This window comes from Methylocystis sp. NC52PC, assembly GCF_055698645.1.
In genome coordinates this window covers 3,561,608-3,671,922 of the sequence record NZ_CP170127.1, presented here as the reverse complement: position 1 = coordinate 3,671,922, position 110,315 = coordinate 3,561,608, and the positions used below count along the sequence as shown (strand labels likewise).

Here is a 110,315-nt window from a genome sequence, read left to right as displayed (position 1 = left end):
TTTTCCGCCTCGACGAACCGGACCATGAGCCGGTGATGATCCAACGCATCGCCGGACAGGCCGCCTGGAGCCGGCGCGAGCGCAAGCTCGTCATCGCCCCCTTTCAGTTCAAGGCGGGCGGGTTCGACATGGCGTTGGCCGGCGAGGCCGCGCCGCCGATCGAACCGCCGCCCGGCGCCGACCCCGGCGCCGACGCCTGGACGATTGCGCTGCGCCTCGTCAGGCCGACGCAGATCACGCCCGAGCGGGCTGGGGAAATGACCTTGGTGGTCAACGACGGCGCGCTTGCAGCCCGGCTCATGAACGGGCAGGGGCGCGTGGTCGTCGACAAATTCGCCTTTGCCGGCCCCGACCTGCGCGTCGCCGCGACGGGCGCGCTGACGTATCGTGGGGCCACGCGCGTCGCTTATACGCTCGATGTCGAGAACACGCAGATTCGCGCGCTGTCGCGTCTTTGGCCGACGCATGTCACGGCCTCCGTGCGGACCTGGTTCGTCGACCACGTGCCGACCGGCGTGATCCGCCGCGCCCATGCGGCAGGGGATTTCGACGAGGCCGCGCTCACGGCCATGCGTTACGAGCGCCCGCCGCAGGATGAATCCGTCGAGGTGACGGGCGAGATTGTCAACGCCAGCGTCACCGACGTCTTGCCGGGCATGGCGGCCTTGACCGGCATCAACGGGCGTCTGCATGTCACCGGCCGAACGTCGTCCTTCGAGGCGTCGTCGGGCGCGCTGGAAACCGCGCCCGGCCGCAAGCTGTCCATCGAACAGGGAAGATTTTCGGTCGCCGACAACGCGCTGCGTCCGACCCCCGCCGTGCTGGACATGAGGGTCGCCGGCAGCGTCGAGGCGGTGGCGGACGTTCTCTCTCTCCCAACGATCAAGCGCCACGCCTCGATCCCCGTCGACCCTGGCGCCATCAAGGGCCAGATCGACGGCGAGCTCAAAATCGACTTCGAAATCGGCGACAAGGCGCGCGAGGAAAAGACGACCTTCGCGATCGACGCGACCGCGAGCAATCTTGTCGTCGATCGGCTGATCGGCAAAGAGCGGCTCGAGGGGGCGACGCTGCGGGTGCTCGCCGATCGCACCGGCCTGCATGTGAGCGGAGGCGGCAAAATCTACGGCGCGGCGGCCACGCTCGACGTACGGCGCGGCTTCGGCGAAACGGGGCCGGCGCAGGCGCAGATGACCTTCACTTTCGACGACGCCGCGCGCCAGCGCGCAGGCTACGCGCTCGCCGGCGTCAGCGGTCCAGTGTCGGCCATCGTCAAGACGCCGCTGCCGGTCGAAGATCTCAACACGCATATCGAGCTCGATCTGACGCGGACCGTGTTCGACAATCCGATCCCCGGTCTGTCCAAGCCCGCGGGGAGGCCGGCGCGGGCGTCCTTCGTCATCGTGAAGCGCGGCGAGGGGATTGCGCTCGACCAATTCAGTTTCGACGCAAGCCCGGCGCAGGCCCAGGGGGTGATCGAACTGACAAAAGAGGGGGCGCTACGCGCCGCGCGCCTGGCGCCGGCGCGGCTCTCGACGGGCGACGACATGCGGCTCGATATTTCCCGCGTCGGAGACGCCATCAAGGTCGTGGCGCGGGGCTCGAATTTCGACGCTCGGCCGATGCTCGGCTCGCTGATCCGCTCGGGCGCCGACAAGCCGGTGGCCGGCGGCGGCAGGGGGGCGGGCGACGATATCGACGTGGAGTTCAAATCGCCGATCGTCACCGGCCATGGCAAACAGATCCTCGCCAATGTGGATTTCCGCCTGTCGAGCCGCGGCGGGCGACCGAAGTCTGTCTCGCTCACGGGGTATTTCGGCCGTGAGCAGTTGGCCGTGTCGCTCGCGCGCGGACAGAACAACAACCCCGCGATCGAGGTCTCGACCAATGACGCGGGCTCCCTTCTGGCTTTCGTCGACATTTATCGGAAGATGGAAAGCGGCGTTCTCAACGCCAGCGTCGAACTCGGCCAGAACGGCGCCGAGGGCATGCTCCGCATCCGCGATTTCTATCTCAAGGGCGAGCCGACGATCCGCCAGCTCATGGCGCAGGGCGGCGTCCAGCGCGCGGACGATCGCGGCAACATGCGCTTCGACCCCGACTCCGTGCGCGTGGGCCGGTTGCAGTCGGGCTTCACCTGGTCGAGCGGGCGCCTCTCGGTGCGCGAGGGCGTGATGTCCGGCCCGGAGATCGGCATGACCTTCGACGGCTATGTCGATTTCCCCCGCGACCGGCTCGATCTCGCGGGCTCCTATGTCCCGGCCTATGCGCTGAACAGCCTGTTCTCGAATATTCCGGTGCTCGGCTTCGTGATCGCCGGCGGCCAGCACGAGGGGATTTTTGCCTTGAGTTATCGGCTCACCGGTTCGCTCTCGTCGCCGGTCGTGAACGTCAATCCGCTCTCGGCCATCGCGCCGGGGATGATCCGCAAGATCATGGGCGTGCTCGACGGCACGACGCGACTGCCGGACGGCAATCGCTAGTAAAGCTTTGGCATAGACTGGACTGGTTCAATGGCTCCGCTTTTCAATGAGTGGTCTGTGTGATTTCTTTTTGGTGTTGATCAGATTCTTCACTGTCAAGTCATAAGCCATGAACTTTACTGTTTATCGCGTTGGCGCTGACGCTGTATCCCGTTTCATGCGCGCTCCCGCCGCCTCATTGGAGGCTTTGCGCGCCGCTTCTTCCCATCCCTCCCGCGCTGGCGGCCCGCGTTCGTTGCTTTATAGCCTCGCCAGCGCCGCGCCGCCCGCCCTGCGCGAGCGCCTCGCCGAAAAATGGCTGCGCCGTTCGGAGGCGCCGGGCCCGGCGGCCGAGCATGTCCTGCAACATGCGCTGGGCGCGCGACTCGCGCGGCAGTCCGGCGACGACGAAAAGACCGGCGTCGTGGCGAAAGGAGCCGACAATTTCTACAGCCGCCAATATCGCCAGTTTCTGAATCCGACGATGGGGGTCTTCGCCCAGACGGCGACGATGGCCGTCCTCGGCGTCGGCGGCGCGCCGCGGGGCCGCTTGTGGCGACGGCGACGCCCGGTCGTTATGGCGATGTCTGAGGCGGTCGATCAGGCGGGTCCCATCCTCGTGCTCGACCACCAGACCGCAGCGACGCCGCTTTTCCTGCCCAAGCCCAAAGATGCGCGCGAAGAGGCCAGGCTCGAACGCTGGCTGGCGCGGCGGGCGGCGGCGCCCGTCTCCTTCCGGCGCATGATGGCCGGGGAGAAGATGCGCTGCGACGAACGCGGCGTGCGCGCCACACTCGGCTCGGCGCTCGGCGCCGCGCTCCACGTCACGCAGGCGGCGCTCGAGAGCGGCAAGCTCGCTATTCTCGCGCTTCATCCTTACGATCCGGACGCCATGGGGCTGCATATCACGCTCTTTGGCGTCGAGGCGCTCTCGCCCCATGATCTGGCGCGGGACTATGCGTTGGAGGCGTCGGCCCTCGAGCCCTGGCGCCAGGCCGCCGAGCGGAAGAACGCTGTTCTCTATTTCCTGGTGGGGGGCGTCGAGGAAGCCTTCACGCAATGCTCCCAAAACCTCTTCGTCAAGCGTCCGGCGCCTGCGACCACGAAACGCGCCGCTTGGCCAAACGCTTGGTCGCCCAGCCTTGCCTTGGATTTGCTGCTCGGCGCACAGTTCGAGATTTTCCAAGCGACGGTCTCCGCCTCTGGTCTGCCCGGCGTTTCGCCTCGGAACGGCGATATTGGCCTCGCCGGCTTCGTGGCGCATCGCGGCGAACGGACATTTGTGCTCGTCCCTTACTTTACCGGCAACGCAGTGCATGGCCATGCGGCGAAGATCTGGTCCAATCCCTTTTCTGCGCTGCTGATCTGGGACGATCACACGACGCGATCGGCGACGACGCTCTGTGGGCCGACGCAGGTCGTCTCTCATCTTTGGGTGGAAAAACGCTTTCCGCTGATCGCGGCGCGCATTGCCGATCGCAGGCGCCGAAACGGCGCTTCAGCAGAATCGCCGGAGTACTGGTTCGCTCAAAGAGTAACGGATATTCACGTACAGGATGAGCCTGTGCGTTTGAACCTTCTCGATCCCGCGCGTCCGACTTGCTCCATTCATGCGGCTGGCGCCGCCCATCACGGCAAGAAGCCCGCCTATTTCGCGGCGGAGTCTCAAGCGCCCTATGACATGGTCTGGCAGCATGAGCGGGAGGCGGAGGGGCGCCCGCGCGACCCGTCCGGGGTATCGCGCCGCTTTTGGGAATGGGAGTCGGCGCCGGCGCTGGAGGCGCGCCGCGCGCATCTCGAACGGCTCGCCGCCCCCTTTGGTTGACGTCTAGGTTCGCTCCAGCAGAACGTGCTTCTTCTTGCCGAGCGACAGTTTGGCGACCCCCTCGGTCTCGAAATCCTTCTCCGAGAGCGTGCCGCGCTCGTCGCTCACCAGAACGTCGTTGACGCGCAGACCGCCGCCCTTGATCTGGCGGCGCGCTTCGCCGGTCGAGGCCACGAGCCCGGCCTTCACAAAAGCGGACAGCACGCCGAGACCGGCGGCGATCTCGTCGGCCGTGACGGCGACCTTGGGCAAGGAAAGGGCAAGGGCGCCCTCTTCAAAGGTGGCCCGCGCCGTCTCGGCGGCCTGTTCGGCCGCGTCGCGGCCATGGACCAGCGCCGTCGCCTCGGTCGCGAGCGTCTTCTTCGCCTCGTTGATTTCGGCGCCCTGAAGCGCGGACAGCCGCGCGATCTCGTCCATCGGCAGGAAGGTGAAGAGCTTCAGGAAGCGCGCGACATCCGCGTCCTCGCTGTTGCGCCAATATTGCCAGTAGTCATAAGGCGACAGCATGTCGGCGTTGAGCCAGACCGCGCCGGCCGCCGTCTTGCCCATCTTCGCGCCGGAAGCGGTGGTGAGCAGCGGCGACGTCAGCGCGTAGAGCTGCGGCGTTCCCATACGACGGCCGAGATCGAGGCCGGTGACGATATTGCCCCATTGGTCCGAGCCGCCCATCTGCAGCAACGCGCCGTGACGGCGGTTGATTTCGACGAAATCATAAGCCTGCAGGCACATATAATTGAACTCGATGAAGGAAAGCTCGTGCTCGCGCTCGAGCCGGAGCTTCACCGAATCCATGGTGAGCATGCGGTTGACCGAGAAATGCCGGCCGACGTCGCGCAGGAACTCGATGTAATTGAGCCCCGCGAGCCAGTCGGCGTTATCGAGCATCAGCGCGTCGGTCGGCCCGTCGCCAAAGGTCAGAAAGCGTTCGAAGACGCGCCGGATCGAGGCCTTGTTCGAGTCGATCTGCTCGACAGTCAGCAGCTTGCGGCTTTCGTCCTTGCCCGACGGATCGCCGACGCGCGTGGTGCCGCCGCCCATCAGCGGCAGCGGCTTGCCGCCGGTGCGCTGCAGCCAGGCGAGCAACATGATCGGCAGCAGCGAGCCGACGTGCAGCGAGGGGGCGGTGCAGTCGAAGCCGATATAGGCGGAGAGCCCGCCCGCGGCGGCCTTTTCGTCCAGCCCGGAAAAGTCCGAGCACTGGTGGACGAAGCCGCGCTCGATGAGCACGCGCAGGAAGTCGGATTTGGGGGAAAAGTCGTCGGCCATGGGGCAGGGTGATACGGGCTGGCAGGCCGGCGCGCAAGACGGCCGCCTGAAGCGTTGCAGGATGAGGGTTCCGCTCCCTCCCTCATTTTGCTAGAAGCCTGACGCCGGCCGGCGGCTGTGTCAGGCGCAACTTTAGGGTCATGAATGCTCTTCTACGAACCGCTGTTCCTGTTCGTATTCGGGCCGGCGGTTTATCTCCTCTACCTCCTCCTCGGCGCGCGGCGGGGGCCGCGCGCATTGCTGCTGCTTGTCGCGAGCATTGTCTTCTACGGCTGGCGCGAGCCGACCTTTATCTTCGCGGTCTTCGCCTCCGTCGCAATGGATCTCTACGTCGCGCGGCGGATCTGGGCGCACAGGAGGCGCGACGCGGCGCCGGCCGTCGCGGGGGCGGCGCCAGCGCACTTTGGCGACCACGGCGATCTCGCGCTTCTCGAAGCCCCGCCTGAACGCGACAGCCTTTTCGGAGAGGAGGCGGCGCGTCGTTGGCTCGCCGTCGGCGTGATCGGCAATCTGGCGATCCTCGTCTACTACAAATATACGGGCTTCCTGGCGCTCAATCTCGACGCGCTGCTGCGCGCGCTGACTCTGCCGGGCCTGCATCTTCCATCGATTGCGCTCCCGATCGGCGTCAGCTTCATCGTCTTCGAGAAGATCACGTATCTCGTGGACGTCTATCGCGGCGTGACGGCGCCGGCGCGCGGCCCGCTGCTTTACGGGCTGTACGTGTTTTTCTTCCCCAAGCTGTTGGCGGGGCCGATCATCAAATATCACGATATCGTGGGCCAGTTTCAAAGCTGCCCGCATGCGACGATCGACGACTTCGTCAACGGCTTTTCGCGCTTCATGCTCGGGGTTACGAAGAAGGTCCTCATCGCCGACGTGATGGCGAGCGGCGCCGACGCGATTTTCTCGCGCGATCCCACAGCGCTCGGCTTCGGCGGCGCGTGGATGGGCGTGGCTTTCTTTACGCTGCAAATCTATTTCGATTTCTCGAGCTATTCGGATATGGCGATCGGGCTCGCGCGCATGTTCGGCTTTCGCCTGCTCGAGAATTTCAACATGCCCTACGTCGCGACGAGCGTCACCGACTTCTGGCGGCGTTGGCACATGTCGCTGACGAGCTGGATTCGCGAATATCTGTATTTTCCTCTGGGCGGAAACCGCAAAGGCGAGGCGCGCACCTATCTCAATCTGTGGATCTGCTTTCTGGCGTCGGGCGTCTGGCACGGCGCGGCCTGGCCGTATATTTTTTGGGGCGTCTATAACGGCGTCTTTCTCGTGCTGGACCGGCTGTTCCTGGTCGAGCGCCTCAAGCGCTTGCCGGACTGGCTCGCCAATATCGCCACGATGGTCATCGTCATGATTGGCTGGACGGTGTTTCGCGCCGTCTCTCTGGGGCAGGCGGGCGCGTTCCTCTCCGTCATGGCGCGGCCCTGGGCGACGGGCGACGAGGGGCCGGCGGCGCGACCGGAAATCATGGCCGTCGCTCTCGTCGCCGCCAGCGTCTGCGTCCTTCAGCGGATCGGCGTGCAACTCGGGATCGACTGGCTCGCGCTCGCGCGCCGCCACGCCTTCGCAGCGAACAGCGCCCTTGCGCTGCTCTTCCTCGCGGCGTTGGCGAAGGGGTTGGCCGAACCTTTCAAGCCCTTCATCTATTTCCGGTTCTGAGCATGACGCGCGCGCGCCTTCTCCTCCTCCAGCGGCTGCCGATCTTCGCCTGCGCGGCCGCGCTCCTCGCGCTGCTCCTCGTCAATATCTGGAACTTCCTCGTTTCCACGGATTGGCCGAAGCTGAGGATCAGGAGCTCCGAGCCCCTATGGGGCGTCGCGCCGCCGAAGCCCGCGCCCTGGAGCGTCGAGGCCTTCTTGTCTGGCGAGACCCAGAAGGCCGTCTCGTCCAATGTCGGGCAATTGCAGCCGGTCTTTCCCTTGGCGGTCAGAATCAGAAACCAGTTTCTCTATTCAGCGCTCGGCGTCTCAGGCGCGCCCGGCATCACGATCGGGCGAGAGCGGCGCCTGTTCGAGACCTATTACATCGATGAGTACTGCGCGCGCGGCGCCGCGCCCGATCCCGCGGCCGTCGACGCCTGGGCGGCGCGGCTGCGCGAGACGCAGGACGCGGTCAGGGCGAGCGGCAAGGGTTTCGTCTATCTGATTTCCCCGTCGAAGGCGGCGGCGTATCGTCGTTACCTGCCCGACACCTTCGTTTGTCCTTCGCTCTTGCGCGGCACGACGGACAAGCTCGCACCGTACCGCGCCGCGCTCGCGGCGCACGGAGTCGCTTATGTCGACGGCGTGGCGCTTCTTGCGGCGGCGGCGCCGGATTATGCGATCGAACTCTTCCCGCCCGGCGGCACGCATTGGAATGTGCTCGGCGCGGCGATCGCGACGCGGGAGCTGACGCGGCGTTTGAACGACGGAGAAACCGCCGCGCTTCCTGCCTATGACTTCGCGTGGGGAACGCGCCAGGAGCCCGTCGGAGCCGACATCGATCTGCTCCGGCTGCTCAATCTGCTCTGGTGGGACTGGCGCTATCCGTCGGCGTCCGTCGTGGGCCGAAGCGCGGGGGTCTGCGAAAAGCCGCCGCAGATCTTCGCGGTGGGTGGCAGCTTTCTCATCGAGGTCCTTGCAAATCTGACCGAGGCGTCCTGTGCGGCGCGTGTCGATTACTGGCATTACATGAAGGGAGCGCGGCCAGGAGAGTCGCGGCGCTGGAGGCGGCTTGCGGCGCACGCCGACGATTTCAGCCGCCCAATGGGCGAAGCCGTCGAGACCGACGAGGCGTTCAGGCGGGGTTTGGCGTGGGGGGACGTCGTTCTCCTGGAAGAGAACGAGGCGGTCATCGGCGAAATGGGGCAGGTTCCCGATCTTCTGGCCGCCGCGAAAACTCAGGCGCCCGCCGGCGCCTCCCAATAGCCCTCCTCACGGGCGATGCGGGCATATTCGGCGCGCACCATCGCCGGATCATAGAGCCGCTCCAGCCGGCGCATGGTGAAATGTCCGCGCGCCAGCGTCTGGAAATGTTCGGTGAAGGCGAGATTGATCGCCGCGCCGCTGATCGCGCCGAGGACCGGAGCCGCCTGAGCCGCCGCCTTCTGGGAGACGACCACGCCGAAGCGCGAGGAGACCTGGCTCAGAAGCCGCACCAGCGCGGGCGCGCTGTCGTGAACCATGCCGCGCGCGGCGACATAACGCGCCGCATCGCTGACCGATTTCGCGAGCAGCCCGCGGATCGCGAGATAGCCCCCCTCGAGAATGTTCTCGTCCTCTTGTCCGCCAAGCGCGAAGACTTCGAGACAGGCGAGACCCGTCTCAGGCTCCCGCAGATTCTCGCCTTCGTTGCGGGCGATGTCGGCGATCGAGCGCAACATGATCGTCGTGGACAGCGGAAGCTCGATCGGCAGGCCGGCAAGTCCGACGGCGCCGCCGACGCCGCCGGCGAAGGCTGCGAGACGGCGGTGGAAACGAGTCGTGTCGCCCCTCGGCGCGCCCTCCAGACTCGAGAGCGCCACATTGAGCGCAACAGTGAGGGCGCGCTGCGCGGCGTTCAGCGCCGCCTGATGAACTTCCGGCGGCAGCGACTGGCCGACGATCCCGACCTTTCGTCCCGCGAGCCGCGCAATTCGGCCGGCAAAGCTCTGGCGCTCGAGCGCGGCGACGGCGGTCCTGAGCGATTCCATATCCGAGCCCGAGAGGCCCGGCTGATACAACACCGGAAGCTTCGCGCTCATTCGTTTCATTTCTCCCGCGTCAAGGCGTCGCATCAAATGCGAGCCGCCCTCACAAGATCGGTTATTGGCGGCCGCTCTGCAAGGTCGCGGAAATAGCGAAGCCGCCGAGCTTTCCACAGGGCCGCGTGCGCTGCCGCACGCCCTCGCCGTTCGCTGGGCGCTACCTACTGTAGCGATCGCGTTTGATGCTTTATAAGCGTGTCCTGTGCGGCGCGTCTCTCGCAGATTGCGATCGCTCTAAGGGGCTTTCGCGCCCCAAAGGAAGAAAGAGGAGGAGTTTTCAATGTCCACCCGTTTCAAGCTGGGACGCCTATTGGGCGGCGCCGTCGTCTTGGCGCTCATGGTCCCTGCGTCCGCGTTCGCCGGCGACCGGATCGGCACGCTGCAGTGCCGGCTGCTCGGCAACGGCCTGAGCGTTCTCGTGGAGAATCAGCAGATCGACTGCAACTATAGCGATGACGCCGAAGGCGCCACGCCGGCCCATTACACCGGCACGCTGACCAAGGTCGGCCCCAATATCTCGATCAACGGCCAGGGCGAACTGGCCTGGGGCGTCATCGCCGCGACGGGCCAGGTCGGCCCCGGCGCCCTCGCGGGCAATTACATGGGTCCGGGCGTCTCGGCGAAGATCGGCGTGGGCGGCGGCGGCGCCATTCTGGTTGGCGGCTCTAACAACACCATCTCGCTGCAGCCGTTCAATATCGAGGCGGGCGCGGGCCTTGGCTGGAACGCCGGCGTCGAGAGCCTGACGCTGACTTATGTTCCGCCGCCGCCCCCGCCGCCGCCGGTCGTCAAGAAGCACCGCCGCCATCATCACTAACGGGTTCCCGCGCGGGGCTCGCCCCCGCGCCGGTTACGCCGGCTGATGAAAATCCATCAGCCGGTCGTTGGGGAAATCATAAAGCCTTCCACTCTCGCGCCACTCCGGCTTGAGCAGCGGAAGGCATTTCTTTGCAAAGTCCTCGGGCGCCGGCACGGTGGCCGGATTCTCGCCCGGCATGGCCTGGGCGCGCATGCGGGTGCGCATCCGCCCCGGATTGGCGATCATGACCGTGACGCCCGTGTCGCGCGTCTCCGCCGCATAGGTGCGCGCCATCGCCTCCAGCGCCGCCTTCGAGGCCGCGTACGTTCCCCAATAGGGCTGCGCCTTATAGGCGGCGCTCGACGTAACGAAGACGACGCGCCCGGCGCCCGAGGCGCGCAGCAGCGGATCGAGCGAGCGGATGAGCCGCCAATTGGCGGTGACATTGACCGCCATCACGCGGTTCCAGTCTTTCACGTCGACATGGGCGAGCGGCGACAGCGGCCCGAGCACGCCAGCGTTGCCGACGAAGACGTCGAGCTTGCCCCAGCGCTGGAAGATCGCCGCGCCGAGCCGGTCGAGGGCGTCGAAATCGGCGACGTCGCAGGGCACGAGCGTCGCCTCCGCGCCGAGCGCCCTGATCTCGTCGTCGAGCTCCTCCAGCGCCCCTTGCGTGCGCGCCAGCGCGACGACATGGACGCCGTCGCGCGCAAGTTCGAGGGCTATGGCGCGGCCAATGCCGCGCGAAGCGCCTGTGACGAGGGCGATGCGGTCGGCTGAGGACATGTTCGAAAGCCTGCGGGTCTCAATTGCGTTGTTAAGCGACGTCATAACGCGCCGGGGGGCGTCGCGTCACCAACAACGTCGACCGAGTAGGATGACTACGCCGGGCGCCCCTGGTCATCGGTCTTGAAAGACTGCGTCTTGAACTTGTTCAGAAAGGCGAAAAATTCGCCCTCCGCCGTCTCGACGACCGTTCCGCCGTCTTGCCAGACGGCGTTCTCCTTGTCGTGGCCGCCGCCGATCGGATCGCCCTGGTTTTGATGGATGTTGTGGACGCCGAGGCCCACGTTGAAAGGTTCGCCGAAAATGTAGAAGCGCACGCCTTTCGCGATGACGCTTTCAAGGTCGGTCAGGGCCTGGACGCCAGTGCCATTATTCCAGGGCGGATTCCAGCGGATGAACTCCAGAAAGCGGGACAGCCAGCTGTCGTAGCGGACGTTCCAGATGAGGATGGGCGGATGCAGGACGCTCGACCTGATGTAATCCAGCGCGCCTGACGTCGCCGTCGAGGGAACGAGGCGCCAGCCATTTGTCAGCGCCTTGATCGGGGCGAAGTCAGTGGGCCTTATTTTGACGATTCGCCATTGAATGCCGTCTGGCATCATCTTGGGGTCGACGTCGATGGCGCAATGGTAATCGCCCGCCGGCGCGCTGATGACGAGATTGCCATGATAGTAGCGCCCGAAGTTGTCGGGCGGGTCGCGATAATAATTCTTCTTGGCGCCGATCAGGAGCCCATAGCCTTTCTTCAGCGCCATCGTTTCCTCAAAAGCAAAAGCGGGAAAAATCTATCTGAAAAAGTCAGGGAAGTGCGCGAAGCATGCGCGACACCCCGTTAGAGACGCCGATCAGCTCGCCTCCGCCAGCAACGAAAGCTGCGCGCGGTTCTCTTCCACGAGGTCGGTGAGCGAGGTCGGATAGTCGCCGGTGAAGCAGTGGTCGGTGAATTGCGGGCGGGCGTTGTCGCGTCCAGGATAGCCCATCGCGCGATAGATGCCGTCGACAGACAGGAAGGCGAGCGAATCGCAGCCGATATAGGCGCGCATCTCCTCGAGCGAATGGGTCGCGGCGAGGAGCTTCTCCTTCTGCGGCGTGTCGATGCCGTAATAGTCCGGATGCGTGATGGGCGGCGAGGAGATGAGGAAGTGAACCTCCGTCGCGCCGGCGTCGCGCATCATCTGCACGATCTTGACCGAAGTCGTCCCGCGCACGATCGAGTCGTCGATCAGAATGACGCGCTTGCCTTCCACGACGCAGCGGTTGGCGCTGTGCTTCATGCGCACGCCGACTTCGCGCACCGACTGCGTCGGCTGGATGAAGGTGCGGCCGACATAATGGTTGCGGATGATCCCGAGTTCGAAAGGAACGCCCGACTGCTGCGAATAGCCGAGCGCCGCCGGCACGCCGGAATCCGGCACCGGCACGACGACGTCGGCGGCGATCGCCTGTTCGCGCGCAAGTTCGCGCCCCATGGCTTTGCGCACCTCATAAACCGGGCGGCCGTGCACGACGGAATCCGGCCGGGCGAAGTAAATATATTCGAAGATGCAGGGGCGCATCGGCTGCGGCGGGAAGGGCTCGAGGCTTTCGAGCCCGGTGTCGGAAATGACGACGATCTCGCCGTTCTTCACGTCGCGGACGAAGCGCGCGCCAATGATGTCGAGCGCGCAGGTCTCCGAGGCGAGGATGAATTTGCCGTCGAGTTCGCCGATGACGAGAGGGCGAATGCCGAGCGGGTCGCGCGCGCCAATCAGCTTTTTGTTGGTGAGCGCAACCAGCGAATAGGCGCCCTCGATGCAGCGCAGCGCCTCGATGAAGCGGTCGATGAGCTGCGGCTTGCGGCTTCTCGCCACGAGATGGAGAAGGACCTCCGTGTCGGATGTCGACTGGAAGATCGCGCCCTCCTTGATGAGGTCGCGGCGCAGCGCCTGGGCGTTGGTGAGATTGCCGTTGTGGGCGACCGCGAAGCCGCCGGTGTTCAGTTCCGCGAAGAGCGGCTGCACGTTACGCAGCATGGTCTCGCCGGTCGTCGCATAGCGCACGTGGCCGATCGCCGCCGAACCGGGCAGGCGCTTGATGGTGCTTTCCTTGGAGAAGTGATCGCCGACGAGGCCGATCCGGCGCTCGCCATGGAAGCGCCCGGCGTCGAAGCTGACAATGCCCGCGGCCTCCTGGCCGCGATGCTGAAGCGCGTGCAGGCCGAGCGCCGTGATCGCGGCGGCGTCCGGCAGGTCGAAGACGCCGAACACGCCGCAATATTCGCGCAGCGTGTCGCCGTCGAGGTCGTCGGTGGTCTCCAACCGGCTGGGAAGGGGTTGATGATGCGTCGATTCGGTCATCCGTCGTCTCCCATGCCTGGCGGTCGCCCTAAGCGTCAACTTTGCCTCTGGTCCCGGCCAATCGCAAGCGGCCGCCGCGTCGCGCTTACTGCTTTTCCCCCGCCGGCTCCTTATCGGCCGGAGCGTCCGCTTTCTCCGGCTCGGCCTCCGAGGGCGGCGTTTCCTCGGCCGGCTGATGGCCGCCCTTCTTGGCCTTGATCTTGGCGATGATGGCGTCGACGTCGTCGGGCAGCATCTCGCGCAGCTTGTCGCCGCCGGCGGCGAGGATCGGCTTGGCGCGGGCGTTGCGCACCCATTCGGGTTGATTGGCGTCGGGCACGAGCCAGGCGTAGAACACGAAGGCGACCACCGCGAGCAGCAGACCCCGCACCGCCCCGAAGACGAAGCCCAGCGAGCGGTCGAGCGCGCCGATCTTCGAATCGAGGATGACGTCCGAGAGCTTCACCGTGAACAGCGAGACGACGACCAGCGCGATGAAGAACACCACCGCGACCGAGGCCGCGAGCGCGATCTCGTCTTTGGAGATGTATGGCTTCAAATAGGGGAGGGCCATGGGGTGGAGATAGTAGGCCGCAGCTGCCGCCGCCACCCAGGACAGGATCGCCAGCACTTCGCGCGTGAAGCCGCGCAGCAGGGCGAGCATGCCCGAGACCAGCACGATCGTAATAACTGCCAGATCAAGGTATGACGGCATTGCAGTCCTCTTCTTTGTCGCCGTGACGCTCGGAATAATGGGAAACACCTGAAAGCCGGCGCACGAGACGCGCGCCCATCGCAGCATTCTCCAAACGAAAAGCGCCGTCGCCTCCGAACTTCAAAGCGGCGGGGCGTCCCCCGGCGGTTGCGACGGGATGCTTCTAGCGCAACTCAGCCGCCGGCGGAAAGCATAAAAGGTTAAAATCGCCTCATTCCTGGCCGCGCGTTCGGGGCGCGGTCTGGGCGATCGCCGCCACGAGCTGAGCGACGTCGCCACAGGGACGCAGCGTGAGTCCGGCGCGCCGGTCGTCCTCGTTGATCTGCTGCGCTTGCGCGAGCACGGCCTGGTGAAAGCCGAGCTTCGCCGCCTCGCGCAGACGCATGCCGGCGTGGATGACGGGCCGGATGGCGCCGGAAAGCCCAATCTCGCCGAAAAACGCCTGATCGGCCGGCAGCACGGCCCCCGTGAGAGACGAGACCAGCGCGGCGGCGGCGGCGAGGTCGCCCGCCGGTTCGTCGGCGCGCAGGCCGCCCGCGACATTGAGATAAACGTCGTGCATGCCGAGCTTCAGCCCGCCATGGGCCTCGAGAACGGCGAGGATCATCGATAGCCGGTTCTGGTCGAAACCGACGACGGCGCGGCGCGGCGTGCCGAGCGAGGTCGGCGCGACCAGCGCCTGAATCTCGATCAGCATCGGCCGCTGGCCCTCCATGCCGGCGAAGACCGCGGCGCCCGGCGCCGAGGCGTCGCGGCCGGCGAGGAAGAGGGCGGAGGGATTGGCGACCTCGGCGAGGCCGCCGCCGGTCATCTCGAAAACCCCGATCTCGCCAGTGGCGCCGAAGCGGTTTTTGGAGGCCCGAAGCATGCGGAAGTGATGCGCGGCGTCTCCCTCAAAAGATAAAACCGCGTCGACCATGTGCTCGACGACGCGCGGCCCTGCGACCTGCCCGTCCTTGGTCACATGGCCGACGAGAATGATCGTCGAGCCGCTGGTCTTGGCGTGCCGCAGCAGCGCCTGGGCGCTCGCCCGCACCTGTGTCACCGTGCCCGGCGCCGAGGGGGCGACCTCGGTGTGCATGGTCTGGATCGAGTCGATGACGATCAGCGTCGCGCGCTTGCCTGTGGCGCAGGTCGCAAGAATGTCTTCGACCTGGGTCGCGGAGGCGAGCTCCACGGGCGCGTCGGCGAGATCGAGACGCCCTGCGCGCAGCCGCACCTGCGCCACTGCCTCCTCGCCGGAAATATAGATCACCCGCGCGCCGCGCCGCGCCAGCGCCGCGCAGGCCTGGATGAGCAGCGTCGACTTGCCGATGCCGGGCTCGCCGCCGAGCAAGAGCACGGACCCGGGCACGAAGCCGCCGCCGGTGACGCGGTCGAATTCGTCGATGCCGGTGACGATCCGCGCCGCCGGCCGGTCCGATCCCGCAAGCCCCTCGAGTTCGAAGGGCCTGCCGCGCGTGGCCCGGATCGCCGTCGGGCCGGGATCGCTCTCCTCGACGATGCTGTTCCACTCGCCACAGGCTTCGCAGCGACCCTGCCAGCGCGACGCGACCGCGCCGCAGTTCTGGCAGACGAAAGTGGAGCGGGATTTTGCCATGCGCGCTTGGCGCATCGCTGCGTCGCCTTGTCAAGAGGCGGCGCAGGGCGCTAGGCGGTCAACGCGCTACGCTCGCATTGGCGCGCGCCGTCTCCTCGCCGCGCGCCGTCCCATAGGCCGGCAGACCCGGCGCTTCGCCGTCGCCGACGTTGACTCCGTCGTTCCCCTGGGCGTCGTCCGCGCCGTTGTTGACCCGGGCGCGCAGGACATTGGAGGGTCTGAAGGTCACGACCAGGCGGGCGGTGATTTTGGCTTCCTCGCCGGTCTTGGGATTGCGTCCCTGCCGCTCGCGCTTGGCGCGAACGTGAAATGCGCCGAAGGAGGAGAGCTTGACGTCGTCGCGGGAGACGATGGCCTCGAAAATCTCGTCCAACACCATCTCCACCAATTTTGCGGCCTCTCCGCGAGCGACGCCGGTCCGACGATGGAGCGCCTCGGCGAGATCGGCGCGCGTCAACGTGCGGACGTCATCCTCTTGGATTGCTTCGGGGGGAATGGGAGAATGGGATGCAGCCTCTGCCATGGTCAGCCCTGTTATAATCAGAGAAACAATATTGAGGACGCCGCGGAAACCACCTCCCCCTCCCGGGACGTCCTAAGGCAGATTTTTTCAGAATCCGCCCAATTGCAAGCTTGGCAATAAGAAAAAATGGAGAGCAACCGCTGCAAAATCAGTCGGTTGACGTGAAATTCCGAGGCTAGAGCGACAAAATGCCCAAGCTCACCAACGGATTAGAGCCGAGCCCCAGGTAAAGCCGCCGCCCACGGCCTCGAGCATCACAAGGTCGCCTTTCTTGATGCGGCCGTCTGCGACCGCCACGGAGAGGGCGAGAGGAACGCTCGCCGCGGAAGTGTTGCCGTGGAGATGAACGGTGGCGACCACCTTCTCGGGGGCGATGCCCAGCTTTTGCGCCGACATGTCGATGATGCGGCGATTGGCCTGATGCGGCACGAACCAGTTGAGCTGCTCGGGCGTGATCCCGGTCGCCGCGAAGGCGTCGGCGACGACGTCCGTCACCTTGCCGACGGCGAATTTGAAAACCTCTTTGCCCTCCATGCGGAGATGCCCGACGGTCTGGGTCGCCGACGGGCCGCCGTCGACATGAAGCTTGGCCCGATGACGCCCGTCCGAGCGCAGATGCGTGGTGAGGACGCCCCGCTCGTCCATGGCGCCCATGGAGGGACGCGCCTCCAGCACCATGGCCCCGGCGCCGTCGCCGAACAACACGCAGGTCGTGCGGTCCTCCCAGTCGATGATGCGCGAGAAGGTCTCCGCGCCGATGACCAGCGCCCGCTTATGCGACCCCGAGCGCAGGAACTTATCGGCCGTCGCCACGGCGAACACGAAGCCGGAGCAGACCGCCTGAAGATCGAAAGCGACGCCATGGGTCACGCCGAGAGCGGCCTGTATCTGCGTCGCGGTCGAGGGGAAGGTCCAGTCGGGCGTCGAGGTGCCGACGATAATGAGATCGATGTCTTCCGGCGCGAGGCCGGCGTTCTCGAGCGCGGCGCGCGCGGCCTTCTCGCCGAGCATGGACGTCGTCTCGCCGGGCGCGGCGATGTGGCGTTCCCTGATTCCCGTGCGCTGAAAGATCCATTCGTCGCTGGTGTCGACCATCCTGGCGAGGTCGTCATTGGTCAACGTCTTGGCAGGGAGATAGGAGCCCACGCCGCGAACGACGGAGCGCAAAAGGGATTGTTCCGTCGTCACTGGGCGGCTTCCTGCGGGGGAGTGTCTGTGGGCGCCGAACCGCTCTCGAAGCGATGGGCGAGGGCGACTGTGTCGCGAATGCGGTTCATGAGATCGCTCTTGGCCATGTCGTGGCCGATCTCCACGGCGCGGGCGAAGCCGACGTGGTCGGTCCCGCCGTGGCTCTTGATCACGAGGCCTTCGAGGCCGAGGAACACCCCGCCATTGATCGAGCGCGTGTCCATCTTGCCCTTGAGTTCGGCGAAGGCGCCTCTGGCGAGGAGGTAGCCGAGCTTCGCGAGCAGCGAGCCGCCCATGACCTCGCGCAGATAAGCGGCGATCTGTTTGGCGGTGCCTTCGGCGGTCTTCAGCGTGATGTTGCCGGTGAAGCCTTCCGTCACGACGACGTCCACGGCGCCCATGCCGATCCCGTCGCCCTCGACGAAGCCCGCATAGTCGAGGCCGGGAAGATTCGACTCGCGCAGCGTGGCGGCGGCGCCCTTCACCTCCTCGACGCCCTTGATTTCCTCGGTGCCGACGTTGAGCAGGCCGACCGTGGGGCGCTCCAGCCCGAGAACGACGCGGGCCATGGCCGATCCCATGATGGCGAGATCGACCAGATGGCTGGCGTTGGCGCCGATCGAGGCGCCGACGTCGAGGACGATGGAATAACCCCGCAGCGTCGGCCAGAGACAGGCGAGCGCCGGCCGGTCGACGCCCAGCATGGTGCGAAGGCAGATTTTCGACATCGCCATCAGCGCGCCGGTATTGCCGGCGGAGACGGCGACGTCGGCCTCGCCCTTTTTCACCGCCTCGATCGCCATCCACATGGACGAGACCCGCCGCCCATAGCGAAGGGCCTGGCTCGGCTTGTCGTCCATGCGGATCGAGACGTCCGAATGGCGGACCTCGGAGGCCGCCGCGAGACGGGGATGGCGCGCAAGTTCGGCGCGAATCGTCTTCTCCTCGCCAACGAGAACAAAGCGCGCGCCCGGTTTGCGCTCGAGGGCGAGGGCGCAGCCGGGGATCGTTACCGACGGGCCATAATCACCGCCCATCGCGTCGACCGCGATCCGAACATTCTCCGCCATTTCCGAGCCGTCTCCCCAACGCCGCCGCTTTTTCCCCACGGCCGTCGAGGCGGGGGCGGGCCTGTCATTTTTAAAGAGATGCGCGCGTCGGCCGGTTGCGCTGGCCGGGCGCTGCGCCAAGGCGCCTGTTCCGCGGGCGTGATTGCCATTTGCGGCGCTTGGGCGCAAGTGCCAAGCCGATTCGAGGAGGATCAACCGCCGGCCGGCGGCTCTTCCCGCCTGCGCCGCAACTGGGCGAAAGGCGACACGACAGGCGAGGCGTCCTCCGGGGCGGGCTCCGCGAACGCCGCTCCCGGCTTGTGCGGGTAGGGGTCGAGCGCCAGGGTCAGGAATTCCGAGACGACGCCGCCGAGATCCACCACGCCGCCAATGAGCGTATCCGGCGGATCCTCGCCAAGGGCGTCATGGTCGAGCGACTCCGGCTCCGCCTCGTGGCGTCGCGAGCGGGGACGCGGGGCCTCGCGCGGCGGGGCGAAACGAAGCTCGATCGGTTCGACAATGTCGGCGTCGAATTCCTCGAGGGTCAGGACGCAGGTCTGGCGCACCCGCGCGCGCAATTCGCCCAGGACTTCGAGACCGTCGCCGCGCCAGCGCCGCACGCGCAGCGTAGCCGAGAGACCGAGGACAGCGGCGAGGGCGTTGAGCCTTGCGAGCGCGTCGCGTTCTTCTCCGGAAGCGACAATGTCGACGTCGAGCCCCTCCGGCGGGACCTCCGCCGCCGCGAGTGGACGAGAGAGCGGCGATGCGTCGGAGACCACTCTGTCGCCGCCGTGCCTGTTGTCTGTCATTTTTCTCCTCCCCCGGCGTTCAAACGATTTAGATACGTGCAACGCCGCCCGCGCGCCAGACTTCGCGCCCGACTTGCGGCCGCCGGCGACGAGCGGCTTGCTTTCGCGCGGATCGGAGGCTAGGCAGACCCCATCGCTTCAGACGGACGCGCGAGCCCTCGGGCGTTGCGCGATAGAGCTTGGAGAACACTATGGCGAGGCAGGCCTTGGGCATTCTTTCCGTAAGCGCTTCGAGCGCGGCGGTTGTAAGGGCCGCAGCGGCTTTCGCCCTCGCGGGGTCGCTTGCGGGCTGCATCGGCTATGACGGCGTCGTCAATCGTGGCGCGGTGATCGACACGCGCAGAGCCGAGCAGGTGAAGCCCGGCATGACGGCGCCGCAGGTCATGCAGGCGCTCGGCACGCCCTCGACGACCTCCACCATCGGCGGCGACGCCTGGTATTACGTGAGCCAGCGCGTCGAACGCTCTCTCGCCTTCATGCCGCAGAAGATCACCGACCAGCGCGTCATGGCGGTCTATTTCGACAAGTCGCGCAAGGTGACGCGCATCGCCGACTATGGGCTGGAGGACGGCAAGCCGGTCGACTTCCTGTCACGCACGACGCCGGTCGCGGGGCCAGATTATCACCTGATTCAAAGCCTTCTCTCGAAAATCTCGTTGTGACGCGGGGACGCGCTCGCGTCGTGGCGTAATTGTGGCCGAGGCGAAACCGCCTCGGCTGTTAATTTAAAATTTACCATATTTTCAATTACTTATCATCAGCTTGGCTGTTAGCCAATGTGGCGCGGGCGTGGCCATCAGCGTCGCGCTTTCGCCGTTACTCACACGTAAGCTCTTGATTGAGCCGCAGTTCGCGGAGCCAGGGAGCTTATGTGGGGTATGACGGATCTGACGCATCCCGCCAATGAGTCCGCGCGTCGAATGAGTTTGGGCGACCGTTGGGCGCTGATGCGCGCCAGCCGTTCGTTCTATCTTCTTCTCCGGACCATTTGCGTTGGCGCCGTTCTGTCGACGCTCGCGGCCCTGAGCCTCACCATCCAGCGCAGCGACGCGCCCTATTACGAGAAGCTCAGCCGGGTTCCGAAACAACGGCCGATCGGAAGTCCCCTCGTGGATGTCGCGCGCGACGACGAGTCGGCGCTCGACAGCGATTTCTCGCTCGAGCAGGCGGCGTTGACCTGGGCGCACCGACTGTTCGGCAAGGACGACGGGAGCGCCGACGCGGCCGGCGTCATGCGCTTCGGTCCGGTCAAAGTGCATCAGACGATCGTCGAGCGCGTTGTAGAGGCCGCGAACCGGACGGAAATGGACCCGGCGCTGCTGATGGCCATCGCCGACAAGGAATCGAATTTCCACACCACGGCCAAGGCGCGGACCTCTTCCGCCAGCGGCCTGTTCCAGTTCGTCGAGAAAACCTGGATGAAGGCGCTGCGGGACTTCGGCCATCGCTATGGCCGCGCCGAAGAAGCCAAGGCGATCGCAGAGGAAGCGGCCCCCCGACAGCAGCGCGCAAAAATCCTCAACCTGCGCAACGATCCCTATCTCTCGGCCGCGCTCGCCGCCGAAATGCTGAAAAAAGACAGCGCCAAGATCGCCGAGAAAATCGGCCGTCCGCTGACAGCTGGCGAGACCTATCTCATTCACTTCCTCGGGCCGGAGGACACCGAGCGCTTCATGAAGGCGATGGTCGAGTCGCCGGCAATGTCCGCGGCCGCGCTTTTGCCGAAGCCCGCCCGCGCCAACAAGCCGATTTTCTACGAGCAGCAGGGTCGGCGGCTGAAGGACCGCACCGTCAGCGAGGTCCACGAGGCCTTCGAGGCGATGATGGATCAGCGCACAAGCCGGTACGGCGACGTCGCCGCCAAATTGCCGGCGGGGGTGACGGCCTATACGGATTAGGTCCCCGCAAGGCCCTTCTCCCGCAAGGGGAGAAGGGAAGTCCGCGCCGGATGAGGGGGCTCAAGCCCCGATCATCAAATCCAAATTTTGAACCGCGGCGCCCGACGCGCCCTTGCCGAGATTGTCGAGCCGAGCCACCAGCACGGTGTGGCGGCGCGCCTCATTGGCGACGACGAACAGCTCCATGTCGTCCGAGCCATTCAGCGCAAGGGCGTCAATGCGGCCGCCCGAGGGCGGCTCCATGACGCGCACATGCGGCGCGCCGGCGTAATGGCGGCGATAGGCGGCGTCCAGATCGGCGGCCCTGGGCTTGCCGGGCAGAGCGTCGAGGTGGAGCGGGATCGAGACCAGCATGCCTTGCCGGAAATTGCCGACCGAGGGCACGAACAGCGGCCGCGTGGCGAGCCTGGCATAGGCCGTGATTTCCGGCAGATGCTTGTGGTCGAGCCCCAAAGCGTAAAGCTCGAAGGCAGGGGCCGCGCCTTTCTCATAGGCCTCGATCATCTGCCGGCCGCCGCCCGAATAGCCGGAGACGGCGTTGATGGCGAGGGCTTGGTCGGGGGCGATCAGCCCGACGTCGACGAGCGGGCGCAGCAGGGCGATCGCGCCTGTGGCGTAGCAGCCGACATTGGCGACGCGGGGGGCTTTGGCAATCGCCTCCGCCTGGCCGGCGCAGAGCTCCGGAAAGCCGTAGACCCAGCCGGGCGCGACGCGATGCGCAGTCGAAGCGTCGAGGATGCGTGGGGCTTTAGGCCCGAGGGCGTCGCACAGCGCGACCGTCTCTTTTGCGGCGTCGTCCGGCAGGCAGAGGATGGCGACGTCCACGGTCGCCAGCAGCGCGCGCTTGGCCTCGACATCCTTGCGCTTTTCCGCAGGGATAGCGACGATCTCGATGTCAGCGCGGCTGGCGAGGCGCTCGCGAATTTCGAGGCCCGTCGTGCCCGCGTCGCCGTCGATGAAGATCCTGCTCGCCATGGAACTGTCCTGAATGGAAGGGGTTGCGCGCGGCTTGGATGATGGCTGCGTCGGCCCTTGTCAATAAAAAGCGCGCTGCCGAGCCTGGCCGGGGCTGGCGCCTTTCCCGGCGCGCGGTAGCTCTTCTTGAAGAAAGCGCAGTTGCGCGCCATTGCAAAAAGCCGAGGCCTCGCCATGATCGAACAGCCTGTCAGGGACACGTTCAAAATCTATGGAACTCTGCTTGCCGACTCCGTCTGGAAAGCGTCGGTCTATTCCGCTCTGGCTTTCAGCCTGTTGCTGCTTTTGCTTCTTGTCGTCAGCGCGGCGGTCTGGGCCGGCGCCGTCAGCGTGCCGGAGTTTCATCCCCGGTAGGATACGCATTCGGTGAGCCGCAAGCGTCTTCTCATCATTGCGCATGCGCCCTCGCCAAATACGTCAGCGATGCGCGACGCGCTGCTCGACGGCGCGCGCTCGCCCGAGATCGAGGGGGTCGACGCGCGCGCGCTGAGCCCCTTCGCGACCGCGCCGGAGGACGTCGTCGCGGCCGACGGCGTCCTTCTGCTGACGCCGGAAAATCTCGGTTACATGAGCGGCGCGCTGAAAGACTTCTTCGACCGTTGCTACTATCCTTGCTTCGAGCGCACGCAGGGTCTGCCCTATGCGCTCTGCATTCGCGCCGGAAGCGACGGAACCGGCACGCGGCGCGGCGTCGAGACGATCGCGACCGGTCTTAGCTGGCGCGCCGTACAGGAGCCCCTGATCTGCCGCGGGGCGTGGCGGGCGGAATTTCTCGACCAATGCCGGGCGCTTGGGACGCTGATGGCGGCCGGGCTGGAGGCAGGGGTGTTCTAGCTATCTCAAACTTGACAGTGAAGTGCGGGCGGCCGCATTCCTCAAAATTCTCGTTTCGAGGAAACCTCGTGAGCAACGCCCGAGCGGCTGGCTGGTAGATCGGCTCAGCAATGCGGTCATGCGACGCCGCCTCTGGCGCGTTCCTCTCTTGAAGGTCGTCAATCCAGCTCGAACGCGTTCTTGTAATCGAGCGCCAGCGACGGGTCCTGATCGGCTTTGCGCAGGACGCAATTGCCGACGGTAAGGAACTCGATGTCCGAACCCATGAAACAGCGGAAGGCGTCTTCGGGCGTCGACACGATCGGCTCGCCGCGCACGTTGAAGCTCGTATTGATCAGCACCGGGCAACCGGTCAGCTGTTCGAAACGCGTCAGCAATTGGTGATAGCGCGGGTTCGTGTCGGCGTGGACCGTCTGGATGCGCGCCGAATAATCGACATGCGTCACCGCCGGAATGTCGGAGCGCGGCACGTTGAGCTTGTCGATGCCAAAGAGCGACTGCTCCTCGGCCGACATGGCGCGGCAGTGGTCGGCCTTAACATTGGCGACGAGCAGCATATAAGGCGAGTCGCAGTCGATCTCGAACCAGTCCGAGACGCGTTCGCGCAGCACGGAGGGCGCGAAGGGACGGAAGCTCTCGCGGAATTTGACCTTGAGATTGAGCGCTTTCTGCATGGTCGGCGAGCGCGGGTCGCCCAAGATCGAGCGGCCTCCGAGCGCGCGCGGACCAAATTCCATGCGGCCCTGATGCCAGCCCACGGCCTGTCCGGCGATGAGCGCCTGCGCGGTCTCTTCAATCACGCCGGCGTCGTCGACGACGGTGAAGCGGGCGCCAACCGAGCGCAGGCGATTCTCAATGTCTGATTGTGCGTATGACGGACCGAGATAGGAGCCCTTCATCGCGTCCTTGCCGGGCGTGACGCGGCGCGGCTGCTCCTTCTGGTGATAATGGGCCGCGAGCGCGGCGCCGAGCGCGCCGCCGGCGTCGCCAGCGGCGGGCTGAATGAAAATATCGTCGAAGGCGTTGTCGCGCAGCACTTTGCCATTAGCCACGCAATTGAGCGCGACGCCGCCGGCGAGGCAGAGGTTCTTCTCGCCCGTTTCCTCGGCAAGCGCGCGCGTCAGGCGCAGCACGACGTCTTCCGTCACCGCCTGCACGGAGGCCGCGAGATCCATGTGGCGCTGCTCGAGCCGCTCGTCGGGCTTGCGCGCCGGCGCGCCGAAGAGCTGGTCGAACTTGTCGTTCGTCATCTTCAACGCGGTGCAGTAGTCGAAATAATCGAGGTTGAGGCGGAACGAGCCGTCCGCCTTCACGTCGATCAATTCGTCGAGCATCAATTTGGCGTATTTCGGCTCGCCATAGGGCGCGAGGCCCATCACTTTATATTCGCCGGAGTTGACCTTGAACCCCGTGTAATAGGTCAGCGCCGAATAAAGCAGCCCGAGCGAATGCGGGAAGTGGATTTCCTTGACGATTTCGAGATTTGCGCCATTGCCGAGCGCGACCGAGGTCGTTGTCCATTCGCCGACGCCGTCCATGGTGAGAACAAGGGCGCGGTCGAAGGGCGAAGGATAAAAAGCGGACGCCGCATGCGAGAAGTGATGCTCCGAAAAGAGCAGCTTGTCGGCCTGCGCGAGCGCGGGATCCACGCGGCCGAACGCTTCGAGCAGAATATCCTTTTGAAAGATTTTTTCGCCGATCCACAGCGGCATCGCCTTGCGAAAAGACTCGAAGCCTTTTGGCGCAAAGGCGAGATAGGTTTCCAGAAGCCGTTCGAATTTCACGAAGGGCTTCTCGTAGAAGACGACGTGATCGACGTCGGCGCCGCTCGCGCCCGCCGCCTCGAGGCAGTAGCGAACGGCGTTCTCCGGAAAGGCGGAGTCGTGTTTGACGCGCGTAAAGCGCTCCTCCTGCGCCGCAGCGACGACCTCGCCGTCGCGCAAAAGCGCGGCGGCGCTATCATGATAGAAGGCCGAGACGCCGAGGATGAGCATGATGCGCCCTTAGAACAGCGTGTAGATGAAGGGCGCGACGACGGAGCCCTGTCCAAGGAAGAACAGCGCGCCAAACAGCAGGAACAGCACGAACAGCGGCACCAGCCAGAACTTCTTGCGCGTGCGCAGATAGGCCAGGAATTCCTTCAAGAACGACGACATGTCTGCCTCCAGGGAGAATTTAGAATTGCTGGCCCATCGAATTTTTCGCCGGGCCCGGCGGGGTGCGCTCGAGCCAGTAGCTTTTCTCGTCGCTGCGGGAGAGCCGCAGAATGTCCTTGCCCAAAAGGCGCAGCACGAAAGCGACCGGCGTGACGGCGCCGTAGAACAAGAGCCCCATGACCAGCGGCGCGACGACCGAATGGAGCAGGAGCCCAAAACGGAACCAGAGCTTGTTGACCGGCGTCAGCAGATGGTCGGCAAAGAGCGCCAAGCCCAGAAAGACGGCCGAGAGGCCCAACGCCCAAAGCCGGATGCTTTCGCCATGGCGAATCAGCGGCCAAAACGCCAGAAAGGCAAAAACGCCGGAGAAGACGAGGCCGAAATTCCTGTTCGACCCCAATTCGACTTTGCGGTTGGATTTGAGAGTCTCGTGACCGGCCATTGCTTTTGTCTCTGCGACAAGGGATCAACCCTATTATCGACGTCGCCCGGCGAGCGCAACCACGCCGCGGAGGGAATGTCCCCCCGCGCCGAAGAGCGATTCATAAGAGTATGAAAATACAGGTTTTTTCAGGCCAGGCGCCGGGGCTCGCCACCCTCTTCGGGTCGGAGATGTGGGAGCGATTCTCCTATTATGGGATGCGGGCGCTTCTTGTCCTTTATATGGTCGACCACCTGCTGGAGCCCGCGCGGATGGAGCGCGCCCTTGGGCTCGCCGCGCTGAAAAACGCGCTCGAATCTGTTTCCGGTCCGCTTGGCCCTCAGCCTTTCGCCTCGCAGATCTACGGTCTCTACACCGGGCTCGTTTATTTGACCCCGATTCTCGGCGGGTTCGTCGCGGATCGCTGGCTCGGGCGCACGCGGACGATTGCGCTCGGCGCGGGGTTGATGGTCGCCGGCCATTTCATGATGGCCTATGAGCCCTTCTTCCTCATCGCCCTGTCGCTGATCGCCTTTGGCTGCGGCGCGTTCAAACCCAATATTTCGACGCAGGTCGGCGAACTCTACGCCCGCGACGACCCCCGACGCGACCGCGCCTATTCGATCTTCTATGTCGGCATCAACATCGGCGCTTTCTTAGCGCCGCTCGTCTGCGGCACGCTGGGCGAAACCGTCGGCTGGCATTACGGCTTTGCGAGCGCCGGGGTCGGCATGGCGATCGGCCTCGCGACCTATCTCTCCGGCCTCTCCAGGCTGCCGCCGGCGCCGCCGCCCCTCAAAGTGCGGCCGACGCCGACGGAGCGACGCCAGTTCCGTCGCGCCTTTCTGGGCATTCTCGTGCTTTTTCTGCCGTCCGCATTGTTCTGGGCGGCCTTCGAACAGCAAGGCAACACCATTGCGCTGTGGGCCGCGCAGCACACCGATCGCGGCGTCGGACTCTTTGGCTGGCGCGCGGAGATCCCGGTCACCTGGTTTCAGGCGTTCAATCCGCTGATGATCTTTCTATTTACGCCGCCGCTCGTCGCCTTCTGGGGGAAGCTCGCCCGCAAGGGGCGCGAGCCCTCGACGATGCGCAAGCTTTCGGTCGGCTGCCTCGGCGTTTCTCTCAGCTATGTGGTCATGGCCGTAGCGGCGTGGATGAGCGACGGCGGCAAGGCGAGCTCGCTATGGCTTCTGGCCTATTTCATCGTGTTGACGCTCTCCGAACTGCATTTCTCGCCGATCACCCTCTCGCTCGTTTCGCATCTGGCGCCGGCGGGGTCGCGCTCGGCGCTGATGGGCGCCTGGTTCACGTCCATGTTCCTCGGCAATCTTCTCGCAGGCTGGATTGGGAGCTTCTGGACGAGCCTGTCCGGCGCGTCGTTCTTTCTGCTTGTTTCGAGTCTTGGCGTCGGCGCTGCGATCATCGTCGAAGTTGCGCGCTTTCCCCTGCGAGGGGTTTTGCGCTGATGCGTTGGGGCGCGCCACGCCGCTTGAACGTCGCTCGGCGCGCAAGCCATGTTGCACTGCGGAAGGTCCTGGAAGACGTCTTCAGCAGGGATCAGCGCGAGCCTGACTAATTCTTCCAATTTGACGCGGTGTTAATTGTATAAGTTAGAAACTGTTAATAATTATAGAGAACAGTCTCAGATAAGCAAAAGCGCACCAATAAGACGAAGGACTGTCTGTCAATTCCGCTGCTTCATCGGAAAGTCCCGCGTCGACAAACGCCCACTGCAGTAATGAGCCTATGGAGTTTGCGAATATGGCGTCCGCGTCGTGTGTTCAAACAGTTGCGCGTAGCCATACGTCGGGGAGAGATCAAACGCCTATGAAAGACGTCTTGCAGGAGACGATTTTTTCATGGGGTTGGCAGGATCGCATTCAGCACGACCCTCAAAGCGGATCGGACTTTGTCACCACTATTTATATAAGACACGGCGAGCCTTTCGTTTACACGCTGACTGTGAACGAAGGTCGCCGCAAGCTGGGCATTCACATCAACTCACCTATTCAAATTCCGCTCGCCCGAAAAGTCGAAGCGATAGCGATCGCAAATTATTTCAACGTGCGAAGCACGACCGGCGCCTATTACATCACCGAGACCGGCGATCTTTGCTATCAATGGATGCTGCTGGCCGTTGGCGCCGAGCCGACGATCGGCGTTTTCAAGGCGCTGCGCGACGACGCCAATAAGGCGTTCGACCAGACGTATACGCCCTTTCTGACCGCGGCCTTCACCGACAATCCGGCGTCGCAGATCATCGAAAAGCTGGAGTTCTTCTGGTCGAAAAGATAGATCCCGCGTCGGCGCGGCGGGCAACAAAAAAGCCAGGCGGAGACGCCTGGCTTTGTTGTGAGAGAAAGAGGCGCTGAGGCCAGCGCCTTCCCGTCCTTAGCGCTTCGAGAACTGGAACGACCGGCGGGCTTTCCGCTTGCCGTATTTTTTGCGCTCGACCACGCGCGAGTCGCGGGTGAGGAAGCCTTCCTTCTTGAGCGGGGAGCGCAGCTCCGGCTCGTAATTGGTCAGCGCCTTGGCGAGGCCGTGGCGAACGGCGCCCGCCTGGCCCGAGAGACCGCCGCCCGCAACCGAGACGACGAGGTCATACTGGCCGGCGCGCTTGGCGACGGCGAGCGGCTGCTGCAGGATCATGCGCAGAACGGGGCGCGCGAAATAGACTTCGATGTCGCGGCCGTTGACGGTGATCTTGCCCGAGCCGGGCTTGATCCAGACGCGGGCGACGGCGTTCTTGCGCTTGCCGGTGGCGTAGGCGCGGCCATATTTGTCGAGCTTCTGCTCGTATTTCGGCGCTTCGACCGCGGCGGCGACGGCCGCCTGGTTGAGGTCAGAGAGCGAGGAGAGGGTGGTCTCGGCCATGATCAGGCGCTCCGGCTATTCTTGGCGTTCAGGGCGGCGACGTCGAGCGTCTGCGGGTTTTGCGCCGCATGGGGATGCTCGGCGCCCTTGTAGACGCGCAAATTGCCGAGCTGCTGGCGGCCGAGCGGACCGCGCGGCAGCATGCGCTGCACGGCCTTCTCCAGAACGCGCTCGGGAAAGCGGCCCTCGAGGAGGAACTTGGCCGAGCGCTCCTTGATGCCGCCCGGGAAGCCGGTGTGATGGTGATAGACCTTCTGGTCGCGCTTGCGGCCGGTCAGGACCACCTTGTCGGCGTTGACGACGATGATGTTGTCGCCATCGTCCATATGGGGCGTAAAGGTCGCCTTGTGCTTGCCGCGCAGACGCAGCGCGATCAGCGAGGCGAGGCGGCCGACGACGAGCCCGGAGGCGTCGATCAGCACCCATTTCTTTTCGATGTCGGCGGGCTTCGCCGAATAGGTCTTGCCGTACATGGGATGTCGAATTCCGTCTGAACGAAATGTTCGGATGCGGGTGGATAGGGGATGCGGGGAGGCCGGTCAAGCGATTTTTTGACGCCGAGACCCGTGGAAAGGCCTTGAAAACCGCGGAGCGGACGAATGTGGTGCTATTTTACCTTACACTCGGAGCTCTGTTTACAGGGACGTTCGGCGACCCTATCTTACCTTGTCTTACAAGGAGCCTTCGATGGCCGTGGAAAAGCAAAGGGTCAGGCTGTCGACAAAGGGTCAGATCGTGCTCCCGAAGTCGATCCGGCAACGAAAGAACTGGGAGGCCGGCGCATCCCTGACCATAGAGGAAACCCCTGAAGGGGTTTTGCTGAAGGATGCGCCGTTGTTCGAGCGCACCCGTGTCGAAGACGTCTTCGGCATGCTCAATTGTTCTGGACGTCGGCTGTCGATCGAGGAGATGGACGCGAGCGTTCTCGCCGAAGCCAGGCGCCGCCATGCTCGCGATTGATACGAATGTGGTCGTCCGGTTCCTCGCCAACGACGATCCCGAACAGTCGCCGAAAGCGCGGTCTTTGATCGCGCGAGAACACGTTTTTGTCGCGCTGACCGTGTTGCTGGAAGCCGAATGGGTGCTGCGCAGCGGCTATGGACTCCCAGCCGGACAGATCTTGGCCGCCTTCCGGGCGTTAGCGGGTCTCCCACAAGTGGTTGTCCAGGAACCGACGGCGCTTGCCGTCGCACTGTCCTGGGCGGAGGAGGGGATGGATTTTGCCGACGCGTTGCATCTCGCCCAGTCGGGGCAAAGCGAGGCTTTTGTAAGCTTTGACGAGAAGTTGGCGAAGGCTTCGAGTCGCATCGGGGCGCCCGAGGTCAGGCGCCCCTGAAATGAAGGTGGCGGCGCCGACCTCCCGCCGGCCCTGGAGGGAGGGCTCGCCGAGCGGCCCCCTTACTGGTGCAGCGCTTCTCCATGCAGCGCGATGTCGAGGCCCTCGCGTTCGTCGTCGCTGGTGACGCGCAGCTTGGTGAAGAAGGACACGACCTTCAACGTGATCAGCGTGCCGATGACGCACCAGACGATGGTCACGCCGACGCCGATCGCCTGCACCACGAATTGATGCGGATCGCCCTCGAGCAGGCCGGCGACGCCGGGGCTGTCGGCCGACGCCGTGACGGCGCGCGTCGCGAAGACGCCGGCGAGCAGCGTGCCCATCATGCCGCCGACGCCATGGACTCCGAAGACGTCGAGCGTGTCGTCATAGTGAAACTTGTGCTTGGCCACGGTGCAGAACCAGTAGCAGACGCCGCCGGCGATGAGCCCGATGACGACGCCGTGCCACGGCAGCACATAGCCCGAGGCCGGGGTGATGGTGCCGAGCCCCGCGACCGCGCCGGAGACGACGCCGAGCACGGAGGGCTTGCCGCGCTCGACCCATTCGAGCCCGCTCCACACCAGCGCGCCCGAGCAGGCCGCGAGATGGGTGGCGACGATGGCGAAGACCGCGCGCGAATTGGCGCCCAGCGCCGAGCCGCCATTGAAGCCGAACCAGCCGACCCACAGCAGGCCGGTGCCGACGACGGCGAGCGACAAGTCGAAGGGCGAGAGGTTTTCGCGTCCGAAGCCGACGCGATTGCCCATCGCCAGCGCACAGACGAGGCCGGCGACGCCGGCGTTGATATGCACGACCGTGCCGCCCGCGAAATCGAGAAGACCCATCTTCTGCAGGAAGCCGCCGCCCCACACCCAATGCGCCGACGGCACATAGACGATGAAGAGCCAGACAATGCAGAAGAGGATGAAGGCCGAAAATCGCATGCGCTCGGCGACCGAACCGCCGACCAGCGCGCAAGTGATGACCGCGAAGGTCATCTGATAGGCCATGAACAGGATTTCCGGAATCGTGCCGGCGAGCGGGCTGACCGTGTCCATGCCGACGTTGCGCAGCAGAATGCGCGCCGTGTCGCCAAGATAGGCGCCGTCGCCGGAGAAGGCGAGGCTATAGGCGACGGCGATCCACAGCAGCGAGACGATCGCCGTGGCGATGAGGCTCTGCGCCATGGTGGCGAGCACATTCTTCTTGCGGACCATGCCGCTGTAGAAGAGCGCGAGGCCGGGCAGGGTCATCATGAGCACGAGCGCCGTCGCGACGATCATGAAGGCGGTGTCGGCGCCGTCGATCTTCGGGGCGTCCTGCGCGAGGGCGGGGGTGGCGACGATGGCGGCCAGGGCCGCAAATAACGTTCGCATGTAGGTGGACATCCAGATTTGCGGGTGGGGTGGCGGTCTTGCCGGTCGTTCGGGAAGGGCGAGGCGGGGTCGACAAACGAGGTCGTGAACCTGCGTCCTCGCCCTCGGCCTGTGGGCAAGGGGAGGGAAAACAGCCGCGCCTTTACAGCGCGTCGTTGTCGGCTTCGCCCGTGCGGATGCGGAGGGCGTGGTCGAGCGGCGTGACGAAAATCTTTCCGTCGCCGATCTTGCCGGTATAGGCCGCCTTGCGGACGGCCTCGACCGCGCCGTCGACGAGGTCGTCCGGGAGCGCGATCTCGACCTTGATCTTCGGAAGAAAGGCGATGATGTATTCCGTGCCGCGGTAGATCTCGGCGTGGCCTTTCTGGCGGCCGTAGCCTCGGACCTCCGTCGCCGTCATCCCATAGACGCCCAGCGCCATCAGCGCGTCGCGCACATCGTCGAGCTTGAAGGGTTTGATGATGGCGGTGATGGTTTTCATTCGGGCAGTCTGCCGTTGACAAATGCAGGATGGCCGTTTTGACAGCAATCGTCGTGCCAGACTGCGCAAGCATTGAACGAAACGGCGATTGAGCGGGCGCCAGCTGCAAGTCTGAGCGCCTTGCGGGCGCCGATAGCCTAAAAAATCCACAAAACGTCCAAATTAATGGCGGGTTATCTCCGTCTTGCGGCCTTCGACCGCGGCGCATGGTTCAGCGTCTGTTCATCCGCGGATCTGCTGGATAATCCGCATGTTGCGGAGTGGGGGCCGCGTGGAGATCACTCGATGCAGTTAATCCGGAGTCTGGCGGTTGCGGCGCTCGCCCTTCTTGTGCTGATCGCGGGGCAGGGCGCGGGCGCTTTCGCGGCCGAGCGACGCCTTGCCCTCGTCATTGGCGAAGCGGCCTATCCCGTAAAGCCCATCGCCACCGCCGCGAATGACGCCGGGCTCGTCGCGCAGACTCTCCAGGCGGCCGGTTTCGACGTCACCGGCGCGCGCGATCTCGAAGAGGCGGCGCTGAAACAGGCGTTCCGCGACTTTCTCGACAAGGCCGCGCAGGCGGGGCCGGACGCCGTCGTCTTCATTTATGTCTCGGGCTACGGCCTCCAGCTCGAAGGCGAAAACTACATTCTGCCGGTCGATGCGACGATTGCCCGCGACACCGATATTCCGCTGCGGGCGCTGCGCGTCTCGGATTACCTCAAACCGCTCGCGGGCTCGGGGGCGAAGCTCGTCGTCGCCGCGCTCGACGTGGCGCGCGCCAATCCGTTCAAACTGACCGGCCAGCCGCTCGCCGGCGGCCTTGCGCTCTACGAGCCCGGCGGTCGCGCGCTGCTCGCGTTCAACGCCGCGCCGGGCACGATCGCGCCGGAGTCCAAAGGCGATTACGGCCCCTACGCCCATGCGCTCTCGGAGATGATGCGCGACGGCGGCCGCCCGCTGACGGAGGTCTTCGAGAATACGCGGCTGCGCGTTTCGGAGATGACGAAAGGCGCGCAAATCCCGTGGAACTCGCAGCGCGTGGAGACCGATTTCCTTTTCTTCGAGCGCGAGGCCAACGCGCCGCTGCGCAAGGAGGATGTCGCGCGTCTCGGCCAGCCGATCAGCGCGCTAGGCGCCGACGACGGTTTTTCCGCCGCCGTCCGCCGCGACACCATGCAGGGCTACCAGGATTACGTCGCGACCTATCCGGCGTCGCCCTATGCGAAGCGGGCGCGGGCGATGCTCGCGGCGCGGCGCGAGGCCATGACCTGGCGGCGCTCGCGCATCATCGACACGCCCGACGCCTATTGGTCCTATCTGCGGCGCTATCCCAGGGGGCCGCACGCCTGGGACGCGCGCCGGCGCCTTGCGGAGCTGCGCTACGAATTCGAGCCGCCGCCGGACTTCGCCATGATCGACTACGGCTATCCGCCGCCGCCGCCGGACGAGCTCATTTTCATCGATCAGCCCGTCATTTTCTTCGACGATCCGCTCTGGGCGTTTCCGCCGCCCCCGCCGCCGCCGTTCTATTTCCTGCCGCCGCCGCCGCCGGATTTCATCATCCTGCCGCCGCCCATCGTCGTCGTCGCGCCCTATGCGCTGCCGGCGCCGCCCTATGTGCCGATCCCGGTCTGGCAGCGGCCGCCGGCCTATATCGCGCCGCCGCCGCCGAACGTCATTTACGCCAACATGCACAACGCCGTGGCGCTGAACCCCGCAGAGAACCAGCTCGTCATTCGCAATCCCGCCGGCGCCGTGATCTCGACCGAGGCCCTCACCGCCGTCGGCGCGGGCGCCGCCGCGGTCGGCATAGGCGCGGCGCTGCCCAATTTTATCGCCAAGCGAAACGCGGTCCCGCCCGGGGGCGTCGCGCCGGCGCCGATCGCCGGCACGCCTTTTGGCCCGACCCCGGCTATCGCTCCCGCGCCGGCAGCCGTTCCGGCGGGCTTGCCCGGCGCGCGGCCGCTCACCGAGGGAGCGACGCCGCCCGGCGCGGCCCCCCTGACGAACGGCGCCCAACAGCTTCCTGGGGGTGGTCCCGCCGGCCAGCGGCTGCATCCGGGCGGCGTTGCGCCTCCCAACGCCGCGCCGGCCGCCGCGCTTCCCGCCGGCCTGCCAGTGAAGGACCACGCTCTGCCGCAGCCGCCCGCTGGCGCGGCCGCGCCGCTCGCTGGTCCGGGCCGCCGCTCGCGCGACGTCGTCGCGCCCACGGCGCCGTCGGGCGCGGCGAAAGAGCAAGGGCTCTCGTCGCCCGCCGGCGCCGGACCTGCGCCGGCTCAGACCGGCAGGCGGATCGCGCCGCAGATTGATCGGCTGGGGTCGCCAGCCGGCGACGGGGCGTCGCCCCTGCGCGGCCGCCAGCTCGGTCGCACGCCTCCAGTGAATCCCGGCGGGGGCGCGAGTCGCCTCCAGGGCGAGGGGCCCGACGCGCTCCGCTCGTTTCGTCGCAGGATGGCCCCCGATTTTGGCGGCCCCGCTGGGCCGGCCCCCGGCGCCATGCAGGGCGCGCGGCTTCCCAGGCAGATGCGGGAGGCGCCGCCGGGCATGGATATGCCGGGGATGCGCGGCATGCCCGATTCTGCGCCCCGCCGCGCCTATCCCCGGCCGGATATGCCGGCAGGGATGGGGGCGCCGATGCGCGGCCCGCCCCGGGACGCCATGCCGCAGCCGGACGCCATGCCGGCCGCCCGCTATCGCAGCGGCCCGTCCGGAGGCCTGCCGCCGCCGATGCGCGACATGCAGCCGAGGATGCCGGATGCCCCGCCCATGCGGGCGATGACGCCGCCGCAGATGCATGCGCCGGCGATGGATCGCCCGCCGCCGGGCATGACGCCTGGCTTTCGGGCGCCGCCGTCGCCCCAGCAGGCGGCGCCGGCGCCGCGGCTGGACCAATGGTCGAAGCCGCGCCGGGGCGACGGGGATTCTGGTTTCCACGGCTTTCGCTGACGCCACGTCCGTCTTCGACGCGCAGCGCGGCGCCGATCTCAGGCGGCGCGTTTGCGGCTTTCGAGCACGCGCGCCTGCTCGGGGTCGTAGAGGCGCAATCTGGCGGTATCGGTCTTGTTGAAAACGACGGCGGCCTCAACGGCGTCGAGACGGTCGAGCGCCATCCCGACGTCGCTGCGATGCGTTTTGTCCCATTCGACGACGAAGAGAAGCCTGTCGGCCTGTTCGGCGAGAAAGGGCGCTTGCGGGGCTTCGAGCGCTGGCGGCCCGTCGATGATGACGACGTCGAACCATCGGCGGGCGACTTTCAGGAGGGCGCGCAGGGTTGCGCCGCGCATCAGCGCGCCGATGTCCGCGCCGTCGCCCGCGTCGCGTCCGCCGAAGGGAAGGAGCGTGTAGCCGTCGGTCGGCTGCTCGATGAGGGCGGATGTCAGATTTTCCCTCGCGGCGAGAATGTCGAGCAGCCCGTGAGGCGGCTTTTTGACGTGCTCCGCCCGATCGGCCTCGATGAGCAGGACCCGGTCGCCGCCCCGCGCGAGAAAGGCCGCGAGATTGATGGCGACGGTCGAGCGCCCCTCGCCCCTCACCGAGGACGAAACGAGGACGACGGCGCCGTCCGCGTCGGCGCCGGGTTGGATGACGCCGCGGCAGACTTCCGAGAGCCACGCCGTAACATCGGGCGCCTCGATGGCCCGGCGCGCCGCGTCAGACGGCGCGGGCGCCATGGGCAGGAAGACGAGCGCCTCGACGCCACCCAGACTTGCCGCCTGGGCGCTCGTTCGCAGCGTCGTGGATCGCGTCTCGTGCAAGCCTGCAGCGGCCAGGCCGGCCGCAAGGCCAAGGCCCATGCTCGCCATCGCGAGGATGACTTTCCCCGGCGCGGGACTCGTCGGCGGGACGGCGGGCGAGACGATGCGCACGTCGCTGGGCTCGAGGCCGTTGACTTGCGCCAGCTCGCGCTGCCGGCTCAACAACTCTTCGAAGACTTCGCGCTCGGCCTTGGCTTCGCGTTCGAGTTCGGTGAGCCTGACCATCTGCGGCCCGAGTTCGCCGCTTTCCGCCTGCGTGGCCTTGAGCTGGCGCGTCAACTCGGCCTCTCGCTGCTCCTCCTCGCGAAAGTCGCTGCGGGCGGCGGAAATCAGCCGACTGATTTCGGCGGCGATCTGCTGGCGAATGTCGCCGATCTGCGCCTTCAGGCTGATGGCTTCCGGATGGCGCGGCCCAAGCACCGTCGCCTGATCGGCGGCTTGTCGAGACAGCCGCGCATATTCCGCTCTCAAACCGGAAAGAACGCTCGACTGAACGTCCTGCGGCAGATTATCGCCGGCGCTGGCGCCAGCCTTGCGCAACAAGTCGTAGCGTGCGCGCGCCTCGGCGGTGCGAGACGCGGCGAGCACCATCTGCTGGTTCAACTCCACGATACGACGTTCGAGCAGCGTATTGCCCTGGCCCGCGTCGGTGACTTTGATTTGCGCCTTGAATTCGGCGACGGCCCGCTCGGCGCGGTTGACGCGCACGCGGAGTTCCGTGAGCCGCTTCTCGATCTCGCGGGCGGTCGAGGCGCTGAGACCGGAACGCAAGGACGCCTGATCGTCGAGGATTCTCTGCGCGACGCCATTCGCGACTTTGGCGCTTTCCTCGGCGGACGGCGACTTCACCGTCACGTCGATGACATAGGTCGCGCCGCGTCGCGCCACGGTCAAATGAGCGGACAGCTTCTGGATTGTCGATTGTCGCAAAAGCGCCGGCGTCGCGCCTTTACCGGCAAAGACCGGGTTGTGCGCAAGGTCGAGCTGGTCCACGACCCCGCCAACGAATCCGTCTGACTTTGCGACCTGCACGATGCTCTCGATGGCGTTGAAGTCCGAGCCGATATTGGCGAGCACGCCTGCCTTCTCGGTGACGCGCGTGGCGCGAGGGTCGATCATTACGACGGCCGTCGCCGAATACTGCCTCAAGAAAATCGCCGCCACGCCGAATGCGAAAGCTGCGACCGCGAGCGCCACGAGGGCGATGAGGCGCAGGTTGCGGCGCACGAACAGCAAGAACGAACGCGCGAGCACGCCGGGCGTCATCGGCTCGGCCAGGGAGCCGCTCGGCTTTCCCGACGCCGCCCACGAAAATCCTCGTCCGGTCGCCGCCTGCGTCAATCGGCTCCTCGTTTGATCAGAGCGTCGAGGAGCGGCGTGTTCCAGGCCCGCGTCACCGGGTCCGTCAGCGAGAAATCATGGTCGAACTGCCAATAGGCCCACCCCCAGCCAAAGCTTTCCGCGGTGCGCGCGACATGACGCGTCCATGCGGCGCGCGACGACGGCGGCGCCGTCTCGAGCGCGCCGAATTCGCCCAGATAGATCGGCCGATCTTGCGCCTTTCCCCAGCGGGCGATCAGCGCAAAATCGTCGACGATCTGCCGCCGCGCCGCGCCTGAACCCCAGGCGACGTCGCGCACATGCGCATATTCCTCGCTCCAGCTCGCGCCCTGGAAGGTGAAGCGATGCGGATCGTAATAATGCACGCTCACAATCAGCCGCCGGTCGCTCTCGGGAAGTTCGAGCTTCTCGATCGCCGCCATGTCGCTGGTGTTGAGCGCGCCGACGATGACGAGCCGCTCGGGCTCCCGTGCGCGAATTTGAGCGAGAGCGGCGGCCGCGGCGGCGTTCCACTGCTCATGGCTCATTTCGCCGCCGGGCTCGTTGAGGAGCTCATAAACAACATTCGGCCGCGCGCGGGCGTATCGCGCCGAGATTTGCCGCCAGAAGGAAACGAGCCGCGCCTTGCAGCCCGCGGGCTTGGTCTGGCAGTCCTGATTGTCATGCTGATCGAGGACAACCTTCAAGCCTTCGGCGTCGGCGCGATCGAGCACGCGATCCAGAATGTCGAGCACGCGCGCGTCGAGCTTGCCCTTCTTGTCAAAATAGCGGAATCCGAAAAAATTCACTCTGACGTGATCGAAGCCCGCTTCCCGGATTCGGCCGAAATCCGTCATGCGGAAGGGATTGTCGAAGCTCCCCTCCCATATGCCGTCGTAGCCGAGGATGTTCACGCCTTTGCGTAAAGGACTGGCGTCGCGCGCCGGTTCGGACGCAAGCGCGTTCGGGCCTGCAACGGCGAGGGCGAATAGAGAGACGAAGCGGACGAGGCGTCTTCCCAGGCGGCGCATCAGAGCGCATCCCAGAGCGGCGCCGCCCGCAGCGCGCCCGGAGCGCGTCCGCGTCTTTCCACGCGGGAAGGGGCTTTGGCGGGAGATGGAGCCGGGGCCGGGATCGGACGCGCGAACACGAAAGCCGTTATCATCGTGAGGTGGGTCGTGAGGATATTTGTCGAGCGCATGAAGTAGGTTTCGGTGAAATTGAGAAGGAACAGGAGGCAGGCGTAACTGACCCCGAAAGAGGTCTGGCTCGGCGGAAAGACGCTCCCGCGAATGAGATCGCTCATGCGGAGCCCGAACAGCAGATAGGAGAGCAGGAAGAGCGTATAGCCGGCGATTCCCGTCTCCATGACGATGGCGATGTAGCCGTTGTGATAATTGTCGAGGAACCACTGGTAGCGTTCGAGGAAGAGCTCCTTCACGACGCTTCGCGTCCAGAACCCGTTGACGCCGGCCCCGAACCACGGCGAATCCCAGAAAAAATTCAGAGCGTGCTGCCAAATGTAGGTGCGTTGGGTAAAATCCAGCGGCGCGCCGAAGACGACGAGATAGCGGTTTTGCGTCACCAGCAGATAGGCGATGACGCCGCCGCCCACGACCGCCAACAGCGAGGGTGCGAAGGCGAGGGCGCGCGCGAAGGCCTTCGACTTGCTCATGAGATAGATGGCGCCGATCGCCTCCACCGCGAGCGCGCCGCCGCCACGTGAGCCGGAGGCGAGCAAGCAAAGAAGAGCGAGTGCGATGGCGGACCAGCTCCACAGGAGGCCGGCGCCGTTCATCAACCGGAAGGTCGAAAAGAACAGCAGCATGGCGGCGCAGACGCCCAATGTCTGCTTCGAGGAGAAGAGGCCGCTCCATTGGCCGTTGTGAAGATAGTCGCTCATCACGCCGACGCTCGGACGAAGATCGCCATCGCCGCCGAGAGGAGGCAAATGGCGAAAAGTCCGAGCTGCATGCAGACGGCGACGTCCTCCCAGGGGAATGTCGCCGTGAGGCGCCAGGCGCCGATGAGAACGACCAGCTGCGCAGCTGCCTTGAGCAGGCTGCTCTGGGCGTTGTCGGACCAGAGCGCCGAGGCCATCGCCAGGCCGAAGAAGGCAAGAGTGACGTAGAGGCCGACGCTCCATTCGATCTTTAGAACAGGCCGTGCGAAGAAGCTCGACGCAATGATGACGAGCCAAAAGACGAGGCCGAGGTATTGCTGGAAATTCGAGCCTTCGCCGCCGGGCGTGATGTCGGGATGGAAGTCGCCGTTCAACAGGAAAACGATCGCGAGCAGCGACAGGCGTATGAGCAATGTGGCGCGCGCCGCCACGCGCGCCTGCAGGGTCATCGCGATCAGGGCTCGTCTCGACGACATAAGACCATCCATAAGAGCGCCCAATCTGGCGCCATAGCGCAAGCGTGACAATTAGCCAGCTTTATGACTAATGATCGGTTAAGCAGGCCGCCCCGGACGGCCTTTAGCCATGGCGCGCTTACCGGGCGGCGTTCGATTTCTTCGCCGCGCCCGCCTGAATCTCCCGCCAGGTGTCCGACTGCGAGATCATCTCCCGGATGGCGGCGACGTTTTGGGCGGCGTCGGCAGGCGGCAGATCGCGTTGCGACCATTGTTCCGCTTCGGAAAATTTGCCCTGAAGGGCCAAGACCAGCGCCAAATTCTGGCGCACGCGCATATCTGCTGAGGGCTGGCTCGCCGCGAGCCGCAGGGTCTCTTCGGCGCGGGGCAGATTCTTCGCGAGCGCATAGGAGAGCCCCAGATTGGAGAGCGCCGTGGGCTCGTTGGGGCGGATTTTCAGCGCCGCCTCGTAATAGTTGCGGGCGGCCTCGTGATCGCCGAGCTGATCGGCGATCGAGCCTTGCGTCGACAGGATCGACCAGTCGGGGCGCTCCGGCGTATGCGCCTTTTCGAGCGTTTCGGCCGCCTGCTGCAATTTCCCGGCGTCGGCAAGCGCCTTGCCATAGGCGCCGAGCACCTTCATATCCTCGGGATAGGTGATCGCCAGCCCCTGCATCACGGCGACGGCCTGCGCGTTCTGGTCCAGCGCATGCAACGCCTTGGCGTAGGTCATTGCGGTGGTCTTGTCCTTGGGGTTGCGATCATAGCGCTGGCCCCACTCCTCAGCGAAGCGGCGCAAGGCCGTTTCATCCTGGGGGAGGGGGGCGGAGGCCCCCCGGACCGAGCCCGTTATATCGCCCAAGGAGGATTTGTTGCATCCTGAAAGGCAGACGAGCGCTACGAGCGCCAGGGCGCAGGCGACGCGGGGCGAAGCAGGAGACGCCTTTGTCACGGCTTATTGTTCCATAGCGAGGACGATTTCCAAGCTTGGCAGTAAAGCGTTAACTTTAACGGAAGCTTAACGGAGGCTGATAGGCGCTCGATGACGATGAAGCTCGAGGACTGGTCCGCAGAGGCGATTCCCGTCGATTTCGTGGATAAGGCCCGCTGGCCGCAGGTGAAGGAAAGCCTGTCCGCGGCGGTTGCGGCGATCGCCGATTCCGTGCGCTTCGAGGGCAAGCCGGGGACGCTGCTCCTCGCGCCGGCGCTCAATGGCGCGGCCGCGCGCGCCTTTTTCGGCGTCGAGGAGCCAGAGGCGAAAAAGCGCGACGCTTTTCTTGCTGGCAAGCTCGCAACCGCTTTGCCGCCGGGACTTTATCGACTGGGCGAGGGCGTCGCGGACGCCGAACAGGCGGCGCTCGCTTTTCTCCTCGCAAGTTACGCGTTCACCCGCTACGTGGCGCCGAGGCCGGAGTCGCCGCGCCTGTGCGCGCCGCAGGGGGTCGACCGCGCCCGCATCGAACGCATCGCGTCCGCAGTTGCGCTCGGCCGCGACCTGGTGAATACGCCCGCAAACGACATGGGGCCGGAGGCGTTGGCGGAAGCCGCCCTGGGCCTCGCAGCCCGATATGGCGCGCAGGCGCGCGCGATCGTCGGCGATGCGCTGCTCGCCGAGAATTTTCCCCTCATCCACGCCGTCGGCCGCGCCGCTGCGCAGGCGCCGCGCCTCGTCGAATTCACGCATGGCCCCGAGGACGGGTTGAAGGTGACGCTCGTCGGCAAGGGCGTGTGTTTCGATTCGGGCGGCCTCGACATCAAGCCCTCTTCGGCCATGGCGCTGATGAAGAAGGACATGGGCGGCGCCGCGACCGCGCTGGCGCTCGCCGCCATGCTCATGGACGCCGGCCTTCCTGTACGGCTGCGCGTGCTGTTGCCGATCGTGGAAAATTCCATTTCCGCGAACGCGTTCCGCACCAGCGACATCTATCGCAGCCGCAAGGGGCTCACGGTCGAGATTGGCAACACCGACGCCGAGGGGCGGCTCATTCTCGCCGACGCGCTCGCCTGCGCGAGCGAGGATCAGCCGGATCTTCTCTTCGACTTCGCGACGCTGACCGGCGCCGCGCGCGTGGCGCTGGGGCCGGAACTGCCGCCCTTCTATACGGGCGACGACGCGCTTGCCGAGGCGATCTTCGCACAGGGGCGCGCGGCGAATGATCCGGTCTGGCGCATGCCGCTGTGGGAGAATTACGACGGCGGCCTCGACGGCAAGATTTCCGACCTGGTGAGCGTCACGAGCGGCGGGTTCTCCGGCTCCATCGTCGCCGCGCTGTTCCTGCGCCGTTTCGTCGCCGACCCGGCGCGCTGGGCGCATTTCGACGTTTATTGCTGGAACCCATCGACGAAGCCCGGCCGCCCGGAGGGCGGCGAGGTGCAGAGCGCGCGGCTGCTTTACGATCTCATCGAAAAGCGCGCGACGGAAAGGGCGAAGGCATGACGAACCCCTTCGACCGACGCCTGACCCCCGCGCGCGCCGATCTCGCCGCCGTCTATCTCAAGGGCCGCGTCACCGCCGACCGCTATGTCGAAGGCGTGGTCATGGAAGTGAAGGAGGGGGTCGTCGACCTGCGGCGCGAGCCGCGGCCCGATTCCGCCATCGATACGCAGGCGCTCTATGGCGAGCGCGTGACCGTTTATGACGAGGAAGAAGGCTGGGCCTGGGCGCAGCTCGCGCGCGACGGCTATGTCGGCTGGATCGCCGCCAACGCCCTGTGGAGCGAATTGAGCGCGCCCACGCATCGGGTCGCCGTGCCGCGCACCTTCGTCTATCCCGCCGCGAGCATCAAACAGCCGCCGCTGCTGGCGCTGCCGCTGAGCGCCGAAGTCTCCGTCGTGGAGGAGCGCGACGCCTTCCTCGTGACGCGCGACAGGGGCTTCATCTGGCGAACCCATCTCTCGGCGCTCGACGCGCCCGCCGAGGATTTTGTCGCCGTCGCGGAAACGCTGATCGGCGCGCCTTATCTCTGGGGCGGCAAGTCCTCGATCGGCGTCGACTGCTCCGGCCTCGTCCAGATCGCGTTCGCCGCGACGGGCCGCAAGGCGCCGCGTGACAGCGACATGCAGGAAGCGCAACTTGGCGCCTCCGTAGCGATCGGCGCGCCGCTCGAGCGCGGCGATCTCGTCTTCTGGAAGGGCCACGTTGGAATCATGCGCGACTCCACGACGCTGCTCCACGCCAACGGAACGCACATGCTGGTGTCCAGCGAGCCGCTGGAGCTTGTGCGCGCGCGCAATCTCGAGGCCGGCGCCGGGGACATCACCGGCGTGCGGCGTTTGAGCGGGTAGTCGCCCCATGGAGAAGGTCATCTATTTCGAAGATCTTTTCGTCGGCAGGCGTTTCGTCTCAGAGCCTGAAGAGGTGACGGAAGAGGCGATCGTCGCCTTCGCGCGCGAGAATGATCCGCAATATTTCCATCTCGATCCACACGCCGCGCGCGACAGCATGTTCGGCGGGATCGTCGCCAGCGGTTGGCAGACGGCCTCCGCGACGGTGCGTCACCTGCTTTATCGTTGCGGGGTGACCTTCCCCGGAGGTCTCATCGGCGTCGATACGCAGATTTCCTGGAAGCGGCCGGTGCGGCCCGGGGACCATCTGCATATCCAAGGCGAGATCACCAAATTGCGCGTCTCGCGCTCACTGCCGGATCGGGGTCTCGTCACCTTCGACGGAGGCGCCTGCGACGGCGCGGGTCGGACGGTGCAAACCCTCGTGGCGACGATGCTGGTCTCCCGCGACCCTAAGCGCGCGGAGGGGCCCGATACGGTCAGCAGCGCGCCTTGATGAAGGTGCGCGCGAGGCGTTTGACGCCCACGATTCCGGCGGCGACAGAATTGCGAGACTGGTCGGGGCCCTGCGAGTCGGAAGGGACCTCCGCAATGACGGCGATGCCGGCGAAAGGAAGCCCGAAGCGCCGCGCGAGGATCGCTTCGGGCGGAATCGTCCAGCCGACGATATCGGCGCCGAGCTGGCGCGCCATTTTTATCTCCGCCGGCGTTTCGAATGTCGGCCCGGAAAACCACATCATCACGCCTTCATGGATCGTGACGCCGCCTTCCGCGGCGGCGAGTTTGATGCGGCGGAGCAGCCGCTTGTCGTACGCCTCGTTCGAACCGGCCAGTCCGTCCCCGCTCGCCGCCGCGCCGATCAACGGGTTGAGGCCGTTGAAATTGATGTGGTCCGTCACCACGACGACGCTGCTTGGCGCAAGAGGGGCGAGCGCGACGCGCGCGAGGCCTGTGCTCAGCACGGCGCGGGCGCCCAGCAGGGCGAGCGTTTCTATCGGAGCCGACATGAGGCTGGGGTCGCCCGTCTCAAAAAAGGTTGAGCGGCCTTTCAAGATGACGGTCGGCGCATCATCGATCGCCGAGACGATAAATTCCCCGTCCTCAACGCCGGCGCAGGTTGGAAAGCCGGGCAGGTCCGCATAGGGAATGGTGACAAGTCGTTCGCCAAGCTCTGGCAGGCTGTTGAAGACTCCCGCGGTAATCAGCGCGGTTTCGACCGGGCCGGCCCCATAACGCGAGCGGATGATCGCGGCCGCCTCCTCGGCAAGACTCGTCATTTGATCCTCGCAAGCGCGAAAAGAATAATCTCGCAGGTTGAGCCTGCGCGAAAATCTCTACGCCTGCGATTCTAACGATTGGCTTAACCTACACCGTTGACACTCTCCGCCTGATTGCGAAAAGCGGCCGCAAATAGCGCCCGCGTATATTCATTTTCGGGATGCGCAAAAAGTTTTTCGGCAGAGCCGGCCTCGACGACTTTCCCGTGCCGCATGACGATGAGCTGGCCGGCGAGCGCCTTCACGACGCGCAGATCGTGGCTGATGAAGAGATAGGCGAGCGAACGACGACGCTGAAGATCGCGCAGCAGGTCGATGATCTGCGCCTGAACGGACATGTCGAGCGCGGAAGTCGGCTCGTCCAGGACGACAAATTTCGGCTCCAGCACCATGGCGCGGGCGATGGCGATGCGCTGGCGCTGGCCGCCGGAAAATTCATGCGGATAGCGATCCATCGTCGCGGGATCGAGCCCCGTCTCCTTCAACGCGCGGGCGACGATCTCGCGGCGCTCGTCGAGCGAAAGCTCCGGCCGCTGCACAGTGAGGCCCTCGGCGACGATCTCGGCCACCGACATGCGCGGCGACAGCGAGCCGTAAGGGTCCTGAAAGACGATCTGCATATCGCGTCGCCGCGGCCGCATCTCGGCGACGCTGGCGCCGTCGATGCGCGAGCCGAGAAAGACGATCGGCCCTTCCGAGCGGATGAGACGCAGCATGGCGAGCGCGAGGGTCGTCTTGCCGGAGCCGGATTCGCCGACGACGCCCACTGTGCCGCCCGAGCGCACCTGCAGCGTCACCCCGTCGACCGCCTTGATATGATCGACGGTGCGGCGCATGAAGCCGCGCTTGATGGGGAACCAGACGCGCAGATCGTCCGCCGAGATGACAACCGGGGCCTTGTCGTCTTCGACGATGGGATCGCCCTTCGGTTCGGCGGTGAGCAGGGCCTTCGTATAGGGGTGGCGCGGCGCATCGAAGACCGCGTTCACTTCGCCGCTCTCGACGATGCGGCCCTTCTGCATGACGCAAACAGTGTCGGCGAAGCGCCGCACGAGATTGAGATCGTGCGTGATGAACAGGATCGCCATGCCATAAGTCTGTTGCAGGCGCTCCAGCAGCGCGATGATCTGCGCCTGCACGGTGACGTCGAGCGCGGTCGTCGGCTCGTCGGCGATGAGCAGATCGGGCTTGTTGGCGAGCGACATGGCGATCATCACGCGCTGCCGCTGCCCGCCGGACAGTTGATGCGGATAGGCGCCGAGCCGCGCCTCGGGATTGGGAATGCCGACTTCCGCGAGGAGTTCGATGACGCGCGCGCGCATGGCCTCGCGCCCGCGCATGCCGTGGAGTTCGAGGATCTCGGCGATCTGCTGCTCGATCGTTTGCAGCGGATTGAGCGAAGTCATCGGCTCCTGAAAGACCATGGTGATGCGTGCGCCACGAATGGCGCGCAGGTCGCGCTCGCTGATCGAGAGCATGTCCGAGCCGGCAAACAGCGCCTGGCCCGTGGCCATGGCGCCCGGCGGCAGGAGACGCACGATCGAGAGCGCGCTGATCGACTTGCCGGAGCCGGATTCGCCGACGAGCGCCAGCGTCTTGCCGCGTTCGAGCGAAAAGGAGACGCGGTCGACCGCGACGGTCTCCTTGCCTCCCTGGAGGAAGGAGACCGAGAGGTCGCGGACGTCGAGGAGGGGAGCGGAGGTCATTGCGTCTTCCAGTTTCGGCCTCACTGGGTCCAAGCCCGGAGAACCACGTCTATCCCGGGGCGGTCTGGCGGAATGCGCTCCATGCCCTGGGGCGGTCTAACGCCATTGTCGTAAGACAAGAAATATCTGCACTGCGCTCGGATTGCGGTGACGAGGTGAATTGCGTCCGGCAGCGTGTGACGCGCCGCGCGTCTCAGGTCGGCAGTCTCGATGAGAATATCCCGCGTTATGGGCCGCAAGTCGAACATTTTGCTCCAGATGAGCAGATCGAGATAGAGCCGTCGCTTCACAGGGGTCGGCAGTCCGCCGGGACGCGATACCGGCGCCAAAAGCTCCGCCAGAGTCAGCTCGCTCGTTACGGCCGAGCCGGGCCTCTCCCTGAGGCGGAGGAGAAAGTCCTGCACGGGCTTGGCGGCTTCGATGGGCGATTCGAAGCCAGTAATGAAGACATTTGTATCGACATAGACGAGCGGAGCGGGCACGAGGTCAGTTGCCCCACTCATCGCGAAGCGATTTCACATATGCGTCGACTTCACTCTGACTCAAAAATACGTCCCGGCGGAGCGCAAACATTTCCTCAAGAGGCATGACGGCCCCAGGCGTTTCCTCTAATTCGACCGTGATCGTCACACGGGCGTTGGGGTCGATACCCGCACGCAATTCCTCCGGCAACTTGGCCGCGGGATAATGCTCTCGCACGATCTTGTCCATCTCGTCTGCCTCCGGCGGCATTTTATCCGACTTCACCGGAAATTTTTCCTCGGGTCAAAAGCGTCGCGCACGGCCTCGCCGACGAAGACGAGGAGCGACAGCATCAGCGCGATGATGGCGAAGCCCGTGAGGCCCAGCCAGGGGGCCTGGAGGTTGGATTTGCCCTGCAGCAGCAATTCGCCGAGCGACGGCGAGCCGGGCGGCAGGCCAAAGCCCAGGAAATCGAGCGCCGTCAGCGTCGTGATCGACGAATTGAGGATGAAGGGCAGGAAGGTGAGCGTCGCGACCGTGGCGTTCGGCAAAAGGTGGCGCAGGATGATGCGGAAATTCGACAGGCCCAGCGCCCGGGCGGCGTTCACATATTCGAAGTTGCGGGCGCGCAGGAATTCGGCGCGCACGACATGCACGAGCGACACCCAGGAGAAAAGCAGCAGAATGCCGAGCAGCACGAAAAAGCCCGGCGTGAGGAAGGACGAAATGATAATGAGCAGGTAGAGCTGCGGCAGCGAGGACCAGACCTCGATGAAGCGCTGGAAGACGAGGTCGACGCGGCCGCCGAAATAGCCCTGTATGGCCCCCGCCGCGACGCCGACGATGGACGAGATCGTCGCGAGGATGAGGCCGAACAGAACCGAGACGCGAAACCCGTAAAGCAGCCGCGCCACGACGTCGCGGCCCTGATCGTCCGTGCCGAGCCAGTTCCATTCGATGGCCGAGCAGCCGCGGTTGGGCTCGCCGGGCTTCAGGAGCTTGGCTGCCGCCGCCTCGCATTGGGCCTTGGTGAGCAGCCAGGTCGGGGGCGAGGGCGCGGGGGTCGGCAGGTCGAGATTATGCGTGTCGTAAGAGTAGCGGATCGGCGGCCACAGCATCCAGCCATGCGCCCTGATCTCGTTTTCGATCGTCGGGTCGCGATAGTCGGTGCGCGCCAGAAAGCCGCCGAATTTCTCCTCGGGATAGGACACGAAGGCCGGGAACAGCGGCTCGCCCTTGTACCAGGCGAGGATGGGCCGGTCGTTGGCGAGAATATTCGACAGAAGCGACATGACGAAGAGCGTCATGAAGATCCAGAACGACCAATAGCCGCGCTTGTTGGCCTTGAAATTGGCGAGCCGCCGCTGATCGAGCGGCGACAGCCGCAAGAGCCCGCTGCGTTCGATCGGGGGCGCGAGCCGCTCGGGCGCGTCGGTTACGGCGACCATCTCTAAACCTCGCGCGTTTCAAAATCGATCCGAGGATCAATCCAGGTGTAGGTGAGGTCGGAAATCAGGTTCACCACCAGGCCCACGAGTGCGAAAATATACAGGTTGGCGAAGACCACCGGATAGTCGCGATTGACGATGCTTTCGAAAGAGAGATAGCCGAGACCATCGAGCGAGAAGATGGTCTCGATCAGCACCGAGCCGGTCAAGAAGGCGTGGACGAAGGCCCCTGGAAAGCCGGCGATAACGATGAGCATGGCGTTGCGGAAGACGTGGCCGTAAAGAACCTGGTTTTCGGTCAGGCCCTTCATGCGCGCGGTCTGCACATACTGCTTGCGGATCTCGTCGAGGAAGGAGTTCTTGGTCAGGAAGGTCTGCGTGGCGAAGGCGCCGAGCGTCAATGCGCTGACTGGCAAGACGATGTGCCAGAGATAATCCTTCACCTTGCCGAACAGCGTGAGCTCGTTGAAATCATCGGAGGTCAGGCCGCGCAGGGGAAAAATCTGCCAGAAGGAGCCCCCCGCGAAGAGCACGATCAACAGCATGGCGAAGAGAAAGCTCGGGATGGCGTAGCCCACGATCACGACATTCGACGTCCACATGTCGAAGCGACTGCCGTCCCGCACCGCCTTGGCGATGCCCAAGGGAATGGAGATCAGATAGGAAAACAGCGTCATCCACAGCCCGAGCGACATGGAGACCGGCAGCTTCTCGCCGATCAGCTTGATCACGCTTTCATCGCGAAAATAGCTGCGGCCGAAGTCGAATAGCGCGTAATTCTTCACCATCAGCAGGAAGCGCTCCCAGGCCGGCTTGTCGAAGCCGAACTGCTTTTCGAGCTCTGCGATGAATTTCGGGTCGAGCCCCTGCGCGCCGCGATATTTGGAGGCGCTCTCGGCCGCCATCGGGCCGGTCTGCGACGCGCCGCCCTGGCCGACGTCGCCGCCGCCCCCCGAGAAGCGTCCCGTCGCGCCCACGTCGAAGCCCTGAAGCTGCGCGATGATGCGCTCGACCGGGCCGCCCGGCGCGAACTGCACGATGACGAAGGAAATGAGCATGATGCCGAGGATCGTCGGGATCATCAGCAGCACCCGGCGGGCGATATAGGCTCCCATGCGTCAGCGCCCCGTAAAGTTGATCTTGCGGGCCTTGCCCTCGTCCCACCACCATGTCCAGAGCACGCCCGTGTCGAATTTCGGCGGCTGCTCCGGCTGTCCGAAAAGATCCCAATAGGCGTAGCGATGCACCGGATTATACCAGTGCGGCACCCAATAGCGCTGCGAGCGAAGCGCCCGGTCGAGCGCGCGGCAGCAGTCGACGAGCGCCTCGCGTGAATCCGCCTGCTGCGCCTTGTCCACCAGGGCGTCGATGGCGGGGTGCGAAATGCCGGCGAGGTTGCGCGAGCCGTTCACATTGGCGGTCTTCGAGCTGAAATAGGCCCGCAGCTCCTCGCCGGGGTTCCAGGCCATCAGCATGACGTCGTGGACGATGTCGAAGTCGAAATCCTCCAGCCGCTTCTTGTACTGCGCGGCGTCGACCACGCGGATGCGGGCGGTCACGCCGAGCAGCTTGAGATTCTTGATGAAGGGTTGCGTATGGCGCTCGAAGACGTTCGAATTGTCGAGGAATTCGAACTCGAGCGGCGTCCCGTCGGGCAGGCGCAGAACGCCGTCCTTGCGCGTGCAGCCGGCGGCGATGAAGAGATCGTTCGCCTTCTTGAGCAGAGCGCGATCCTGCCCCGAGCCGTCGGAGACGGGCGACATGAAGGGCTCGCCGAAGACTTCCGCCGGCAGCTGATCCCGGTAGGGCTCCAGCAGCGCCTTCTCCCCGTCGCTCGGGAGGCCGCGCGCGGCAAGCTCCGAATTCTCGAAATAGGAGGAGATGCGCTTATAGGCGTCGTACATCAGATTGCGGCTCGTCCATTCGTAATCGAAGGCGTAGCCGATCGCCTCGCGCACGCGCGGGTCCTTGAAAATTTTCTTGCGCGTGTTGAACATCCATCCCTGGATGTTCGGGATGTTGTTGTTGGGCATGGTCGCGCGCTTGACGCGGCCGTCCTTGAAGGCCGGGAAGTCGTAGCCCGTCGCCCAGACGCGGGCGATGTTCTCCTCGCGCTCGGTGAAGGCGCCGGCCTTGAACGCCTCGAAGGCGACCTGAGAGTCGCCGAAATATTCGAAGCGCACCACGTCGAAATTGCCTTGGCCGCGGGTGATCGGCAAGTCCTTCGCCCAATAGTCGGGCACGCGCTGAAAGGCGACGTAGCGGCCCTGCTCGAACTGGCCGACCTTGTAGGGTCCAGAGCCGAGCGGCGGCTCGAGCGTCGTCGCCTCGAAGTCGCGGTCCTTGTAATAGGCGCGGGAGAAAATAGGCTGGTTCGCGACATTGAGCGGCAGGTCGCGGGTGCGGCCGGGGGCAAATTTCACGACCAGTATGTCGTCGGCCTCGGCCGTCGCGCTCTCGAGGTCGCGCAGCATCTGGCTGATGACGGGATGGCCCTTGGTCTTGAGAATATTGAGCGAGAAGGCCGCGTCATGCGCCGTGAGCGGCGAGCCGTCGTGGAAGCGCGCCTCTTTGCGCAACAGGAAGGTGTAGGTGAGCTTGTCGGCGGAGATGCGCACCTTCTTGGCGACGAGGCCGTAATAGGCGTCCCGCTCGTCGAGGCTCTGGTTCATGAGCGTGTCGAAGACGAGCGACATGCCGGTCGCCGGGTTGCCCCGCAGCACATAGGCGTTGAACGTGTCGAAGGTCGGGCTCGCCGGCGAGAGCGCGAGCGTGCCGCCCTTGGGCGCGTTCGGGTTCACATAGGGGAAGTGTTTGAAATCTTCGGGCTCGGCCAGATTGCCGAAGGTCGAGAGACCATGGCTCTCGATCTCGCCCGGCGCGAGCGGCGCGGGCGTCTGCGCCTTGGCGCCCGCTTTGGCCCAGGCGGGCGAGGCGAGCGCGGCGGCGCCAAGGGCGCCGGCGCGGATGAGAAGACGGCGAGAGAGCGGATAGTCGAAGGGATGATCAGCCAAGAACGACCTCGAGGCGGGGAACGCGCGGGCAGTCGCCGCACAGCCTGTGATTCCCTTAAGATTATGTCGGTTTTTGGCGGCTTGCCAGTGGGCGCAGGCTGCGGGTCGAAATCGGCCCTCGCGTCCGCAGAGCGGGACGCGTCTGTCTGCCTGGCTGATGAGGCCGGTTAGGGGCCCCTGATCGACGCCACGTCCGGGACCTTGGCGAGGCTGTCGCAGAAGCGGGGCGGCGGACGATAATCCGCAGAAAAAAGGCTCCATTCCTGACGCCGCTGCGGCGCCTCGATCGCGTAGAGGTCGAGAAGCGTATGCGTGAGGCGGTCCGACTGGAAGGGCCGATCGAGCGCGGCCTTCATCCGGTCGACGGTCTCCGGGCGGTCGACGGAGAAGCGGGCGCCGACATGGAAGAACAACGGAATTTCATACACCTGGCGAACCGTCGAGCCGTCATGGTGATCGCGCGCGCCGCCGTTCTCTCCGAGGCCCTCGCCATGGTCGGAGAGATAAGTGAGCGTATCGACGTCGCCAGCGCTCGCTCTCTCGATCAGCCTATGAAGCACGAAATCATTGTAAAGCATGCTGTTGTCATAGGCGTCGACGTCGGCGGACTTCTTGCGCCAGAAGTCGAGAAACGAGCCGGGCTTTTCAGGCGGCGCGCCGGGCCCGTCGGCGCCGAAGACCGCGTAGGACGGCGGATAGCGCAGCTCATAGGCTGCATGTGACCCCATGAGATGCACGAGGATGAATTTGGCGTCTCCGGGCTCTGACAGCGCGGCGTCGAAGGGCGCGAGAAGCTTTTCGTCATAGCTTCTCGTATCCATACGGCTCGCTTCGTCTGTGCCGCCATTCGCGTTGACGAGCGTGCGCACGTCGGCTGCGGCCGCGAAGATCGTGGCCCAGGTCGCAAGAAGCCCGGCGTTGGGCTGGTTCGACAGCCAATAGGTGCGGTATCCGGCCGCCTTCAAAGTTTCGAGAAAACTGGGCTGCGTGAAAAGCGGCGTCGCGTCCTCGCGATTGGCGAAGCTCATGAGTTCCTGAAGCGCGGGCGCGGTCGCTCCGCGCGACGAGCAGGCGTCGGCGACGACCAAGAGCTTGTCGCGGATCGCTTCGAGCAGCGGATTGGTTGGCCGGTCGTATCCGTAAAGCGACATGTGACGGCGCGTCGCCGTCTCGCCGAGAACCAGCACATGCACCCGGCGGCGCGCGTCGTGATTGACGACGCCCAAAGGCTTGCGATCTCCAAACCTCTTGACCGTTTCGACGACCTCCTTCTTGCTGGCGACGACCTCCGCGAAGCTCGTCGTGACAACGAAATAGAGGCTGTTCTTTCGGATGAACTCCTTTGTGTAGCCCGCAGCCGCCAGGCCGATGGCGGCGACGACGAGAATGGTTCGCGCCAGGGAGTTCTCGAGCGTCATCTTCTTGGGGCCAATCGTGACGGCGACGGCGATGGGCAGCGCCAGCGCTATCGCGCGCATCGACGACGCCGGATCCAGGAAGGCGCTCAAATATTCCCGATAGCCGGTGGGGTTCGAGTCGATAACTGCGCTCGCCGCCGCAACGCCAATCATTTCGTCGTAGACGAGCACGTAATAAAAGACGACCAGAGCGTAGATGACGAAAGACGTTCCGAGCAAAGTGTAAGAAGTTTTGCGCGCAAGGTCGTTTCTGAGGGTGACGACGGCGGCGCAGATAAGGGCTGTGAGAATCGCGTTGAAACCGCTGACGGCGATCATGCGCGTAAAATAGACGCCGTCCCACTTCATCAACATCAGCGCCGGGGCCAGCGTGACATAGGCGGCGGCGATCGCCAGACGAATCCACGGGACGCCCAGCAGTAGCATATTCATGGCTCCGGTCCTTCGAACGGAAGAAGAATGTCGAGCGTCTCCTCCGCCTCGCGCACGAGGAGAGGGGTGACGCCGAGCGGGTCTCCGTCCACTTGCGTTGCGACCGGGACCGGGGCGCGCACATGGGCGTGGCGCGTCTCGATCGTGGCGACGAGGCCGCTGTCTTCCATTCGACCCAGCATCATGAAAAACCCCAGCCGGCAAAGCGCGAGCGGCCCGACCTCGCGGAGCGCGACGAGCCGCAGCCCCGGCGTCAAAACACGGCTATTCCTTGCGATGACGAACTCCCCGCCGTAGCGGCTGGATTTCGTGAACACTGCGAGTTTCGCCGCGACGAGCCCGGCGTCGGTCTCGATTTCGAGGAGAGGGCCTTTGCGCAAGGCGAGGCGCATGGCCTCGATGAGATAGGCGGCGCGGCCGATGACGCGTTTCAACTCGGGGCGAAGAGCGTGAACGACTTCAGCGTCGAGACCCACGGAGGCCATCAGCACGAATGGGCGGTCGTTCGCGAGCCCGAGATGGAGCTTTCCCCTTCTGTTTGCCAGATAGGCGCGCGCGAGCGCGGCCATGTCGTGCGGCAGGCCGAGTTCGCGCGCAAGAATATTAACCGTCCCTTGCGGAACGACGCCGAGGACGGGTCTTGCGCCGGGACGTTCCAGGAGGCCGACGACGGCTTCATTCACGGAGCCGTCGCCGCCGGCGACGAGCAGACAGTCGGCGTCGACGTCACGTGCGAGGCGGCGAATGTCCCCCGGGCCCGGGCTTTCGGAGACATCGACCTGGCGCGTCGCAGCCGTCAGTTCCGCCGCGAGACGTGACAAGGCCGCCCGATTGCGCCTGCCGGCGGCGGGATTGGCGAGAATGACGATGCGCCCCGAGAGTTCGTTCGGGGGTTCCGGAGCATGGGACGGCGGCGATGGCGACAAAGGGGGCTCGGCTCTCGAGGGCGTGACAGATGGATCTATAAGCGCGTCGTCGGCGGGCCGCCGAGCGTCGTCTTGGCGATGAAAAAGCCGCCAAAAAAATGAACCGCTGGTTACACACAGCAAGAGCAGCGCCCGTTATGACTAACCACAGTTTCCGATCACCGGTTGCGCCGCTCAAGGGCATAGCTTAAGCCGATGGGGAAGCGAGGGCAAATTGATGCGCGCGCGCGTCTCGGCTTTGATCGACCAATTGAAATCGCAACGGGCCGCGTTCGGCGCGATCGTCGCCATGTCGATAAAGGCCGCTGGGGCGCTGATGACGCTCGCCGTCTTCACTCTGGCGGCGCGCGCCATGACGGCCGACGACTTCGGCAGTCTGGCGATCTGGTTCAACGCGGTCGGGTTTCTCGCCGTGGCCGCGGTCTTCGGTCAGGACACGCTGATCGCGCGCTCCTTCGGCGAATATGCCGGCAGAAGCGACTATGCGCGGGCATGGGGCGCCTATCGCTTCGGTTGGACGCTGACGCTCGTTTCGGGCGTCCTGTTCGCAGCGACGATGGTCGTCTGCGCGCCCTTGTTCTTTCCCGGCGTGGCGAACACGGTTTTATTGTCCGCCGCCTTCTTCCTGCTGACGCAGACGATCCTGCATTACTCCTCCCATTCGGCGCGCGCTGTCGTTGGCGTCTTGGTGTCGGAGGCGTCGCGCGAACTTATCTGGCGCGCAATTCTGCTTGCCGCAGTCGTCTGGGGCGCCTTCCATCAGGGGCTGACGCGGGCGGAATTCTTCGTCATAGCAGGCGTGGGGCAATTGCTCTCCCTGGCCTTCGCTTCCGTTTCGGTCTGGCGCGTCTGTCGAAAGCAGGAGGCGCCTGCGGCGAGCTACGCCGACAGAAGCAAATGGCTGTCGCGCAGTCTCCCCATGTGGCAATCGGCCATGCTCGAAGCGGCGAGCATGTATTTCGACGTCCTGTTGATCGGCTATGTCGCCTCGCCCGCGGCGGCGGGAGATTATTTCGCCGCCGCGCGCATCGCCAATGTTTTCCTGATGGCGCTGACCGGGCTCAATACCGTCACGGTCGCGCGCAGCGCCAGTCTCTATTTTTCGGGCAATGCGCAGAAGCTTCAGGAATTGCTGCGATCGATTGCTCTCGTGTCGACCGCGATGCTCGCGCCGCTCCTGCTCCTGATCTACATTTTCGGCGGGCAGTTTTTGACGCTCTTCGGCGCGCGCTACGCCGCCGTTTATCTGACGCTGGTCATTCTTGCGACAGGCTGCTTCGTGATGTCGACCTGCGGGTCTGCGTCAGTCGTGCTCCTCACGACGGGTCAGGAGAAGCTCTATTCCCGCATCATCGCAGGCGCGACGTTGGCGCGAGTCGCGCTCACGGGGCTTTTGGCCTGGCGCTTCGGCGCCCCGGGCGCCGCCGCCGGCTGGACGCTGGTCAATGTGCCGCTGTTCATGCTTTTATCTGCAATCTGCTATCGGAAGATCGGCGTCGATCCCTCGATCCTCAGCCTTCTCTCCCCGCTGCGCGAGAGGATGCGCGCCAGCTCGCAAGTCACGGGGCGAGCGCAAACCGGGGCCGACATGAACTTCTAAAGCGCTTGAACGGCGAGACTCTCTGCGGTGGAAATTCGGCTGTCGATGCGATGTTGTGCGAGCCGTCGGAAAGGCAGATATTTCGGCGCAAGAATCGCGCCGTCGATGCATTCCAGACCACCGCAACGGTTGAGCGTGTGCAAGCGTCCGCCGGGCCAGCGCGCTCCGGGCGTCATGCGGCTCACGAAAGACTGCCTGAAATTTTCCGCGTCGAGCGCGTCGATCCTCATGATCGCAATGGCCTTGCCATAACCTTTCTCGCAATCCTGCACGGGACGGAAGAGGCCGCGCGGGGTCGGGACAACGGCGCCGGCGGGGCGCGCGAAGCGGGAGTCGACCAGAACCGGCGAGAGCCGATGCGGCTCCCACGGCCCCAATAGAGTTGGGGCGTGATGGATTGCAAGCGTGTCGGAATAGCCGCCGTAGCCGTCGCGGACGACCGAGGTCATCCAGTAGCGTCCGCCGTGGCAAAAGATTGTCGCATCGGCCGCCTCGACGTTGTCCACGAGCTTGGCGACAGGCTCCCAACGCAACGGAAATTCGACGCAACGATAGAGCGTGATCGCTTGCGAGGCCGAGGCTTCCGGCGCCATGTAAAGGACGCCCGCGTCCTCGATGAGGAAGGGGTAAGAGAGGTGCCACGGCTCGGCGAGCGCTGTCAGCGCGTGGCCGATCGGACCTTCCGCGCCAAAGGCCTGAAACCTTATCGCGCCCCTCCCGCTGCGATAACCCATCGACTCGAAAAAGACGCCCATGCGTCCGCGCCATTGCACGGGAAAAGGATCGGCGGCGAAGCCCATATCGCAGTCGTAAAGGGCGTTCCAGGCCGGGCCGGCGAGCGATCCAGTTTCGAGCGCGCCCGGCCCGTCGTTAAAGCGCCAGCCAATCCGCCAGTGGGGCGAATGGCAACATAAGCGATACATCGCCCGTGTGGCGGCGAATGCGAGCCGTTTCGCGAGATAGGCTCCGGGCGTCGGAGCAAAGCGCGTCGCGCGCGCGGGTGGCGTTGCGGAAGGGCGGGGGACCGCGATCGCCTGTTCGATCAGCAGGGCTACGCGCGAGTAGACGGCGTCGAGGTAGAGCGTCAGCGCGGGCTCGCATTCGAAGGACGGCAATCCTTGCGCGGCGATGTCGCCCGTCGCGACGTCTTCAATCGCGACAATTGGCGCAACGCCGGAAAAAATGGCGTTGATGGCGGCCTGATCCGCGCGGTGACCGTCGTAGAGCGGCCTGAGCAAGCGGGCGCCGCTCTTCATGTCGGCTCCGCCCGTCAGATCGACGATCACGTCGGCGGCCGCATCGGCGGCGGAAATGGGCGCCGCAAGCCGATCGCACAACGCCGGCCGCGCGCGCTTGATGAGCAGGCGTTCGAGGTTGAGGAGCTGCGTCACCGCGCTTGGTTGATCGTCCGGCTCTGCATCGCATCGAAAGGCGACCTCCGCTTCCGGCCAGCGTTTTGCGAGGCGGTCGCGCAATCTTTGCTGCCAGCGCATGAAACGCGCCGCCGAGACGACGATGAGAATGCGTTTCATGCAAATGTACCTTCAAGGAGCTTTGCATATTCGTCGAGCATCCGCTCCAGCGGATAGCGTTGGTGTAGGCGCCTTCCGAGCGTCGTCAACGTCGCGCGCAATGGGACGTCGTCAAGCACGCGCCTCACCGAGCGTGCGAAGGACGCCTGGTCTGTTGCGTCGACAAACAGGGCGCAAGGCGCGCCCTCGACAGACAACACCTCGCGCAGGATCGGAATGTTGTTGGCGACGACGGGAACGCCCGCCTGCGCCGCTTCGACGGGCGCGAGCCCGAAACTTTCCGCCGCGCTTGGAAAGACGAAACAATCGAGCGCCGCCAGAACAGCGCCCATCCCGGCGGCGTCGAGCTCTCCGAGAAAATGGACGCGCTGCAAGACGCCGAGCGATTGCGCCAAGTCTTTCAGCCGCGCGAGATCGCCGCCTTGTCCAGCGAGAGCGAGATGCTGATCCGTGTTTTCCGAGAGAAGGCCAATGGCGCAGTCGAGTTGCTTGAGCGGATGCAGCCGCGCGGCGCAGCCGAGCAAGGTGACGTCTTGCGGCAGGCCGACGCGGCTCCGCGCCTCGGACTTCGATAAAGAGACGGACTTATCTTTAAAGCCGTGCTCGATATGCGCGATGCGCCGCGCGTAAGGCTCTGGATAGGCGCGATAGGCGGTCGCCGTCTGCGTGGAATTCACCACGATGCGGTCATAAGCGCCGAGCGTTCCCAGTATTTTATCGAGGAGGGCGACGCCGCGCGGAATGACCTCGGGCGCGGAGAGTTGGTTCGCGATCACCCGCGCGCCCGCGAGCTTTGCGACCGGCGCAGCGACGATATTGCCGTAGTGCTGCAGCGTGACGACCACGTCCGGCTTTGCGCGGCGCAGCTCCCCATAAAGCGCTCCAAGCAGTCGCAGCGCGCCGATTGGCGAAGAGGGGCGCGACGCCGCGCAAAAGAAGACGTTGGAGTCGCGGTCGAAGCTCTCGGTGCGGCGGTAGAAGAAAATCTGCCGTGTCCGCCAGCCGCGCTCTTCGAAACCGGCGGCAAGCTGGCGCGCGATCTCCTGGGCGCCGGCGTTTTCCGCCTGCGTCTGGACAAGGGCGACCGTCTTTTCTCTTTTGGACGCCAAGAGTCTGTCTTCTAATTGATGAACAAAGCGGGACGGCAAGGGCGAGCTTGACAGTATGGGCGAAACTTAAACCTTTCCTGAAGCCCGCACCGTGTAACGGAACGCCTGCGCCGCAATTGGCGCGGGGCAGGAGAACGAGGCAATGAGCGAGACGCAGCCTTCCTTCATCGAACGCGCTTTCATCGGCGGCGACTGGGTCGAGGCGGACAGCGGCGCGTCCTTCCCCGTGCATAATCCCGCAACCGGCGCGACGCTCGGCCACGTCCCGGACATGGGCGTCGACGAAACCCGTCGGGCGATCGAAGCCGCCGAGCGCGCGCTGCCGCTGTGGCGCGATCGCCCCGCCAAGGAGCGGGCGCAGATCATGCGCCGCTGGTTCGAGCTTGTGATGGCCGATCAGGAGCGCCTGGCGCGGATCATCACGGCGGAGCAGGGCAAACCGCTCGCCGAGGCCCGCGGCGAGATCGCCTATGGCGCCGCCTATATCGATTGGTTCGGCGAGGAAGGGCGTCGCGTCTATGGCGACATCGTAGCGGGCGCCATGGATCGGCGGCTTCTCGTGCTGAAGCAGGCGATCGGCGTGACGGCGGCGATCACGCCATGGAATTTTCCCTCCGCCATGCTCGCCCGCAAGGTCGGAGCGGCGCTCGGCGCCGGCTGCACAATGGTGGTGAAGCCCGCGGAGCTGACCCCCTTTTCGGCGCTTGCGCTGATCGAACTGGCGCAGCGCGCGGGCGCGCCGGCGGGGGTCATTAATGTCGTGACCGCCCGCGATCCGGTTCCAATTGGGCAGGAGCTGACCCGCAATCCGATCGTGCGCAAGCTCACCTTCACGGGCTCGACGGAGGTCGGCCGCATCCTGTTGCGGCAGGCGGCCGACAATATTCAGAAATGCTCGATGGAGCTTGGCGGCAATGCGCCGCTCATCGTCTTCGAAGACGCAGATCTGGAGCGCGCCGTAACGGGCGCTGTCGCCACCAAATATCGCAATGGCGGACAGACCTGCATTTCGGCCAATCGCTTTCTCGTGCAGCGCGGCGTCGCAGACGCCTTTGCGCGGCGGCTGGCCGAATCGGCCGGCGCCTTGAAGGTGGGAGACGGAGCGCAGGAGGGCGTCGCGGTTGGCCCGCTCATCGAGCCGGCGGCGGTCGACAAGGTGGAGCGCCATATTGCCGACGCCGTCTCGCATGGGGCGACGGTGCTCGTCGGCGGCGCGCGTCATCCGCTCGGCGGAACCTTCTTCGAGCCGACCGTGCTCGCCAATGTGCCGTCGGAGGCGCTGATCTTTCAGGAAGAAACCTTCGGTCCGGTGGCGCCGGTCATCCCCTTCGACACGGAGGAGGAGGCGATCCGCCTCGCCAACGCCACGCCCTATGGACTTGCGGCCTATTTCTACAGCCGCGACGTGGCGCGCATTTTTCGCGTCGCCGAAAAGCTCGAATTCGGAATGGTGGGCGTAAACGAGAGCCTCATTTCCACGGAGGTTGCGCCTTTCGGCGGGGTGAAACACTCTGGGCTTGGCCGCGAAGGCTCGCGCTACGGGCTCGATGATTATCTGGAGATGAAATACGTCTGCCTCGGCGGCATGTGATCGGCGCTTGCACGCAGATCACAGGACCTTGCGGCAGACCGTGCGGGTCACCGTGCCGCGCACGCCATAGCCTTCGTCCGTCTCGACCACGACTTCGCGGCATTCCTTCTTGTCGGTCTCGGCCTTCGTCTCGGTGTCGAGCGCGAGGATGAAGGGCTTCACGCTGGAGACGTTCGCGGCGACGGGCGCGGCGTCAGCCTTCGACAAAAAGACCTTGGCGGTCGCGACTCCGACATCCGCGCCGAGCCCGACGACGCCGACGATCGCGGCGATGCGCAGGAAGTTGGCGGCGGATTTGCTGGAGAAGATGCGGTTCATGGTCGGGCCCCTTCTTGTTTCGTGTGTTCGTCTTGCGAACAAGAAGGGGTTTACGCCGTAGCCAGCCCGAAGTTTGTGCGCCTGCGCACAGGAGGCGCAAAAAACCCGCCGGTCTCCCGGCGGGTTGCTGTTGTCGGTGTTCTGGCGTCAGACGTCGAAGCCGCCGTCGCCGCCGTCGTCGAAGCCGCCGTCATCGAACCCGCCGCCGTCGTCGAAGCCGGGGTCGGTGCTGTAGTCGGCGTCGCTCACGCGCGACTGGTCGTCGCCCTGATCGTAACCGGCGTCAGAGCCGCCGGCGCCGGGCTCGTCGCCATAGTAATTATTGACCACGACCGTCTCGCTCGCGGGCGAGAAGCCCGAGCCGATGCCGAGATTGGCCATGCCGCCATAGCCGGAGCCGTGAGAGAACAGGTTGCGGATGCCGTCGGCGAGCAGCACGCCGCCCGCCACGCCCGCCGCTGTGCCCAATGCGCCTTTCAGGAAGCCGCCGCCATCAGGCGCGGGCGCCTGCTGCTGGCCCCAGCCCTGCGGCGCATAGCCGCCGGCGACCGGATTGCGGCCGCCCTGCGGCGCGCCCCACGGGCCGGTCGGCGCGGCGGGAGCCGGACGCGGCGGGGGCGCGGCCTGGCGCTGACCGCCGCCGAACAGCCCGCCAAGAAAGCCGCCCGCGGGCTTGGACTGCAAATTCTTCACCTGCCCTTCGAGCTCCTCGATGCGGGCGTTGGCGCCCTGCAAGGCCTGATCCTGCACGATGACCGTCTGCGCCAGGAGGTAAGGCGCGGCCGGCTGCTGCTTGATCTGCTCGCTGATGAAAGTTTCCGCCTCCTGGTCGCGAGGACCGTTTGCGGCGCTCTTCGTGCGCTCGAACAGCCCGACGAGCAGTTGACGTTCTTCCGGTGACATCAGTCTCTCCCCATAGGAACCGGCCCATCAGGCGCGGCGACTGCAAATATGGGGGAGGCGCGGAAAGGCGCCAAGACCGGGCATGGGGGGAGGCCGGGTTAAAGTTTGGAAAGGCGGCGGCAAGGCGGAAGCAGGGCAGCCGCGCGGGCGTTCGTTGCGCATTCGAGGGCCCCGGCCCAAATAACGAGTCGTCGATCGCCCTTGCCGGAGTTAACCGTGGAGAACCCCAACCAACAAGCGCATTGGGACCATGTCTACGGCGCCAAGGGCGAGGCGGAGCTAAGCTGGTTCCAGGAGACGCCGGCCCCTTCTCTGGACCTTGTTCGGCTCGTCGGCGCCCACCCGTCTTCCGCGATAATCGATGTCGGCGGCGGAGCGTCGCGCCTTGTCGACGGCCTCTTGGCGGCTGGCTTCGACAATGTGACTGTTTTGGACCTCTCGGCGCGGGCGCTGCAAGCTGCGCGCGCCCGGCTGGGCGACCAGGCCGACAAAGTGAAATGGATCGTCGCCGACGTCACCGAATGGGGGCCGTCAGAATCCTACGATCTATGGCATGATCGCGCCGCCTTGCATTTTCTCACCACGCCGGAGCAGCAGGGCGCCTATGTCGAACGGCTGAAGGCCGCCCTGCGGATCGGCGGGCACGCCATCATCGGCGCCTTCGCGCTCGACGGCCCGGAAAAATGCAGCGGACTTCCGGTCATGCGCCACGACGCCGAAAGCCTGAGCGCGCTCTTGGGGCCGGATTTCGCGTTGATCGACAGCCGCCGGCACGAGCACAGGACGCCCTGGGGCGCGGCGCAGCCTTTTCAGTTCTCGACCTTCCGCCGCATCGCGTGACGCGGCTTATTCGCCCCCGAGCGCCATGTCGTCGCGGTGGATGATCTCGTCCGGCCCCTTGAAACCCAAGAGTCCCTCAATGTCCTTGGTCGAGCGACCCAGGATCTTCGCGGCGTCCACGGCGTCGTAGGTGACGAGGCCTCGGCCGATCTCGCCGCCCCGATGGTTGCGGATCACGATGCAGTCGCCTCGCGCGAAGGCGCCCTCGATGCGGGTGATTCCCGCCGGCAACAGGCTCGCTCCCGAGGCGAGCGCGCGCGCCGCGCCCTCGTCGATATGGACGGCGCCCTTGGGCTCGAGTGAGCCGGCGATCCATTTCTTGCGGGCGGTCACCGGGTTCGAGGGCGTCAGGAACCAGGTGCAGCGCTCCCCCTTGGCGATGCGCTCTATCGGCCCCTCGGCGCGGCCATCCGCGATGACCATATGGGCGCCGCCGGTCGTGGCGATCTTCGCCGCCTCGACCTTGGTGCGCATGCCGCCGCGCGAATATTGCGACGCCGCGCCCCCCGCCATGGCCTCGATCTCGGCCGTGATGCGGGGCACGACGGGGATATGGCGGGCGTTGGGATCAGAAGCCGGCGGGGCGGTATAAAGCCCGTCCACATCCGAGAGCAGCACCAGAAGATCAGCGCTCGCCATAGTTGCGACGCGGGCGGCGAGACGATCATTGTCGCCATAGCGGATTTCGGCCGTGGCGACCGTGTCGTTTTCATTGATGACCGGCACGGCCCGCAGCGAAAGCAGCCGCGTGAGACACTCGCGCGCGTAAAGATAGCGCCGGCGCTCCTCCGTATCCCCGAAGGTCACGAGCACCTGGCCGGCGACGAGGCCGCGCGTATGCAGCGCCTCGGCCCAGAGGCGGGCCAGCGCAATCTGGCCGACGGCGGCGGCGGCCTGGCTGTCCTCGAGCTTCAAGGCGCCGGGCGGAAAGCCTAAAACGCTGCGGCCGAGCGCGACGGCCCCCGACGAGACGACCAGCACATCGGCGCCGCCGCGATGAAGCGTTGCGATGTCGTCGGCGAGGCGGGTGAGCCAGCCTCGCTTCGCGGACGCTTCCTGCGGGTCGACGAGGAGCGACGAACCGACCTTGACGACGATGCGGCGGAAGGAGGCGATGTCGGGCGCGCGATGGATCATCTTTGTCGAGGAAGCCTAAGAGATTCATGAGGGCGCGGGAGAGTTAGCCCAGCGAGGGGGCGACTGCAAATGCGCTTTGGGCCGACGGTTGTTCGGCGGCGCCGCGCGTCGCTTGCCTTCCGACCTTCCCGCGTCAGCTATCCCCTTTCAGAGCGGGAGGGATCAGCCCATGCATCCGCAAGGAGAAATATTGCTCAAGGCCATGGCGGCGGCGTCCGTGACCTTCTTTGTCGTCAAGATCAGCGCGCTCCTGCCTGCTTTGATGGCCGCTCTAGCCGCAAATTGACGGCGCGTGTGTTATCCCGCACAGCGAATAGCCCCCGTTTCTCCTAATCTCGACGAAGTCAAACAGGGGAGAGGCAAGATGTTGGGCGTCGACCTCGGAATACTGATTTTCGCAGCTTATGTCTTTTTGGTTTCTGTCTAGCGGACACCCCGCGTCGGACGGGGCAGGGCGCGGCATAACGCCGCCCGGTTTCTGCTAATTCAAAGTCTGTGAGTTTCGGTCAATCTCTTATTCATGTTTATTCGCGCCACAATCATCAACGCCGTGGTGCTCTCCGTGCTCGTCGCCGAGATCGCCGGAGCTGCAGTCAAGCTCGCGGGGGGCTGATCGCCCCCTGTGCATCTGAGCTCATTATTTGCGCATGGAACTGCGCTTGCCCGCCGAGCAGGCGGCGACACGTAGAAGTCGACGCCACTCACAACGGGAGCCTGAAATGAGGCTCATAGCGCTTTCCGCTGTCGCGGCCTTGGTCGCCTTTTCCTCGACAGGCGCAACTGCCGGCGGGCCGTCCTATCCCGCGTGCAAGGAAAGGAGCGCGATGGCGCGCGTCCTCGAACTGGCGGATCAATCCGACTATCAGGCTGCGCGCCTTCTGATCCAGCGCGGCATGAAGAGCAAGGACTGCCAGATGATCCCGGCCGATCAACTGGTGATCGAGACGACGCCGCCGCTAAGTCGCGTGGTCAAGGTCCATAAGAGGGGCGACCCGGACGAATACTGGATTTTGCAGTGAGATTTGACGGAGCGGATGGCAGGAGTGGAGGGGCTCGAACCCCCAACCCCCGGTTTTGGAGACCGGTGCTCTACCAGTTGAGCTACACTCCTGCGGGCGCCGCACGGCGCGCGCTTCTCATGCCGCAACAGCGCCGCCGACGCAAGGGCGTTGTTGCGTTGGCGTCAGGAATTTCCGCCCGGCAGCAAGGTGACCGCGCGGCGGTTCTGCGACCAGCACGAGATATCGTCGCAAACCGCGACGGGCCGCTCCTTGCCGTAGCTCACGGTGCGGACGCGCGAGGCGGCGACGCCGCGCGAAATCAGATAGTTCTTGGCCGCTTCGGCGCGCTGGGCGCCGAGGGCGAAATTATACTCGCGCGTGCCGCGCTCGTCGGCGTGGCCTTCAATGGCGAAGCTGTAGCGGCCGTAGCGGTTGAGCCACGCCGCCTGTTTGTCGAGCGTCGCCTGGGCCGCCGCCGTCAACTCGGTGGAATCCGTCTCGAAGAAAATCCGGTCGCCGACGTTGCTGGCGAAGTCCTGCGGGCTGCCCGGCGCGCCGACGCCGCCGCGGGCGATGCCGCCGCGGCCGCCGGGGCCGCCCACGCCCCCGGCGAGGTCGCCAGCCTCATCCGCCGTGTTCTTCGCGCAGCCCGCCATGGCCAGGGCGGCCGTGAGGGCGAGGGCGAAACTGGCGCAGCGGGCGCTCGCGGGAAGCAGCATGGGGTAAAACTCCTGTCACGACTCGTGGACTGCCACAGTCCTAGCCGCGGGAAGGTTAAACGAAGGTTCCGTCAACCTTGACGAACGGTGTGTGGAACCGGCCACATTTGAGTGACTTTATCTCTTCCTTAATAAAGGGTTAAAGGGTTAACGAAAGATGAACGGCGACGCCCCCGGCGCCGAGATGGGGGCGCGGGCTTTGGCGTGTGGGCGTGCTTGCGCGGCCCGTATCCGGCACTATCATTAGCGAGCGGCGCGGGTTTGGAGAGCACACATGAATGAGGGCATCGCGCCGTTTTTGTCTCCCATCACGCTGTTTATCGGCGGCGGCCTTCTTGCGATCGGCCTGCTCTCGCTGCTGGATCTGCATTTCTTCAAGACCAAGACGCAGGGCAAGGTGGCCTTGGCCGTCGGTCTCCTCTTCATCCTCGCCACGGAAGCCATGTTCGTCACCAGCGGCGCCAGCGGCCGCTATTTCGAAGGCATGAAGATGGACGTGACGGACTGCGAATATCAGGTGGAGCGCGATTTCCCTCTGGAGCGGCGCGGAAACCCCAAGCTCATCGAGCAGAAGATCAGGGCCTGCATGGATGGGCTGGGCTATGATTGGTCGGAGGCGCATGGGCACTGCCAGGAGGCAAGGCTCTCGACCAATGTCTTCTGCTACATCCCGCGCGCGCCAATGCAGCGCAGCATCGTCGCCTTCCAGATGCGCTTCGAATAGTCAGAACAGAGAGCCCTGATCGCTTTCGGTCGCCTTTCGCGGCTTGCGTTTCAGCGCGGCGGCCGGCGCCGGCGGGGTCGTCGCCTCCGTCTCCCCCGCCCGGACCGCGACGCGGCCATCCGCGAATTCAATTCTGAGCGCCGTCCCGGCGGGCGCCTGGGCGACGCTGCGCACGAGGGCGTCCTTTTCGTCCCGCACCAGCGCGAAGCCCCGCGCCAGCACCGCCTTGTGACTGAGCGAATCCTGAAGCCGGGCGAGCCGCGCGAGCCGGTCTCGGCGCTGGTCGACCAGCGTCTCCATGGCCCGCGTCAGGCGCGCGGCGGCGGCCTCCAGACGCTGACGGTCGCCCCGCATCTGCTGGCGGGCGAGCGCCATCCGCGCGGCGAGACCCTGCTGCAGGCGCTGGCCGAGACCTCTGAGCCGCTCGGTCTTGCCCCTGAGCTCCGCCTGCGGCGAATGGCCGGCGAGCGCATGGGCCAGCCGCGACAGGCGCAGCCGGCGCGCGTCGCGCGCGGCGCGCAGCGTCGCCCGCAGCCGCTCGCCGGCGCGATCGAGGCGCTGGCGCGGCGTCTGCAATAATTGCTCGGGCGTCGGCAGGAGGCGGGCGAAGGTTGCGAGCGCGTTGCGGCGCTGCTCCAGCGCGCGTGATTTCGCCAAAGCGAGCCGCCGCCCCCGCCCGGCGAGATGCTCCATGAGTTCGGCGCGGACGGGGACGGCCTTCTCCGCCGCGCCAGTAGGGGTTGGAGCGCGCAGATCGGCGACATGGTCGATGAGCGTGACGTCGGTCTCGTGGCCGATGGCCGCGATGAGGGGGATGGCGCTCGCCGCCGCGGCGCGAACGACCGCTTCCTCATTGAAGCTCCACAAGTCTTCGAGCGAGCCGCCGCCGCGCGCGACGATCAGCACGTCTGGGCGCGGGATGGCCCCGTCGACCGGCAGGGCGTTGAAGCCTTCAATCGCCGCCGCGACCTCGGCCGCCGAGGTCTCGCCCTGCACGCGCACCGGCCAGACCAGCACGCGGCGCGGAAAGCGGTCGTTCAAGCGGTGCAGAATGTCGCGAATGACCGCGCCGGTCGGCGAGGTCACGACCCCGATCACCTTCGGAAGAAAGGGGAGGGGGCGCTTGCGCGATTCGTCGAAAAGCCCCTCCGCGGCGAGTTTCTTGCGCCTTTCGTCGAGCAGCGCCATCAGCGCGCCGACCCCGGCGGGCTCCATCGATTCGATAACGATCTGATAGGAGGATTTACCGGGAAAAGTGGTGATGCGGCCGGTGGCGACGACTTCGAGCCCCTCCTGCGGCCGCGTGCGCAGGCGCAGGAAGGTCCCTTTCCAGATCACCGCGTCGAGCCGCGCGCCCTGATCCTTGAGGCAGAAATAGGCGTGGCCGGAGGCGTGAGGCCCGCGATAATTCGAAATCTCGCCCCGCACGCGCACGCGGCCGAACCGGTCCTCGACCGTGCGCTTGAGCGCATTGGCGAGTTCCGTGACGCTGAGTTCGGGGGCGTTGGTTCCTTGCGGAACGGTGAGGTCGTCTTCCGCCTGCATGCGCGGACTATGGCGCCTTTCCGAAGAGCGGGCGACCCTTGCGCGATCGGCCGCTCAAACTCTTCGGTTCACAAATGCCGCTTTCTCGATTAGGTTCCGCGCCAACTCCGCCGCCCGACCGGGCGAGCGGCCTTTTTGCTTTCCAGCGCTATCTGACCCTGTCGCAGGGGCGAAGCGCGCTCAAAAGGAACCACATGGCGAAGGAAGAATTACTCGAATTTCCCGGAATCGTCACCGAACTCTTGCCCAGCGCAATGTTTCGGGTGAAGCTCGAGAACGACCATGAGATCATCGCCCACACGGCTGGAAAGATGCGCAAGAACCGCATCCGCGTGCTGGAGGGCGACAAGGTGCTGGTCGAGATGACGCCCTATGACCTGACCAAAGGACGCATCACCTATCGTTTCCGGTAATTCTTTTTCAGGCGGAGATCTTTCGTGACTGCCGACCCCGCCGCCCCCAAGACAAAGCTCATTCTGGCTTCGGCCTCCCCGCGGCGCCTCGCGCTCTTGCAGCAGGCTGGCCTCGAGGCGGACGCGCTGCTGCCCGCCGATATTGACGAGACTCCGCACAGGGGCGAATCGCCCCGCGCGCTCGCAATCCGCCTGGCGAGCGAGAAGGCTGCCGCCGCCGCGAAGGTGCGGGCCGCGCATCCCGATTTGAAGCAATCCTACCTGATCGCCGCCGACACGGTCGTCGCCGTCGGGCGGCGCGCCTTGCCGAAGCCCGACACGACAGAGGAAGCCGAGGAATGCCTTCAGCTCCTCTCCGGGCGTCAGCACCGCGTCTTTACGGCTGTGAGCCTCATCAATCCGCGCGGCTATGAGCGCAAGCGCCTGGTCGAGGCGCGGCTTCGCTTCAAACGCCTGAGCTCTCTGGAAGTCGACGCCTATCTCGCGTCAGGCGAGTGGCGCGGCAAGGCCGGCGGCTACGCCATTCAAGGGCTCGCCGGAACCTTTGTCGTGAAGATCGTTGGCTCCTATACGGCGGTGGTCGGGCTGCCGCTTTACGAGACAGTGTCCCTGCTCGCCGGCGAAGGCTATCCGGTTCTCCAGCCCTGGTTCGCCAAGGCGTAACGGGACCAGAAAGACCAGGAAAGCGGCTCCGAGGTTTGTCCGTGCGCCCTGTGCTTGCGCCCGTCGCGAAGCTTTTCACCCAAGAGCGTTTATGTGCTTTTCCCCTGAAGCGAGCTTCGCCGTTGGTTCTGCGCTGGCGGTTATCGGAGCCGCCACGATCCGCAAGGCTCTCCGCGTTGATCGCTCCATGCTCGGCTTCGCAGTGTTTCCGGCGATCTTTTCACTTCATCAATTCACCGAAGGATTCGTCTGGCTGTCGTTGAACGGCGGCTTCAACGGCGTCGTTTTTCGCTACCTTTACATTCTCATCGCCGTGCTGCTCTGGCCTTTTCTAAGCCCGCTGGCGTCCTTCTTCGCCGAGCCGGCCAGAGTCGGTCGACCGGTGCGTTACGCCTTGCTGGCCGCCGGTCTCATGGTGACCGGCTATCTGGCCTACAAGCTCGCCAACGCCTCCGGAATCGACGTCGATGTCGTCGGTCATTCGCTGAGCTATGTCATCCGATACGACACGCCTCTGCCGGAATTCGCAAATTACGCCTATGCCGCGGTCGCGATCCTGCCGCTGCTCGTTATCCGCAATTCCGTGCTGACCGTCCTGGCCGCTCTCGCCGCCGTGTCCTTTTTCTACACGCTGCATGAGATGAGGGAGGTCTGGTATTCGGTCTGGTGCTTGAGCGCCGCCGTTTTCAGCGGGTTGTTGTATGTGGCGGTCGGCAGTTCCGCCAAGGCGCAGACGCGCTAGCCGCCAAGATAGCGGCGCGCATAGCGCCGGCCCAGGCGGGTCAGCACTTCATAGCCGATGGTGCGGGCGCGCGAGGCCAATTCCTCCACCTCGATCATGTCGCCCAGAAGCTCCACCCATGCGCCGCGCTGCGCGGCCTCCCTTGGCGCGTCGGTGACGTCGAGGACCACGTAGTCCATCGACACGCGGCCCACGAACGGACAGCGCAACCCGCCGACGACGGCCTCGCCCGCTGCCTTGCCGGGCGCGGCGGTGGCCGAGATCGGCAGGCCGTCGGCATAGCCGGCGCCGATGGTCGCGACGCGGGTCGGGCGCTGCGCCATGAAGACCCCGTCGTAGCCGACCGTGTCCCCGACAGCGAGATCGCGAACCGACACGATGCGTGCGGAAAGTCTTGCAACGGGGCGCATGGGATTGGCGGCGCCGGGAGTTGGATTGCCGCCATAAAGCGCATAGCCCGGGCGCACCAGATTGAAATGCGGCCGCTGCGGCAGAAACACGCCCGAGGAGGCGGCGATCGAGGCGGGGACGCCGGGAAAATGCGCCCGCGCGGCGTCGAAGGCGGCGATCTGCCGGTCGTTGACGGGCGCGTCGGGCAGTTGCGCGCTGAGGAAATGGCTCATGATCAGCGTGGGCGCGACGCCGCTCGACCGGGCCGCGGCTTCGGCGGCGTCACCTGGCGGAAAGCCCAGCCGGTTCATGCCCGTGTCGACATGAATCGCCGCCTCGAGCCTGCGGCCGAGCAGGGCCCCGGTGGCGGCCCATTCCTCGAGTTCGGCGAAAGAGCCGATGCAGGGGCGAAGCCCGGCGGCGGCAAGGCGCGGCGCGCAGCCGGGGGCGACGCCGTCGAAGACGTAAATGACGGCGTCGGGGGCAAGCGCCCGGGCGGTCTCGCCCTCGAGCAGATTGGCGACGAAAAAGGTCCGGCAGCCCGCCTTGACGAGCGCGCGCATGACCGCGCCCTGGCCGAGCCCGTAGCCGTCGGCCTTGACCACGGCGCCGCATTCGGCCCCGTCGGCGCGCGCCGCGAGCTGGCGCCAATTGGCGGCGAGCGCGCCGAGATCGACCGTGAGCGCTCCCGTCTCGACCGGCTCCGACGGATCGGCGGCGGCGATGAGGCGCTCGGCGGGCGAGAGGATTCCCATGGGCGCATACCATAGGCCGAAAAATCGGCGCGCGCATGGCCGTTTTCCGACCTTACGAGTCGAAGGGGCGCTAGCCCGCGCGCGCCTCGCGGGCCGGACGGCGCATGAGGCGCGGCAGCACCAGATGCGGCAGCACGCCCTCGCGGATCACCGCGCGGCGCAGCGGACCCAGCGCGGCCACGGCGATGAAGCTTGCGCCCCGGAAGAGGTCGACCGGCAGATAAGGGATGATCAGCGAGCGGTTCAGCACGTCGACGCCATGGGTGCGGAAGCCGATGTCGGCGCGGCGGTGGCGGTCGTAGCGGGCGAGGGCGCGCGACAACTCGCGTTCGTTGCGCAGATCGACGCTGGCGAGACAGTCTTCCAGATCGGCGACGTCGCGCAGGCTCAGATTCAGGCCCTGCGCGCCGATCGGCGGGAAAATGTGGCAGGTCTCGCCGACGAGCGCCATGCGGGTCGCGGCGTGTTTCGACACCTGCATGCCGCCCATGCGGAACTGGCCGATGTCGCTCTCGATTCGCATCGCGCCGAATTCGGACTTGGCGTAGTCCTCGATCTCATATTCCAGCTCCTCGCGCGGCTTGGCGAGGCGGCGGCGGGCGTCGGCGACGCTCATCAGCCAGACGAGGCTGGAGCGATGCGGCGCGTCCTCTCGCGGCGGCAGCGGCACGAGGGTGAACGGGCCGGACCGCGTGTGCCACTCCGTCGACATGTTGTCGTGCGGAAACTCGTGTCGCAGCATCATGGTGAGGGCGACCTGCGGATAGGTCCACTCCTTGACGTCGATGCCGGCGACGGCGCGCGCGCGGCTGTTGCGCCCGTCGGCCGCCACGAGGAAATCCGCCTCGATGCGTCGGCCGTCGGCGAGGATCGCTGCGGCGCCTGCGCTGGTGAACTCGTAGTCGACGATCTCGGCTTCGATGACCTCGATTTCGGGCTTGGCCCGGACGAGGTCGAGCAGCACGCCGACCAACTCGTCGTTGGAAATGTTCACGCCGAGCGCCGGCAGATCGACTTCGCTGGCCCGCAAGGTCAATTCGGGCACCGGGAAGAGCTGGTCGGTGTCGTCGATCATACGGATCGCTTCGACGGGGCAGGCGAGCTCCTTCACGCGCCCGAGCGCGCCGAGCGCGTCGAGGAAACGGACCGAGGCCTCGAACAGCGCCACCGTGCGGCCCGGCAGCGGCGGCGGAATGCGGCCGACGAGCGCGGTCTTCAACCCCGAACGGGCGAAGGCCAGCGCGGCGGCGAGCCCCGTGGAACCCGCCCCGGCCACCAGAATGTCGGTCTTCGTGGTCGCGCCAGTCCGCGCGGAAACCTCGGTCATTACGAAACTCCTGATCTTCGCGCTTTTATAGCGGCCCCTGCGGCGGAGGGCGAGAGTGGGGCGGCGAAGCGGAGAAGTTTCAGCGTCCTTCGGGCCGATCTCGGCTGTTTTGTCGCAATGACGTGCTATCTGGATCGGGATCAGTCGCTATTTTCGTGTCTCAGGTTTGGAGGTTTTGATGGTCAAGGCGATCCGCGTTCACCGGCCGGGCGGCCCCGAGGCGCTTCAATTGGAGGAGGTCGACCTTGCGGCGCCAGGGCCGGGCGAAGTGCAGATTCGCCAGAAGGCCATCGGGGTGAATTACATCGATGTCTATCGGCGCACCGGCGCCTATCCCGCCGAGCTTCCCTTCATTCCGGGCCATGAAGGCGCTGGGCAGATCGTCGCGGTAGGCGAGGGGGTCGACGATTTCGACGTCGGCGACCGGGTCGCTTATGTCGGGGCGCTGGGCGGCTACAGCGAAGCGCGCAATATCGCCGCCGATTCGGTGATCCATCTGCCCAAGTCGGTCGGTTATGAGCAGGGCGCGGTGATGATGCTCAAGGGTTTGACCGCCCAATATCTGCTGCGGCGGACGTTCCGGGTGAAGAAGGGCCATCGCGTGCTGATCCACGCCGGGGCCGGCGGCGTCGGACAGTTGCTTTGCCAATGGGCCCGCGCGCTCGGCGCCAAGGTCATCGCCACGGTCGGCTCGCCCGAGAAGGCCGAAATCGCGCTCAAGGCCGGCGCGCAGCATACGATCCTTTACCGGGAAGAGAATTTCGCCGAGCGGGTCAAGGAGATCACGCGCGGCCGGCTCTGTGATGTCGTCTATGACGGCGTCGGGCGCGCGACCTTTCCGGCCTCGCTCGACTGTCTCGCGCCGCTCGGCATGTTCGTGAGCTTCGGCTCGGCCTCCGGGCCGATCGAGGCGTTCGACATCAACCTGCTGGCGCAGAAGGGCTCGCTCTATGCGACTCGGCCGTCGCTTTTCACCTATATCGCCAAGCGGGACGATTACGAGGACATGGCCGAGGATTTGCTGCACGCGATCAAGCGCGGCCATTTGACCATCGAGGCGCCCCAGTCCTTTCCGCTTGCCGAGGCGGCGCGCGTTCATGCCGCGCTCGAATCACGCCAGACGGCGGGGTCGATGGTGCTCATTCCGTAATTTGGCCCCTCGGGGGGCTGCGAACCCACAGCCTGGGCGGGATTCCCCGGGCCTGTGGCTTTCAGGCCACGACGGCGCGGCGGCGGGATCGAGGCCGGCTCCTAGAGAATTGAATCCATGGCCAATACCGAATCAGCCCGGGTTGGCCATTTGCGAACCCGGGCGGATTTTTGATTGTCCTCAAGCGCCGATTCGCCCCTCGCGCAGGCTGTGTGACAAAAAAGAAACGAGCAATCAGTCCCAATCTGAGTTATATTTTCAAGCGTTCCGGCTTTGAGGTTCCTCCCGCCTCTCGATTAGCCTGAACTGCCTAGAGACCCGGCCGCTTAGCCGGGTTTTTTTCTGCGGCGAGCGCCCAGCGGCGCGCTTTCATGTTGCAATCAGGGACAAAGGGTCCCATCCTCTAAGAGCGGCCGGGAAAGAGGCCGCGAAGCATGAGGGTTGCAACGCTGTCGACGAGTGTTCATCCGGGAGTGGAACGCCCCTCCCAGCCGAGGATCGGCGCCAAAGCGCCGCCAGGCGGCTCGATCGTGCAAAATGTTCTCAAGGCCCTGGACGAGACAAAGGCCGAGGACGTCATCTCCATCGATCTGCGCGGCAAGACCGCCCTCGCCGATGAAATGATCATCGCGACGGGGCGCTCCACCGTCCATGTCGGGGCCATCGCCGACAAAGCGATGCGGGCGCTCAAGGAGGCGGGCGTCTCCGCCCGCGTCGAGGGCCTGCCCCAGTGCGACTGGGTGCTGATCGACGCCGGCGACGTCATCGTCCACATTTTCCGTCCCGAGGTGCGCCAATTCTACAACCTCGAGAAAATGTGGGGCGGCGACCGTCCGGTCGAGATACGGCTCGTCTGACAGATCAGACGGGCCAGCCGTGCGATTGGGGCTGATTTGCGTGGGCCGGCTCAAGGCCGGGCCCGAACGTGAGATTTACGCGCGCTACGCCGAGCGCATTGCGGCGCTTCGACGGATCGGCCTCGAGGGGCTCGAGCTCAAGGAAATTGACGAGAGCAAAGCCAAGAGCCCGGCCGAGCGGATGGCGCGCGAGGCCGAGGAGATGCTCGCGTCGCTTCCGGCCGATTGCGGGCTCGTCGTCTTCGACGAGCGCGGCAAGGCGGCGGACAGCACGGCTTTTGCAGGCTTTATCGGCCGCGAGCGCGACGCCGGCCGCAAAGCGCTGTGGTTTGCCGTGGGCGGTTCGGAGGGGCTCGACGCCAGCGTCCGGGCGCGGGCGACGGCTGCGTTCTCATTCGGGGCGATGACGCTGCCGCATCAGCTCGTGCGCATTCTGGCCGCGGAGCAAGTTTATCGAGCCATGACGATCTTGTCGGGCCATCCTTATCATCGGGCCTGAGTCGTCCTGGTCGTTACTCCTGTTGTTTACTCCTGCCCGCCGCCCTCCCGCAGATAGCGCCCATTCGCCCAACCGAGCTTTCCGGAGCCTTCTACGCGGCACCAGCGTTGGCCGCCCGTGTTTCGGCATCCGAGATTCTTCAGCGTCGCGCCGTTTGGCGCCTCCGCGACGAGCTTGCCCCTTGGCGAGGGCATGGCGCGGATTTTGAGCGTGTCTCCCGCGCCGACGCCGGTCACTTGCCAGTTGTCGGGACCGCCCGTGAGCCCGTCGGCGAAGTCGGGTCCGTGCGCGGCCGTCGCGCCCTTGCGCCCGAGCTCGATGGTCAGCGTGTAGGGCCCCACCGTGCCGCGCCGCGCCTCATTGCGCATCAGATACACGCGGGCGGTATAGTCGCCGCTTACCGCCGCCGCGCCGCTGAACGTCTCTCCCGCGATCGAGCCGTTGAAGATCGCCTCTTCGGAGCCCGGCGGGTTCACGTTGAAGAATGCTTTGCGGCTCTTGAGGCTCACCGCGATCGACTCCCCTGCGCCGGCAGGGAAGACGTAATCATGCGTGTCGTAGCCCTTAACCGCGCCTCTGATAACGGCGCGGCCGTCCTTGAACGAGACCCGATGAACCTTCCGCGCGTCCTGCGCGAGGGCGAGGGAGAGAGGGGCGGCGAGAAAGAGCGCCGCCGCGGCTGTAAAGAACTGGCGCATAAGAAATTCTTTCGAACTGTCCGTAGGCGGTTCGACAGTAACAACCCTTTGAAGCTCGACGCCAGAGCCTAAAACGTCGCGGTCTCGCCAATCAGCCGCTTATTGCGGCCAATATTGCTCCGGCTCCCCTCTTTCCGCCCGCACCGCCTGCAGACGCTCCATGGCGTCCTCGACCTGCCGGAAATCGCCGCGCAGGGCTTTCAGCGCATAGCGTTCCCGGTCAATCTCGCGCTGGGTGCGGAAGCCCAGGCGCCTGAGCACGGGAAGCGGCGGGCACCAGCCTTGCATCGCATGCTGGAGCAGAAAGCCCGATACGAGAACGGGCAAGGCGAGCCAGCGGCGGTCGACGGCGAAACCGAGCGTGAGCCCGCCAAGGGCGAAGGTCGAGGCGTTCGCTTCGAGCGCCCGCTCGATGTCCCACTCGCTGTCGAGTTGCTCGAGCCTTTCTTCGATCCGCTCCGGGTGGAGGGCAAAATAAACGAGCCGCTCCAGCATTTCGGCGTGGATGGCGCGGTTGACGGCCTCGTCGGTGTGGCGCTGGACGCGGTCGGCTGCGGCGGCGGTAGCCATGGCGGTGACCTCTTGGGCGCCCCTCCGTTCCGGGGCGATTCAACGGCAACCGCGCAGCGCGCGCGAAGTTCCGGCGGGGCGGGCGGTCCCTGCGGGGCTTTACCGTCCAGCGATCCTGCGCTAAACCCCGCCCGTAACGAGCCCTTCGCGTTACCGCGCGGGGCTTTTTGTCGTTTCAGGCAGCGCGAAGTAGCATCATGGCGAATGTGGCGGTGGTCGGCGCCCAATGGGGCGACGAGGGCAAAGGCAAGATCGTCGACTGGCTCTCGCTGGAAGCGGATGTCGTCGTGCGCTTTCAGGGCGGCCACAACGCCGGCCATACGCTGGTCATCGATAGCACGACCTATAAGCTTGCGCTGCTCCCCTCCGGCATCGTGCGGCCAGGCAAACTCTCTGTCATCGGCAACGGCGTGGTCGTCGACCCGCATTTTCTGGTCGGCGAGATCGACCGGCTGCGCGCGCAGGGCGTCGAAATCACGCCGGAGAATTTCAAGGTCGCCGAGAATGCGCCGCTGATCCTGTCGCTGCATCGCGAGCTCGACGCGCATCGCGAGGAGGCCGCCGGCGGCGGCGCCAAGATCGGCACGACCAAGCGCGGCATCGGCCCCGCTTACGAGGACAAGGTGGGCCGGCGCTCGATCCGCCTCATGGACCTCGCGGAGCCCGATACGCTCGACGACAAGATCGCCCGGGTTCTCGCCCATCACGATCCGCTGCGCCGCGGCCTCGGCCTGCCGGCGGTCGATCCGGCGGCGCTCCGCGACGAGCTGCTCTCGGTCGCGCCGAAGATTTTGCCCTTCATGGACGCGGTCTGGGATCTGCTCGACGAGCAGCGCCGCGCCGGCAAGCGCATCCTCTTCGAGGGCGCGCAGGGCGTGCTGCTCGACGTCGACCACGGCACCTATCCTTATGTGACGTCGTCCAATACGGTCGCCGCTGCGGCGGCGAGCGGCTCAGGGCTCGGGCCAGGGGCCATCGGCTATGTGCTGGGCATCGCGAAGGCCTATACGACCCGCGTCGGCGGCGGGCCGTTCCCGACCGAGCTGACCGACGCCATCGGCGAACTCATTGGCGACCGCGGCCATGAATTCGGCACCAACACCGGGCGGCGGCGCCGTTGCGGCTGGTTCGACGCCGTGCTCACGCGCCAGGCGGTGAAGACCTCGGGCATCAACGGCATTGCGTTGACCAAGCTCGACATCCTCGACGGCTTCGACGAGATCAGGATCTGCACCCATTACATGCTCGACGGCAAGCGGGTCGATCGTTTGCCCGCGTCGCAATCCGCGCAGGCGCGGGTGACGCCGGTTTATGAGAGCTTCCCCGGCTGGAAGGAGACGACGAGCGGCGCGCGCAGCTGGGCGGAGTTGCCGGCGCAGGCGATCAAATATGTCCGTCGGATCGAAGAGTTGATCGGCGCGCCGGTGGCGCTGCTCTCGACGAGCCCCGAACGCGACGACACGATCCTCGTTCACAACCCGTTTCAGGACTAAGCCCGCCGCCTTTCGCTCCCGCCCGCGCGCGCTAGCTAGCCATTGGTTGTGAGTGGGAGACGGGCGATGGACGAAGACGCCTTCAATATGGCCGTTCGCAAGTTCCTCAAGGAGGTGGGGGTCACCTCCCAGCGCGAGATCGAGCGCATCGTGCGCGAGCACAAGGTCGCGGGCGAGAGGCTCAAGCTGCGCATGACGTTGACGGCGGAAGGCACGCCGCTCGAACATGTCGTTCAGTCCGAGATCGACGTGCGCTGACGCGGTTTTTTAGCCCGCGAACGCCGCCTCGAGCGCCGCAATGTCGAGCTTCGCCATGCCGAGCATCGCCTGCATCGCGCGTCCGGCGGCGGCGCGGTCGGGGGCGGTCAGCAGGCGCGGCAGGACTTCCGGCACGATCTGCCAGGAAAGCCCGAAGCGATCTCTCAGCCAACCGCAGCGATTTTCCGCGCCGCCGTCGGCGAGCAGCGCCGCCCACAGCCGATCGGTCTCCTCCTGATCCTTGGTCACGACCGAGATCGAGACCGAGTCGTTCAGCGTGGCGTAATCGCCCATGTTCAGCGCTTGATAAGGGGTCCCGGCGAGCGTGAAGAAGGCGGTCAGGGCCGGTCTGTCGGGTTCCGGCCGGAAGATGGTCTCGATCTCCGAACCGGGCAGCAGCGAAACATAAAAGCGCGCCGCTTCCTCAGCCTGATCCGTGAAGGCCAGGCAGGTTCTCACTTTCGCATGCATCGAGCGCTCCTTATGGACTGGACGAAACCCATAAAGGTTGATATCAACGTAACTACGCCATGTCAAAGCCGCTTCCCATCGAGGTCGTCCATGAAGTTCGCGACAGCTGCCTCTGCCTTGCGACGCAAAGGGCCGCGCGCCGGCTGGCGCGGCGCTTCGACAGGGCGTTTGCCCCTGTCGGCCTCACCAACGGACAGTTCTCGCTGATGATGGCGCTGAACGCGCCGCAGTCGCCGACGGTCGGCAAGCTTGCGGAGTTTCTGGCCATGGACCGCACGACGCTGACGGCGGCGCTGAAATCGCTGGAGCGGCGCGGCCTCGTGCGGCTCGCCGCCGACGAGAAAGACAAGCGGGCGCGGCGGGTCTCGCTGACCGACGACGGTCGCGCCTCGCTCGCTCTGGCCGTGCCGATCTGGCGCGCTGCGCATCGGGCGCTCGAGCAGGAACTAGCGCAGACCGACTGCGACGCTCTGCGCGCCTCGCTCAAGAATATTCGCTGACAGTCACCAGGAGGAAGACATGAATGATCAGGTCAAGCCCGTTCCAGAGGGCGTGCATACGCTGACCCCGCATATCGTGTGCGCCGGCGCCGCGGAAGCGATCGAGTTCTACAAAAACGCCTTTGGCGCGAAGGAGCTGATGCGCATGCCGGGGCCGGACGGGCGGTTGATGCACGCGAGCGTCGGCATCGGCGATTCAAAGCTGATGTTGGTCGATGAAATGCCGGAATGGGGCGCCCTCGGCCCCAAGGCGCTCAAAGGCACGCCCGTGACGATCCATGTCGCCGTGCCGAACGTCGATGAGGTTTTCGCACAGGCGGTCGCGGCCGGGGCGACCGTGAAAATGCCGGTCGCGGACATGTTCTGGGGCGATCGCTACGGCATTGTCGTCGACCCCTTTGGCCATGAGTGGTCCATCGCGACGCATATTCGCGACATGACGCCCGAAGAAATCGCCGCCGCGGGCCGCGAGGCCATGGCCAAAGGCTGTGACGACACGCCAAAGACCGAATGACTGTTGCGGCTGGGACGTGGCGCCGCCCTCCCAGCCTGCCCGCCCTCATGAAGCCAATGCGCACTTGCGTCCCCTCGCGCCTCTCGCCATATCCGGCGCAGGGAGGATCAGCATGGCCACACCGCTCGAAAATGGCTTCTCGGCGCCGGCGTTGCGCCTGCACGCGCTCGACAGCGAAGATCTCGCGCTCCTTTCCGCGCATGTGCAGGACGCGTTGGTGCGTGTCGGAGACATTGCCTATCTGCCGGCCAAGCGCCGCTTTGCGCTCGTTGGCTCGCGCTTCGACTGGACGGCTGAAATGGAGGGGCGCCTCGAGCGCTGCCGGGCCGGCCTGCATTTTGAAAGCGTGCAGCGGGTGCGCTGCGCGCGCGTCTCCCGCGACGAGCCGGACGCCATTCTCGAGCTACTCGCCGTCACCTTCGAAGCGGGCCCCGAGCCGCCGGGCGGGGTCATCCGTCTGACCTTCGCCGGCGGCGCGGCGATCTGTCTCGACGTCGAATGCGTCGAGGCCCAACTTTGCGACATCGGCCCGCGCTGGAAAACCGCGGCCCGCCCGACGCATGAGCTCTCTTCTTCCGAGTCTGGCGCGCCCTGAAAGGGCTCGGGGCTCGATCAAACTTGACGAAAGCGCTCGCGGAAGGTCATGACAACCGGGAAAACCCGGTTGGAGATGGAAATGACTTTGCGCCTGGACGCCGCCGCCCCCGATTTCGAACAGCGCTTCGTGTCGCTGCTCGCCATGAAGCGGGAGTCGTCCCAGGACGTCGACGCCACCGTCCGCGCCATCATCGAGGACGTGATCGCGCACGGCGACGAGGCGCTCGTCGATTACTCCAAGAAATTCGACCGGATCGACCTGGCGCAGACGGGAATCGCCGTCTCCGCCGCCGAAGTCGCCGCGGCGGAAGCCAAATGCTCGAAGGAGCAGCTCGTCGCGCTCGATCTGGCGCTCGAGCGCATCACGGCTTTTCATGAGAAGCAGAAGCCGCAGGATCTGCGTTACCGCGACGCGGCGGGCGTGGAGCTCGGCTGGCGCTGGTCGCCGCTCGATTCCGTCGGCCTTTATGTGCCGGGCGGCACGGCGGCCTACCCGTCCTCGGTGCTGATGAACGTCGTGCCCGCGAAGGTCGCCGGCGTGAAGCGCATCGTGATGGTGGTGCCGACGCCCGGCGGCCATGTCGAGCCGCTGGTGCTCGCCGCCGCCAGGCGCTCGGGCATCGACGAAATCTATCGGGTCGGCGGCGCGCAGGCCGTGGCGGCGCTCGCCTATGGCACCAAGACGATTGCGCCGGTCGCGAAGATCGTTGGCCCAGGCAACGCCTGGGTTGCGGCGGCAAAGCGGCGCGTCTTCGGCCAGGTCGGCATCGACATGATCGCCGGTCCCTCCGAAGTGCTGGTGCTCGCGGACAAGACCGCCAATCCCGATTGGATCGCCGCCGATCTCCTCGCCCAGGCCGAGCACGACGAGTCGGCGCAGTCCATTCTCATCACCGACAGCGTGGAGATCGCCGACGCGACCGTCGCGGCGGTCGAACGTCACCTTGCGACGCTCTCGCGTCACGAGATCGCGGGGGCCTCCTGGCGCGACTATGGCGCGGTGATTCTGGTCAAGAAGCTTGCGGACTCGCTGCCGCTCGCGGACCGCATCGCGGCCGAGCATCTCGAAATCATCAGCGAAGACGCCGAAGAGCTGGCCGCGCGCGTCTCCAACGCCGGCGCCATTTTCATCGGCGCCTATACGCCGGAGGCGGTCGGCGATTATGTCGGCGGCAGCAATCACGTGTTGCCGACGGCGCGCTCCGCACGTTTCTCCTCGGGCTTGAGCGTGCTCGATTTCGTCAAGCGCACCTCGATTTTGAAATGCGACGCGGACTCGCTGCGCGCCATCGGCGCTGCGGCGGTGACGCTCGGCGACGCCGAGGGCCTTCAGGCGCACGCCCGCTCGGTCTCGATCCGGCTCAATTCGCTCGGGGCGTAGGGTGGACGCATCTGCGCAGAAACGTCTGATTTCTGTTACGCTCGACGAGAATTCGATCGGGCGCGGCTCGGCTGATCAGGAGCATGAGCGCGCCATCGCCGTCTATGACTTGATCGAGGACAACAGCTTCGCCCTGGCCGGCCATAACGGCGGACCTTATGCGCTGCATATATCGCTCGTCGACGCGCGGCTCGTCTTCGACATTCGCGACGACAAGGGCGCCAATGTCGTCACGCACATCCTGTCGCTGACCCCCTTCAAGCGCATTCTGAAAGATTATTTCCTCGTTTGCGAAAGCTATTACGCTGCAATCCGCACGGCCACGCCGAGTCGCATCGAAGCGATCGACATGGGTCGGCGCGGCCTCCACAATGAAGGCGCCCAGCTTCTCGCCGAGCGTCTCAAGGGCAAGATCGAAACCGACGCCGACACCGCGCGGCGGCTGTTCACGTTAATTACGGCGCTGCACTGGAAGGGCTGAAGGACGCAGCGGACGCTGAGTTTTAGCTTGTGCGGCAGCTTGCTGCAGGCGCGAATGCTACTTAGTTCTTGCAAGAGCGGTTTTCGCGATCGCGCGGGTTCGGCGCCGCTTCTTTCGAAGCGGATGAACGCTTGGACGCCGCAACGGCGCTGGCGGCAATTCTAACGAGGCTTGCGACTCTCCATGCTCCCGCGATCGTCCTTGCCGACCGAACTTCTGCGGCGGACACGGGCCTCTTGCCGCGCGGCCCCGGACGCGCCGACGCGATGACGCGCCCGCAATCCGTCCTGTTCGCCTGCACGATGAATACAGTGCGCTCTCCCATGGCGGAGGCGATTGCGCGGCATTACTTCGGACGCGACGTCTATTTTGCCTCGGCCGGCCTGAAACGCGGCGAGCCCGATCCTTTCGCCATTGCCGCCATGGACGAGATCGGCGTCGACATGACCCACCATCGGCCGCATACATTCGAAGAGCTCGAAGACAGTAACTTCGACCTTATCGTCACCTTGTCGCCCGAGGCGCATCATAAGGCGCTGGAATTCACTCGCGCCATGGCGGTCGACGTCGTCTACTGGCCGACGCCCGACGCCACCGTGACGCAAGGGTCGCGAGACGCCATCCTCGCGGCCTATCGCGACGTGCGGGATCGGCTGACCGGGCGGATCATGGATTTGCTTGGACGCGCGCCTGTCGCCGGCGGCTGAGCAGTCGATCGGCTTATTTCTTCAAGCGTCCGCAAAAACGCTGGGCGAGCGCAATCAACTGGCGGTCAGCGCCGCGGCGGCCGACGAAGGAAAGCGCGACCGGCGCCTCGCTCGTCGGCAGCGGCAGGCTGATCTGCGGCAGGCCGAAATAGCTCGCAATCAGAAATAGCCGCATCATCTGATAGCGCTTGGCGTCGAGCTGCTCCTCGCTCTCCGTGAGCAGGGGCGCGCGGAACGGAACCGTCGGCATGACGAGGAATCCCGCGTCGCCAAGCAGCGCGTCGATGCGCGCGCGCTCCGCGTCGCGATAGGCGAGCGCGGCCTTCTTCTGTTCGGCCGTCACCTTGGAGGCGACGGCGAAGCGCTCTTCGACGCCCTTGCCAAAGGTTGGATGCTGAGCGGCGATCCAGGCCCCATGCGAGGCCCAGGCCTCACAAGCCTGAAGATTTCGGAAATGCGCAAGCGTCGTCTTGAAAAACTCGTCTCCCAGCCGCGCCTCGCGCCAGGGCCCGCTTTTCAACATGTCGACAGCCGGCGCGGCCGCCGCCGCAAAGGCCGTCTCGACGCCCTGGAAAGCGTCGCCGAGCAGGACGGCGTCCTCGAAGCCGCGATCGTCGGCCGCCGGCGGCAAGAGCGCGTCGCCCACTTTCGCCATGCGGTCGAGATCGCGTGCGAACCAGCCGATGACGTCGAGAGAAGGGGCGAGCGGCACGACGCCGTCCATGGTTATGGCGCCGTGCGAAGACCGAAAGCCGAAGACCCCGCAAAAGGCTGCGGGCGCCCGGCACGATCCGGCCGTATCCGTTCCAATGGAGAAACTCACGAGGCCGGCGGCGACGGCCACCGCCGAACCCGAAGAGGAGCCGCCGGGATGGCGATCCGGCGCAGCCGGATTGATCGGCGCGCCATAATGCGGATTGGCGCCCATCAGGCTGTAAGCCATCTCGTCCATTTGCGCCTTTCCAACAAGCCGCGCTCCGGCGCCCAGAAGACGGTCGACGACAGCGGCGTTGGCGCGCGCAGGCGAATGGGTCGTCGCCCATTGCGGGTGGCCATTGGTCGAGACGTGGCCGGCGACGTCGATATTTTCCTTGACGACGAAGGTCGCCCCGGAGAGCGGGCCTTCGCCATCCGCGCCTTCGTTCAGGACTACCGAGATCGCGCCCACATCGACTGTCATCACGGCAACCTTTTCAGCTCGGCAGCTAGAGTTGGACGGCGCCTGCGACGATCTTCAAAAAAAGCGAGGCGTCCAGCGGAACATATATAGACTGCTTCGAAGACGCGAAAAAGACAGGGTCAGGGATGAGTCGAGGATCAAATCCCTGATCGGCAAGCTCGCGCTTCCGGTGTTTGAACGTTGCGGTCAAAGCCAGTCCGTACGACAGCCGCAGGAACAGCGGCCGCGCGTAACCCGGCAGGCGCGCGGCGAGATAGGGGTAAAGCCCATCGACGTCGAACGTCTCGTCCGCGACGATCGCCGCCATGCCGGCCCGCCCGTCGCAGCCTGGCGCTTCTACGCCATAGACGGCGGCGTCGAGAACGCCGGGATAGGCGGCAATCGCCTGCGCGACTTCCGCCGTGGATACGTTCTCGCCCTTCCAGCGGAAGCTGTCGCCGATGCGGTCGAGAAAATAAAAAAAGCCGCGCGCATCCTTGCGCATCAGATCGCCGCTGCGCATCCAGGCGTCGCCGGATGCGAAGACATTGCGCAAGATTTTCTTCTGCGAGGCCTCGGAATCGAGATAGCCCTCGAAATCATTCGCGATGCGGGCGATCGCCTCGCCCGCTTCATTCGGCCCGCAGGGGATGCAGAAACCATCTTCGCCACGCAGAGGCGCCTCTGTCTCGACGTCATATTTGACGAGCCGCACGGGATGCCGCGTTGCGAGGAAGGCCGGAATCCGGCCTATGGCGCCGGGTTCGCCTTCGACATTGTAGAGAGAGAAATTGCTTTCCGTCGCCGCGTAAAATTCGAGAATGCGCGGGATGGCAAATCGTCGCTGAAAAACCGGCCAGACTTCCGGCCTCAGCCCATTGCCGATCGTCATGCGCAATCTGTGCTGGCGCTCTTCGGGGCAGGGCGGGGCATGGATCAGATAGCGACACAGTTCGCCAATATATTGGAACAGCGTGCAGCGATGGGAGACAATGTCGCTCCAGAAGGCGCTCGCCGAAAATCGCGCCCGCAACACGACGGAGCCGCCCCCGAGCAACGTCGACCACACCGCGACCACGCCGCCGACCGAGTGATAGAGCGGCAGACAGTCATACATGCGGTCGTCGGGCATGACGTCGATGAGGCCCTGAAACCACAGCGCCCAATTCATCAAGCGTCGATGCGAGACGATCGCCGCTTTAGGCAAGCCGGTCGTGCCGGAGGTGTAGATGTAGAGCGCATGGTCGGAGAGTGTCGGCTGGGCGGATTCGGGGAGCGCCGGCGGCTCGGCAGATTGCCGGGCAAGATCGCGTTCGAACCGCTCGTCACACGCAATGACGGAGAGCCGCTCTGACGCGATGTCCTCGCAGGCGCGGCGAAACTTTGTCGAGCAGAGGATCAGACGCGGCCCGGCGACCCGGATGCAATGGTCCAGCGCCGCGCCCGTGAGATGGTGATTGATCAGCGCGACCACGACGCCGATGCGCGTCAAGCCGAGCCAGATGGCGACATATTCGGGCTGCCCTTCCATTACCAGCGCCACGGCGTCGCCCTTGGCGAGACCCTGCGCCAAGGCCCAGTGCGCATAGCGCAGTGATCTTTCCGAGAGTTCACGAAAGGTGAGATTGCCGCGCTCAGAGAGGAGCGCAGGCGCATCGCCGCGTCGGCGCGCGACCTCGTCGAAGGCGAGAGGCAAAACCAGGCGCGGGTTCTCGTCGATCGCGGCGGTGAGTTTCAACGCGCGAACAAAGGCTTTGTTAACCGAACGATCAGCCATCCGATGCGCGTCCTGCGCTTGCTCCTTCAACCTCAAGGGTCCACCCGTCTTAGATAATTTCCAGAAAAAGGCCCGCAGATGGCAATTTTGCCTTGGGCCTGCGCAAACTTTGCGCACGGAGATTTTAATCAATCCCCTGCATGGTCCGAGCTTAGATTTTCGGACTTGGCGGGCGCATGCATAACGAAACGATTGCAATCCACGCAGGCTATGACGGCGATCCAGCGACGCATGCGGTGGCCGTGCCGATTTATCAAACCGTGGCCTATGAGTTCGACAGCGCGGATCACGCGGCGGCGCTGTTCGATCTCGAGGAGGAGGGATTTCGTTACAGCCGCATCGCCAATCCCACGACGGCCGTTCTGGAGCGCCGCGTCGCCGCACTCGAAGGAGGCGTCGGCGCGCTCGCTGTCGCGACGGGTCAGGCGGCGCTCTATTACGCTTTCGCCAATGTTGCGGACGCTGGAGGTGACATCGTCGCCGCGCCGACTCTCTATGGGACAACCCATACGCTGCTTCAACATGTTCTGGCGCGACAAGGCGTGAAAGTGCGATTTGCCGCGAGCGACTCGCCCGCAGACATGGCGGCGGCGATCGACGCCGACACCAAGGCCGTGTTTTGCGAGAGCTTCGGCAATCCAGCGGGCGCCATTTGCGACATTGCCGCTCTCGCCGATGTCGCGCATGCGCATGGCGTTCCCTTGATCGTCGACAATACGGTGCCGACGCCCATTCTGCTTCGTCCGATCGAGCATGGCGCCGATATTGTCGTCCACTCCCTGACCAAGTTCATGGGCGGACATGGAACGACGCTCGGCGGCGCCATCGTGGATGGCGGGCGCTTCCCGTGGGCCCAATATCCCGAGCGCTTTCCGACCTTCAATCAGCCCGACGCTTCCTACCATGGTCTCGTCTATGTCGACCGGTTTGCGGAGAGCGCCTACATCGCCCGTGCGCGGAGCGTCTATCAGCGCACGACGGGAGCCGTGCTGTCGCCGCTCAACGCCTTCCTGCTGCTGCAAGGCCTGGAGACCGTGGCCGTGCGCGTCGAACGCCACGTCGACAACGCCCGCCGCGTCGCGGAATTCTTGCGCGACCATCCGCGCGTCGCCTGGGTGCATTACGCGGGCTTTCCCGGTAATCCTTACTACGAGCTCGCACAGAAATATCTGAACGGCCGGCCGCCGTCTTTGCTCACCTTCGGGGTGAAAGGCGGAGTTGAGACAGGCAAGCGTCTCTACGATGCGCTTCGTCTCATCAAGCGGTTGGTGAATATCGGCGACACGAGATCGCTCGCCTGCCACCCCGCATCCACCACCCATCGTCAAATGACTGCCGAGGAGCAGGCGAAGGCGGGCGTGACGCCCGAGATGCTGCGTCTCAGCGTCGGCATCGAGCATATCGACGACATTCTGGCCGATCTCGACCAGGCGTTGGGCGCGGCGTCTTCCGCGCCTCGTCGGGACGCCGCAGAATGAGGAGCCTCCAGCGCGGCGACGGCGCTGTGCTCGAGGTGGCGCTTGTCAACAATATGCCTGATGCGGCGCTTTCCGCCACGGAGGCGCAGTTTGCAAGGCTCGTGCGCGCGGGGGCGGCGGGGCGGGCCGTGAGATGGCGCTGCTACGCGCTTCCCGGTCTCGACCGATCGGAGAAGGCGCGTCGCTATCTTGCGCGCAGCCACGAGGCCATCGAGGCGCTTTATCGACGCGGGGCCGACGCGGTGATCGTCACCGGGTCTGAACCGCGCGCAGAGAGGCTGGAGCGGGAACCATACTGGCCGCACATCCAAAGGCTCGTCGACTGGGCGCGGGAGCATACGCGCGCCGCTATCTGGTCGTGCCTCGCCGCACACGCGGCGACCCTGCATTTATCTGGTATCGAGCGGCGGCCGGAGATCCGCAAGATGAGCGGGGTTTTTCAGTTCACGAACTACGCCCCTGAGTGGAGCGGGGAGCGCGCCGGGACACGCATCGTTCCGCACTCGCGCTGCAACGGCTTGGACCGCGACGCGTTGGAACGTCATGGCTTTCAGATCGGTTCAAATTCGGATGTCGCGGGCGTCGATATGTTTTGGCGCCGGGAGCCGAGCCTGTTCGTGTTTCTGCAGGGACATCCCGAATATGACGCTGACACGCTCGCTAAGGAATATCGGCGCGATGTGCTTCGCTTTCTCGATGGCGCGCGGTCCACCTATCTAGCCCAGCCAGAGCGGGTCTTTGATGCGGCCTTGTCGGCGCGACTCGACGAACTGACGGCGCGCATTCAATGCGGTTGCGTGGCCGACGCAAACCGGACCCTTGAAAGCCTGCTGGCCGGACAGAGCTACGGTGCGCCTTGGAAAGAGGATGCAATCGCGCTCTATCGAGACTGGCTGTCTACCGTCGACGCCCTCCGAAAGGCGCGCCAGGACTAGCGTGAGGGGCGTCGCCGCCGCACTCAGCGAGCGATCTCGCTCAGCAGACTCTCAATCGTTTCGATGCTGCGAAAATTGGTCGGCAGCAGCTTCGAAGCTGGAATCAGCACGTCGAATTCGGCTTCTATCGAGAGCATCAGATTGACCATCTGGAGCGACGTCAGGCCGAGCTCGCGCAGATCCTGACTGCGCGCAACTGCTTCCGCTTCGGGCAGGAAAGCGCCAAGGAGGGCGTGAATGCGGCTGGCGGTGTTTGTGGTCAACGGGTTCACGAACCGACCTCCAATAACTTCGCTGGCCTCTACTGGAAACCCTCATACCAGCCTGATGGGATGCGAAGCTACTGAATTCACAGCCTTTCCCTCGGTAACCTTAATCATGACTGTTTGCCGGAACGAATTGAACGTTAACAATTACACGCCAAGTTTGAGCTGCGGGGTTTTCTCAATGAGGCGCGTCCATGTCGATGGCTGGCAATGTTTCGACGGAACTGGAGGCGAGGACGCCGTTAGACTTTTCCGCGCGGGTCGCCGCGGCGGCGGCCGTCGCAGCGAAATTCGCCGATGTGGTCGACCGCGACGCACGATTTCCGACCGAAGCGTTTGAAGAACTGAAGAAGCAGAGGCTGCTCGGCATTCTCTTGTCTCCAGCCTTTGGGGGAGAGGGGCGAAGCGTCGCGGACGCGGCGCAACTCTGCTACGCCCTCGGCCGGGTCTGTTCCGCAACCTCCATGATTTATGCCATGCACGCCGCCAACGTGGCCTGCGTCGCCAATCATGCGGATGAAAACGCCCGCTGCTTCGCGGCGCTGCGTCGCATCGGCTTCGAGCAGAAGCTGCTCGCATCGTCTACGACCGAAGGGAAAAACGGGGCGGATGTGCGAAACAGCGCGGCGGCGCTCGTTCGCCACGGCGACCGCATCTCGCTCGACCGCGACGCCTCGGTCGTCTCCTACGGGGCCGCCGCCGACGCGATCGTAACAACGGCGCGGCGTTCGCCGGAGTCTTTGCCGAGCGATCAGACGCTCGCGCTCTTCTTCAAGGAAGATTACCAACTGCGCCCCACAGCGACATGGGACGTCATGGGCATGCGTGGAACCTGTTCCGAAGGGTTCCGCTTGCTCGCGCAAGGCGACAGGGAGCAGGCGTTCTCAGAACCCTACGATCGGATTCATCGTCGCAGCATGGTTCCCGTAACCCATCTGCTTTGGGCCGCCTGTTGGGCGGGGATCGCCGCGGGAGCGGTCTCACGCGCGCAAACGTTCGTTCGCAAGATCTCGCGCGCGCAAAAGGGCGCTCCCCCGCCGGGCGCGCCGCTGGCGACGCAGGCGTCGCTATCCCTGATGAATCTCGTCGCGCTCGTCGATTCCGCCATCGCCGACTATCTCGATCGCGCCCCCGAGCCGGAGCGGCTCGATGAAATCGGCTATCAGACGTCGCTCAACCTTCTCAAGGTTTCCGCTTCGGAAGGCGCGATTGCGACCGTGATGCAGGCGTTTCAGGCCTGTGGAATCTCCGGGTATCGCAACGATAGCGAATTCAGCCTGACGCGACCGCTGCGGGACATTCTCTCGGCCTCCATCATGATCAACAACTCTCGCATTCTCTCGACTGTCGGACCGTCTTGTTTGATTGGCGGCGTTCCGGAAGCGATTACGAGGGCGCGCCAATGACCCACGCAGTCAAATCCCGCGGGACTGACGAAGCCATTCTCGACAGGCTCTTCGAGTCGATGGGCGTAGCGGGAGTCTATGCGCGGACTCGTCAATACGAGGATGTCGTCGATGCGTTGCAACGGCTGATTTCACGCCATCGTCCCGAGAGCGCGGAAGTCTTTCGGTTTCCGCCGGTGATGAGCCTGCGGCAGCTCGAAAGGCAGGGTTACTTGAACAGTTTTCCCCAGCTTCTCGGCTGCGTCTGCTGTCTGCATGGGTCCGAGGCGGATATCGCCGCGTCCGTCGAGCGCGCGAAGCGGGGCGCCGACTGGACGCAGGATGCGCGCGCCGCCGACCTCGTCTTGAGTCCGGCCGCCTGTTATCCCGTCTATCCGATCGCGGCGGCGAGAGGGCGCATACCTGCCGAGGGCCTGACCTTCGACGTCGCGGCCGATTGCTTCCGTCACGAACCGTCGCGCGATCTCGATCGACTGCAGTCGTTCCGCATGCGGGAATTCGTGCGCATCGGCTCCCCGGCGGAGGTCGCGACCTTCCGCGAGGGATGGATGCAGCGCGCGACGTCGATCGCGGAAGAACTGGAGCTTCCTTTCGAATTCGATCGCGCGAGCGACCCGTTCTTCGGTCGCGTCGGGCAGTTGTTGGCCGCCAATCAGGTCGAGCAGGCGCTGAAGTTCGAGTTGCTGATCCCCGTCCGCGCGGAAGGCGCGCCGACGGCCTGCATGAGCTTCAATTATCATCGAGATCACTTCGGCAAGACCTGGGAACTGATCGACGAGAATGGCGAGACCGCGCATTCCGCCTGCGTCGCCTTCGGAATGGACCGGCTGGCGATCGCCCTGTTTTCGATCCACGGCCTGTATCTGGAAGACTGGCCGCATCGCTTGCGCAAAACGCTGCAAATTGGTTGAGGGAAAGGTCAACGACGATGGCGTTTGACAAAAAGCTTGTCTTTTCGACCGCGAAAGACGTCGAGATGAAGCCTTGTCCGATCAATCCGGCCTGGGTGATCGAAGGCGCTCCGGTTGCGCGTAACTTTATCTTGTCGGTCAGTCTCGACGGGACCGCGACCGCGCTGGTGTGGGATTGTACGACCGGGGTGTTTCACTGGCGTTATGACGTCGACGAGACAGTCTATGTTCTCGAAGGCTCAGCGGTCATCCGGGACGACAGCGGCGTGGAGCGCGTCATCCAAGCTGGCGACCATGTGCTTTTTCGCGCAGGGTCACACGCGGTTTGGCGTGTCGAGACTTACATTCGCAAGGTCGCTTTCTGCCGCACCCCTGTGCCGGCGCCGCTGATGTTCATGGCGCGGGTCCTGAGAAACTTGCGGAGACTTATCGGCGCTTCGCATAAGGAAGGCGATGCCCCGGCGATGTTCAGTGGCGCTTGAGGGGGGCGTCATGGCGATCGCGCCCCGTTTGCTTTCGCCCACCTGGACGTTTTTCCAGGGGAGATGGCGCGAAGGCAATACGCCGATCCTTGGCGCACGCACGCATGGCGCGTGGCTCGGGTCGACAGTGTTCGACGGGGCCCGCGCTTTCGAAGGCGTGACGCCCGACCTCGATCTGCATCTGGCGCGGATCAATCATTCGGCGCGCGAAATGTTGCTCGAACCCGTCTTGAGCGTCGCGCAGTGGCGCGAGCTCGTCGAGGATGGGCTGCGAAAATTCGCGCCCGACGCGGCGCTCTACATCCGGCCAATGTATTGGGCGGAGGATGGATTGGGCGGCGGCGTGCGCTTTGATCCTGCGTCGACGAATTGGTGCCTGACGATCTACGAGGCGCCGATGCCGACGCCGAGAGGGGGCGCGATTACGCTGTCGCCTTTCCGCCGACCCAGTTCGGAGACGGCGCCGGTAGGCGCCAAAGCTGGTTGTCATTACGCAAATGGCGCGCGGGCGCTCATCGAGGCGGGTAAGCGCGGCTTCGATAATTGCCTGATGCGCGACCTGCTCGGCGACGTTGCGGAATTCGCCAATGCGAACGCCTTTCTCGGAAGGGATGGCGTCGTTTTCACGCCGGCGCCGAATGGCGCCTTCCTGAATGGGATCACGCGTCAACGCGTCATCGGTCTTCTTCGCGCGGACGGCGTCGAGGTTGTCGAGAAGACGCTGCGTTATGAGGATTTTCTCAGCGCCGACGAAATTTTCTCGACGGGCAATTTTCAAAAGGTCGCGCCAATGTCGCAAATCGACGACCGTTATTTGGCGGCGGGGCCGCTCTACAAGAGGGCGCGGTCGCTCTACTGGGATTTCGCGCATTCGCGGGCCTCTCTCGTGGCGGCGTCCTGATTAGCGTTGAGCGCCTGCGCGCAGGCCGGAGAGCGTCGAGGTCGGCGAGATGCGGTCGCGATCCGTCATCAAATGGATGATCGAAGGTTGGCGGGAGGCGCGGGCCGTCCTGAAGGCTTCGGGAAAGTCTTGCGTGCGTTCAACGCGCACACCAAAGCCGCCGAAGGCGAGCGCATAGTCAACGAAATCGGGATTCTTGAGATCGGTCGCAATTACGCGCGCAGGATAATGACGCTCCTGATGCATGCGAATTGTCCCGTAGCTCCCATTGTCACAAATGATGACGACGATGGGCAGGCCGTATTGAACGGCCGTTGCAAACTCCTGGCCGTTCATCAAGAAGTCGCCGTCGCCGTTGATCGAGACGACGAGGCGTGAGGGATGCAGGCGCTGAAGCGCAACGGCCGCTGGCACGCCATAGCCCATGGTGGCGGAAGTGGGCGCAAAATGCGTTCCAAAGCGTCGGAACCGAAAGTAGCGATGGATCCAGGAGGCGTAGTTTCCGGCGCCGTTGCAAACAATCGCGTCAGGCGGGAGCGTGTCGCTGAGCCAGATCATCGTTTGCGCCAGATCGACGTCCGCCGACGGGTCGAAGGCGCGGGAAAAATCCAGATAGTCGCGATGCGCCGCCGCGGTGTCTTCGCGCCAGGGGCGCGGCTCTGGCGGCGTGAGCTTGGAGAGTGCGTTTACAAAGGGCTTCGGAGAGGCGTGAATGGCGAGAGTCGGCGCGTAGACGCGCCCGAATTCTTCGTCTTGTGGATAGACATGCACGAAGCGCGAGCGAGGCGCGGGAATGTCCAGGAGCGTGTAGCCCTGTGACGGTATCTCGCCCAATCGGCCGCCGATGAGGATGAGCAAGTCGCTCCGCTTGATGCGCTGGACAAGCTTCGCATTTGCGGCAAGGCCAAGATCGCCCGCGTAGCACCGATGGAGCGGATCGAAGAGCGTGAGACGCCGGTAGCTCGTCGCGACGGGCGTGTCGAAAGCATTGGCCCATTCCATCATGCGACGCGACGACGCCTCGTCCCACCTTGTTCCGCCAAGGATAACAAATGGCCGCTCCGCGGCGGCGATCATCGATGCGAGCGCATCGAGCGAGTCGTCGTTCGGCGCGGTTTCGATGATCGCCGCTGCTGGGCAGACGCAAGGGGCGACCCGGTCCTCGAGCATGTCCTTTGGCAGCGCAAGGGCGACCGGGCCGGGGCGCCCCGCCGAGGCGACGTGAAAGGCGCGATTGAGATATTCGGCGATCCGCGAGCCATCGTCGATCTCCGCGGTCCATTTCGTCTGACCGCCGAACATGGCCCGGTAATCGACTTCCTGAAAGGCCCCACGATCGCGGTGACGCCGCTCGATCTGCCCAATGAAAAGGATCATCGGCGTTGAGTCATGCTGCGCAATATGGACGCCGGCGAATGCATTGGCCGCCCCGGGGCCGCGCGTGACGAAGCAAACGCCCGGGCGACCCGTCGCTTTTCCATAAGCGTCGGCCATCATCGCCGCGCCCGCCTCGTTCCGGCACACCGTCAGCTCGATGTCTTGATCATAGCAGGCGTCGAGGACCGAGAGATAGCTCTCGCCGGGAACGCAAAAGATATGAGATACGCCGTTGACGATGAGCTGCTCGACAAGCGCTTGCGCGGCTGAAACTGTCTTCATGGCGTCGCCAAATCAGGGTCCGAAGAGCACATTTTCGCAATAGGAAAGGTCGGCGAGGCGAGGCGGGTGGGGTCCCTTGAAATATTTCGGGCCTCGATTTCTAAAGTAGCGGCCCGCCACGCCCGACAACTTCTCGTTTGCGTCGATGAGGGCCGTTAGGTAGCCATGTCGAAGAAGGGCGCGCCCGAGAGAGCCCGCATAGCGACTGAAATCCGCTACGTCGCGACAATAAACCAGTTGCACTGTCGTCGCCGGCGACAATGAGACCCGTCTCGGCAGGAACAGGAAAGGGCGAGTCTCAACGCCGTCTTGGACGACGAGCCCTATGCAGGCGTGTTTCTGTACGTGTTCACGCATCAGGGCCCGCTCGTCTTCCGCGAGCGCTAATCGAGCGTCGCCGCAAGAATCGAAGGAAACAACGCGCGCCGAGCGGGTTACGCGGCTGAGCGCTGGCGCCGCCAGCATCTGACCCTCGCAATAGCGCCTGAAGCCCTGAGCCTCGATGATGGGCCAAGTGGATTCTGCCGGGGAGATATTGAGATAGACGACTTCCTTGTGCCGCAGTGCGGCGACGATGAGGAGGGAGGCGTAGCCTTGCAGGGCTTTCGTGGCGTGCCAGCTGGAAATATTGCAATAAATGTCTCCGTCGGTGCGGCGGTGGAAGATCGTAAGGACGACTCCTGCGGGAACGCCGTCGCCGGCCTCCAGCAGATAGCCGAAGCGCGGATAGCCGGCGGGCGCGTCGCGATCCGCTAGAACCCGCAGCGCGTGCGACCAGTAGGATGCGGAGCGCGTACGAAAGCCGCTCGCCAGCAACGGGACGAGCGATGGCGCGTCAACGTCGGTGATCTGCCTGCAGCGTAGTCGCCGCGACATCGCATTGCTCATGCGCGATTAACCATCGCTCTTCGAAAATCGAAGCGGTTTAACAAATCTCCGCTCTGCTCAAGGTAGGAATAGCCAAGCTTTCTTAGCCGAGAATGAAGAGGTGGCGGCGATGGACGTCGGGTCGACGATCGTTCGGGTCATGCAGGAGGTGGCCTTGGAGCAACAAAGAGAGCTGTCGCCGCTCACTGATAACGCGGTGTTGGCGGAGGCCGGGCTGGATTCGCTTTGCTTTGCGATCATCGTCGCCCGGCTGGAGGATGAATTCGGCGTCGACCCCTTCACGGCGTCGGAGGAAATTTATTTTCCGGTAACCTTAGCGGAATTCGTCGCGCTTTATGCAAATGCCGGCGTCTGACCTGCGCCAGCTTCTGCGGGACGCGAATCCTACGGCCGAGGCGGGGCTTTTTGCGCCGGATCGCGAGATCGGCTGGCGTGAGGCGCTTGCTCTGACCGCGCTCCCAGAGGCGGCGGCGTTTGCGGGCAAATCCGCGCTGATCTCCGTCTCATCGCAATTCGATGCGGCGCGGGCGATGCTGGCGCTCGACGGCGTCGCCGCGTCAATGCTTGTCGTCCCGCCGGATTTCAAAGGCGAGCGACTGGCGTCGGCGATGATGCAAGCTCGCGTCGAAGGCGTCGTCCATGACGATTGTATCGAGGACCTGGGTCCGCTCGTGGAGCGCTACGCTCTAAGCCGGTCGGGAGCGGACGCCCCTTTGCGACGCGCGTCAATCTCCACGGAATGGATTCTTCCCACCTCCGGCACGACGGGCGCGCCGAAACTAGTCGCGCATCGGTTGGAAAGTCTGACCGCCACGCTTGCCGCGCGCGACCGCGGCGCGCCGGCGCCGGTGTGGAGCACATTCTACGATATCAGACGATTCGGCGGGATGCAGATCTTCCTGCGCGCAGTCACGAGCGGCGCGTCGCTTGTCATTACCGATGGCGACGAGCCGCTCTCTGGCCATGTTGATCGCATGGCCAGACTTGGCGTAACGCATCTTTCTGGAACGCCGTCGCATTGGCGCCGCTTGCTGATGAGCGGCGAGGCGGCGCGCATCTCCCCGAGGTATGTCAGGCTCTCCGGAGAGATTGCGGACCGCGCCATCCTCGACGCGCTCGCAAAGGCGTTTCCACAAGCCAAGATTGTTCACGCTTATGCGTCGACCGAGGCGGGCGTGGGGTTCGAAGTCGTCGACGGACTCGAGGGGTTTCCGGCGTGCTACCTCGATGGTCTGCCGGGCGTCGAGCTGCGCATCGTCGACGGAACGCTGCGCCTGCGGTCGCGTCGCAGGGCCGAACGCTATATGGGCGCGGTCGGCTTGAAGCTCGTCGATGACGACGGCTTCGTCGATACGGACGACCTCGTCGAACCCGTCAACGATCGCATCCTGTTCAGAGGACGGCGCGGCGGCGCGATCAATGTCGGCGGTCTCAAGGTTCATCCCGAGGAAGTTGAGCAGGTCATCAATAGCCATGAGGCGGTGCGCATGTCGCGCGTCAAGGCGCGGCGCAGTCCGATCACCGGCGACATCATTGTCGCGGATGTGGTGCTCAAGGCCGTCCCGCCTGAGGGCGAAGTCGTGGTGCGAAAGGAGATCCTCGCAAGCTGCCGCGCCCGCCTCGAACGCCATAAAGCGCCTGTCGCGGTCACTTTCGTGGCCACATTGCCGCTGTCGCCCGGCGGCAAGCTGCTGCGCGGGAGCGAGTGATGCGGAACGTCATCGTCACCGGCGCCAGCCGAGGCCTCGGGCTCGCCATATCCCGGCGGCTGATCGAAGACGGCTTTCGCGTGACGGCCGTCGCCCGCAAGGAGGGCGACGCCTTGCGCGACTTGATGGAGGAAAAAGACGGCGCCTTATCCTTCGCTGCGTTCGACCTTTCGCAGCTCGACGCGATCCCGGCTTTCGCGCTTGCCCTGAAGAAGCGCTTCGGCGCGCCTTACGGGCTCGTCAACAACGCGGGCCTGGGCACGCAAGGCCTTCTCGCCACCATGCACAATTCCGAAATCGAGACGCTCCTTCGCATCAATTTGACGGCGCCGATCATGTTGAGCAAATACGTATTGAGGCAAATGATGTCCGCGAGCGCGGGGCGGATCGTAAATGTTTCTTCGATCATTGCGTCGACCGGATACAATGGCCTGTCCGTCTATGCCGCCACCAAGGCCGGGTTGATCGGTTTCACGAAATCGCTGTCGCGAGAAGCCGGGCGCGTAGGCGTCACCATCAATGCGGTGGCGCCTGGTTTCATCGAGACCGAAATGACGGCGGAACTCGACTACGCGGATCGCGCAAGGATCGCGGCGCGCGCTGCGCTGCGGCGTCTCGCGGCGCCGGAGGACGTCGCCAATGCGGTGTCTTATCTGCTCGACGAAAAAGCTCGCAATGTGACCGGGACCGTGCTCACGGTCGACGCAGGCGCGACCGCTTGAGCGCGCCGTCGAGCTGCGCCGCCATGGTGGGGCCCTTTGCGGAACATCGGCGCCGACAGGCTGTTTCTTGCTGATGACGACTCTGACAAACGGAGGTCGAGCATGGGACGCAGCAGCCCGAAACTGTGCAAGCGGTTATTCAGCGTGCTTGTCCTGACTTTGGCCGTCGCCGCCGCGGCGGCGACTCCGTCGCTTGCCCTGGGGAGAGGGGCGGGGACGAAAGATCTGGTCTACGCCGGCCGTTGTGGCCTCTTCTTGCTGTCCGCCAACCCAAGTCACAGGACGTTCTATCGCTACGACCTGCGCCAATGGCGGTACGGCGACGAACGAGACTTCAACTGCTTCGTATTGGAGAATTACTAGCGCCGCTGCGAGGGGCCGCACTCGGCGAGCGCTGATCGCCGCTCGTCCCGGGGGGCGCGGTCCGAGGCTAACGGCATTCTGTCTGGTTTTTGAATTTTTTGATGGTCGGAGTGAGAGGATTCGAACCTCCGACCCCCTCGTCCCGAACGAGGTGCGCTACCAGGCTGCGCTACACTCCGATCCGGCGGCCGCGCGGGCCGCTTTCGAGGGCCTTATAGCCATTGCGCGCCGTTCTCGCAACTGGTCTCCGCCTGTTATTTTATCTTCGCGCCGCCTCGCCGGAGGAGGGTTACGAAAGCGAAGTCGGCCTCGTCCCTTTCGCTGCGCGGCGGGCTTTCCCGTGCGATTTCCTCCCAATCCGTGGGGTGGAGCAGGGGAAAATGCGCGTCGCCCGGAATGTCGAGGTCAACCTCGGTGAGTTCGATCATCGCAATTTGGTCGAGCAGGGCGCGGTAGATTTCCTCTCCTCCCGCCACGATGATTTCGTCCGACCCCATACGGATTGCGATTCGGCGCGCCAGTTCGAGCGATTCTTCAATGGTGCTGGCGACATGAGCGCCGGGGGCGTCGAAACCCGGGCGGCGGGTGACGACGACGCTCTCCCGGCCGGGGAGTGGCCGGCCGATCGAGTCCCAGGTCCGGCGGCCCATGATCATCGGCCGGCCCCAGGTCCGCGCCTTGTAGCGCTTCAAATCGGTGGAAAGCCGCCAGGGGAGGCCATTGCCGACGCCGATCACCCCATTTTGCGCGCGAGCCACCACGGCGACGAGTTTCGGGTTCATGAGGCTCCTTCAGACGGCGATGGGGGCGGGAATGGCCGGGCAGGGGTCATAGCCCTCGATCGTAATGTCCTCGTAGCGGAAGTCGAAGATCGAGCCGACGGCGGGGTTGAGCGCCAGCCGGGGCAGGGGTCTCGGCGCGCGGGTGAGTTGCAGCCGCGCCTGATCCAGATGGTTGAGGTAGAGATGGGCGTCGCCGAAACTGTGAACGAAATCGCCGGCGACGCAGCCCGTCACCTGCGCCACCATATGGGTGAGCAGGGCATAGCTTGCAATATTGAAGGGGACGCCGAGAAAAACGTCGGCGGAGCGCTGGTAGAGCTGGCAGGAAAGCCGCTTATGTCCGTCGATCTCGGCGACATGGAACTGGAACAGGCAATGGCAGGGCGCGAGCGCCATTTTATCGATTTCCGCCGGGTTCCAGGCGGTGACGATGAGCCGGCGCGAGAAGGGATTGCGCCGGATCTCCTCGACGAGCCAGGCGATCTGGTCGATCGTCTCTCCGGTCGGAGTGGGCCAGGCGCGCCACTGGCTCCCATAGACCGGGCCGAGATCGCCTTTTTCGTCGGCCCATTCGTCCCAGATGGTGACGCCGTTGGCCTTCAGATACTCGATATTGGTGTCGCCCTTCAGAAACCACAGCAGCTCGTGGATCACCGACTTGAGATGCACCCGCTTGGTGGTGACGAGCGGAAAGCCCTTCGACAGGTCGAAGCGCATCTGATGGCCGAAGATCGAGAGCGTGCCCGTGCCCGTGCGGTCCTCTTTGCGCACGCCGTCGCGCAGGATCGTGTCGAGCAGGTCGAGATAGGGGCGCATGGGCTCTTGGCTATGCTCATCGATGAGCCCGTTACCTAACACTGGGCGAGCGCCCGTGAAAGCGGCGCGGCCCCTCATCCGGCCCCGCAAAGCGGCGTCGGATGAGGAGCCGCCCTTTGCAGCTTTCCGCCGCCGTTCCTATATTCTCCCCCGATGGGGAGCCTCGCTCTCTACAAAAGGGGATGCACAAATGTTGCGGTTTCTTGCGCAAAAGCGCGGATCGCTGATTTCATTGCTTTTTGCGGCGCTGCTGGCGCTGGCGCCGGCCATCGCCGAGGCGCGTATGGGCGGGGGCGGCAGTTTCGGCTCGCGCGGCTCGCGAAGCTGGTCTGCGCCGCCGTCGACCCGCACCGCGCCGGGAATGGCCTCGCCCTTCGAGCGCAGCGACATGCCGCGCTCAGGCTATGGCATGGGCCAGCCGGGCTTGAACAACCCGGCCTTTGGCGGTTCGTCCTTCGGCCGCGGTCTGCTCGGCGGCCTCGCCGGCGGTCTGCTCGGCGCGGGCCTTCTCGGCATGCTGACGGGCAACGGCTTTTTCGGCGGCATCGGCGGCTTCATGTCCTTCATCGGCTTCCTGATGCAGATCGCCCTGATCGTCTTCCTGGCGCGCATGGCCTTTGCCTGGTGGCAGCGGCGCAACGCGCCGGCGGGAGCCAGCCCGCAAGGCTCGACCTTCTCCTTCACCGGCGGCGCGCCCTTCGGCGGCCGCGCGGGCGGGGCGGGGCCGTTCGGCTTCGGCGGCGGAGCGGGCCAGCAGCGCCCGTCGACGACGCCGATCAAGGTCGCGCCGGAGGACTTCAACGCCTTCGAGCGCCTGCTCGGCGCGTCGCAGGCGGCCTATAGCCGCGAGGACATGGGCGCGCTGCGCGGCATGGCGACGCCGGAAATGGTCCGCCATTTCGACGAGGAGCTCGAGGCCAACCGCCGCAAGGGGCTGATCAACCGCGTCACCGACGTGAAGCTGCTGCAGGGCGACCTCTCGGAAGCCTGGCGCGAGGGCGCGGACGAATATGCGACCGTCGCCATGCGCTTCGCGCTCAACGACGTGCTGGAAGACCGTTCGACGGGCAAGCCCGCGCCCGGCTCTCAGGGCCCCTCCGAGGCGACCGAGGTCTGGACCTTCCGTCGCCCCGCGGGCGCTGGTCCGCAGGGCTGGAAGCTGTCGGCGATCCAGCAGGCGGCGTAACGCCGCAAAGGCTGCTAATGAAAGGCGTCCCCTCTGCGGAGGGGGCGCCTTTTGCTGTTTAACGAGCCGCAGTTTGACACGCCCGCAAGACGCTCTGCCGATCGACGCCGTATTGCCCGACATACAGGCGGCGCTCGCTCAATCTCCCAATCTGGTGATCGTTGCGCCGCCGGGCGCCGGCAAGACGACCCGGGCGCCGCTCGCTTTGCTCGACGCCCCCTGGGCGCAGGGCCGCAAACTCATTCTGCTCGAGCCTCGCCGTCTCGCCGCCCGCGCGGCCGCGAGCCGCATGGCGGCGACGCTCGGCGAGGGGCTCGGCGAGACCGTCGGCCTGCGCATGCGGCTGGAATCGCGGGTCTCCGCCAAGACGAGGATCGAAGTCGTCACCGAAGGCGTCTTCGCCCGGATGATCCTCGACGACCCGGCGCTCGAGGGCGTCGCGGCCGTTCTCTTCGACGAATACCACGAGCGCTCGCTCGACGCCGACCTCGGGCTCGCGCTGGCCCTCGACGCCCAGTCGGGCCTGCGCGACGATCTGCGCCTCGTCGCCATGTCGGCGACGCTCGACGGGGCGCGGGTGGCGGCGCTGATGGGAGACGCGCGGACGATCGTCAGCGAGGGCCGCGCCTTCGAGGTGGAGACGCGCTATCTCGGCCGCGACGCCCATGAACGCATCGAGGACGCCGTGACGCGCGCCATCCTTCGGGCGCTGCGCGAGGAAAAGGGCTCGGTTCTGGCCTTTCTGCCGGGGCAGGGGGAAATCCTGCGCGTCGCCGCGCGCCTCGCCGAGGCGCGGCTCGAGGGCGTCGACATCGCGCCGCTTTACGGCGCCCTCGATCGCGCCGAACAGGACCGCGCCATTTCTCCCGCCCCGCCGGGGCGCCTCAAGGTAGTGCTCGCGACGTCGATCGCCGAGACGTCGCTGACCATCGAAGGCGTGCGCATCGTGATCGATTCAGGCCTGTCGCGCGTCCAGCTCTACGAGCCGGACCTCGGCCTCTCACGGCTGGAGACGGTCCGCGCCGCCCGCGCCAGCGTCGATCAGCGGCGCGGCCGCGCCGGGCGCACCGAGCCCGGCGTGTGCTATCGCCTGTGGGACGAGCCCCAAACCGCGGCGCTCCCCGCCTTCGCCGCGCCCGAAATCCTCGCCGCCGATCTCTCGGGTCTGGCGCTTGATCTCGCGGCCTGGGGGGTGAGCGATCCGGGCCAGCTCGCATGGCTCGACCCACCGCCGGCGCCGGCGTGGAAAGAGGCCGTCGCGCTCGACCGCGACCTCGGCGCGCTCGACGCACAGGGGCGGCTCACCGACGAAGGCAAGGCGTTGCGCGCCCTGCCGCTGCCGCCGCGCCTCGCCCGCATGATTCTGGACGCGGCGCGGCATGGCGAGGCCGAGCGGGCGGCGGAACTGGCGATTCTGCTCTCGGAGCGGGGCCTCGGGGGCGCAGACGCCGATCTGTCGCACCGCCTGGAGCGGATGCAGAGAGATGGCTCCAAACGGGCGCGGGAGGCAAGACGACTTGCGGCGAACTGGGCGCGTTTGGCCAAAGCGGCGCTGCCCTTGCCGCAAACTCCAGCGGTCGGCGCGGGAGGGCCGGGGCGGGGGCTCTCCGAAGGCGCGCTCATCGCCCTCGCTTTTCCCGACCGCATCGCCAAATCGCGCGGCAATAAAGGCGACTTCCTCATGGCCAATGGCCGCGCCGCGAGCCTTCCGGTCGAGGACCCGCTGTCGCGCGCGCCTTTTCTCGCCATTGCGGAACTCACCGGCCGCGCCGCGCAGGCGCGCATCCTCGCCGCCTGTGCGCTCGATGCGGAGGAGGTGGAGAAGATCGGCGCGGGGAGAATTGAGTTTCGAGACGAGACCGTCTTTGAAGCCGCGAGCGCCAGCCTCCGGCGCCGCCGCTTCCGCCGGCTCGGCGCCATTCGCTTGAGCGAACAGAACCTTCCCGTGGAGCCGAACGAGGATGGCGCCCGGGCGCTGGCGCGCGGGATTGCGCAGCTCGGAATCTCGCGCCTGCCGTGGACGAAGGGCCAGGCGCAGCTGCGCGACCGCGTCGCGTTTCTGCGCCGGGCGGAGGGCGCGGAATGGCCGGACCTTTCCGATCTGGCGCTGGCGTCATGCGCCGAGGACTGGCTTGCGCCCTTTATCATGGGCCGCGGGGGGCTCGCCGACATTACGCCGGGCGACCTCGACGCGGCGCTGGCCGCGTTGCTGCCATACGAGATGATGCGTCGCCTGGACGCCGAAGCGCCCGCGCATTTCGAAACGCCCGCGGGCGCGCGCCACGCGCTCGATTACGCCGCGCCCAACGGCCCGCTGCTCTCTGTGCGCGTGCAGGAGCTCTACGGCCTCGCGCAGCATCCCACGCTCGCGCGCGGCCGCGCGCCGCTCACCCTCGAACTGCTCTCGCCGGCGCATCGGCCGATTCAGACGACCCGCGATCTGCCGAGCTTCTGGGCCGGCTCCTGGCGCGACGTGAAGAAGGAAATGAAAGGACGCTATCCGCGCCACCTCTGGCCGGACGATCCCGCCCAGGCGGCTCCGACCACGCGCGCAAAACCGCGCCCGGCCTGAGCAATGGACGAGCGAGCGATTAAGTTCCAGCTCTCCCGCCGACATTCAATTCGACTCGAAGCGACAGGATTCGACAATCCCATTAAGCAGCGGGAAATCATTTGCGAACAAGATCGCCATGTCTCTGGAGACAGGGGGGAGGCGCGAGGGCAGCGTGGCCTCCCCCCAATGTCCGGAGCGCGGAACATCGAAGCAACTCCTCGGTTGCGGAGATTGAGGCGGGGAACGTTTTGCCGTGTCGCGCGCGACGGTGTAAACGACGGGCGCCATTTCGAGCGCCAAGGACATCCCATGCTGCCCAAGCCTGTTTCCGCCCTCACGCCCAATACATTTGAATATGAGCAGAAGCCGCTAGTGAAGCCGACGGGCTTCCGTGAGTATGACGCCCGCTGGCTCTTTGGTCCCGAACTCAATTTGATGGGCGTGCAGGCGCTCGGCATGGGGCTCGGCACGCTGATTCACGAAATGGGCGTGGCGCCCGACATCGTCACCGGCCATGATTACCGCTCCTATTCCGCCTCTATCAAGCTCGCGCTGATCGCGGGGTTGATGGCCTCGGGCGTGCGCGTGCGGGACATTGGACTCGCGCTTTCGCCCATGGCTTATTTCGCTCAGTTCGAACTCGACGCGCCGGCGGTCGCCATGGTCACGGCTTCGCATAACGACAATGGCTGGACAGGCGTGAAGATGGGCGCGCAGCGTCCCGTGACCTTCGGGCCCGAAGAGATGAGCCGCTTGAAGGAGATCGTTCTCTCCGGCAAATTCCGGGAGGCGGGCGGCGGCGCCTATCGCTACATCGAGAATTTCGGCGCGCGCTATCTCGACGACCTCACGCGCAGGCCCGCCTTCTCGCGCAAGATGAAGGTTGTCGCCGCCTGCGGCAATGGCACGGCTGGCGCCTTCGCGCCGAACATGCTCGAGCGGCTGGGCTGCGAAGTCATCCCGCTCGACGTCGAGCCCGATTACACTTTTCCCCGCTACAACCCCAACCCCGAAGACCTGCATATGCTGCACGCCATTGCAGATAAAGTGCGCGAGACCGGCGCCGACGTGGGGCTGGGCTTCGACGGCGACGGCGATCGCTGCGGCGTCGTCGATAATCACGGCGAAGAGATTTTTGCCGACAAGATCGGCGTGATGCTCGCGCGCGATCTCTCCAAGGTCTATCCGGGCGCAAAATTTGTCGTCGACGTAAAATCGACCGGGCTTTTCGCAACAGACCCGGAGCTCGTTTCGCGGCATGTGCATACGGAGTATTGGAAGACCGGCCACAGTTACATCAAGCGCCGGGTCAATGATTTGGGCGCGCTCGCGGGCTTCGAGAAGTCCGGACATTTCTTCTTCAACGCGCCGATCGGCCGCGGCTACGACGACGGTCTGCTGACCGCCGTGCATATTCTCGAAATGCTCGACCGCAACCCCGGAAAGACAATGGCGGACCTTTATGGGGAGCTGCCGAAAACCTGGGGCTCGCCGACCATGTCGCCGCATTGCGACGACGAAAAGAAGTATGAAGTGGTGAAGAAAGTCACCGCCCGCATCGACGGGATGAAGGCGCGCGGCGAAACGCTGATCGGTCAGGCGATCCGCGACGTCGTGACGGTGAATGGCGTGCGCGTCACCGTCGCCGACGGCACGTGGGGCCTGGTGCGCGCCTCTTCCAACAAGCCCGAACTCGTGGTCGTGGTCGAGAGCCCTGCTTCGGAAGAGCGCATGCGCGAGATGTTCGTCGCGATCGACGCTATTCTGCGCGAGAACCCAGAGGTGGGCGCGTATAATCAGACGATCTGAAGGCGACAAGCATTACGCGGGCGCAGAGGCGCCCAGCATCGGCGCGCGGACCCGGGGACGCGAAGACATCTATGCCTTCACGTGCCGGGATCGCTGCATTTCTCGCCTGACGCCGCGTTTGTGACTTTGTACTGAATGTCTGGATCGGAATAAGTGTTTCGGACCGGCGCATAGCTGGAAACCCGCCAGGTCCAGCTCGGCGCATTTTTCCAGGAAAATGCTGCAAAACTAAATCCCGGCGAGTAGCTGTAAGAGACGTCTGCGATGAGGATCCAAATATCCAAATTGCTATCGGAGGCTCCTTTGATATCAGGAATATTCATGCTCGGAGACGCCTCCGAAGGCGACAACCATTTTACCCCGCCCCCGCCTACGACAGCGCAGTATTTTGTTTGATCCGCGGCCGGGTTGTTCAAGCGCATGACCCAATTCGTGATGCCTGACGGCGTGGACGATTGTCGTCGAATTCTCACTTCAGAAACACCAATTCTCAGCTTGTCCGGCGGCAGGGGCGCCAACAGGGTCTTCGCGGCGGCGTATATCTGAAGGACGTCATCGTCGTTGAGGCCAGCCTGTCCGGGATAGTCTCCCCCATCCGTCTTCTGCGCCACGAGGTCCGCCATCGCATGGGCGATGAGCTCCACCTTCTTTTTCGCATTGAGCAAGCGGGAGATTTCCACGAGCCCCAAGATGACGGACAGCATCACCGGCAAGATCAAGGCGAATTCGAAGGCGATGCCGCCCCGATTGTCGCGGACGAAGGCTGAATTGACGCCGGCTTTTTTCATCGCTTTGCCTCTTCCACCCCGTCTGTTCAGCGCCAATCCTGGGACGCACTCATCAAAACTGCGCCTCGACACGGAAAACTGCGACGGCGCTAAGGAGCGGCACGAATTTCCCTTCAGCAAGGTAGGTCGGAGCCAGGCTTCCAAAAATACTCAAGCGGCTGGCCGGGTAATAGACGCGAACAAAGCCAATTTGGCCCGGCTGCATGGCCCAGGCGACGGAATACGAAAGCGTTGCTGGGTTGGGAACGGCAATGGGGTTCGAATAACTGTAGATACGATCTACCAAGGCGTAGACGGTGTCGCAATCGAACATCCGGCTCAGCGTGCCTGGATCGACGGTCCCCTTGGACTTCCAGGTGCAGACATAATTCTTGATGAAGTCGCCATGGCTCATTGCGCCAGTGGCCGTGCTGGTCATAATCATCCGAGCAGCTGTGTCTGCGGCGTTCTGCAACTGCGCCAGCCGGAGATATTGTTCACCGATTCCAAAAATGCCCAGAAGGAGGCCGAGGAAAGGCACTGAGACAATTGCGAACTCGATGACGCCATAGCCCCGATCGTCCGAGATGAACGCGGCGACGCGCTCCTTTCGCCACTGAACGATCTGGAACACAGCAGGTCGGTATTTATCACCAATCATGTCACCAGTCCCGAGTCGCTTGCCGGCGTCATCCGAAAGATTCGCGCACGCGTGTTTTCTGTCTCGCTATTGTCTCTACTGGCAAGAGGCCGGGGCATTGATGGCGCGCTGCTGCGGCGATCAACTTATTTGCGTCCCGACGTCGCCGCCTCGTAAGCTTTCGCAGCCCCAATGACGTTACTCATATATTGCATGTCATCGGCAAGATCGACGGCAGGGGCGCAATGTGGCTGGCAGGACAGAGACTCGCGATGGAGGCCACGCTGCACGACGACCTTGTTTTCGGCTGGCGTCACTGTGACGACGGACTCTCCAACCTGCGCCCCGTCTTTATCGAGCACGATTAAATTCGTCGATCCAAAGCTCTTGCCGGTAATCACCATCAGCTGATTGGCCTTCAGCATCGTGACGTCGGCAATGAGCGGGTTGCCGATGATGAGCGTTTGCGCGCCCTCGGGGAGCTTGACGATCCGCGCGCGCTCGATGTCAATTTTTATGGTTCGCTCCTCAGCGGCGGCCCCATGAATCACACACGCCGTCGACGCGACGACGACAGCCGCGCGCAAGTGAGGAAAACACAGTGTCATGTAAGCCACCTTAGCCTTAATTTCGGCTGCGCGTTCTTGATTGAACGCGGCGCGAGCGCGCCTGCATTCAGCGAAGTCATCAGGAATGAAACAATGAAACGTGAATGATTCCTGAAACGAAATCGCCATCAATCACTGCATTTGCCAAGATCGCAAAACAGGAAAAGACCTTAGTTACATTTCAATTGTCGCCTGTCGCATTTGTTGTACAGCGCAATCCAGGATTGAATCATCCTTCTCGAAGCAAAAATCCGCCATGGCCGGCGTTTATCAACCAGTTCGAAAGGGTTCACGGCCTAGCTTATGCCTGTTCGCCGAAAACCGAAGTAACGGAGCCGGTCCGGCGATTGTCAACTTAGTTCGGAGCAGAATCATGAAGACTTTTCTTGCGCGTTTCCTGAAGGACGAGTCTGGGGCCACCGCGATCGAATATGGTCTGATCGCCTCGTTGATCGGCGTCGCCGTGATCGCAGTGACCAGAAATCTCGGCACGAAGCTGTCTGCGACCTTCAACAACGTTCAGGGCAACCTTTAATCGCCCCGCGGATCGCGGGAACGCATGGCGGCCCCGGAAACGGGGCCGCTTGTCTTTAGACTTCTCGCTCTTGCAGCGTTCAATGCATCAACTCGAGTCCTCGGCTCGCAAGCGTCTTTGTGACGTCGGCGCCATCCCCGAGCTTTACGCAAGGATCGCACGAATATGCAAAACCTCGCGCTTGTCGTTTTCCCCGGCTTGATGGCTTTTGCCATTTTCTCCGATCTTCTGACATTGACGATCCCTAATCTCGTTTCGCTCATTCTTGCATTCAGCTATCTGGCGTTTTCCGCCTGGCTGGGAACGCCCTGGGTCTTGGTCGCGATGCATGTCGCCTGCTGTCTCGTCGTTCTGGCGATCACATTCATTCTCTTTGAGATGCGGTACATCGGCGGCGGCGACGCCAAGCTCGCATCCGCAACCGCGCTCTGGCTGGGGATCGAAAATCTGCTCGAGTATCTCTTGGTATTTTCGATCATCGGCGGCGCTGTCGCGCTATCGATCATGACGATCCGCTGGTACGATCATGCCGACCGCGCATCATCGTATCGCTTGCTTGCGCGTGTCGCTGATAAGGCGTCGAACCACATGCCTTATGGAGTGGCGCTCGGGACCGCTGGCGTTCTCCTCTACCCCTACAGCACAATTTGGCGCGGTCTGGCCAGCCTCTGAGTCGAATCGGCTTGAACTCTCGTTCCAATTGCAGACGAAGTCGAAGTTCCCGCAATTCGATAGGCGGCGCGACGGCTGCGGCCGAGTATCGCGAGCAAGATCTCCTTTGCTGGCGAGAGGTTGCGATATCCCTCCGTCAAGCAACGTCTGGTTAACTGTAATTTGACACATCGCTGGTGAAATTCCTGCAACGTTCGAGCTTGCCAGGTTTGAAAGCATTCGCGATGAACAGGTCACAAATTGTCGTTCTCGGTATCTCGCTCGTCGCCGGAGGCGCGGCGTTCATGATGATGAGCGGCGACAATCCGCAGGCGCCTGTGCCTGCATTCCAGCCCCCGGCGCCGACGGTCGAGCAGGTGCTGGTTGCAACGCGCGATCTGACGTATGGCGCCGAGATTGTTGAAGCGGATATCTCCTGGGCGGAATGGCCGAAGGCTTCGGTCCCGGCGGGCGCAATCACGAAAAGCGGCAGTCCCAACGCCATCCAGGATGTGACGTCGTCATACGTTCGCGTTCCCATGATGACGGGCGACCCGGTTCGCAGGGAGCGATTGGTCAAAGGCGCTGCGACTGGACTCATGTCGACAATGCTCGGTCCAGGCATGCGAGCGGTCGCGATCGACGTTTCGCTGAACAGCACCGCGGGCGGTTTCATACTTCCCAATGATCACGTCGACGTGCTGCGTATCTATCGCGACGCGGACGCCTCACGGGAGGAGGGTCGCGAGGTCTACGCCTCTGAGTTGCTCTTGGCGAATGTGCGGGTGTTGGCGATCGGCCAAACCGTCGAAAAGAAGGGGTCCGAGTCGACCGCCACGGGGTCCACCGCGACGTTGGAACTCGATCCGAACCAAGCTGAATTCATCTTGGTCGCACAGCGCGGCGGGCTGCTGACGTTGATGCTGCGACCGATCGTCGACGCTCAGAAAAAAGCGGGGGAAGACGATCCGCAGCGGCAGGAAGACACGAAGGACGAAGGTCTAACCTTGGTCAGGCGCGGCTTGCCCTCGAAGCTCCGCGCAAGGTGAACGATCCAATCCGATGACCTTTCTTACTACAGGGCCGACGATGAAGTTCATAAGGCAGATCCTGCGCGGCGTCGCCGTCTCGACAATGACCCTCGGCGCCATCGGCGTCGCCGCGTCGCAAGTCATCGAGCGGACGCCCGTCGAGTCAGGAAGCGGCCCGATGCTGTCACGCCGGATTTCCATGGGCGCCGGCAAGTCGTTGATCATTGACCTTCCCAGGGACGTCTCGGAATTGGTCGTGGGCAATCCAAAGATCGCCGACGCTGTCGTTCGGACGGCGCGCAAGATTTACGTGATCGGCGGCGAATCTGGCCAGACGACGATTATCGGGCTGGATTCGAGCGGCCGGCAGGTCGCTAATCTGGAGATCAGCATCGGTCGCGACGTGGGCGAATTAATGCCCCTTCTGAAGGCGGCTTTACCACGCTCCGATATCACCGCTCGAACGGTGAACGACGTTATAATTTTGACGGGTTCGGTCGCTTCGGCGGGAGAAGCACAGCGCGCGGTCGACATCGCAAAGGGTTTCTCTTCGCGGGCGATGAGCGCCGTCGCGGGTGTGGCGGGGGCGCCCGTTGGCGATGCAGGTGGAAACGTCATTAATGCGCTCGTGATCCGTGGACAGGAACAGGTAACGCTCAAGGTAACAGTCGCGGAAATTGACCGCAGAGTCATCAAGCAGCTCGGAATTTCCGCGCAGGCGCAAGGGGACACGCTGCTCGATGGCGGGTGGGGCAAATTCGTGTCGGAGAATCCGTTCGGGGTCAATCCGACGATGTCCGCGTCCGCGCTCACAATCAATGGCCAGAACAATACGAAGGCGACGCTGAAGGCGTTCGAACGCTACGGCGTTACGCGCATTCTCGCCGAACCGACGCTAACGGCGGTTTCCGGCGAGCAGGCCAAAATGGTGGTCGGCGGCGAGATCGCCGTGCCGGGATCGGGGGCGTGTACGTTTTCGTCGAGTGGAGCGACGCCTGTCTGTACGCCAGGCATCACCTTCAAGCCCTACGGCGTCTCCTTGAATTTCGTCCCAACGGTGCTTTCCGAGGGGCGTATCTCGATGCGTTTGGCGACGGAGGTCACTGAAGTGGACCTTCAGGCAAGCTTTTCCTACAACAACATCACAGTCCCGGGTTTCAAGTCGCGAAAGAACGAGACGACAGTCGAACTGCCCTCCGGCGCGTCGATTGCGACGGCCGGCCTGCTTCGCCAAACCAGCGCCCAGGCGATCAACGGACTTCCGGGCCTGCTCAATCTGCCGATCCTCGGCGCGCTATTTCGCTCCCGCGACTATCAGCGAAATGAAAGCGAGTTGCTCGTGGTCGTCACGCCCTACATCGCTCGACCGCTTTCGCAACAGGAAGTCACTCGCCCAGACGATGGATTCGTCGACGCCTCGGATCCCCAGGGTTGGCTGCTGGGCCGGGTCAACCGCATTTATTCGGCGCGGAACAATCCGCAGATGATGCAAAAATTCAAGGGCCGCGTCGGCTTTATTCACGATTGACGCGCCTGACGGGGAACCATGCTCATGTGCTCAAGGTCAGCGAAAATCACGCCACGTCGATTGCGAGCGCGCAGCCTGCTCGCGCTGACGACATTCGTCGTGTTCGGAGGCTGCGCGGCGCCTCACGCGTTGCCGCCGCCCGTCACGCCTTATGATTACCGTGACCGTCATCCGATCGTGCTCACGGAGGCGCCGCAGGTTCTCGACCTCTTCCCATACGTGGAGGGCGGTCGTCTGGATTCGGAAAGCCTGGGGCGTCTTCGGGATTTCATCGCCCGCTACAAGGAATTCGGCCACGGCCGGATCAGCGTGATGGTCCCTACGGGGAGTCCCTCCGCGAATGTTGCAGCGGGCAGCGTCGACGTTGTGAAGCGCGCGCTTGCTTCGGCGGGGCTCGGAGGGGTTGTCGTGACAGGCGCATACCCGGTCGTCGACCCGAAGCTGGCCGCGCCTATTCGCCTCTCTTTCCAGTCCTTGAAGGCGAAGGTCTCAAATCGCTGCGGCGAGTGGCCGGAGGATCTGGCGTCCGGAACCAGCACCGCCGGCTGGCAGAATGAAACCTATTGGAACTTCGGTTGCGCAACCCAGGCGACGCTTTCGGCTCAGGTCGCAGACCCCCGCGACCTCGCGAATCCTCGTGGTGAAACGCCTTCCGACGTCGAGATGCGAATGCGGGCGATCAAGAACTTGCGTCAAGGAAGCGATCCGAGCACGAGCTGGCGCGTCAATGGCGCGAGCATCAGCGGCGTCGGCGGCTAAGGGCGGGGTGCAGCAGTGTCGATAGCGGTTAACGACCACGCAAACCATATTGCGCCCATTCCCCGGATTTCGGTTCAGGGTTTTCTGGATTCGGCCGATGTGGCGCAGATGATCGAGAACGCTGCGAAAGATCGGCGTATGGCGAAAGCCCATGTAAAGGTCCATATCGGAGGCATCCCCGCCGCCATTGAGGCGTATCGCACATCACCGACGCCGAATCTCATTGTTCTCGAGTCTTCGTCCGACCGGGGCGTCCTTTTCGAGCAGCTCGAGCAGCTTGCCGAATGCTGCGACGCTGGAACAAAAGTAATGGTCATCGGCCACGAGAATGACATTGGCCTCTATCGCGACCTGATCGCTCGGGGCGTGAGCGACTATGTCGTCGCGCCGCTCAATATCATCGGCTTCATCAGGCAGGTTTCGGCGCTTTATAATAATGCAAGCGGGGAAATGCTCGGCCGCGTTATTGCGGTCGCCGGCGCAAAAGGAGGCGTCGGCGCTTCGACCGTCTCGCATAACCTCGCCTGGTCGATTTCCCGGCAGCTGCTTCTTCAGACGGTTCTCGTCGACCTGGACCTTGCGTTCGGCACGGTGGGACTCGATTTCAATCAGGATCCGCCGCAAGGCATCGTCGACGCCGTGTACTCGCCGGACCGCATCGACGCAAATTTCATCGACCGTCTCTCCTCGAAATGCAGCGATACGTTGAGCATCCTTTCGGCACCCGCGACGGTGGACCGCTCCTACGATCTTTCCGAGCATGCGTTCGACACGACTCTCGACGTCTTGCGCGCGACGGTGCCTTGTTCGGTTCTCGATGTGCCGCACCAATGGAACGGCTGGACGAGGCGCCTTCTCGTTTCCGCGGACGAGGTCGTGATCGTCGCCTCGCCGGACCTCACTAATCTTCGCAACGCGAAGACGCTGTTCGACGCCCTGCGGGCTTCTCGCCTCAACGACCATTCGCCAAGGCTGATCCTCAATATGGTCGGGGTGCCGCGTCGGCCGGAAATCTCGCTTGGTGAGTTTTCGAAGGCGGTCGCGGTCGAGCCGCTCGGGGTGATTCCCTTCGAACCCAGATTGTTCGGAGCCGCCGCGAATAATGGACAGATGCTCGCCGAAGTCGACGCGAATTCCAAGATTATCGAGACAATTGACGACATCGCTCAATTGTTGATGGGCCGATCGGTCGGGCGCCGCGCCAAGAGAACCTTGCTTGCGCCGCTTATGGAGCGTCTCGGCCGCATGAAGGCGGGTTGAAGCCGCGGTATCGGCGGTTATCGTAGGGAATAGGGCCCAATGTTTGGAAAGCGTACGATCGTTGGCGAAGAAGCAGGGCGCGCTCAGCCGCCCGCTTCGTCGGTCCTAGCGACAAAGGGGCCATCGAACCTGCAAACGGCCCCAAGCAAGGAGCCGGAGACGGTAGCGGCTCCAATGGAGTCGAAGAAATCCGAAGAATATTATACGACCAAGAGCGTAATTTTCGGCGCCCTCATCGAGGCCATCGACCTCTCTCAGCTTTCCAAGCTCGACACGGAGAACGCCCGTGACGAGATACGCGACATCGTCAATGAAATCATTGCGATCAAGAATGTTGTCATGTCCATTGCCGAGCAGGAGGAGCTGCTCGAAGACATTTGCAACGATGTGCTGGGATATGGTCCCCTCGAACCACTGCTGGCGCGTGACGACATCGCCGACATCATGGTGAACGGC

111 protein-coding genes and 2 tRNA genes (2 of these 113 running past the window's edge) are annotated in these 110,315 nt (G+C 64.8%); 56 read left to right on the top strand and 57 right to left on the bottom strand.

The window, feature by feature from the left end; translation table 11 throughout:
* Both ACETII_RS20065 and ACETII_RS20060 read left to right on the top strand, forming a co-directional pair.
* Window positions 1-2,483, top strand: partial view of an AsmA-like C-terminal region-containing protein gene (locus tag ACETII_RS20065; RefSeq protein WP_472786712.1) — the 3' portion only. It extends 1,015 nt beyond the left edge of the window; only the last 2,483 of its 3,498 coding nucleotides appear in the window; the start codon falls outside the window, past its left edge; its stop codon occupies window positions 2,481-2,483.
* 157 nt (window positions 2,484-2,640) lie between these two features.
* Window positions 2,641-4,287, top strand: a complete 1,647-nt coding sequence (locus tag ACETII_RS20060) for a hypothetical protein (protein WP_472786711.1) — start codon at window positions 2,641-2,643, stop codon at window positions 4,285-4,287.
* 3 nt (window positions 4,288-4,290) lie between these two features.
* On the opposite strand, the gene tyrS is transcribed toward ACETII_RS20060, so the two are convergent.
* Window positions 4,291-5,553 carry a tyrosine--tRNA ligase gene (gene tyrS / locus ACETII_RS20055; RefSeq protein ID WP_472786710.1) on the bottom strand — a complete coding sequence of 421 codons (1,263 nt, stop codon included), beginning with the start codon at window positions 5,551-5,553 and terminating at the stop codon, window positions 4,291-4,293.
* Between the two features lie 144 nt (window positions 5,554-5,697).
* On the opposite strand from tyrS, the gene ACETII_RS20050 reads away from it, so the two are divergent.
* Window positions 5,698-7,221 (top strand): MBOAT family O-acyltransferase, encoded by a 1,524-nt coding sequence (locus tag ACETII_RS20050; protein ID WP_472786709.1) that lies wholly within the window; start codon window positions 5,698-5,700, stop codon window positions 7,219-7,221.
* A 2-nt stretch (window positions 7,222-7,223) separates the two neighbouring features.
* A complete protein-coding gene (locus tag ACETII_RS20045) occupies window positions 7,224-8,468 on the top strand; it encodes an alginate O-acetyltransferase AlgX-related protein (protein WP_472786708.1) in 1,245 nt (414 codons plus the stop codon).
* On the opposite strand, the gene ACETII_RS20040 is transcribed toward ACETII_RS20045, so the two are convergent.
* Window positions 8,441-9,283 (bottom strand): EcsC family protein, encoded by an 843-nt coding sequence (locus ACETII_RS20040; RefSeq protein WP_363349053.1) that lies wholly within the window; start codon window positions 9,281-9,283, stop codon window positions 8,441-8,443. The two genes, ACETII_RS20045 and ACETII_RS20040, sit on opposite strands and share 28 nt — an antisense overlap.
* A 283-nt stretch (window positions 9,284-9,566) precedes the next feature.
* Between ACETII_RS20040 and ACETII_RS20035 the strand changes: the two genes are divergently transcribed.
* Window positions 9,567-10,103, top strand: a complete 537-nt coding sequence (locus tag ACETII_RS20035) for a DUF992 domain-containing protein (protein ID WP_363349051.1) — start codon at window positions 9,567-9,569, stop codon at window positions 10,101-10,103.
* A 33-nt stretch (window positions 10,104-10,136) separates the two neighbouring features.
* Here the strand turns inward: ACETII_RS20035 and ACETII_RS20030 are convergent, their stop codons facing one another.
* The 9 genes from ACETII_RS20030 to ACETII_RS19990 all read right to left on the bottom strand — a co-directional run bounded on the left by ACETII_RS20030 (window position 10,137) and on the right by ACETII_RS19990 (window position 19,070).
* Window positions 10,137-10,871: an SDR family NAD(P)-dependent oxidoreductase gene (locus ACETII_RS20030; protein WP_363349049.1), complete on the bottom strand. Its 735-nt coding sequence runs from the start codon at window positions 10,869-10,871 to the stop codon at window positions 10,137-10,139.
* Window positions 10,872-10,966: 95 nt separating this feature from the next.
* Complete coding sequence (locus tag ACETII_RS20025) at window positions 10,967-11,626, bottom strand: DUF2278 family protein (protein WP_472786707.1); 660 nt, start codon at window positions 11,624-11,626, stop codon at window positions 10,967-10,969.
* Window positions 11,627-11,716: 90 nt separating this feature from the next.
* Window positions 11,717-13,207: an amidophosphoribosyltransferase gene (purF, locus tag ACETII_RS20020; RefSeq protein WP_363349045.1), complete on the bottom strand. Its 1,491-nt coding sequence runs from the start codon at window positions 13,205-13,207 to the stop codon at window positions 11,717-11,719.
* Window positions 13,208-13,292: 85 nt separating this feature from the next.
* The gene (locus ACETII_RS20015; protein WP_363349043.1) at window positions 13,293-13,901 is read right to left on the bottom strand and encodes a CvpA family protein; all 609 of its coding nucleotides are present in this window, start codon (window positions 13,899-13,901) and stop codon (window positions 13,293-13,295) included.
* 211 nt (window positions 13,902-14,112) lie between these two features.
* Complete coding sequence (gene radA, locus ACETII_RS20010) at window positions 14,113-15,501, bottom strand: DNA repair protein RadA (protein ID WP_363349041.1); 1,389 nt, start codon at window positions 15,499-15,501, stop codon at window positions 14,113-14,115.
* A gap of 58 nt (window positions 15,502-15,559) precedes the next feature.
* Window positions 15,560-16,024 (bottom strand): integration host factor subunit alpha, encoded by a 465-nt coding sequence (locus ACETII_RS20005; RefSeq protein WP_363349039.1) that lies wholly within the window; start codon window positions 16,022-16,024, stop codon window positions 15,560-15,562.
* A gap of 198 nt (window positions 16,025-16,222) precedes the next feature.
* Window positions 16,223-17,212, bottom strand: a complete 990-nt coding sequence (locus ACETII_RS20000) for a beta-ketoacyl-ACP synthase III (RefSeq protein WP_363349037.1) — start codon at window positions 17,210-17,212, stop codon at window positions 16,223-16,225.
* Window positions 17,209-18,282, bottom strand: coding sequence for a phosphate acyltransferase PlsX (gene plsX / locus ACETII_RS19995; protein ID WP_363349035.1), 1,074 nt, complete (start codon window positions 18,280-18,282; stop codon window positions 17,209-17,211). The genes ACETII_RS20000 and plsX overlap by 4 nt, the downstream gene beginning before the upstream one ends.
* A gap of 191 nt (window positions 18,283-18,473) precedes the next feature.
* Entirely contained in the window at window positions 18,474-19,070 is a 597-nt protein-coding gene (locus ACETII_RS19990; RefSeq protein WP_472786706.1) for a YceD family protein, read from the bottom strand.
* A 191-nt stretch (window positions 19,071-19,261) separates the two neighbouring features.
* On the opposite strand from ACETII_RS19990, the gene ACETII_RS19985 reads away from it, so the two are divergent.
* Entirely contained in the window at window positions 19,262-19,732 is a 471-nt protein-coding gene (locus tag ACETII_RS19985; protein WP_472786705.1) for an outer membrane protein assembly factor BamE, read from the top strand.
* A 216-nt stretch (window positions 19,733-19,948) separates the two neighbouring features.
* Window positions 19,949-20,968 (top strand): transglycosylase SLT domain-containing protein, encoded by a 1,020-nt coding sequence (locus ACETII_RS19980; protein ID WP_363349029.1) that lies wholly within the window; start codon window positions 19,949-19,951, stop codon window positions 20,966-20,968.
* Window positions 20,969-21,028: 60 nt separating this feature from the next.
* On the opposite strand, the gene argC is transcribed toward ACETII_RS19980, so the two are convergent.
* Window positions 21,029-21,943 (bottom strand): N-acetyl-gamma-glutamyl-phosphate reductase, encoded by a 915-nt coding sequence (argC, locus tag ACETII_RS19975; protein WP_472786704.1) that lies wholly within the window; start codon window positions 21,941-21,943, stop codon window positions 21,029-21,031.
* Window positions 21,944-22,117: 174 nt separating this feature from the next.
* On the opposite strand from argC, the gene ACETII_RS19970 reads away from it, so the two are divergent.
* Both ACETII_RS19970 and ACETII_RS19965 read left to right on the top strand, forming a co-directional pair.
* A complete protein-coding gene (locus tag ACETII_RS19970; RefSeq protein ID WP_472786703.1) occupies window positions 22,118-22,297 on the top strand; it encodes a hypothetical protein in 180 nt (59 codons plus the stop codon).
* Between the two features lie 12 nt (window positions 22,298-22,309).
* Window positions 22,310-22,777, top strand: a complete 468-nt coding sequence (locus ACETII_RS19965) for a flavodoxin family protein (RefSeq protein ID WP_472786702.1) — start codon at window positions 22,310-22,312, stop codon at window positions 22,775-22,777.
* Window positions 22,778-22,935: 158 nt separating this feature from the next.
* On the opposite strand, the gene ACETII_RS19960 is transcribed toward ACETII_RS19965, so the two are convergent.
* The 3 genes from ACETII_RS19960 to ACETII_RS19950 are packed head-to-tail and all read right to left on the bottom strand — an operon-like array spanning window position 22,936 to window position 25,375.
* The gene (locus tag ACETII_RS19960; RefSeq protein WP_472786701.1) at window positions 22,936-24,771 is read right to left on the bottom strand and encodes a carbamoyltransferase family protein; all 1,836 of its coding nucleotides are present in this window, start codon (window positions 24,769-24,771) and stop codon (window positions 22,936-22,938) included.
* Window positions 24,772-24,780: 9 nt separating this feature from the next.
* Window positions 24,781-24,933: a DUF5989 family protein gene (locus tag ACETII_RS19955; protein WP_341107192.1), complete on the bottom strand. Its 153-nt coding sequence runs from the start codon at window positions 24,931-24,933 to the stop codon at window positions 24,781-24,783.
* A 19-nt stretch (window positions 24,934-24,952) separates the two neighbouring features.
* Window positions 24,953-25,375 carry an SxtJ family membrane protein gene (locus tag ACETII_RS19950; protein ID WP_472786700.1) on the bottom strand — a complete coding sequence of 141 codons (423 nt, stop codon included), beginning with the start codon at window positions 25,373-25,375 and terminating at the stop codon, window positions 24,953-24,955.
* Between the two features lie 110 nt (window positions 25,376-25,485).
* Between ACETII_RS19950 and ACETII_RS19945 the strand changes: the two genes are divergently transcribed.
* Window positions 25,486-26,823 carry a peptide MFS transporter gene (locus tag ACETII_RS19945; RefSeq protein WP_472786699.1) on the top strand — a complete coding sequence of 446 codons (1,338 nt, stop codon included), beginning with the start codon at window positions 25,486-25,488 and terminating at the stop codon, window positions 26,821-26,823.
* 361 nt (window positions 26,824-27,184) lie between these two features.
* Window positions 27,185-27,652: a type III secretion system chaperone family protein gene (locus ACETII_RS19940; RefSeq protein ID WP_363349014.1), complete on the top strand. Its 468-nt coding sequence runs from the start codon at window positions 27,185-27,187 to the stop codon at window positions 27,650-27,652.
* A 96-nt stretch (window positions 27,653-27,748) separates the two neighbouring features.
* On the opposite strand, the gene rpsI is transcribed toward ACETII_RS19940, so the two are convergent.
* Window positions 27,749-28,231 (bottom strand): 30S ribosomal protein S9, encoded by a 483-nt coding sequence (gene rpsI / locus ACETII_RS19935; protein WP_363349012.1) that lies wholly within the window; start codon window positions 28,229-28,231, stop codon window positions 27,749-27,751.
* Between the two features lie 2 nt (window positions 28,232-28,233).
* Window positions 28,234-28,704: a 50S ribosomal protein L13 gene (rplM, locus tag ACETII_RS19930; RefSeq protein WP_363349010.1), complete on the bottom strand. Its 471-nt coding sequence runs from the start codon at window positions 28,702-28,704 to the stop codon at window positions 28,234-28,236.
* A 214-nt stretch (window positions 28,705-28,918) separates the two neighbouring features.
* Here rplM and ACETII_RS19925 point away from each other — a divergent pair, with 214 nt between their 5' ends.
* Window positions 28,919-29,191, top strand: coding sequence for an AbrB/MazE/SpoVT family DNA-binding domain-containing protein (locus ACETII_RS19925; RefSeq protein ID WP_472786698.1), 273 nt, complete (start codon window positions 28,919-28,921; stop codon window positions 29,189-29,191).
* Window positions 29,178-29,567 carry a type II toxin-antitoxin system VapC family toxin gene (locus tag ACETII_RS19920; protein WP_472786697.1) on the top strand — a complete coding sequence of 130 codons (390 nt, stop codon included), beginning with the start codon at window positions 29,178-29,180 and terminating at the stop codon, window positions 29,565-29,567. The genes ACETII_RS19925 and ACETII_RS19920 overlap by 14 nt, the downstream gene beginning before the upstream one ends.
* A 62-nt stretch (window positions 29,568-29,629) precedes the next feature.
* Here the strand turns inward: ACETII_RS19920 and ACETII_RS19915 are convergent, their stop codons facing one another.
* Both ACETII_RS19915 and ACETII_RS19910 read right to left on the bottom strand, forming a co-directional pair.
* Window positions 29,630-30,928 (bottom strand): ammonium transporter, encoded by a 1,299-nt coding sequence (locus ACETII_RS19915; protein ID WP_472786696.1) that lies wholly within the window; start codon window positions 30,926-30,928, stop codon window positions 29,630-29,632.
* A gap of 142 nt (window positions 30,929-31,070) precedes the next feature.
* Window positions 31,071-31,409 carry a P-II family nitrogen regulator gene (locus tag ACETII_RS19910; protein ID WP_363349002.1) on the bottom strand — a complete coding sequence of 113 codons (339 nt, stop codon included), beginning with the start codon at window positions 31,407-31,409 and terminating at the stop codon, window positions 31,071-31,073.
* A gap of 165 nt (window positions 31,410-31,574) precedes the next feature.
* On the opposite strand from ACETII_RS19910, the gene ACETII_RS19905 reads away from it, so the two are divergent.
* Window positions 31,575-34,337 (top strand): caspase family protein, encoded by a 2,763-nt coding sequence (locus ACETII_RS19905; protein ID WP_472786695.1) that lies wholly within the window; start codon window positions 31,575-31,577, stop codon window positions 34,335-34,337.
* A gap of 38 nt (window positions 34,338-34,375) precedes the next feature.
* Here ACETII_RS19905 and ACETII_RS19900 read toward each other — a convergent pair whose 3' ends face one another.
* The 5 genes from ACETII_RS19900 to ACETII_RS19880 all read right to left on the bottom strand — a co-directional run bounded on the left by ACETII_RS19900 (window position 34,376) and on the right by ACETII_RS19880 (window position 39,623).
* A complete protein-coding gene (locus tag ACETII_RS19900; protein ID WP_472786694.1) occupies window positions 34,376-36,487 on the bottom strand; it encodes a GumC family protein in 2,112 nt (703 codons plus the stop codon).
* Window positions 36,484-37,497, bottom strand: a complete 1,014-nt coding sequence (locus ACETII_RS19895) for a glycoside hydrolase family 5 protein (protein ID WP_472786693.1) — start codon at window positions 37,495-37,497, stop codon at window positions 36,484-36,486. The genes ACETII_RS19900 and ACETII_RS19895 overlap by 4 nt, the downstream gene beginning before the upstream one ends.
* Window positions 37,497-38,369: an O-antigen ligase family protein gene (locus ACETII_RS19890; RefSeq protein WP_472786692.1), complete on the bottom strand. Its 873-nt coding sequence runs from the start codon at window positions 38,367-38,369 to the stop codon at window positions 37,497-37,499. The genes ACETII_RS19895 and ACETII_RS19890 overlap by 1 nt, the downstream gene beginning before the upstream one ends.
* Window positions 38,369-38,845 (bottom strand): hypothetical protein, encoded by a 477-nt coding sequence (locus tag ACETII_RS19885; RefSeq protein ID WP_472786691.1) that lies wholly within the window; start codon window positions 38,843-38,845, stop codon window positions 38,369-38,371. The genes ACETII_RS19890 and ACETII_RS19885 overlap by 1 nt, the downstream gene beginning before the upstream one ends.
* A 118-nt stretch (window positions 38,846-38,963) precedes the next feature.
* Window positions 38,964-39,623 (bottom strand): tetratricopeptide repeat protein, encoded by a 660-nt coding sequence (locus tag ACETII_RS19880; protein WP_472786690.1) that lies wholly within the window; start codon window positions 39,621-39,623, stop codon window positions 38,964-38,966.
* 249 nt (window positions 39,624-39,872) lie between these two features.
* On the opposite strand from ACETII_RS19880, the gene ACETII_RS19875 reads away from it, so the two are divergent.
* The 3 genes from ACETII_RS19875 to ACETII_RS19865 are packed head-to-tail and all read left to right on the top strand — an operon-like array spanning window position 39,873 to window position 42,605.
* On the top strand, window positions 39,873-41,261 hold the full coding sequence (locus ACETII_RS19875) for a leucyl aminopeptidase family protein (RefSeq protein WP_472788195.1): 1,389 nt from the start codon (window positions 39,873-39,875) through the stop codon (window positions 41,259-41,261).
* Complete coding sequence (locus ACETII_RS19870; protein ID WP_472786689.1) at window positions 41,258-42,109, top strand: C40 family peptidase; 852 nt, start codon at window positions 41,258-41,260, stop codon at window positions 42,107-42,109. Before ACETII_RS19875 ends, ACETII_RS19870 begins: the two co-directional genes overlap by 4 nt.
* Window positions 42,110-42,116: 7 nt before the next feature.
* The gene (locus tag ACETII_RS19865; RefSeq protein ID WP_472786688.1) at window positions 42,117-42,605 is read left to right on the top strand and encodes a MaoC/PaaZ C-terminal domain-containing protein; all 489 of its coding nucleotides are present in this window, start codon (window positions 42,117-42,119) and stop codon (window positions 42,603-42,605) included.
* Here ACETII_RS19865 and ACETII_RS19860 read toward each other — a convergent pair.
* The 9 genes from ACETII_RS19860 to ACETII_RS19820 form a co-directional block, all read right to left on the bottom strand.
* Window positions 42,589-43,386, bottom strand: coding sequence for a purine-nucleoside phosphorylase (locus tag ACETII_RS19860; RefSeq protein WP_472786687.1), 798 nt, complete (start codon window positions 43,384-43,386; stop codon window positions 42,589-42,591). The two genes, ACETII_RS19865 and ACETII_RS19860, sit on opposite strands and share 17 nt — an antisense overlap.
* A gap of 83 nt (window positions 43,387-43,469) precedes the next feature.
* Window positions 43,470-45,092 carry an ABC transporter ATP-binding protein gene (locus ACETII_RS19855; RefSeq protein WP_472786686.1) on the bottom strand — a complete coding sequence of 541 codons (1,623 nt, stop codon included), beginning with the start codon at window positions 45,090-45,092 and terminating at the stop codon, window positions 43,470-43,472.
* A 20-nt stretch (window positions 45,093-45,112) separates the two neighbouring features.
* Window positions 45,113-45,595 carry a type II toxin-antitoxin system VapC family toxin gene (locus tag ACETII_RS19850; protein WP_472786685.1) on the bottom strand — a complete coding sequence of 161 codons (483 nt, stop codon included), beginning with the start codon at window positions 45,593-45,595 and terminating at the stop codon, window positions 45,113-45,115.
* Window positions 45,579-45,803, bottom strand: coding sequence for a hypothetical protein (locus ACETII_RS19845; protein WP_363348978.1), 225 nt, complete (start codon window positions 45,801-45,803; stop codon window positions 45,579-45,581). The genes ACETII_RS19850 and ACETII_RS19845 overlap by 17 nt, the downstream gene beginning before the upstream one ends.
* Window positions 45,804-45,835: 32 nt before the next feature.
* On the bottom strand, window positions 45,836-47,002 hold the full coding sequence (locus ACETII_RS19840) for an ABC transporter permease (protein ID WP_363348976.1): 1,167 nt from the start codon (window positions 47,000-47,002) through the stop codon (window positions 45,836-45,838).
* A 2-nt stretch (window positions 47,003-47,004) separates the two neighbouring features.
* Window positions 47,005-48,117, bottom strand: a complete 1,113-nt coding sequence (locus ACETII_RS19835) for a microcin C ABC transporter permease YejB (RefSeq protein ID WP_363348974.1) — start codon at window positions 48,115-48,117, stop codon at window positions 47,005-47,007.
* A gap of 3 nt (window positions 48,118-48,120) precedes the next feature.
* Window positions 48,121-50,016, bottom strand: coding sequence for an extracellular solute-binding protein (locus ACETII_RS19830; protein ID WP_472786684.1), 1,896 nt, complete (start codon window positions 50,014-50,016; stop codon window positions 48,121-48,123).
* A gap of 167 nt (window positions 50,017-50,183) precedes the next feature.
* Complete coding sequence (locus ACETII_RS19825) at window positions 50,184-51,866, bottom strand: phosphoethanolamine transferase (RefSeq protein WP_472786683.1); 1,683 nt, start codon at window positions 51,864-51,866, stop codon at window positions 50,184-50,186.
* On the bottom strand, window positions 51,863-52,792 hold the full coding sequence (locus tag ACETII_RS19820; protein ID WP_472786682.1) for a diacylglycerol/lipid kinase family protein: 930 nt from the start codon (window positions 52,790-52,792) through the stop codon (window positions 51,863-51,865). Before ACETII_RS19820 ends, ACETII_RS19825 begins: the two co-directional genes overlap by 4 nt.
* Window positions 52,793-53,009: 217 nt before the next feature.
* Between ACETII_RS19820 and ACETII_RS19815 the strand changes: the two genes are divergently transcribed.
* On the top strand, window positions 53,010-54,392 hold the full coding sequence (locus ACETII_RS19815) for a lipopolysaccharide biosynthesis protein (protein ID WP_472786681.1): 1,383 nt from the start codon (window positions 53,010-53,012) through the stop codon (window positions 54,390-54,392).
* Here the strand turns inward: ACETII_RS19815 and ACETII_RS19810 are convergent.
* Both ACETII_RS19810 and ACETII_RS19805 read right to left on the bottom strand, forming a co-directional pair.
* Complete coding sequence (locus ACETII_RS19810) at window positions 54,389-55,924, bottom strand: glucosamine inositolphosphorylceramide transferase family protein (RefSeq protein WP_472786680.1); 1,536 nt, start codon at window positions 55,922-55,924, stop codon at window positions 54,389-54,391. The two genes, ACETII_RS19815 and ACETII_RS19810, sit on opposite strands and share 4 nt — an antisense overlap.
* Window positions 55,921-57,033, bottom strand: a complete 1,113-nt coding sequence (locus ACETII_RS19805) for a glycosyltransferase family 4 protein (protein ID WP_472786679.1) — start codon at window positions 57,031-57,033, stop codon at window positions 55,921-55,923. Before ACETII_RS19805 ends, ACETII_RS19810 begins: the two co-directional genes overlap by 4 nt.
* Before the next feature lie 142 nt (window positions 57,034-57,175).
* Between ACETII_RS19805 and ACETII_RS19800 the strand changes: the two genes are divergently transcribed.
* Window positions 57,176-58,624: an NAD-dependent succinate-semialdehyde dehydrogenase gene (locus ACETII_RS19800; RefSeq protein ID WP_472786678.1), complete on the top strand. Its 1,449-nt coding sequence runs from the start codon at window positions 57,176-57,178 to the stop codon at window positions 58,622-58,624.
* Window positions 58,625-58,642: 18 nt separating this feature from the next.
* Here ACETII_RS19800 and ACETII_RS19795 read toward each other — a convergent pair whose 3' ends face one another.
* Together ACETII_RS19795 and ACETII_RS19790 are read right to left on the bottom strand one after the other, a co-directional pair.
* Entirely contained in the window at window positions 58,643-58,942 is a 300-nt protein-coding gene (locus tag ACETII_RS19795; protein WP_472786677.1) for a hypothetical protein, read from the bottom strand.
* A 147-nt stretch (window positions 58,943-59,089) separates the two neighbouring features.
* The gene (locus ACETII_RS19790) at window positions 59,090-59,845 is read right to left on the bottom strand and encodes a DUF2076 domain-containing protein (RefSeq protein WP_472786676.1); all 756 of its coding nucleotides are present in this window, start codon (window positions 59,843-59,845) and stop codon (window positions 59,090-59,092) included.
* Window positions 59,846-60,061: 216 nt separating this feature from the next.
* Here ACETII_RS19790 and ACETII_RS19785 point away from each other — a divergent pair, with 216 nt between their 5' ends.
* The gene (locus tag ACETII_RS19785; protein WP_472786675.1) at window positions 60,062-60,685 is read left to right on the top strand and encodes a class I SAM-dependent methyltransferase; all 624 of its coding nucleotides are present in this window, start codon (window positions 60,062-60,064) and stop codon (window positions 60,683-60,685) included.
* A 6-nt stretch (window positions 60,686-60,691) separates the two neighbouring features.
* On the opposite strand, the gene proB is transcribed toward ACETII_RS19785, so the two are convergent.
* The gene (proB, locus tag ACETII_RS19780; protein ID WP_363348952.1) at window positions 60,692-61,822 is read right to left on the bottom strand and encodes a glutamate 5-kinase; all 1,131 of its coding nucleotides are present in this window, start codon (window positions 61,820-61,822) and stop codon (window positions 60,692-60,694) included.
* Window positions 61,823-62,541: 719 nt separating this feature from the next.
* Between proB and ACETII_RS19775 the strand changes: the two genes are divergently transcribed.
* Window positions 62,542-62,841, top strand: a complete 300-nt coding sequence (locus ACETII_RS19775; RefSeq protein WP_363348950.1) for a hypothetical protein — start codon at window positions 62,542-62,544, stop codon at window positions 62,839-62,841.
* 16 nt (window positions 62,842-62,857) lie between these two features.
* Here the strand turns inward: ACETII_RS19775 and ACETII_RS19770 are convergent.
* Both ACETII_RS19770 and pal read right to left on the bottom strand, forming a co-directional pair.
* Window positions 62,858-62,933 (bottom strand) — tRNA-Trp (locus tag ACETII_RS19770).
* A 72-nt stretch (window positions 62,934-63,005) separates the two neighbouring features.
* On the bottom strand, window positions 63,006-63,542 hold the full coding sequence (pal, locus tag ACETII_RS19765) for a peptidoglycan-associated lipoprotein Pal (protein ID WP_363348948.1): 537 nt from the start codon (window positions 63,540-63,542) through the stop codon (window positions 63,006-63,008).
* Between the two features lie 274 nt (window positions 63,543-63,816).
* Here pal and ACETII_RS19760 point away from each other — a divergent pair, with 274 nt between their 5' ends.
* On the top strand, window positions 63,817-64,266 hold the full coding sequence (locus ACETII_RS19760; protein ID WP_363348946.1) for a hypothetical protein: 450 nt from the start codon (window positions 63,817-63,819) through the stop codon (window positions 64,264-64,266).
* On the opposite strand, the gene xseA is transcribed toward ACETII_RS19760, so the two are convergent.
* Window positions 64,267-65,811 carry an exodeoxyribonuclease VII large subunit gene (gene xseA / locus ACETII_RS19755; RefSeq protein ID WP_472786674.1) on the bottom strand — a complete coding sequence of 515 codons (1,545 nt, stop codon included), beginning with the start codon at window positions 65,809-65,811 and terminating at the stop codon, window positions 64,267-64,269.
* Window positions 65,812-66,005: 194 nt separating this feature from the next.
* On the opposite strand from xseA, the gene infA reads away from it, so the two are divergent.
* The 3 genes from infA to ACETII_RS19740 all read left to right on the top strand — a co-directional run bounded on the left by infA (window position 66,006) and on the right by ACETII_RS19740 (window position 67,629).
* Window positions 66,006-66,224 carry a translation initiation factor IF-1 gene (infA, locus tag ACETII_RS19750; RefSeq protein ID WP_016920926.1) on the top strand — a complete coding sequence of 73 codons (219 nt, stop codon included), beginning with the start codon at window positions 66,006-66,008 and terminating at the stop codon, window positions 66,222-66,224.
* A gap of 24 nt (window positions 66,225-66,248) precedes the next feature.
* Entirely contained in the window at window positions 66,249-66,887 is a 639-nt protein-coding gene (locus ACETII_RS19745; protein ID WP_363348941.1) for a Maf-like protein, read from the top strand.
* 91 nt (window positions 66,888-66,978) lie between these two features.
* Window positions 66,979-67,629, top strand: a complete 651-nt coding sequence (locus ACETII_RS19740; protein WP_472786673.1) for a DUF6629 family protein — start codon at window positions 66,979-66,981, stop codon at window positions 67,627-67,629.
* Here ACETII_RS19740 and alr read toward each other — a convergent pair.
* The gene (gene alr / locus ACETII_RS19735; protein ID WP_363348937.1) at window positions 67,626-68,774 is read right to left on the bottom strand and encodes an alanine racemase; all 1,149 of its coding nucleotides are present in this window, start codon (window positions 68,772-68,774) and stop codon (window positions 67,626-67,628) included. The two genes, ACETII_RS19740 and alr, sit on opposite strands and share 4 nt — an antisense overlap.
* A gap of 70 nt (window positions 68,775-68,844) precedes the next feature.
* A complete protein-coding gene (locus ACETII_RS19730; protein ID WP_363348935.1) occupies window positions 68,845-70,101 on the bottom strand; it encodes an FAD-dependent monooxygenase in 1,257 nt (418 codons plus the stop codon).
* Window positions 70,102-70,279: 178 nt separating this feature from the next.
* On the opposite strand from ACETII_RS19730, the gene ACETII_RS19725 reads away from it, so the two are divergent.
* The 3 genes from ACETII_RS19725 to rlmH all read left to right on the top strand — a co-directional run bounded on the left by ACETII_RS19725 (window position 70,280) and on the right by rlmH (window position 72,607).
* Window positions 70,280-71,251 (top strand): quinone oxidoreductase family protein, encoded by a 972-nt coding sequence (locus ACETII_RS19725; protein WP_363348933.1) that lies wholly within the window; start codon window positions 70,280-70,282, stop codon window positions 71,249-71,251.
* A 434-nt stretch (window positions 71,252-71,685) separates the two neighbouring features.
* Window positions 71,686-72,108: a ribosome silencing factor gene (rsfS, locus tag ACETII_RS19720; protein ID WP_472786672.1), complete on the top strand. Its 423-nt coding sequence runs from the start codon at window positions 71,686-71,688 to the stop codon at window positions 72,106-72,108.
* A 19-nt stretch (window positions 72,109-72,127) separates the two neighbouring features.
* Entirely contained in the window at window positions 72,128-72,607 is a 480-nt protein-coding gene (rlmH, locus tag ACETII_RS19715) for a 23S rRNA (pseudouridine(1915)-N(3))-methyltransferase RlmH (protein WP_472786671.1), read from the top strand.
* 26 nt (window positions 72,608-72,633) lie between these two features.
* Here the strand turns inward: rlmH and ACETII_RS19710 are convergent, their stop codons facing one another.
* A complete protein-coding gene (locus ACETII_RS19710; protein WP_472786670.1) occupies window positions 72,634-73,305 on the bottom strand; it encodes an SH3 domain-containing protein in 672 nt (223 codons plus the stop codon).
* Window positions 73,306-73,404: 99 nt separating this feature from the next.
* Window positions 73,405-73,875, bottom strand: a complete 471-nt coding sequence (locus tag ACETII_RS19705) for a hypothetical protein (RefSeq protein ID WP_363348925.1) — start codon at window positions 73,873-73,875, stop codon at window positions 73,405-73,407.
* Window positions 73,876-74,072: 197 nt separating this feature from the next.
* Between ACETII_RS19705 and ACETII_RS19700 the strand changes: the two genes are divergently transcribed.
* Window positions 74,073-75,368, top strand: a complete 1,296-nt coding sequence (locus ACETII_RS19700; RefSeq protein ID WP_472786669.1) for an adenylosuccinate synthase — start codon at window positions 74,073-74,075, stop codon at window positions 75,366-75,368.
* A gap of 66 nt (window positions 75,369-75,434) precedes the next feature.
* Window positions 75,435-75,626 carry a DUF6494 family protein gene (locus ACETII_RS19695; RefSeq protein WP_363348921.1) on the top strand — a complete coding sequence of 64 codons (192 nt, stop codon included), beginning with the start codon at window positions 75,435-75,437 and terminating at the stop codon, window positions 75,624-75,626.
* A 9-nt stretch (window positions 75,627-75,635) separates the two neighbouring features.
* Here ACETII_RS19695 and ACETII_RS19690 read toward each other — a convergent pair whose 3' ends face one another.
* Window positions 75,636-76,097, bottom strand: a complete 462-nt coding sequence (locus ACETII_RS19690) for a VOC family protein (protein WP_472786668.1) — start codon at window positions 76,095-76,097, stop codon at window positions 75,636-75,638.
* Window positions 76,098-76,156: 59 nt separating this feature from the next.
* On the opposite strand from ACETII_RS19690, the gene ACETII_RS19685 reads away from it, so the two are divergent.
* The 6 genes from ACETII_RS19685 to ACETII_RS19660 all read left to right on the top strand — a co-directional run bounded on the left by ACETII_RS19685 (window position 76,157) and on the right by ACETII_RS19660 (window position 80,277).
* Complete coding sequence (locus ACETII_RS19685; RefSeq protein WP_472786667.1) at window positions 76,157-76,597, top strand: MarR family winged helix-turn-helix transcriptional regulator; 441 nt, start codon at window positions 76,157-76,159, stop codon at window positions 76,595-76,597.
* A 19-nt stretch (window positions 76,598-76,616) separates the two neighbouring features.
* Window positions 76,617-77,111: a VOC family protein gene (locus tag ACETII_RS19680; RefSeq protein WP_472786666.1), complete on the top strand. Its 495-nt coding sequence runs from the start codon at window positions 76,617-76,619 to the stop codon at window positions 77,109-77,111.
* Between the two features lie 112 nt (window positions 77,112-77,223).
* Window positions 77,224-77,706, top strand: a complete 483-nt coding sequence (locus ACETII_RS19675; RefSeq protein WP_363348913.1) for a DUF2948 family protein — start codon at window positions 77,224-77,226, stop codon at window positions 77,704-77,706.
* An 81-nt stretch (window positions 77,707-77,787) separates the two neighbouring features.
* Window positions 77,788-79,089: a histidinol dehydrogenase gene (gene hisD, locus ACETII_RS19670; RefSeq protein WP_363348911.1), complete on the top strand. Its 1,302-nt coding sequence runs from the start codon at window positions 77,788-77,790 to the stop codon at window positions 79,087-79,089.
* Window position 79,090: 1 nt separating this feature from the next.
* Entirely contained in the window at window positions 79,091-79,570 is a 480-nt protein-coding gene (locus tag ACETII_RS19665) for a UPF0262 family protein (protein ID WP_472786665.1), read from the top strand.
* A gap of 266 nt (window positions 79,571-79,836) precedes the next feature.
* Complete coding sequence (locus ACETII_RS19660) at window positions 79,837-80,277, top strand: arsenate-mycothiol transferase ArsC (RefSeq protein ID WP_472788194.1); 441 nt, start codon at window positions 79,837-79,839, stop codon at window positions 80,275-80,277.
* 13 nt (window positions 80,278-80,290) lie between these two features.
* Here ACETII_RS19660 and ACETII_RS19655 read toward each other — a convergent pair whose 3' ends face one another.
* Window positions 80,291-81,457: an amidase gene (locus ACETII_RS19655; RefSeq protein ID WP_472786664.1), complete on the bottom strand. Its 1,167-nt coding sequence runs from the start codon at window positions 81,455-81,457 to the stop codon at window positions 80,291-80,293.
* 25 nt (window positions 81,458-81,482) lie between these two features.
* Entirely contained in the window at window positions 81,483-83,213 is a 1,731-nt protein-coding gene (locus ACETII_RS19650) for a long-chain-acyl-CoA synthetase (RefSeq protein WP_472786663.1), read from the bottom strand.
* Window positions 83,214-83,389: 176 nt separating this feature from the next.
* Between ACETII_RS19650 and ACETII_RS19645 the strand changes: the two genes are divergently transcribed.
* Window positions 83,390-84,691: an O-acetylhomoserine aminocarboxypropyltransferase/cysteine synthase family protein gene (locus ACETII_RS19645; protein ID WP_472786662.1), complete on the top strand. Its 1,302-nt coding sequence runs from the start codon at window positions 83,390-83,392 to the stop codon at window positions 84,689-84,691.
* The gene (locus ACETII_RS19640) at window positions 84,688-85,626 is read left to right on the top strand and encodes a homoserine O-acetyltransferase/O-succinyltransferase family protein (RefSeq protein WP_472786661.1); all 939 of its coding nucleotides are present in this window, start codon (window positions 84,688-84,690) and stop codon (window positions 85,624-85,626) included. Before ACETII_RS19645 ends, ACETII_RS19640 begins: the two co-directional genes overlap by 4 nt.
* A gap of 23 nt (window positions 85,627-85,649) precedes the next feature.
* On the opposite strand, the gene ACETII_RS19635 is transcribed toward ACETII_RS19640, so the two are convergent.
* Window positions 85,650-85,898: a phosphopantetheine-binding protein gene (locus ACETII_RS19635; protein WP_472786660.1), complete on the bottom strand. Its 249-nt coding sequence runs from the start codon at window positions 85,896-85,898 to the stop codon at window positions 85,650-85,652.
* A gap of 188 nt (window positions 85,899-86,086) precedes the next feature.
* Between ACETII_RS19635 and ACETII_RS19630 the strand changes: the two genes are divergently transcribed.
* The 4 genes from ACETII_RS19630 to ACETII_RS19615 are packed head-to-tail and all read left to right on the top strand — an operon-like array spanning window position 86,087 to window position 89,592.
* The gene (locus tag ACETII_RS19630; protein WP_472786659.1) at window positions 86,087-87,298 is read left to right on the top strand and encodes an acyl-CoA dehydrogenase family protein; all 1,212 of its coding nucleotides are present in this window, start codon (window positions 86,087-86,089) and stop codon (window positions 87,296-87,298) included.
* Window positions 87,295-88,209 carry an amino acid--[acyl-carrier-protein] ligase gene (locus ACETII_RS19625; RefSeq protein ID WP_472786658.1) on the top strand — a complete coding sequence of 305 codons (915 nt, stop codon included), beginning with the start codon at window positions 87,295-87,297 and terminating at the stop codon, window positions 88,207-88,209. Before ACETII_RS19630 ends, ACETII_RS19625 begins: the two co-directional genes overlap by 4 nt.
* Before the next feature lie 17 nt (window positions 88,210-88,226).
* Complete coding sequence (locus ACETII_RS19620) at window positions 88,227-88,691, top strand: cupin domain-containing protein (RefSeq protein WP_472786657.1); 465 nt, start codon at window positions 88,227-88,229, stop codon at window positions 88,689-88,691.
* A 10-nt stretch (window positions 88,692-88,701) separates the two neighbouring features.
* The gene (locus ACETII_RS19615; protein ID WP_472786656.1) at window positions 88,702-89,592 is read left to right on the top strand and encodes a branched-chain amino acid aminotransferase; all 891 of its coding nucleotides are present in this window, start codon (window positions 88,702-88,704) and stop codon (window positions 89,590-89,592) included.
* On the opposite strand, the gene ACETII_RS19610 is transcribed toward ACETII_RS19615, so the two are convergent.
* Window positions 89,593-91,251, bottom strand: a complete 1,659-nt coding sequence (locus tag ACETII_RS19610; RefSeq protein WP_472786655.1) for a thiamine pyrophosphate-binding protein — start codon at window positions 91,249-91,251, stop codon at window positions 89,593-89,595. It lies immediately after the preceding gene.
* 12 nt (window positions 91,252-91,263) lie between these two features.
* Window positions 91,264-92,139, bottom strand: a complete 876-nt coding sequence (locus tag ACETII_RS19605) for an acyl-CoA acyltransferase (RefSeq protein ID WP_472786654.1) — start codon at window positions 92,137-92,139, stop codon at window positions 91,264-91,266.
* A gap of 109 nt (window positions 92,140-92,248) precedes the next feature.
* Here ACETII_RS19605 and ACETII_RS19600 point away from each other — a divergent pair, with 109 nt between their 5' ends.
* The 4 genes from ACETII_RS19600 to ACETII_RS19585 all read left to right on the top strand — a co-directional run bounded on the left by ACETII_RS19600 (window position 92,249) and on the right by ACETII_RS19585 (window position 94,933).
* Window positions 92,249-92,494 (top strand): acyl carrier protein, encoded by a 246-nt coding sequence (locus ACETII_RS19600; protein ID WP_472788193.1) that lies wholly within the window; start codon window positions 92,249-92,251, stop codon window positions 92,492-92,494.
* The gene (locus ACETII_RS19595) at window positions 92,481-93,848 is read left to right on the top strand and encodes an AMP-binding protein (RefSeq protein WP_472786653.1); all 1,368 of its coding nucleotides are present in this window, start codon (window positions 92,481-92,483) and stop codon (window positions 93,846-93,848) included. The genes ACETII_RS19600 and ACETII_RS19595 overlap by 14 nt, the downstream gene beginning before the upstream one ends.
* Complete coding sequence (locus tag ACETII_RS19590; RefSeq protein ID WP_472786652.1) at window positions 93,848-94,570, top strand: SDR family NAD(P)-dependent oxidoreductase; 723 nt, start codon at window positions 93,848-93,850, stop codon at window positions 94,568-94,570. The genes ACETII_RS19595 and ACETII_RS19590 overlap by 1 nt, the downstream gene beginning before the upstream one ends.
* Before the next feature lie 102 nt (window positions 94,571-94,672).
* Window positions 94,673-94,933, top strand: coding sequence for a hypothetical protein (locus ACETII_RS19585; protein WP_363348879.1), 261 nt, complete (start codon window positions 94,673-94,675; stop codon window positions 94,931-94,933).
* A gap of 102 nt (window positions 94,934-95,035) precedes the next feature.
* On the opposite strand, the gene ACETII_RS19580 is transcribed toward ACETII_RS19585, so the two are convergent.
* The 3 genes from ACETII_RS19580 to ACETII_RS19570 form a co-directional block, all read right to left on the bottom strand.
* Window positions 95,036-95,112 (bottom strand) — tRNA-Pro (locus ACETII_RS19580).
* Between the two features lie 75 nt (window positions 95,113-95,187).
* On the bottom strand, window positions 95,188-95,715 hold the full coding sequence (locus ACETII_RS19575) for a dihydrofolate reductase (protein WP_472786651.1): 528 nt from the start codon (window positions 95,713-95,715) through the stop codon (window positions 95,188-95,190).
* A 9-nt stretch (window positions 95,716-95,724) separates the two neighbouring features.
* Window positions 95,725-96,531: a thymidylate synthase gene (locus ACETII_RS19570; RefSeq protein ID WP_472786650.1), complete on the bottom strand. Its 807-nt coding sequence runs from the start codon at window positions 96,529-96,531 to the stop codon at window positions 95,725-95,727.
* A 190-nt stretch (window positions 96,532-96,721) separates the two neighbouring features.
* On the opposite strand from ACETII_RS19570, the gene ACETII_RS19565 reads away from it, so the two are divergent.
* The 3 genes from ACETII_RS19565 (at window position 96,722) to ACETII_RS19555 (ending at window position 102,080) form a co-directional block, all read left to right on the top strand.
* Complete coding sequence (locus tag ACETII_RS19565) at window positions 96,722-97,717, top strand: Tim44 domain-containing protein (RefSeq protein WP_472786649.1); 996 nt, start codon at window positions 96,722-96,724, stop codon at window positions 97,715-97,717.
* A gap of 73 nt (window positions 97,718-97,790) precedes the next feature.
* The gene (hrpB, locus tag ACETII_RS19560; RefSeq protein ID WP_472786648.1) at window positions 97,791-100,289 is read left to right on the top strand and encodes an ATP-dependent helicase HrpB; all 2,499 of its coding nucleotides are present in this window, start codon (window positions 97,791-97,793) and stop codon (window positions 100,287-100,289) included.
* A gap of 291 nt (window positions 100,290-100,580) precedes the next feature.
* Window positions 100,581-102,080, top strand: a complete 1,500-nt coding sequence (locus ACETII_RS19555) for a phosphomannomutase/phosphoglucomutase (RefSeq protein WP_472786647.1) — start codon at window positions 100,581-100,583, stop codon at window positions 102,078-102,080.
* Between the two features lie 77 nt (window positions 102,081-102,157).
* Here ACETII_RS19555 and ACETII_RS19550 read toward each other — a convergent pair whose 3' ends face one another.
* From ACETII_RS19550 to ACETII_RS19540, 3 genes are all read right to left on the bottom strand, one after another.
* Window positions 102,158-102,868 (bottom strand): TadE/TadG family type IV pilus assembly protein, encoded by a 711-nt coding sequence (locus ACETII_RS19550; protein WP_472786646.1) that lies wholly within the window; start codon window positions 102,866-102,868, stop codon window positions 102,158-102,160.
* Between the two features lie 52 nt (window positions 102,869-102,920).
* A complete protein-coding gene (locus ACETII_RS19545) occupies window positions 102,921-103,508 on the bottom strand; it encodes a TadE/TadG family type IV pilus assembly protein (RefSeq protein WP_363348819.1) in 588 nt (195 codons plus the stop codon).
* A 125-nt stretch (window positions 103,509-103,633) separates the two neighbouring features.
* Window positions 103,634-104,224 carry a pilus assembly protein N-terminal domain-containing protein gene (locus ACETII_RS19540; protein WP_472786645.1) on the bottom strand — a complete coding sequence of 197 codons (591 nt, stop codon included), beginning with the start codon at window positions 104,222-104,224 and terminating at the stop codon, window positions 103,634-103,636.
* A gap of 244 nt (window positions 104,225-104,468) precedes the next feature.
* On the opposite strand from ACETII_RS19540, the gene ACETII_RS19535 reads away from it, so the two are divergent.
* The 7 genes from ACETII_RS19535 to ACETII_RS19505 all read left to right on the top strand — a co-directional run.
* The gene (locus ACETII_RS19535; protein ID WP_363348813.1) at window positions 104,469-104,630 is read left to right on the top strand and encodes a Flp family type IVb pilin; all 162 of its coding nucleotides are present in this window, start codon (window positions 104,469-104,471) and stop codon (window positions 104,628-104,630) included.
* Window positions 104,631-104,795: 165 nt separating this feature from the next.
* Entirely contained in the window at window positions 104,796-105,302 is a 507-nt protein-coding gene (locus ACETII_RS19530) for an A24 family peptidase (RefSeq protein WP_472786644.1), read from the top strand.
* A 176-nt stretch (window positions 105,303-105,478) separates the two neighbouring features.
* Window positions 105,479-106,330 (top strand): Flp pilus assembly protein CpaB, encoded by an 852-nt coding sequence (cpaB, locus tag ACETII_RS19525; protein ID WP_472786643.1) that lies wholly within the window; start codon window positions 105,479-105,481, stop codon window positions 106,328-106,330.
* Window positions 106,331-106,343: 13 nt separating this feature from the next.
* The gene (locus tag ACETII_RS19520; protein ID WP_472786642.1) at window positions 106,344-107,840 is read left to right on the top strand and encodes a type II and III secretion system protein family protein; all 1,497 of its coding nucleotides are present in this window, start codon (window positions 106,344-106,346) and stop codon (window positions 107,838-107,840) included.
* 24 nt (window positions 107,841-107,864) lie between these two features.
* Window positions 107,865-108,599 carry a CpaD family pilus assembly protein gene (locus ACETII_RS19515; RefSeq protein WP_472786641.1) on the top strand — a complete coding sequence of 245 codons (735 nt, stop codon included), beginning with the start codon at window positions 107,865-107,867 and terminating at the stop codon, window positions 108,597-108,599.
* A gap of 15 nt (window positions 108,600-108,614) precedes the next feature.
* Window positions 108,615-109,859, top strand: a complete 1,245-nt coding sequence (locus tag ACETII_RS19510) for a CpaE/TadZ family protein (protein WP_363348803.1) — start codon at window positions 108,615-108,617, stop codon at window positions 109,857-109,859.
* 39 nt (window positions 109,860-109,898) lie between these two features.
* A protein-coding gene (locus ACETII_RS19505) for a CpaF family protein (protein WP_472786640.1) crosses the window boundary here: on the top strand, window positions 109,899-110,315 show its start. 1,020 nt of this gene lie beyond the right edge of the window; the window shows 417 of its 1,437 coding nt (coding positions 1-417); the start codon lies at window positions 109,899-109,901; its stop codon lies beyond the right edge, outside the window.

Bases quoted from the DNA above. Each gene is read 5' to 3' on its own strand.
- ACETII_RS20060 (WP_472786711.1), top strand. From the start codon at position 2,641: ATGCGCGCTCCCGCCGCCTCATTGGAGGCTTTGCGCGCCGCTTCTTCC.
- tyrS (WP_472786710.1), bottom strand. From the start codon at position 5,553: ATGGCCGACGACTTTTCCCCCAAATCCGACTTCCTGCGCGTGCTCATC.
- ACETII_RS20050 (WP_472786709.1), top strand. From the start codon at position 5,698: ATGCTCTTCTACGAACCGCTGTTCCTGTTCGTATTCGGGCCGGCGGTT.
- ACETII_RS20045 (WP_472786708.1), top strand. From the start codon at position 7,224: ATGACGCGCGCGCGCCTTCTCCTCCTCCAGCGGCTGCCGATCTTCGCC.
- ACETII_RS20040 (WP_363349053.1), bottom strand. From the start codon at position 9,283: ATGAGCGCGAAGCTTCCGGTGTTGTATCAGCCGGGCCTCTCGGGCTCG.
- ACETII_RS20035 (WP_363349051.1), top strand. From the start codon at position 9,567: ATGTCCACCCGTTTCAAGCTGGGACGCCTATTGGGCGGCGCCGTCGTC.
- ACETII_RS20030 (WP_363349049.1), bottom strand. From the start codon at position 10,871: ATGTCCTCAGCCGACCGCATCGCCCTCGTCACAGGCGCTTCGCGCGGC.
- ACETII_RS20025 (WP_472786707.1), bottom strand. From the start codon at position 11,626: ATGGCGCTGAAGAAAGGCTATGGGCTCCTGATCGGCGCCAAGAAGAAT.
- purF (WP_363349045.1), bottom strand. From the start codon at position 13,207: ATGACCGAATCGACGCATCATCAACCCCTTCCCAGCCGGTTGGAGACC.
- ACETII_RS20015 (WP_363349043.1), bottom strand. From the start codon at position 13,901: ATGCCGTCATACCTTGATCTGGCAGTTATTACGATCGTGCTGGTCTCG.
- radA (WP_363349041.1), bottom strand. From the start codon at position 15,501: ATGGCAAAATCCCGCTCCACTTTCGTCTGCCAGAACTGCGGCGCGGTC.
- ACETII_RS20005 (WP_363349039.1), bottom strand. From the start codon at position 16,024: ATGGCAGAGGCTGCATCCCATTCTCCCATTCCCCCCGAAGCAATCCAA.
- plsX (WP_363349035.1), bottom strand. From the start codon at position 18,282: ATGGCGGAGAATGTTCGGATCGCGGTCGACGCGATGGGCGGTGATTAT.
- ACETII_RS19990 (WP_472786706.1), bottom strand. From the start codon at position 19,070: ATGACAGACAACAGGCACGGCGGCGACAGAGTGGTCTCCGACGCATCG.
- ACETII_RS19985 (WP_472786705.1), top strand. From the start codon at position 19,262: ATGGCGAGGCAGGCCTTGGGCATTCTTTCCGTAAGCGCTTCGAGCGCG.
- ACETII_RS19980 (WP_363349029.1), top strand. From the start codon at position 19,949: ATGACGGATCTGACGCATCCCGCCAATGAGTCCGCGCGTCGAATGAGT.
- argC (WP_472786704.1), bottom strand. From the start codon at position 21,943: ATGGCGAGCAGGATCTTCATCGACGGCGACGCGGGCACGACGGGCCTC.
- ACETII_RS19970 (WP_472786703.1), top strand. From the start codon at position 22,118: ATGATCGAACAGCCTGTCAGGGACACGTTCAAAATCTATGGAACTCTG.
- ACETII_RS19960 (WP_472786701.1), bottom strand. From the start codon at position 24,771: ATGCTCATCCTCGGCGTCTCGGCCTTCTATCATGATAGCGCCGCCGCG.
- ACETII_RS19955 (WP_341107192.1), bottom strand. From the start codon at position 24,933: ATGTCGTCGTTCTTGAAGGAATTCCTGGCCTATCTGCGCACGCGCAAG.
- ACETII_RS19950 (WP_472786700.1), bottom strand. From the start codon at position 25,375: ATGGCCGGTCACGAGACTCTCAAATCCAACCGCAAAGTCGAATTGGGG.
- ACETII_RS19945 (WP_472786699.1), top strand. From the start codon at position 25,486: ATGAAAATACAGGTTTTTTCAGGCCAGGCGCCGGGGCTCGCCACCCTC.
- ACETII_RS19940 (WP_363349014.1), top strand. From the start codon at position 27,185: ATGAAAGACGTCTTGCAGGAGACGATTTTTTCATGGGGTTGGCAGGAT.
- rpsI (WP_363349012.1), bottom strand. From the start codon at position 28,231: ATGGCCGAGACCACCCTCTCCTCGCTCTCTGACCTCAACCAGGCGGCC.
- rplM (WP_363349010.1), bottom strand. From the start codon at position 28,704: ATGTACGGCAAGACCTATTCGGCGAAGCCCGCCGACATCGAAAAGAAA.
- ACETII_RS19925 (WP_472786698.1), top strand. From the start codon at position 28,919: ATGGCCGTGGAAAAGCAAAGGGTCAGGCTGTCGACAAAGGGTCAGATC.
- ACETII_RS19920 (WP_472786697.1), top strand. From the start codon at position 29,178: ATGCTCGCGATTGATACGAATGTGGTCGTCCGGTTCCTCGCCAACGAC.
- ACETII_RS19915 (WP_472786696.1), bottom strand. From the start codon at position 30,928: ATGCGAACGTTATTTGCGGCCCTGGCCGCCATCGTCGCCACCCCCGCC.
- ACETII_RS19910 (WP_363349002.1), bottom strand. From the start codon at position 31,409: ATGAAAACCATCACCGCCATCATCAAACCCTTCAAGCTCGACGATGTG.
- ACETII_RS19905 (WP_472786695.1), top strand. From the start codon at position 31,575: ATGGCGGGTTATCTCCGTCTTGCGGCCTTCGACCGCGGCGCATGGTTC.
- ACETII_RS19895 (WP_472786693.1), bottom strand. From the start codon at position 37,497: ATGCGCCGCCTGGGAAGACGCCTCGTCCGCTTCGTCTCTCTATTCGCC.
- ACETII_RS19890 (WP_472786692.1), bottom strand. From the start codon at position 38,369: ATGAGCGACTATCTTCACAACGGCCAATGGAGCGGCCTCTTCTCCTCG.
- ACETII_RS19885 (WP_472786691.1), bottom strand. From the start codon at position 38,845: ATGTCGTCGAGACGAGCCCTGATCGCGATGACCCTGCAGGCGCGCGTG.
- ACETII_RS19875 (WP_472788195.1), top strand. From the start codon at position 39,873: ATGAAGCTCGAGGACTGGTCCGCAGAGGCGATTCCCGTCGATTTCGTG.
- ACETII_RS19870 (WP_472786689.1), top strand. From the start codon at position 41,258: ATGACGAACCCCTTCGACCGACGCCTGACCCCCGCGCGCGCCGATCTC.
- ACETII_RS19865 (WP_472786688.1), top strand. From the start codon at position 42,117: ATGGAGAAGGTCATCTATTTCGAAGATCTTTTCGTCGGCAGGCGTTTC.
- ACETII_RS19860 (WP_472786687.1), bottom strand. From the start codon at position 43,386: ATGACGAGTCTTGCCGAGGAGGCGGCCGCGATCATCCGCTCGCGTTAT.
- ACETII_RS19855 (WP_472786686.1), bottom strand. From the start codon at position 45,092: ATGACCTCCGCTCCCCTCCTCGACGTCCGCGACCTCTCGGTCTCCTTC.
- ACETII_RS19850 (WP_472786685.1), bottom strand. From the start codon at position 45,595: ATGAGTGGGGCAACTGACCTCGTGCCCGCTCCGCTCGTCTATGTCGAT.
- ACETII_RS19845 (WP_363348978.1), bottom strand. From the start codon at position 45,803: ATGGACAAGATCGTGCGAGAGCATTATCCCGCGGCCAAGTTGCCGGAG.
- ACETII_RS19840 (WP_363348976.1), bottom strand. From the start codon at position 47,002: ATGGTCGCCGTAACCGACGCGCCCGAGCGGCTCGCGCCCCCGATCGAA.
- ACETII_RS19835 (WP_363348974.1), bottom strand. From the start codon at position 48,117: ATGGGAGCCTATATCGCCCGCCGGGTGCTGCTGATGATCCCGACGATC.
- ACETII_RS19825 (WP_472786683.1), bottom strand. From the start codon at position 51,866: ATGAATATGCTACTGCTGGGCGTCCCGTGGATTCGTCTGGCGATCGCC.
- ACETII_RS19815 (WP_472786681.1), top strand. From the start codon at position 53,010: ATGCGCGCGCGCGTCTCGGCTTTGATCGACCAATTGAAATCGCAACGG.
- ACETII_RS19810 (WP_472786680.1), bottom strand. From the start codon at position 55,924: ATGAAACGCATTCTCATCGTCGTCTCGGCGGCGCGTTTCATGCGCTGG.
- ACETII_RS19800 (WP_472786678.1), top strand. From the start codon at position 57,176: ATGAGCGAGACGCAGCCTTCCTTCATCGAACGCGCTTTCATCGGCGGC.
- ACETII_RS19795 (WP_472786677.1), bottom strand. From the start codon at position 58,942: ATGAACCGCATCTTCTCCAGCAAATCCGCCGCCAACTTCCTGCGCATC.
- ACETII_RS19790 (WP_472786676.1), bottom strand. From the start codon at position 59,845: ATGTCACCGGAAGAACGTCAACTGCTCGTCGGGCTGTTCGAGCGCACG.
- proB (WP_363348952.1), bottom strand. From the start codon at position 61,822: ATGATCCATCGCGCGCCCGACATCGCCTCCTTCCGCCGCATCGTCGTC.
- ACETII_RS19775 (WP_363348950.1), top strand. From the start codon at position 62,542: ATGAGGCTCATAGCGCTTTCCGCTGTCGCGGCCTTGGTCGCCTTTTCC.
- pal (WP_363348948.1), bottom strand. From the start codon at position 63,542: ATGCTGCTTCCCGCGAGCGCCCGCTGCGCCAGTTTCGCCCTCGCCCTC.
- ACETII_RS19760 (WP_363348946.1), top strand. From the start codon at position 63,817: ATGAATGAGGGCATCGCGCCGTTTTTGTCTCCCATCACGCTGTTTATC.
- xseA (WP_472786674.1), bottom strand. From the start codon at position 65,811: ATGCAGGCGGAAGACGACCTCACCGTTCCGCAAGGAACCAACGCCCCC.
- infA (WP_016920926.1), top strand. From the start codon at position 66,006: ATGGCGAAGGAAGAATTACTCGAATTTCCCGGAATCGTCACCGAACTC.
- ACETII_RS19740 (WP_472786673.1), top strand. From the start codon at position 66,979: ATGTGCTTTTCCCCTGAAGCGAGCTTCGCCGTTGGTTCTGCGCTGGCG.
- alr (WP_363348937.1), bottom strand. From the start codon at position 68,774: ATGGGAATCCTCTCGCCCGCCGAGCGCCTCATCGCCGCCGCCGATCCG.
- ACETII_RS19730 (WP_363348935.1), bottom strand. From the start codon at position 70,101: ATGACCGAGGTTTCCGCGCGGACTGGCGCGACCACGAAGACCGACATT.
- ACETII_RS19725 (WP_363348933.1), top strand. From the start codon at position 70,280: ATGGTCAAGGCGATCCGCGTTCACCGGCCGGGCGGCCCCGAGGCGCTT.
- rsfS (WP_472786672.1), top strand. From the start codon at position 71,686: ATGAGGGTTGCAACGCTGTCGACGAGTGTTCATCCGGGAGTGGAACGC.
- ACETII_RS19710 (WP_472786670.1), bottom strand. From the start codon at position 73,305: ATGCGCCAGTTCTTTACAGCCGCGGCGGCGCTCTTTCTCGCCGCCCCT.
- ACETII_RS19705 (WP_363348925.1), bottom strand. From the start codon at position 73,875: ATGGCTACCGCCGCCGCAGCCGACCGCGTCCAGCGCCACACCGACGAG.
- ACETII_RS19700 (WP_472786669.1), top strand. From the start codon at position 74,073: ATGGCGAATGTGGCGGTGGTCGGCGCCCAATGGGGCGACGAGGGCAAA.
- ACETII_RS19695 (WP_363348921.1), top strand. From the start codon at position 75,435: ATGGACGAAGACGCCTTCAATATGGCCGTTCGCAAGTTCCTCAAGGAG.
- ACETII_RS19690 (WP_472786668.1), bottom strand. From the start codon at position 76,097: ATGCATGCGAAAGTGAGAACCTGCCTGGCCTTCACGGATCAGGCTGAG.
- ACETII_RS19685 (WP_472786667.1), top strand. From the start codon at position 76,157: ATGTCAAAGCCGCTTCCCATCGAGGTCGTCCATGAAGTTCGCGACAGC.
- ACETII_RS19680 (WP_472786666.1), top strand. From the start codon at position 76,617: ATGAATGATCAGGTCAAGCCCGTTCCAGAGGGCGTGCATACGCTGACC.
- ACETII_RS19675 (WP_363348913.1), top strand. From the start codon at position 77,224: ATGGCCACACCGCTCGAAAATGGCTTCTCGGCGCCGGCGTTGCGCCTG.
- hisD (WP_363348911.1), top strand. From the start codon at position 77,788: ATGACTTTGCGCCTGGACGCCGCCGCCCCCGATTTCGAACAGCGCTTC.
- ACETII_RS19660 (WP_472788194.1), top strand. From the start codon at position 79,837: ATGACGCGCCCGCAATCCGTCCTGTTCGCCTGCACGATGAATACAGTG.
- ACETII_RS19655 (WP_472786664.1), bottom strand. From the start codon at position 81,457: ATGACAGTCGATGTGGGCGCGATCTCGGTAGTCCTGAACGAAGGCGCG.
- ACETII_RS19650 (WP_472786663.1), bottom strand. From the start codon at position 83,213: ATGGCTGATCGTTCGGTTAACAAAGCCTTTGTTCGCGCGTTGAAACTC.
- ACETII_RS19645 (WP_472786662.1), top strand. From the start codon at position 83,390: ATGCATAACGAAACGATTGCAATCCACGCAGGCTATGACGGCGATCCA.
- ACETII_RS19640 (WP_472786661.1), top strand. From the start codon at position 84,688: ATGAGGAGCCTCCAGCGCGGCGACGGCGCTGTGCTCGAGGTGGCGCTT.
- ACETII_RS19630 (WP_472786659.1), top strand. From the start codon at position 86,087: ATGTCGATGGCTGGCAATGTTTCGACGGAACTGGAGGCGAGGACGCCG.
- ACETII_RS19625 (WP_472786658.1), top strand. From the start codon at position 87,295: ATGACCCACGCAGTCAAATCCCGCGGGACTGACGAAGCCATTCTCGAC.
- ACETII_RS19620 (WP_472786657.1), top strand. From the start codon at position 88,227: ATGGCGTTTGACAAAAAGCTTGTCTTTTCGACCGCGAAAGACGTCGAG.
- ACETII_RS19615 (WP_472786656.1), top strand. From the start codon at position 88,702: ATGGCGATCGCGCCCCGTTTGCTTTCGCCCACCTGGACGTTTTTCCAG.
- ACETII_RS19610 (WP_472786655.1), bottom strand. From the start codon at position 91,251: ATGAAGACAGTTTCAGCCGCGCAAGCGCTTGTCGAGCAGCTCATCGTC.
- ACETII_RS19605 (WP_472786654.1), bottom strand. From the start codon at position 92,139: ATGAGCAATGCGATGTCGCGGCGACTACGCTGCAGGCAGATCACCGAC.
- ACETII_RS19600 (WP_472788193.1), top strand. From the start codon at position 92,249: ATGGACGTCGGGTCGACGATCGTTCGGGTCATGCAGGAGGTGGCCTTG.
- ACETII_RS19595 (WP_472786653.1), top strand. From the start codon at position 92,481: ATGCCGGCGTCTGACCTGCGCCAGCTTCTGCGGGACGCGAATCCTACG.
- ACETII_RS19590 (WP_472786652.1), top strand. From the start codon at position 93,848: ATGCGGAACGTCATCGTCACCGGCGCCAGCCGAGGCCTCGGGCTCGCC.
- ACETII_RS19585 (WP_363348879.1), top strand. From the start codon at position 94,673: ATGGGACGCAGCAGCCCGAAACTGTGCAAGCGGTTATTCAGCGTGCTT.
- ACETII_RS19575 (WP_472786651.1), bottom strand. From the start codon at position 95,715: ATGAACCCGAAACTCGTCGCCGTGGTGGCTCGCGCGCAAAATGGGGTG.
- ACETII_RS19570 (WP_472786650.1), bottom strand. From the start codon at position 96,531: ATGCGCCCCTATCTCGACCTGCTCGACACGATCCTGCGCGACGGCGTG.
- ACETII_RS19565 (WP_472786649.1), top strand. From the start codon at position 96,722: ATGTTGCGGTTTCTTGCGCAAAAGCGCGGATCGCTGATTTCATTGCTT.
- ACETII_RS19555 (WP_472786647.1), top strand. From the start codon at position 100,581: ATGCTGCCCAAGCCTGTTTCCGCCCTCACGCCCAATACATTTGAATAT.
- ACETII_RS19550 (WP_472786646.1), bottom strand. From the start codon at position 102,868: ATGAAAAAAGCCGGCGTCAATTCAGCCTTCGTCCGCGACAATCGGGGC.
- ACETII_RS19545 (WP_363348819.1), bottom strand. From the start codon at position 103,508: ATGATTGGTGATAAATACCGACCTGCTGTGTTCCAGATCGTTCAGTGG.
- ACETII_RS19540 (WP_472786645.1), bottom strand. From the start codon at position 104,224: ATGGCGATTTCGTTTCAGGAATCATTCACGTTTCATTGTTTCATTCCT.
- ACETII_RS19535 (WP_363348813.1), top strand. From the start codon at position 104,469: ATGAAGACTTTTCTTGCGCGTTTCCTGAAGGACGAGTCTGGGGCCACC.
- ACETII_RS19530 (WP_472786644.1), top strand. From the start codon at position 104,796: ATGCAAAACCTCGCGCTTGTCGTTTTCCCCGGCTTGATGGCTTTTGCC.
- ACETII_RS19520 (WP_472786642.1), top strand. From the start codon at position 106,344: ATGACCTTTCTTACTACAGGGCCGACGATGAAGTTCATAAGGCAGATC.
- ACETII_RS19515 (WP_472786641.1), top strand. From the start codon at position 107,865: ATGTGCTCAAGGTCAGCGAAAATCACGCCACGTCGATTGCGAGCGCGC.